Here is a 115,343-nt window from a genome sequence, read left to right as displayed (position 1 = left end):
TGTAAACGACGGCTCGGTCCGCTTGATCGGCGTTGAAGCCGCGGGCAGAGGAGTGGACACGAACGAGCATGCGGCGACAATGACCAAGGGAAGCCACGGCGTGTTCCAAGGCTCGATGAGCTATCTGCTGCAGGATCAATACGGCCAGGTCCAGGAAGCCCATTCGATCTCGGCAGGACTCGATTATCCGGGAGTAGGGCCTGAGCATTCGTATTTGAAAGATACAAAGCGCGCCGAGTATGTTCCGATCACAGATCAGGAAGCTTTGGACGCGCTCCAGCTGCTGAGCCGTACGGAAGGGATTATCCCTGCTCTCGAAAGCGCGCACGCGATTGCACAGACCTTGAAGGTGGCCCCGAACATGGGCAAGGATGAGATCATAGTAGTAAGCTTGTCCGGGCGCGGTGACAAAGACGTGGAATCGATTATGAAATATCTCGGGAGGGGTACGAATGAACCGCATTGATGAAGTATTTCAGGAACTGAAGCGGCGGGGAGAAACGGCCCTGATTCCTTTTATCACCGTCGGAGACCCCGACCTGGCCACTTCGGTGGAAATTATCCATGAGCTCGAGGCCGCCGGAGCCGCAATGGTCGAGCTGGGCGTGCCCTATTCCGATCCGTTGGCGGACGGTCCGGTGATCCAGCGTTCTTCCATGAGAGCTCTGCAGAACAACCAGGTAAGTGTGTTGGACGTCATCCAAACGGCGCGGAGTGCAAGGGAGCAGGGAAGCAAGCTGCCGTTTATCCTGTTCACTTATTATAATCCGGTCCTTCAGCTCGGTTTGGAGAATCTGTTCGAGTTATTGAGCGAGAATGGAATTAGCGGTATCATTATACCAGACCTTCCGATGGAGGAAGATGAAGAAGCGAAAGCCAGCGCGGAAGCCAGAGGCATCCATCTCATCCCTTTGGTCGCCCCTACATCCAACAATCGTGTGCAAAAGATAGCTTCGCGAGCCTCTGGATTCGTTTATTGCGTATCCACCCTGGGAGTGACCGGAGAGCGTGCGCAATTCCATTCTGCCGTAGACGAGTTTCTTGCTGCGGTTAAAGGAGCCACTTCCTTGCCTGTTGCCATTGGATTCGGAATTTCCAACCATGAGCAGTACGCCAGATTCGCTTCAATCTGCGACGGTGTGGTTGTCGGAAGCGCCATTGTAAGAAAAGTGGAAGAGGTGGTGCCTCTGATTCAGGCGGGCAGGAGAGAAGAAGCTTTGGGGCAAATCCGCAATTTTGTCAAAGAGCTGCAAGGCATTAAATCCTATTCATGAGGTGAACCCAGTGAACCCTAAATCAAATATCGAACACCTGCCGGTGTATGAACCGGGAAAATCCACGGATGCTGTAAAACGCGAATTGGGCCTGACCGAGATCATCAAGCTTGCTTCCAACGAGAATCCGTTCGGCGCTTCTCCCAAAGCGAAAGCGGCGATTGCCGCAGAGATCGAGAACGCCAGCCTTTATCCGGACGGCGGAAGCGTTGTGCTGACCGAAGCGCTCGCGAAGTTCTACAACGTGGATACCAATCAGATTATTTTCGGCGCCGGTTCCGATGAAGTGATCCTTATGCTGGCGAGAGCTTTCCTCGTTCAAGGCGACGAGACCGTGATGGCGACCCATACGTTCCCTCAATACAAGCATAATGCTGGAATCGAGGGGGCGGTGAGCATCGAGGTCCCTCTTGTAAACGGAGTCCACGATCTGGACGGTATGCTGGCCAGAATCAACGAGCGGACCAAGATTGTCTGGATTTGCAATCCGAACAACCCGTCGGGCACCATCGTAACACACGATGAGCTGGAAGCTTTCATCCGTAAAGTGCCTAAGCACGTACTGATCGCCTTGGATGAAGCATACGTCGAATACACTGCTCCCGAGAGCAATTTCCCGGATTCATTCCAGCTGTTAAAAGAACATAAGAACATTATCATCCTTCGTACCTTTTCGAAAATATACGGGCTCGCTTCACTGCGTATCGGTTACGCAATAGGCCATCCTGATGTGATCCGCTCTATTAACCAGGTGCGCGAGCCTTTTAACACTTCACGTTTCGCCCAGTCGGCAGCACTGGCAGCGATTGAGGACCAGCAGTTTATCAATGATTGCCGCCAGGCGAATGCGGAAGGAATGCAATACCTGAAGGAGGAGTTCGCGAAGCTCGGATTGGGTTCCTTCCCGGCGCATGGCAACTTTATTATGGTTCACGTGGGCCGCGACGCCGAACAAACCTTCAATGCGCTTCTACGCAAGGGCATCATCATCCGCGGCGGCCATAAACTCGGATATCCCCAGTCGCTGCGGGTAACGGTAGGAAGCCGGGAGCAGAACGAAAAGTTTATACAAGCTCTGCAGCAGGTATTGAGCGAAGCCGCTGTCGAAGCATAAATGACGTAGAAGGTTGAGTATTACATGACAAACATTACAATATTCGGAGTGGGCCTCATCGGAGGCTCGCTTGCGTTATGCTTTAAAGGAAAGCCGGGCATCCGCGTAGTTGGACACTCGACCAGTGAAAGCTCGACCCAGAAGTACATGAAGCGCAATGTTGTCGATTATGCCACAACATCGATGAAAGAGGCGGCCGAGGACGCCGATTTTATCTTTCTTTGCGTCCCCGTCAGCTACATTGAGCAGTATCTGGAGAAGCTGAACCAGTTTTCTCTGAAGCCGGGCTGTATTATCACCGATGTTGGGAGCACCAAATCTTCGATCGTCCAGCTGGCGCAGACTCTTTTTCCACAGGACGTATACTTTATCGGAGGACATCCGATGGCCGGCAAGGAAAGCTCCGGAGTCGAGGCCGCCACCTCGCTTCTGTTCGAGAACGCCTATTATGTGCTGACACCGGGGTCTGCCGTCCCGCAGAATCAAGTGGACCGGTTGAAGGAGCTGCTTAAGCTGACAAGAGCCCTTACGATGACCATGGACGCGCGGCAGCACGACGAGATTGTCGGCGCAATCTCCCATTTGCCGCATATTATCGCAGTCGCGCTCGTAAATCAGATTGCAGGGTATTACAAGAGCAATGAGCTCTATGTCCAGCTTGCCGCAGGCGGCTTCAGGGATATCACCCGCATTGCCTCAAGCGACCCGGTTGTGTGGCGGGATATCCTGATCACGAACCGGGATGTGGTGCTTAAGCTGCTCAAGGATTGGAACGCGGAAATCGAGAAGTTCACTGCGATGCTGGCCGACAAGGACGGAACCGGCGTTGAGGGCGAGTTCCAGAGAGCGAATGTATTCCGCAGCGAGCTGCCCGAACGGAGAAAAGGGATGATCTCGTCATTGTACGAAATTTATGTAGACATTCCCGACCATCCGGGCATCATCGGTCAGATTACCACTGTACTCGGCCAAGAGCGGATCAATCTGAGCAACATCCAGATTATCGAGAGCAGGGAAGATGTGCCGGGGATCCTTAGGCTTTCCTTCCGGAATGAAACGGATATGGAACGGGCCAGAGAGATTTTGCAAATTGAATATGAAGTGCACATTTGATGAGGGGGCTCGGCCCCCGTCTTTTATTGTTGAAACAGTAACCGTTTTCAAAAAAAACGTTGACAAAATGTAAACGGATACATATAATAAAAGTACAGTATGGTTTCTCTCCACTCCTATCCGAATTCGCACATTGTGCAGCCGCCTTTCGAGGCGGTTTTTTTTTGTTTCTACCCTCATTTTACATACTTCCAGTCATTTTTTCGCAAAAAGTTTACAATTTATGACTTCAGCTGTCCCAGTAAATGGATTATAATAGAATGATCTTATTGATTTGGAAATCGTTGTGATTTCGCTGTTTAAAAAATGACGCCATTTTTCCGCAACTTTTGCCTCTCTTCTTAAGTATACAATGTGGAGACGCTGGGGGAATGACACTGTCATAAGGAGGATCGCAAGTTCATGACCGATTCCCAGTTGATCAGGGAAATAAAGGACGGCAACGTTCAGCTATACAATGAATTGATGCGCCGATATGAACGCAAGATTCTCGCCTTTATCTATCACATGCTCAAAAGCGCACACATGGAAGCTCATGCTGAGGATTTATGCAACGAAACTTTCTATAAAGCATACCGCAGCCTGCAGACCTTCCGTGAAGTCGAGGCGTCATTCTCCACATGGCTTTATACCATAGCGCGGAATACCGTATTAAGTGAACTGCGTAAAAGTAAAAACCAGAACTATTCCCTGGAACAGAGCGGCATGGATCCTTCCGCTTCATTCGATACGCTGCCAGAACAGACGATCTTGCGTAATGAAAAGGTGACCATGGTGCGCGACGCGATCAACAACCTGCCGGAAAAGCAAAAATCGGCTTTAATCCTCAGAGAATATGACGGCATGGAGTACCAGGAGATTGCCAATATTCTTGGCCAGACCGTTTCCTCGGTCAAATCGCTGCTTTTTCGGGCCAGGGCAAGCGTTAAAGTGCAGCTGGAGCAATATTATCAAGAACCCTTACAAGAAGAATATGAAGGGATGAAACACAAATGAATTGTAACCATATCCAGGATTTGCTGCCGATCTATTGGGATCTGCCGGAGCATGATCTTAGACGGATGTTGGTTGACGAGCATGTAAAGGAATGCGCCTGCTGCGCCGAAGAATTTCGGCTGTGGGAAGAAAGCACCGATATGATCCGCAACATGATTGACGAACCGGCCTCTGACGCGGAGCCGGACTCAACCACAGCCAAGTCGGTGATGGACAGAATTTACCGAGATGAAGTGTGGAGAGTGCCTGTGACCGACAGGCTGTACAGGATTTCCGACAAACTGAGAAGAACGGTGACCGCTCTGATCGTTTGCTGCATAACCTTGTTCGTCTTCAGTTTTCTATATTCGGTGACCCACGACAGGCCGGTTCCCAAGCAGGTATCGATCATTACGGATACGTCGATTTTCGGGTTGCAGTCCCCGCAGCTTGCTTCCCAGAGCTCACTGTCCCTGGATGACAGCCGGATGTCGTCAGCCGTGGCGAGCATCAGTGAGCCTTTTATGTACAAAATCGGTCCGATACACACCTACCCGGATTATCTGCTTGCGCTTTCGCTGCTCGGGCTGACCTGCACTCTGCTGATTATGAACTGGCTGTCCAGAACGCGATTATAGAAGGTTGAAGGAGAAGAAGGCATGACAACATTGGGGTTAGTCAGACATGGCGTGACAGAGTGGAACCGTCTTGGAAAAGCTCAAGGGCAGACCGATACGCCGCTCTCTGACGAAGGGCGCGAGCAAGCCCGCAAGCTGGCGCTTCGGCTAAGGCACGAGGGATGGGAAGGCATCATCAGCAGCCCTCTCTCCAGAGCCAGGGAAACGGCCGATCTGATAGCGCAGGAACTGGAAATTCCGGTGCTCTCATACGATTCGAGAATCATTGAAAAAGGGTTCGGCTTATTGGAAGGCACCAGCCTTCAGGAGCGGATCGAGCAGTGGGGCGAGGATTGGCGCAACCTGGATCTTCAGGAAGAGCCGAATGAGGCGGTGCGGGAGCGCTGGTCGCAATTTCTTGCGGATACCGCCGAGCTTTATCCCGGGAAGAAAATTCTGGTGGTCAGCCACGGGGCTTTTATTGGCCAAGCGCTGGAACTGATCGGCTATAACAGGATGGATAACCCGCTGCGCAACTGCTCGCTGACCATTTTGCAAAAGGCGCCGGCCGGCGTGGAGTGTATTCTGTACAACTGCACGAAGCATTTTGACGAATAAGGTATGAGAAGTTTTAAACTTTCTCTCCGGGGTAAAAGGAATAAGGAGAGGAGGTTTTAGCATGCCGTGGAACAAAGGGGACTACCCGCCATCCATGAAAAACCTGGATCCCCGCGTACGGGAAAAGGCTGTGGAAATCGCTAATGCGCTGTTGAAAGACGGTTATGAAGAAGGCAGGGCGATAGCGATCGCAACGGCTAAAGCGGAGGAATGGGACGAGAACCATCCCGAGAAGGGGAAAGATTGAAACGAAAGCCCAGCCAAGGGCTTTTTTTTGTGGGTTCGGGAGCCTTAAGGTTTCCCTTTTTATGTGTGAATTTTCATGTTTCTCGGCAATGTGTGCTAATGGCATCCTGTGAAACGCGAATAGCTCAGTGAAGGAATTTTGGTGGAGAAGAATAAAATCGGAAAACATTCCCATAATGGTTACTAACGAAAGCTAACCAGCGGAGAAGACCAGAACGGGAGGGATAGCCTGTGAATTTGGCTGATATGCTCAGTTATGCGGACATCCACGACCTTAGCCGGATCGCAAGGAATTACGATTGTGAGTGCGACGGCCATTCCAAGAACGACTTGATCCAATCGATTCTCAGTACAGTGAGCCGCAGAGAAGTTTTCGAACGGCAGGTTCTTGGATTAACGATGGAAGATATCCGGTTTTTGAATTCCCTGCTTTTCGACCAGAGGAACTCGTTCTCTTTGGAAGAGCTGGTGGCAAGAGTTCAGCAAACGAAGTTTATGAAGGAAGAGAACCGGGTACATAATCCAAGGGATACGATTTCCAGTTTCAAGCAAAAGGGGTGGCTCTTTAACGGTTTCTCCCAGCAGACCAAGTATCTGTTCCAGGTGCCCAATGATTTGAAAAAGAGGTTCGGCGACGTGCTGTTCAAGCAGTTCCAGCAGCAGACCGTCTCCATTGAAGAACCCGCCGCTTATCGGGATGAGCAGATGATGATCACAGAAGACATCCATCTGTTCCTAAAGTATTTGTTCCAGCAGGATGTTGTTTTGACGGCGGAAGGATTTATGTACAAAAGGACGCTGTCCCAGATTCAGGACTCGTTCAACGTGAAAGAAGATCCGGTGGGCAAAAGCGCGTGGAGATTCGGTTACGGACGCAGGTTCAAGGAATATCCGAACCGTTTCTCATTTATTTACGATTACTGCTATTACGCAGGTTTGATCGTGGAGAGCGGCGACAGGCTAAGCTTGACGGAGCAGGGGATGGCAAGGGTGCAGGACAGAAAAAAAGAAGATTTGTCCGACGTGTACCGTTTTTGGCTGAGGCTGTACAAAAATCCGATCCCGAATCTGCAGAGCATCGTCCAGTGGGTTGACCGTCTGTGCAGGCACTGGGTAACGGCAGCTTCACTCGGCCAGGTGCTGTGCCAGCTGATCCGGCCTTTTTATTATGACAGCTCGGAATCGATCTTTGAACAACGGATCCTTCAGCTTATGATGCATCTGGGACTCCTCAGGATAGGAGAGGACGAACGGGAAGGTACGGTGGTGCAGATGACGAAGCTGGGAAGTTCATTGATCCAGGGTACATATGTGAAAGACGAAGATAAAATTCAGCTTCAGCTGGACCGGCCATCTAGCAACTTCTAACCGCTTCGACAGTATATGTTAGAAAGAAAGCCTTTTTTAACTTTGGCGAAACGGAGTGAAAATCTGATGGTGCACAGCTATAACGGCATAACGCCGGCGTTACACCCATCCTGTTATGTTGCCGAAGGAACTCAAATCATTGGGGATGTCGCATTGGGAGAGGGCTGCACTATATGGTATAACGCTGTTTTAAGAGGGGATTTGGCGCCGATCCGGATCGGAAGCAGGTCGAATATTCAAGACGGCTGCATCGGGCACGTCAACCTCGACCAACCCTTGCTGGTAGAAGATGAAGTCTCCGTCGGGCATGGCGCTATCATTCACGGTTGCCACATAGGCAAAGGCACATTAATCGGAATGGGGGCTATTGTACTAAACGGAGCAGAAACCGGTGAATATGCTTTAATAGGAGCAGGATCGCTTGTGACTGAAAATACCAAAATCCCGGCCTATACGTTATCCCTCGGAACCCCTAGCAGGGTGGTCAGAGAATTAACGGAAGAGGACTTGCTGAGAATGAAACGGACTATGGAAAGCTATGTGAACAAGGGATGGGAGTACAGACAGCAGCAGGCGTAACCCTCTGAATGAGCCCGTGATCCTGGTAAAGCGTTGCCTAGCTTGGAGGTGAGCTAAATGGGAAAAATGAATTTGTCTAATGATGCCGTACTTGGTTTGGCGGCTGAGCTTGTTTTGGATGAGGCAATTCGCAAATATAAGACGGAAAACCTGTATAAAAAGATCGATTCCGCCCTGGCCAAGGGAGACGAAGCATCATTCATTGCCCTGACTACCGAGCTCAAATTGCTTCTTTCCAAAGGCTGATTTCTTCGCCCAACCGATTGGATAATGAAAAAAGATATGGGGAAGATCATTCCTCTGTCTTTTTTTTGTGTTAGAATATGGAATGCCGTTAAACCTCCGAAGGGTGGACAAACATATGAAATTCAGCGACATTTCAAAGGAAGACTGGCCGTCTCTTAAGCCTTTTTTGGACACCGTGCTGCTGCCGGTCACCGGACTTGCGGGCGGGGAGGAGCCTTGGAAGGCGACGCAAGAGCTTGAGCAGTTAAGGGATGTGATGGACTTGGTCGAAATCCCCTACACAGGCAGAATCGTTACCTATCCCGCACTTCATTACAATAAGGCTGCCGGGGGACCGGAACAAATCGACGACGTATGCCGGAGACTGAAAGAAGAGGCCGGATTCAACAAAGTGATTGTTATCGCCGCTGGCACGGAATTCTCCGAATCGGGATTGAAGAACGCCGATCTGGTTATTTCCGAATCCCCGGATGAAGTCAGTTCCGCGCAGTCAGAAGTCAAAAACAGGCTTGCGCACCGGATACAGCTTCTCTGGAGCAGTACATAATTACCTCGCTCTGCTGATTATGACCAAAATGTGACAAATTAGTTAAAAGTGTGACGAATAGGCGGCATCGGCAGCGATTGGTAATAACAGTCATTCTTGACGCTCTATAACCGCTGCGCTATTATATTAATGTCCTAGTAATGTGTGTGTAATGTCGAACGACTACGATATAGGTTTGTTTGATGCTGTGGAAGGTTCTGCAGCCTTTTCAAGCAGACGGTCAGGGGGGTAGAACATGACTGAACACAAGAAGCAAGATCCGCAGAACGGCGTCAATCCGCGCCAGAAAAGCGAAATGTCCCGCCGCCAATTTCTTTCTTACACCCTGGGCGGATCCGGAGCATTTATGGCAGCAGGCATGCTGGTACCTATGTTGCGCTTTGCGGTAGACCCGATCCTCCAACCCAAGGCAGATGCTGCTTGGGTTAAGGTAGTTGAGGAGTCCAAGATTACCGATGTACCGACAGCTTTCAAATTCAAGATCCATCAGATCGACGGCTGGTATGAGAGCGATCCCGAACTCGAAGCCTGGATTTCGAAAGGCAAGGACGGCAAAATCTTTGCTTTGAATCCAACCTGTAAACACCTGGGCTGCACGGTCGGCTGGAACACAAACCCAAGTTACAAAGACCAGTATTTCTGTCCATGCCACGGTGCACACTACACATCTGATGGCAAGAACCTGGCGGTTGCTCCTGCGCCTTTGGACGAATACGACGTGAAGGTTGAGAACGGTTTCGTTTACGTAGGCAAACTTCATCCGAATGCTAGAGTAAAATAGGAGGCGTAACACAGATGTTTAAAAATGTTTACAACTGGATTGATGAACGTCTGGATATCACGCCGATGTGGAGAGACGTAGCGGACCATGAAGTGCCGGAGCACGTAAACCCTGCCCATCATTTTTCTGCGTTCGTCTATTGTTTCGGCGGATTGACGTTCTTTATTACAGCGATTCAGATTCTTTCCGGAATGTTCCTCACCATGTACTATGTGCCGGACATTATAAACGCCTATGCAAGTGTCGATTACCTTCAAAACCGCGTGGCGTTCGGTGTAATCGTTCGCGGTATGCACCACTGGGGAGCCAGTTTGGTAATCGTAATGTTATTTTTACATACCCTTCGCGTTTTCTTTACAGGTTCCTATAAAGCACCCCGTGAAATGAACTGGGTAGTCGGAATGCTGATTTTCTTCGTCATGCTCGGTCTGGGGTTCACCGGTTACCTGCTGCCATGGGATAACAAAGCTTACTTTGCCACTCAGGTAGGTATCAAGATCGCCGCTTCCGTACCTTTACTCGGTCCGTATATTCAAACCTTCCTGCAGGGTGGTTCGATCGTAGGGGCGCAGACGCTGACAAGATTCTTTGCTCTTCACGTATTCTTCCTGCCGGCTGTGCTGCTGGCGCTTCTCGCAGGCCACTTCTTCATGATTCGCAAGCAGGGAATATCCGGACCGCTATAAGATGGCAAGTTTTAAGCTTGCTTGGATAGCAAAGGCTAAAAGGAGGGGTAAGTCACGTGGCTCACGGACATAATCCGAATGAAAAAATCGTTTACGTAGGCGACTCGCGCGTCCGCCAAAAAACATCGGCGGACGCAATGCTTCCAAGGGATTACACTGCATACCCGGGAAAATCCGAGGCGTTCATTCCTAACTTTCTGCTAAAAGAGTGGATGGTTGCGGTCGTCGTATTAGTAGGAGTATTAGTGCTGGTAATGTCAGATCCGGCTCCGCTCGGCTATCCTGCCGATCCCACAACGCCGGGTTACATTCCAATGCCTGACTGGTACTTCCTGTTCTTGTACCAATTATTGAAATATCCATATACCTCCGACAAATTCGTAGTTGTAGGAACGATGCTGGTTCCAATGGTAGCGTTTGGAGGGCTGCTTCTGGCTCCCTTTCTCGACACCGGGAAAGAAAGACGGTTCTACCGCCGTCCGATCGCAAGCTCGCTGATGGGATTGTCCTTGATCGCATGCATTTTCCTGACCTACACTTCCTGGCACCATTACCAAATGGAACTGAAAGAAAAGGGCATTATTCCCGAGCATATCAAACGGGAAGAGGAAATGCATAAAGCCAAGCAGGAAGCGGGAGGAGCAGGCGGAGCGAACAAGCCGGCTCAACCTAAGAAATCGGCTGTGGTCGCTGCAGATGACCCTGGAGCTGAAATCTACAAAAAAGCCACTTGCATCCAATGCCACGCACCTGAATTGAAAGGGAAAGTCGGACCTTCCCTGATCGGAGTCGGGGATAAATACGATAAAGCCAAAATCGAAGATATTATGAAGAACGGCACTCCAAGCAAGGCAATGGGGCCTCAATGGGATGCAAACAAAGCTTCAGGTTTGACGGACGCCGATCTGGACAAATTGGCCAATTGGTTGGCAATGCAGAAAAAAGCTCAATAATGATGGCACGAAAAACCTGATCGTTATAGGACGATCAGGTTTTTTAGGAGGCAATTGCCGGGTTATTTTGTGGGGTTATTTATAGAAAGAAGGCGTTGGTTTGAACGGTGGACTGAGACTTTCTTATTATTGGAGCCGGGAGTTTCTCTCGGACAAGTTTATGCTGTGGGCCTTGTTTTGGATTAATTTGTTGGGCACGGTCTACGGCTATTATTGGTATTGGAACCAACTGGTTTATACAGTCCAAACCCAGCCTCTCTGGTTCACGGTTTTTGTGCCGGATAGTCCTACTGCTTCGCTGTTTTTTACAATTTCCTTAGTTTGCTTATTGTATGATCGGTACCGGCCGTCTGCGCCGAAGTCTATTTCGTGGATTAGAGGCATGATCGAGGCGCTCGGTGTGGTGGCCTCCGTCAAATATGGAATTTGGGCGGTTACTATCATTTTTTGGTCCGCCGCTCTTGGAAGCAAAACCAATTGGCAGGATTGGATGCTGACCGGCTCTCATTTGGGGATGGCGGCGGAAGCCCTTCTATATATGAGACTTTACCGGTTCAGGTGGCGGCATCTTGTGTGGGCGGGCGTCTGGATTCTGCTTAACGATTTTATGGATTATACGTTTGGCATCTATCCGTGGCTTCCTCAAAGAGTGGAAGCGCAACTGGACGACGTCCGTTTGTTCACCACTCTGCTGAGCTACACCACGCTTGCTTTAGTTGCCCTCCTTCTGACATTCAACCGAAAAAAGAGTTCCGGCGAGGTCTAATCGTGGACATCCCCCCATAAGATGTTGTAGGGGGGATGTCCGCATGTTGTCTAAAAAGGCTTTCACCGTGATTGTGATTATTATTGCAGTGATCGTTATTTTAACCGGCTGCGCCGTAGCAAAGAAAAGCGCGAGCCTTAAACATAGGCCCACGGAGCAACAGATAAAGCAGATACAATTGTTCAATGAAACCTCCGAGCAGATGTATCAGTCATTGAAGAAGGGCAACGTCATGGACGCCCGAGGCAAGCTCATCCAAATGAATTCGCAGGTCACGCGCCTATCCTTTGACGGAATAACGTCAGCAGAAGGAATGAATGCGTTGACGGATACGCTGGCGGAAGCGGCCCGTACTTTCAGCGCTGTCAAGTTCTCCCAATCGCAAGCGGAGACAGCGGCCGCAAAAGTTCGGCTCGCAGCGGACGCGCTCAGCCATCCGAACCATCCGCTATGGCAGCAGTACAATAACTTGATACAAAAGGATCTTAATGAAATTGAAAAGACTGTAAAGAGCGGAAAGTCCAGGGAGGCTCAGCAGGCCATGGAGCAGCTCAATCAGCATTACGCTGTGATCAAGCCTTCCTTGAGAATTTCCGGTCCCGCCGAAGACGTTGAAAAGATGGACTCATTGATGGTGTTCCTGCAAGGACAATTGGGGGCAAAGATGCTGCAAACGAAGATCATCGAGGACGGCTTGAACAGCTACCGGGAAGCTGTAAACGGTATTTTTACCAAAAACAATGCTTCGGCATTCATGGAGCTCGGCGACAATCCTTACTCAGCATATCTGTCCGTAATCATAGGAGCCTTTATCATTTCCGTCCTGACCTTCGCCGGATGGCGTATTTATAAGAACGGCAGGAAGAATGTTGTCATTCCGATTGAGGAAGAAACATGAGCGGCATTAATGCTCTCCGGTACGGAACCCTTCTCCCAGCACATCGTGGACTTCCCCGATAATGATAAAAGCCCGGGGATCTATCGAATGGATAAGCGTTCTGAGCAAAGACAGCTCTGAGCGATATACGACACAATAAACGACCTCACGTTCTGTTTGGGAAAAGCCGCCGCGCGCAGCAAATATTGTTACTCCCCGGCCCATTTCGGTCGTGATGGCGTCGGAGATTTGTTTTGCATGATCGGATATGATCGTAAATTCTCTGGCCGCGTAGGACCCCTCGGTGATAAAGTCTATAATTCTCGAGGAGATAAACACAGCCACCAAAGTATACAGAATCTTTTCTTTCGGAATGTACAGCAATGAAGCTCCAATCACCAGCACATCGATGATGAGGATAACCTGCCCCATGCTGAGCGATTTATATTTTTGAACTAACCGTGCTACGATGTCCGCTCCGCCTGTGGTTCCCCCGTAACGGAATACGATGCCCAGACCTAGCCCGAGAGTGACTCCCGCGTATAAGGTTGCCAGAAAATAATCCTTCGGGGAGGCGAAAGGAACGATCCATTTCAAGTCAATCATCCACTGGAACAGCCATAGAAAAAAAGATAGGGACAGTGTTCCGATCACCGTATAGAACATCATCTGCTTGCCGAACGCTCTCCAGCCCAGATAAAACAGCGGAATATTGACAATAAGGGTTGTGAGCCACGGAGGAATGGACGCTATGTAGTGCAGCAGCAGGGAAATCCCGGTGACTCCGCCTTCCATCAATTCATTGGAGATGACGAAATAGTGCAGCCCGAACGCGTAAATTGCCGTACCGACACAGATCAGAAGCAAATTCTTTAAACGCTGCGAGCGGCTTTTGAGAATCATAAGGCAGTGACCTCCGTGTGTTGTTATTGAAAGAGGGTGCTAACTTCGGGTGCCGATGTTAGTATGCCTCTTTTCTGGCGTGTAAGATAGTTTAAGCCAGCTAAAAGCGAAATAAAACATTTTTTACCCGCAAAATCTATCTTTAAATCGGTGCTCTGCGGAAGAAAAAATTTGTTTTCAACTCCTCTTTGCGTTAACATGGTAATAAATATTAAGATGAGAGCAAATTCGCATGCGAAGGAGCCTGGTTTTATGCCGCACAAAACACTAGCCGATATGCAGGCGGAAGTGGACCGTTACATCTCGCAATTCAAAGAAGGGTACTTCAGCCCGCTGTCGATGATGGCCAGAATGTCGGAAGAAGTCGGCGAATTGGCCAGGGAAGTCAACCATCGGTTCGGGGAAAAGCCGAAGAAACCTACGGAAGCGGAGAACTCGATTGAGCTTGAGCTGGGGGATATTCTGTTCATCACCATTTGCTTCGCGAATTCGCTGGGGATCGACCTGACGGCAGCGCATGATAAGGTTATGGACAAGTTCAACACCAGGGATGCGGACCGCTGGACAAAAACCAACACGGAACCGCTCTGATTCTCATACACTGTATCATCACCTTTCTTGGAAAGGGGGAGGCGCAGTGGAGGGAGAAGAGTATATCAAAAAGGCGTATGACGCGATCCTTAACAATGATTTCGGTCAAGCGGTAGAATGCTTCGAGAAGGCGATCGAGCTGGAAAGGGACAATGCGTCGTATCATTACAGGCTGTCCATTACCTGTTCGAGGAACAACAGATTGCGCAAAGCCATCGAGCATGCCGAATTGGCCTTAAAGCTGGAACCTTCGAACGAGAATTACCATTATCATCTGCAAAACCTGCAGGCGAGGGAGCTCATCCAGCAGGCGGGCAAATTGTGCGAAGAGGCCGCCGGGAATCAAGCTGCCGCGGTACGGCTGCTCAGAAGGGCAATTGAGCTTGATCCGTTGGCCGAAGAGGGGTACCTGATGCTTAGCGGGCTGTACGCCGAGATGAACGATTTTCATTCAGCTATATATTTTATCCAAGAGGTTATCAAATTAAATCCCCAGCATGATGCGGCCAGAGATATGCTGGCGGAATACCGCGGCAGCCTGAAGCGGCAGTTGAATCAGACAGACGCAGGAAAGGACAGAACGATACAATGAACCCGATTATAAAAGTAGCTGTAGCCGGAGCAACCGGAAGAATGGGCAGGGAAGTGGTAAGAATGGTGCTGGCGGATCCCGAACTGGAGCTGGTTGCCGCCATACATCATTCAGACCATGATACCGACATCGGCGTCATTGTCAATAATGAACCGTGCGGGGTCCGCTTGAGCAATGACCTAGAGCAGGCTTTGATCCAAACCAGGCCCGATGTTCTCGTCGATTTTACTACCCCGCACTCGGTACTTTTTAACACCCGGACCGCCATAAACCACAATGTGAGGCCTGTTATCGGAACTACCGGGTTTACTCCGGGAGAGATCGAAGAATTGGACAAGCAGTGCAAGGAACGGGGAATCGGCGGACTGATCGCTCCGAATTTCTCCATCGGCGCAATCCTTATGATGAAGTTTGCCGCACAGGCGGCCAAATTTTTCCCACATCTTGAAATAATCGAATATCACGGCGACCAGAAGCTGGATGCTCCTTCGGGGACTTCCGTGAAAACCGCGGAAATGATCAGTGAGAACCGGCAGGAAATCCGGCAGGGAAACCCAAAAGAGCAGGAAACGATTGAAGGAAGCCGCGGCGGCTATTATCAGGGCTTCAGAATACATAGCGTGCGCCTGCCGGGAATTTTCGCCCAGCAGGAAGTAATTATGGGCGCTTTCGGTCAGACGTTGAAGATACGGCATGATTCCTATGACCGAGCCGGCTATATGCCGGGGGTTAACGTTGCCGTGAAGAAGGTCATGGACACAACCGGCCTGGTTTACGGTTTTGAGCATTTTATAGAATAGAGTAAGGGGGCACAAGGCCGGAAGGGCTTTTGTCCTCATTTTTGCAGAAGAGAGGAGTATTCGTTTATGAACGTCGCTTTAATCGCACATGATAGAAAGAAAGAAGAAATGGTCAACTTTGCTATCGCCTATGAAAAAGTTTTCTCCCAGCACAACCTGTTTGCCACCGGGACCACCGGGTCGAGAATTATGGAACAGACTAATTTGAACGTGCACCGTTTTCTCTCCGGACCTTTAGGCGGCGACCAGCAGATCGGAGCGATGGTGGCACAGGACCAGATGGACCTGATCGTATTCCTGCGGGACCCGCTTATGGCACAGCCGCACGAGCCGGACATTATCGCGCTTCTCCGTCTAAGCGACGTACACGGTATACCGGTCGCTACGAATGTAGCATCGGCGGAAATATTGGTGAAGGCTTTGGAGCGGGGGGATTTTGCCTGGAGAGAGCTCGTCCATAAGTATAAACCGGGTGAAATGGAATGAACGGCAATTTGGATATTCTTATCTTTGGGGCCCATCCGGATGATGCGGAGATCGGAATGGGCGGGACCATCGCCAAACACACGGACGCGGGCTACAAGGTGGGACTTTGCGAGCTGACTTATGCGGAACTGTCCTCCAATGGTACTGTGGAGCTCAGGCAGCGGGAGGCGTCGGAGGCTGGACGCGTGCTGGATATAGCGGTGCGCAGCAATTTGGGGCTGCCCGACCGGGGACTGTTCCTCTGCAAGGAACATATTGACGCGGTTACGCTGGAGATCCGGAAGCACAGACCGCGAATCGTCTTCGCTCCTTACTGGGAGGATCGCCACCCCGACCATGTGGCCTGCTCAAGAATCGTGCAGGAAGCGGTTTTTAACGCCAAGCTGCGCAATTATCTTCCGTATACGAATGCCGTCACTGTGGAACAGTGTTATTTTTATTTTATAAACGATGTGTACGAGCCTGATGTTGTGACGGATATTTCGGCTCAAATGGATATAAAAATGGCTGCCCTCGGCTGCTACGCATCCCAATTCACCCCTGCGGGGGATGGCAACGATTATGTGGCTACTCCGCTGAACGCAGCTTATCTGGACCGGGTGGAAGCGAGGGACCGCCTGCTCGGACAAACAGGGGCCGTCGCCTATGCGGAAGGCTTCGCGTCCAAGCAGCCGGTGCCTGTGAATTTGTTTTGACGTACATATCAATAGTGTTGAAGGAGGGACAACCATGAGGGAGGCTTTAAAGATTGGCATTACCTGTTATCCCACCCTGGGCGGCTCCGGCGTGGTAGCGACCGAACTCGGCAAACTGCTCGCGGAAAAGGGGCATGAAATCCATTTTATCACTCACAGCATTCCTTTCCGCTTGGGCAAGTTTGACAAGAATATATATTATCATGAAGTGGAAGTCAGTGATTATCACGTGTTCAAGTACCCGCCTTACGATCTATCGCTGGCGAGCAAGCTGGCTCAAGTAGCCAAGCTGCAGCAGCTGGATCTGCTCCATGTGCATTATGCGATCCCGCACGCCGTCTGCGCCCTTCTGGCGAAGCAGATGGTTGGAAATCATTTGAAGGTGGTTACTACGCTGCACGGCACGGACATCACCGTCCTGGGGCAGGATGAATCCTTGAGCGACCTTATCGCCTACGCGATTAATGAAAGCGATGCCGTAACGGCGGTATCCGAGGATCTGATCAGGGAAACGAGAGCTTCGCTAAACATAGAGAAACAGATCGATCTGGCGTATAATTTTGTCGACAAAAGGGTTTATTATCCCCGTGACGTCAGCTTGCTGCGCAGGGAGTTCGCCGATCCCCATGAAAAATTATTGATTCATATTTCCAATTTCCGTCCGGTCAAAAGAGTCACCGATGTGGTGGATATTTTCTCCAAAGTGGCCAAGCATGTTCCGTCGAAACTTCTGTTTGTCGGCGAGGGGCCCGAGCTGTCCAAGGTCATCCATCAGGTGAAGGAATTAGGGCTCATGGAACAAGTGATGTTCTGCGGCAAGCAGGATGATGTAGCGCAGATCATTTCTTTGGCGGATGTCATGCTGCTCCCTTCCGAGAAAGAAAGCTTCGGCTTGGTCGCCCTCGAGGCCATGGCCTGCGGTGTGCCTACCGTCGGATCAAACGCCGGAGGGATTCCCGAGCTGATTACGCACGGAGAAACGGGCTACCTGGCCCCGGTCGGAGACACCGATTCGATGGCCCGCTATACAGTGGAACTGCTGACGGACGAAAGAAAATACAGGCGGTTCACGGAGGCTTGCCTGCAGAGAGCGCGGTACACGTTCTGCAACAATATCATTACTTCGCAATACGAAGATATTTATTACAGGGTGCTGGGACGGTCAGTGCCTGAACCGCAAGGATTGACTAAACAATGTCTGGGGTAATTCCATGAGGACGACAATGGAGCGGGAAGCGGAGGCGCTGCTGCAGCGGCTCGCGGAATGCGGTTATGAAGCTTATTTTGTAGGCGGATATGTGCGGGACGCGGTGCTTGGCAGTCCGGTCAAAGATATCGATATAGCCACCTCCGCCACCCCGCAGGAGATCATCGCCGTGTTCGAGCGGACGGTGCCCACCGGCCTGCAGCATGGCACGGTGACGGTGCTCTGGAACGGCCACCCGTTCGAGGTCACGACTTTCCGCAAGGAGTCGGCGTATGAGCAGTTTCGCCGGCCCAAAGAGGTCGAGTTCATTACCTCCCTGGAAGAGGATTTGCGTCGAAGGGATTTTACAATGAATGCGATGGCGATGGACCGCGCCCGCCGGCTGATTGACCCCTACGGGGGCAAAGCCGATCTGGACCGCGGTATTCTTCGCTGCGTAGGCAATCCGGCGCAGCGGTTCACGGAGGATGCGCTGAGGATGGTCAGGTGCCTGCGGTTTGCCGCGGAGTATGGACTTGAGATAGAGGAGCGCACCTGGCAGGCTCTCCTGGAGCATGCCGCTCTGCTGCAGCATATAGCCATGGAACGGGTCCGGGCGGAGCTGGAGCGGATGATCGGCGGCGCGCGGCCCAGGCTGGCGGTAGAGCTGCTCGTTCGCAGCGGGCTGCTGGACCATACGAAAGTTCCCCTGGAGCTGCCCTTGAAGGATTGGAACAGCGGATTACCTAAGGAAATCGAAGCGCTGGGCGGCGCGGCGGATGAGCTTGTCCGTTGGGTGCTGTTTATATTCGGCATGGATTTAACGCCTGAGCAGGCCGGCTCTATTCTGCGGAAGCTGACTTTTGCAAGGCACAGGTGGGAGTCGGTCGCCGGTGTGCTTTCGTTTGACCGCTGGCTTCGCGATAACGAGCCGAACGGATCAGCAGCTCTGCAGCGGGCCTTTAAGCTGGCAGCTGTCCGTTTCGGCACGCTTGCCGCCGAACGGTGGCTTGCGGCTGCCGTGGCGGCAGCGGATTCGGGAAGCGAAAAATTTCGCAGCATGGACGAGGTTATGAGGGAAGGCGGTGGGTGGCTGGACGAGATGCCGGTCATCGAGCTGAAGCAGCTGGCTCTGACAGGCAGCGATCTTGCGCAATCACTTGGACGGCCGGCGGGTCCATGGATAGGAAGCTTGATGAGAAAGCTGTTCGAGCTTGCCGCCTTGGGAGAATTGAAGAACGAGAAGCCGGCTCTCCTGGAGGCCGCAGCACAAATAGACAGAGAGTGAGTTATAACGCGATGAGCGATTCACTGTTAGAATGGTTTGAAGCCAGACGGGGCGAATTCGTTTCCGGACAGGAAATCAGCAGGCAGTTGGGGATCAGCCGGACGGCCGTGTGGAAGCAGATCGAGAAGCTACGTGAGCGGGGGTATGGCTTCGAGGCCGTGCCGCGTAAAGGCTATCGCTTGATCGATAAACCGGACCGGATCCTTCCCGCAAAGCTGGCCGCACTGCTCGAAACGAAAAGAATGGGGCGCAAGCTGCATTATTTCGAAGAGCTGGATTCAACGCAGACCAAGGCTCACGAGCTCGTGTCCAAAGGAAGCGGTGAAGGCGCCCTGATTATAGCGGAGAGCCAGACGAGCGGCCGGGGCAGAATGGGACGGTCATGGCATTCTCCCGCCGGCAAAGGCATCTGGATGACCCTTCTGCTTAAACCGGGCATCCCGATCCATTTTACCCCGCACTTGACGTTGCTTACGTCGGTCGCGCTGTGCCGGGTCATTCGCGAGTTGTACACGCTGGACGTTGGAATCAAGTGGCCTAACGACCTGCTGATACACGGCAAAAAAATAAGCGGGATTCTGCTGGAATCGAACGCGGATGACGAGCGGACACATTATGTCATAGCCGGGGTCGGCATTTCGGCCAATCTGCTTCCGGAGGACTATCCTGAAGAGCTGCTGGCCAAGGCGACCTCCCTCGCCATCGAAACGGGACGGAGGATCGACAGGGAGCAGCTGGTCGCCAGGTTTTTGCTTGTGTTCGAGCAGTTGTATGATTTGTACCTGGAGCAGGGATTCGCTCCCATCCGCGTGCTTTGGGAAGCCAACAGCGTATCGCTGCAAAAACCTATCGTCGTGCAGACCGCCAAAGGGCCCGTAAACGGAACTGCGGTGTCCATCGATGAGATAGGGGCGCTCTGCGTCAAACTTGACGAGGGGGATACTGTGAAGCTTTATTCGGGCGATGTGGAGCTCCGATAATGAATTAATGATCGATTTCTTTACAAAAATGTTATAAAATAAAGTGGATGAGGCGGTATCCTTTTGCGAACCGCACTCATAATCCTTGAGAGCTATACGCACGATATATACAATGAAGCTTACTCGATAAACGCATGAATCGGATTCTGCTCAGAGCCGAAAGGACCGAGACAGAAAGGATTACGTTGTCACTTTGCCGTACTCACTTACGCGCCATTACTGACGCCCGAGGTGGGCATGTCTGTTGTCAACTTGTCTTTTTGAAACTCGATGACCTTTCAGCTTTGGGCTGGAAGGTTTTTTGCTCTTTTCAGGCGAAATTTGTTTCGTTCTCGATTGACCGGTAAAGCCGTTTATGCTCGAGTATGTGTTAGGGGGACGATGCTGCGTGACCGAACTAAAGAAACCACTGACGACAGCGAGATTGAAACGAATGAAAAAAGACCGGGATCCGATTGCGATGATAACGGCTTACGATTATCCTTCAGCTTATTTGGCCGAAGAGGCGGGCGCGGATATGATTCTGGTCGGCGATTCGCTGGGAAACGTGGTGTTGGGATACGATTCCACACTTCCTGTCACCTTGGACGATATCGTATATCATACGCGGGCTGTAAGCCGTGCCGTCAAGAACGCTTACGTCGTTTCGGATATGCCTTTCAATACTTACCACGGCAGTGCAGATACCACGCTGCGCAATGCAGGCAGGATCATGCAGGAAGGCTTGGCCAAGGGCGTCAAGCTGGAAGGCGGGACAGAGATCGCCGGATCTGTAGCGGCTTGCGTCAATGCAGGCATTCCCGTAGTAGGACATTTGGGGCTTACTCCGCAGTCCATACACCAAATCGGCGGTTTTATCGTTCAGGGCAAGAAATCCGCCCAAGCGCAGAAGCTTATCGACAGCGCCAAAGCTTTGGAGGAAGCCGGGGCTTTTGCCGTTGTTTTAGAGCTTATGACTGAAGAGTTGTCCGCTTTGATCACCGAGGAAATTACGATTCCGACGATCGGCATAGGGGCAAGCAGCCGCTGCGACGGCCAGGTTCTCGTATTTCACGACATGCTGCAGTATGGCCCTGCGTTCCCAAAGAAGTTTGTAAAAAGCTACGCCAATCTGAACGAGCAAATCAGCAGCGGGATCAGCCAATACGTGCAGGAGGTCAAATCCCGCAGCTTCCCGTCCAGGGAGCACGTTTTTCAAGGGGATGAGGAACTGCTTGACTATTTATACGGAGCTTCTTCAAAAGAGTAAAAAGGGGAGTACAAAACCATGGAAGTGATCGGCAACATCCGGCAGCTGCGGGAAAAGCTCGCAGAACGCCGCCGCGCAGAAGCAAACATCGGTCTCATACCGACTATGGGCTACCTCCATCAAGGGCATGCCAGCCTGCTCAAGCGGGCAAGAGAAGAGAATGATACAATTGTGCTGAGCATTTTCGTCAATCCGATTCAATTCGGCCCAAACGAGGACTTCGACAAGTACCCGCGGGATACCGAGCGTGACTTGAAAGTGGCGGAGAACGCGGGGTGCGACTTTGTCTTTATGCCTTCCGCCCGGGAAATGTATCCCCACCCCATCCGCACTAACGTTCAAGTGTCCGAGTTGACCGCGCGGCTGTGCGGCGCTTCAAGACCCGGGCATTTTGACGGTGTGGCCACGGTAGTCAGCAAGCTGTTTAACATCGTACAGCCGGACAGGGCTTATTTTGGTTTAAAAGATGCCCAGCAGACCGCTGTCATTACTCAAATGGTAAACGATTTGAATATAGATGTGAAAGTCGTTCCCTGCCCGATCATCAGAGAAGAAGACGGGCTAGCGCTGAGCTCCCGCAACGTTTATTTGAGCGACGAGGAACGGCGGCAGGCGTTAGTGCTGAACCGCGCTCTTCGGCAGGCGGAGAAAGAGCTTGCCGAAGGCCGCGGCGCTGAACAGGTGAGGGACGGGGTCATCCGTGAAATCAATAAAATGCCCTTGGCACAGATCGACTATGTGGAGCTTCTAACCTATCCTGGACTGCAGCCGGTCCAACATGACATGCAGGAACCGGTGCTTGTCGCGGTTGCCGTGAAATTCGGCAAAACCCGGTTAATCGATAACATCATTACCAGATTTTCTTGAAGGAGGGACACCAAATTATGTTCAGAACGATGATGAAGTCCAAAATCCATAAAGCCACCGTAACCGAGGCGAACCTGCACTACGTAGGCAGCATTACGATCGACGAAGATCTGCTTGAATTGGTCGATATGTACCCTAATGAAAAAGTTCAAATCGTCAATAATAATAACGGAGCAAGGCTCGAAACCTACATCATCCCCGGACCCAGAGGAACAGGAACCATCTGCCTCAACGGCGCAGCGGCCAGATTGGTCCAGCCGGGAGACACAGTCATCATCATTTCTTATGGCATCATGACCAGCGAAGAAGCGAAAAACTACAAGCCGACCGTTGCTATTATGGGCGAGGGGAACAAGGTCAGGACATTGTTGAAAGAGGAAGCGCACGCAACCGTTATGTAACTTCTGGAAAGCCGTATGAATGCCTCCTCCCCGGCGCACAATGTCTGTAACGTTCCACTCTACCTGCTTGCCAACTGCTTTTAAGGTGGGATCTAGCCATGTTCAAGCAGCTTTTCCAATCGATGCACGAGCTTTTGGATGAGATCGCCGGAGATTATCCGACCGCGACCGGACTGAAGAAAACGGTACTGGAAGAGAAATTGACCCTTTTGAAAAAAATGAGCGATACCTTCGTGGAAGAATGGCTGCGGTTCGAAGAAAAAATGGGCAAAGTGATCGGCGCGGACATTGAACCCGGCGCGGAGACCGACAGCGAATGGGTGCGGACGGAGGGTTTTCAGAGGGGACAAGGGTATTATCAGCTATTGATGTACGACCGGGCGATAGACGAGTTCGAGGCGGTCACCAAGTCTCAGCCCGAATTTTTGCTGGCGAGAGTATACCTAGCTTTGGGGTATTTACGGACCGGCAATTACGGTGAATCGTATAGGCATTTTCAATTTATTCTTTCCTTGACCAATCACGTGAAAATCAAGGCCATTTCCTACAATGCGATGGGCTGCATTCAACTCTACAACAACAATCTTGACGAAGCTTACGAATATTTCAAAAAAGCGTACGAAACGGACCCCGGAAGTGTCGAGCCTTTACTCGCCATGCTGGAATCCTGAGCCCTTTGGTTTAAAATGGACGGCCGCCGCTTCGGCAATACGAAGGAGGCGGCTTTAACAATCTTGTCCCTTTTTTCACAAATATCTGTTAAAATGGAGGCAGAGGGAAGAAGGGATTGAAACAAATAACGATGAAATACGCAGTGATCGATTTTGAAACTACAGGCAGTCAGCCTGCTGATGAAATTACCCAGGTCGGCCTGGTTATTATAGAAGACAATCAAATCGTGAACAAGTATGGCTCCCTCGTGAATCCGGGGATTCCGATCCCTGCCATGATCACGGAGTTGACGGGAATCGACGATGAGATGGTGAAGGACGCGCCATCTCCGGACGAGGTTATGTCGCGAATAGTGCCTCTCATCCACGATTGCGCTTTGGTGGCCCACAATGTGGGATTCGATCTCTCTTTTCTGCAAAAAAGCTTGGAGAACAGCGGTTACATGCCGTTTAGCGGCAGAATACTGGATACGATGGATGCGCTGCGCGTGCTGTTTCCCTCTTTGCCGAGCCTGCAGCTGGGACTGGTCTGCCAGTCTCTCGATATTCCCCACGACCGCCCGCACCAAGCGGACAGCGACGCTGAGGCAACGGCTCTGCTGTGGCTTCGCTGCCTTGAAAGATTGAACACTTTGCCTCTTCTCACCGTGCAGCGGCTCTCTGCCATCTTTGAAGGGGACGGTTCGGATTTCGGCTGGTTTATCAACGAGATAAGGATCCACCGCGAGTTGCATACGAGCCTGGACACGGACAATCACCGGTATCACCGGCAGTTCGCCATCAATGTGGATGACTGGGGCGACGAGGACTCGCTTCGCGACGAAGATGACCTGCAGCAGCTTTCCGCGCCCTTTCCGGAATTTTTCGGACAGCTGAAGCAGACGCTGCAGAATAAGTTTGCGGTTTATGAAAACCGGGAGTCGCAGGAGCAAATGATTCAGGCGGTTGAAGACAGCTACGAGGAAGGAAAGCACCTGATGGTGGAAGCCGGGACCGGAACGGGCAAATCGCTCGGATATTTGATACCTTCCTTGTATTACGGCTTGAAGCACGACAGAAAGGTATTGGTCAGCACTCACACGATCAATCTCCAGGAACAGCTGAGGGAGCGCGATGTACCGCTGCTTCACGACATTTTTCCCGTCCCGTTCAAAGCGGCGGTCATCAAGGGGCGCAGCCACTATCTGTGCCTCCGCAAATTTGAGAACAAAATCAATCTCCAGGATTTGGAGTACGGCAAGGAAGACAGGATTACCGCGGGGCAAATGCTCGTATGGCTCAGCGAGACCAAGCGCGGCGACGAGGAAGAGCTGCATTTTAACAACAAGGGCGCTTCTTTCTGGCACACTGTGGCGTCCGATTCAGAATCTTGCCTGAACCGTTCTTGTCCGTGGTTTAAAAAGTGCTTCTACCACCGCGCCAAGAACGACGCGAATACGGCGGATATCGTCATCACCAACCATTCCATGCTGTTTACGGACACAAAGGCGGAAAACCGCCTGCTGCCCCCTTATCAGCATCTGGTGATCGATGAAGCCCACCATTTTGAGGAAGTGGCAAGCAAGCATCTCGGCCTGGAGCTGTATTACGGAGGCTTGGCCAGCACGCTCACCTGGCTGTTCAAGGACAGCCATTCGGGGCAGCTGCCGCAGCTTAGCTACAAGCTCGAATCAAGCGATGACGAGAACGCCTCCAAGTGGCAGGCCATGATCGATGACATTTACCCCAAGCTGGTCAAAATCAAGGAAGAGTGGGATGCGTTAAGCGAGCAGCTGTTTGCGCTGGTTTCTTCCAGAAGCGATCCCTTGCAGGGCGAAGGCCAGTTCCTGCTCAGAATAAAGAAAGACCAGACTCCTTCCCATTGGCCGCAGCTGCAAGGGATGGAAGACAATATTTTCATTGCCATGGGCGAAACCGTCAAACAGCTGGAGAAGCTGCTGCTGCAGATCAAGGAAGCGGGAGACGGGCTGGATGTGCAAGGACTGATTACGGATCTCGGGGGCAACGTTAAGCAGCTGTACCGGCACAGGGAGGCGCTTCATTTTTTTATGACTATGCCGGATCCGGAGTATGTGTACTGGCTGGAAGCCAATCCGTACGGCAAGAGCAAGTCTCTGATGCTGACCAGCGTGCCCAGCGATGTAAGCCCGATGCTCAAACAGCTCTTCTTTGACGTGAAAGAATCAATCGTTATGACCTCGGCTACGCTTTCCGTAGATAAATCGTTCCAGTATGCAAGCGAACAACTGGGCGTCGGGAGCGGCGGCAAATCGGACAAGCTGGTCACGCTGCAGCTGCCATCCCCTTTTAATTACAGGGAGCAGGCTTTGGTATGCATACCCAGGGATTTTCCGAACATAAAGGGACCTCAGGGGGAAAGCATTTTTGTCGAGCGCCTGGTTCAATCCCTCACGGAGGTGGCTATCGAGACCAAAGGCCGGATGCTGGTGCTGTTTACCTCCAACCGGATGTTAAAGCAGACTTACCCGGGGCTCAAGGACGCCCTGAAGCCTTACGGCATCGGCGTACTGGGACAAGGAGTGGACAGCGGCAACCGCAGCAAGCTGACAAGATTGTTCCAGAGCAGCGTATCGAGCGTCCTGCTGGGAACCAGCTCCTTCTGGGAGGGGGTCGATATTCCCGGTGAAGCGCTGAGCTGCCTTGCTATTGTCAGGCTGCCGTTCCAGCCGCCTAACCATCCTCTGACCGAAGCGAAGAGCGAAATTGTAAAGAAGAACAATCAAAATCCTTTCATGAAGCTTTCCGTGCCCCAAGCGGTGATCAGGTTCAAACAGGGATTCGGGCGCCTCGTGCGCACCGCCAAGGACAAAGGCATCGTCATCATTTACGATACACGGGTCATAGAAACGCAGTACGGGCGATATTTCTTGTATTCTCTCCCGGGGCCCAAGATCGAGCATATGCCGACAGCCGGTTTGGTGCCGAGAATCAGGGATTGGATGGGGGAGGAACATCGTGAAATCGTTAAAAATCTCTGAGGCGGTCGTGCGCAGGCTGCCCATTTACCTGCGTTATTTGAACGAGCTCAGCATGAAAAACATTACCACCGTCTCCTCTCAGGACCTGGGGCATAAGCTGGACTTGAATCCGGCGCAAATCCGCAAGGATCTGGCCTATTTCGGGGAGTTCGGCAAGAAGGGCATCGGGTACGAGGTCGCTTATTTGATCGAGAAAATCCGGCACATTCTGAAGCTCGACCGGCACATTCCCGTCGCTCTGGTAGGGGCGGGCAATCTCGGCAGGGCTTTGTGCAATTACAATGCATATTTGAACGATCAAATGAAGATTGTCGCCGTATTCGATTCGTTTCCCACAAAAATCGGGGAAGTCATAAACCAGCTGCAGGTGCAGCCGATGGAAGAACTCGCTTCTACCATCAGGGAAATGAAAGTCCGCATCGGAATCATTACCGTGCCCGCCGACGAAGCCCAAGTGGTGGCCAACCAGTTTGTGCAGGCAGGGATTGAGGCTATTCTCAGCTTTGCCCCGATCATTCTGAAGGTACCGGGCGAAGTGAGAATTCACCATGCGGACTTCACTACGGAGCTGCAGAGCTTGGCGTATTACCTGGATTAAACGGGCAACATAAAATTAACAGATCGCCGCTGCCTGACAGCTTTTCAGACGGTTGGCGATTTTTGCGTAATTGCGCTTGGCTTCGCTTTTCAGCTTGAAATTTTTGGTTTGCAGCCGTGACTGGCGGTTTAAATAAAATTCAAACGGAAGTTTTATTCCGCATAAGTATAATTAAGTCAGCCTATGTAAGAGCGTCCGTAACGCGGCAGTTTACGTTTTCTTGATTTTGTCCGTACGAAGTTGTACTCTGAAATTGAAGCTCGATCAACTGGAGACTTTTTTATACCCGGGAGGCTGCAACTTTGGCGAAGAAAATCATCAAAAACGGAATTTTTGTAACATTAAACGAGCTTCGACCGGTAGTCCAGGGCTGCATGGTCATAGATGGGAGCCGCATCGCTTACATAGGCCCGGAAGCACCTCTTCCACTCGAGCAGTATGATGAAATCATCGACGGAGAACGTAAGCTGTATATGCCCGGTCTGGTCAATACGCACGGCCATGCCGCCATGTCTTATCTGCGGGGGTATGCGGACGATCTGGCGCTGCAGGTATGGCTGGAAGAGAAGATGTGGCCGATTGAAGGCAAATTCACGGCGAAAGACGTGTACTGGGGCACAAGCCTCTCGGTTCTGGAAATGCTGAAGTTCGGGACAACCACTTTCGTCGACATGTACGACCACATGGACGAAGTGGCCGCGGTGGTGGAACAGTCCGGTATGCGCGCCGTGCTCGCCCGGGGGGTAATCGGATTGTGCCCTGCGGACGTGCAGGACGCCAAGCTCAGGGAAGCCGTACAATTTGCCAAGGACTGGAACGGGAAGGCGGACGGACGCATATCCACGATGATGGCTCCGCACGCCCCGTATACGTGTCCTCCTGACTACATTGAGCGTTTTGTGCAGGCTGCCCATGACCTGGACCTGCCGATCCATACGCATATGTCCGAAACTGTCAAGGAAGTGGCGGCAAGTGTCGAGCAATACGGCTTAAGGCCGGTGGCCCATCTTGAAAAGCTGGGAGTGTTCACCAGACCCACACTTGTGGCGCATGCCGTTCACTTGAACGATGAGGAAATCGACACGCTGGCCAGACACAACGTGCATGTGTCGCACAACCCCGGCAGCAACCTGAAATTGGCCAGCGGCATCGCGAGAGTGCCCGAGCTGCTCAAAGCGGGAGTGCTCGTTTCCTTGGGCACCGACAGCTCCGCCAGCAACAACAATCTGGATATGCTGGAGGAAATAAGGCTTGCGGCCCTGCTTCACAAAGGGGTCTCCGGCGATCCGACAGCCGTACCCGCGTTTCAAGCACTGGCGCTGGGTACGGTAAATGGGGCTAAATCGCTTTGGCTTGACGGTGTCGGGACTCTGGAGGAAGGCTGTAAGGCGGACTTTATCGCGATTGACGTGGACCAGCCGCATTTTTTCCCGCGGACGGATTACATTTCCCACATCGTTTACTCCGCGCTCTCGAAGGATGTGACCGATGTCTGCATCGACGGCGCCTGGGTGTACCGGGGCGGTGAGTACCTCACCATGGACGAAGAAAAAATCAAGAACGAGTTTACAAGATGCTTTGATCGGCTGACCAGATGAATCCAGCAAAGTGAAGTGAAGCGTTGAAGTTTAATTCGGAAAGGGTATTGGCATGAAACTGAGATTGATCGTCGGCCTGGTTGCCGCGCTGGGCCTGTCTGTTTATGGCATAGCCTATTTTTATAACCTGATCGAGGATCAGATCTTCAAACAAAAGTCGGACGCGGTCGTCACCGCCTATGAGCGGAGCCTGCTCGCCAAGGTGGACAAAGCGGAACCTTACAATGGGGAAAAGCCTTATACGATCGTCTACGGCGAAGACAAAATCGGACAGAAGATGATCGTATGGGTAGGCGACAAGGAAGTACACAGCGAGTTTGCGGACAAAGGCGCATCGCCTGAAGCCATTAAACAGAAGCTGCTTGCCAAGGCGCCCGGGGCGCAAGTGCTTCGAATATCGCCGGGCAAGCTGCAAGACGCGTATGTGTGGGAAGTTTTTTACAAAATGAAAGAGCAGAACGGTGATCGGTATTATTATGATTTTTATTCTTTCCAAGGCCAGGATCTTGATAATACGTACAAATTAAGCGTGCAATAATTACACAGTTTGCTTGATTATGGAAATATTGAACATTTTGTGTTTTCCACAGTTTGCATCCCATTTGTGATATATTATGTGATATACTATGATGGTATATTAATAGTGTATTAACTTGAAAGGGGGACGTGGATTCTATGAAAAAAATTCGTCTCATTCCCGTACTTGTTTCTTTAATAGTATCCGCATCCGTATTATTTGGCGGTTTCTTCGTGTACCGCACGGTTGCCATGCAGAATCCTTTGACAGACGCAGTCAAACAGTCCGCCGGCGTGCAGGACGCGCAAATCAGTATCACTGACCAGGAAGTTGTGATCAACGCCAAGCTGGCTCCTAACGCCAACTTGCGTGAAATATATCAAAGCATCATGAACAAAGGAGCAGCCATCATCGGACAGCGCGAGGTGAAGCTGAATGTGGTGCAGCAGCCTTCGCCTGAACTCGAGCAGTGGTGGTCCAAAGCGCTTTTTGACGTTGCCCAGTCCATGGAGAAGAAGGAGTACGCCAAAATTCCGGAGTCTCTGGACAAGCAAGCTGCAAACGTACCTGGTTTGAAGGCGGCAACGGAGATGGACGGCAAAAACGTTTATATTCATTTATCCAAAGACGACCAGCACAAATATATCATTTTACCGCGCATTCCGGCTAAAATGGGGGTATGGCAGTGAGTAAATACAGTAAGGAAATTATAATCGGAGTCGTTCCCGTCGTTCTCGTCTTTTTAATGTTCATCGGAGTCAACATCATCCCTTTTGTATTTGCCGGCGTGCTGCTGGGAGTGCTCCTGTTTATGAGCCGCAACCGCGGCGATATAGGGATCACGGCCGACCGCAAAGGAAAGAGCCGTACTCCTTCCTATCTGACCTTCGATCAAATCGGGGGGCAGGACCGCGCCAAGCATGAATTGAAGGAATCTCTCGATTTCCTCATCCGCCATGAGGAGATCAAGAAGTTTGGAATCCGCCCTCTTAAAGGCATTCTGCTCACCGGGCCCCCGGGGACCGGCAAGACGCTTATGGCCAAAGCCGCAGCGCACTACACCAACTCGGTCTTCGTAGCCGCGTCAGGCAGTGAGTTTGTTGAAATGTACGTGGGTGTCGGCGCATCGCGCGTCCGCGACCTGTTCAAGGATGCGAGAAACAAAGCGCAGAAGGAAAACAAGGACAGCGCGATTATTTTTATCGATGAGATTGATGTGATCGGCGGAAAGCGGGACGGAGGACAACACCGTGAGTACGATCAGACCTTGAACCAGCTGCTCACGGAGATGGACGGCATTCATACCAGCACGACGCCGAGAATTCTGATTGTGGCGGCAACGAACCGCAAGGAAATGCTCGACAGCGCTCTGCTGCGTCCTGGCCGTTTTGACCGCCATATCGGAGTGGATCTTCCCGACAAGAAAGGGCGGATTTCAATCCTGGGCATCCATGCCACAAGCAAGCCGCTGGCCGACACCGTCAGCTTGGACAAAGTGGCGGAGCAAACTTTCGGATTTTCCGGCGCACAGCTGGAAAGCGTGATGAACGAAGCCGCCATTTACGCGATGAGGGATAATGTCGAGAAGATTGAACAGAAACATCTTTCCCATGCGATCGATAAAGTCATGATGGGTGAGAAGACCGATAAGGAAACTACCCAGGAAGAGAAAGAAAGAGTAGCCCTCCACGAATTGGGCCATGCTATTGCTGCGGAGCTTGTGAGGCCGGGATCCGTATCCCAGGTTTCGCTCAGCCCGCGGGGGCAGGCTTTAGGCTATGTCCGCCACAATCCTCAACAGGACCGTTATTTGTACACGAAGGATTACATTGAGCATCAGATCATTATCGCATTGGGCGGTACCGTGGCCGAAGAGATGTTTTACGGCAACCGCAGCACAGGCTCCAAGGGCGATTTTGACCAGGCTTTGCATCTGGTGCGTACGATGATGGATTCCGGATTGACCTCTCTGGGAATTATCGACCGTAGCATGGTTACTCAGGAAGAATTGATGAGAGAAAACTCGGCGATTCTTGAAGAACTGACGAAGCGCACGCGTGAGATGCTTGAGCAATATAGATTTGTCTTCGGACAATCGCTGGATATTTTGCTTAAGGAAGAAGTGCTTTCCGGCGAACAATTCCGCGCGCTGCTGGAAGAATTTAAAGGACAATTTGCTTTGACTACGGCCTGATTTCTATATCATCCAACGCTTCGGCTTACGCCGGGGCTTTTTTTGTTGCTCGCGTGCCGATAAAATACCACAAGTAAGCTTAAACGCTTCGCTTTACTTTGCGGTTTTATCACGAATCGCCAAGATTGATAACATTAGCAAACTATCCGACTGCGACATGGTGATTGAAACGATCTCCGAGGATTTAGACGCCAAGAAAGAGATCTTTGCCAAATTAAACCCGTTCGTCGGGCCCGGCGTCATTATCGCCAGCAATACGTCTACTTTAAGCCTGACGGAGCTCGCGGCTGAATCCTTCAATCCGGAATGAGTGATCGGCCTTCATTTTCTTCATCCCGTTTCAAAATCAATCTTGTGGAAATTGTGCGCGGAGTGAGGACTTCGGACGAAACGTTCGAGTGAACGAAACAATTTGTTGAACATACAATCGAAATGACCGAAATTAAAGGATCGGCATGGAATCCGCCATTCTTGTGCATGAGCCGGTGATTGGACGTCCTCGTGTTCACTGCCGGAGTGGGCGAGAATTCCGTGGTGCTGAGGCAGAGGGTATGCGGGAACCTGACCTTTTTCGGAGTGGAGATAGATGAGGAAGAAAACAAAAAGCGCGGCGGGGAACGCAGAATTTCCGCTCCAAGCTCCAAAGTCGAAGTGCTGGTCGTACCGACGAATGAGGAATACATGGTCGCACGCGACACCTACGCCATCATAACACAAGCAAGCTAAATAATGGTACAATAGGGAGGCATGCAGGACCATCCAATAGGAGGAACGAAATGAGCACCAAAAGTATGATTGTCGAAGTCAAGCATCACTCGGGCAAAGCTGTCACCATCGGCTGCTGGCTTAACAATAAACGCTCAAGCGGCAAAATCCAGTTTTTGCAGCTGCGCGACGGCTCCGGTTACATCCAGGCGGTTGTGGTGAAGAGCGAAGTAAGTGAGGACATCTGGAACGCGGCGAAGTCGCTGACACAGGAAAGCTCGCTGTATGTGACGGGAACGGTGAGGGAAGAGCCGAGAAGCCAAAGCGGCTATGAGCTGACGGTGACCGGTATCGAGATCATTCAGCTTGCGCAGGACTACCCTATTACACCGAAGGAGCACGGGGTAGACTATCTGATGGACCATAGGCATCTGTGGATTCGTTCGCCGCGTCAACGCGCCATTCTGGTGATCCGTGCGGAAATTATCCGAGCCGTCCAACAGTTTTTTGATCAGAGGGGATTCCACCTGGTGGATCCGCCGATTCTCACGCCTTCATCCTGTGAGGGAACGACGAATTTGTTCCATACCAAATATTTTGACGAGGACGCTTATTTGACGCAGTCGGGCCAGCTGTACATGGAAGCGGCGGCGATGGCGCTGGGCAGGGTTTATTCCTTCGGTCCCACTTTCCGCGCGGAGAAGTCCAAGACGAGAAGGCATCTGATCGAGTTCTGGATGATCGAGCCGGAAATGGCGTTCGTAGACCACGAGGAAAGCCTGAAGGTGCAGGAAGCTTTTATCAGTCATATCGTTCAATCGGTGTTGGAGAGCTGTCCGAAAGAACTGGAGACGCTGGAAAGAGACGTAACCAAGCTGGAGCGGATCACCGGCGAATTCCCCCGGATTACATATGACGATGCGGTAAAATTTTTGCAGGAGAGCGGTTTTGAGTTCCAATGGGGAGAAGATTTCGGGGCGCCGCATGAAACGGCGATTGCCGAGAAATTCGACAAGCCGGTGTTCATTACCCACTATCCTACGGAGATTAAAGCCTTTTACATGAAGCCTGACCCTAACCGGCCTGAAGTGGTGCTTTGCGCCGATCTCATCGCTCCGGAAGGATATGGAGAGATCATCGGGGGCAGCCAGCGCATCGACGATCCAGAGCTGCTGGAGCAGCGCTTTAACGAGCATGAGCTGTCCAAAGAAGCGTACCAATGGTACCTTGACCTGCGGAAGTACGGTACGGTGCCGCACTCAGGCTTCGGGCTTGGATTGGAGCGGACGGTGGCCTGGATATGCGGGCTCGACCATGTCAGAGAAACGATTCCGTTTCCGCGCCTGTTATACCGTTTGTATCCGTAAAGGAGTTTTAGAGAGGATGTCTGTATGAGAATAAAGGAATGGAGCGGGAAACAGGTGGATCCTTTGCTGCTGGCCGCGCTGAAAGAGGGAACCGTTTCGGTTCCCCATTTTCTTCTTAGATACTATAAAAATTTGAAACTCTCCGATGTCGAGGCTATGCTGCTGGTTCACTTGACTACTTTTATCGAGAAAGAGAAGAAGGATTTCCCTACGCCTGAAGAGATCCAATCCAGAATGTCTTCTTCGGCAGACGCCGTCATTTCCATGCTGCAGAAGCTGCTGAAGGAAGGCTTGATCGGTATTGACCAGGAAATCGATTCGGTGTCGGGGGTCCAATATGAAAGGTACAATCTGGACGGGCTGTATGAGAAGCTGGGGACTTTGTGGTTGGAGGACAAGCAGACGGACCCGGAGATGCAGCCTGCCAAAGGCGGCAAGGACATTTACACCATATTTGAAAAAGAGTTCGCCCGTCCGCTCACGCCAATGGAGCTCGAGACTATCACCGGCTGGCTGGATCAGGACCGTTATAAAGATGAACTCATCCTGGCGGCATTGAAAGAGGCTGTGTTCGCGGGCAAAGTCCACTTCCGGTATATCGACCGGATTCTGCTGGAATGGAGCCGCAACCGGGTGTTTTCGGTGGAACAGGCAAAGGAATATGCTCAGCGTTTCCGGAAATAAAGGCGGTTTGCCGAGCAGCCGTATGGGAAATATTACAATGGAGTATTGACACTCCGATTTCGAGAGAATATAATAATCAACAAACCAGAATATACTAACGCGAAGAACAGGAGCAGTAAGGCTCGGATTCGGACTCAGAGAGCTGCGGGAAGGTGCGACGCAGCGGAAGAACGGCCTGAACTCGCCTGGGAGCGGAATGATGGAACTGCGGATGAACTCCGCCCGGTACATCGTTACGGTTAACCTCCGTGATCGGGTGCCGCGAAGACGTTGTCCGGACACGGCTTCGCAGGCTTGAGCTGGGTGTAGCGCAAACAGATCAACTGCTGTTTGGCTGGCCAAGAAGAGTGGTACCGCGATGAGTGCTGCAGCTGTGGGAAACGGCTGTTACTAAGCCTGTCGTCTCTTTATAGAGATGACAGGCTTTTTTGGTCCTCGCTGAATTGCGGATCACATGAACATGTTTAGGATGAAGCTGAGAAGACCGATATCTTTGCAAACTATATTGAAATGCAACGAACAAGAGCAGTAAGGCAATGACCCGGATTCAGAGAGCTGCGGAATGGTGCGACGCAGCCGAAGGTCGGCCCGAACTCGCTTGGGAGCAGGGCAGTGGAACGGTTTCCGGCAAGGAAGTCTTCTACACTGCAAACGGCTAACCTCTGTTAACGGGTGCATTCGGCTGTTATGCGCGGACGCCGGATGGTGAAGCGGGCTCTTTCCCGGCATAACAGCTGTGGAACGGCCAACAGGAGTGGTACCGCGGCAAGCAGGCTTGTCGTCTCTAGTGTAGGAGACGGCCGGCCTTTTTTTGTTGTATAGGAAACTATGCGGAAGCAAGTTCTGTGGATAAGGGGGCTCCCCCAAAATAATCGGAATATGCTTCGAAGGTTATCTTCACTTTTGGGGGATTTGTTCTTCGAAAAAAATGGATTACAAAGGAGACGGCATAAATGAGGACAATTAAAATTTTCGATACAACCTTAAGAGACGGCGAGCAGGCTCCCGGGGCAACATTGATGGCGGATCAGAAAATTGCAGTAGCGGAACAGCTCGTCAAACTCGGGGTCGATGTGATTGAATCGGGGTTTCCGGTTTCAAGCCGGGATGAGTTCGAAGCGGTGCAGAGGATTTCCCGAAGATTTCAGGAGGTAGAAATATCCGGATTTGCCCGAGCGGTGAAAGGGGATATTGACGCTGCGGTAAAAGCGACCCAAGACGCGGCGAAGCGCAGGCTTCATCTGTTTATCTCCTCTTCGGATATACACCTGAACCATCAGCTTCGCAGGAGCAGACCAGAGGTGCTGGACATAGCCAGACAGATGGTCGCTTACGCCAAATCATTCACGGATGAGATTGAATTCAGCGCTATGGACGCTTCGCGATCCGGCCTCGATTATATCATTGAAATGGTGGAAGCGGTGATTAGTGAAGGAGCCACGATTATTAATCTGCCGGATACCGTCGGTTACGCTCTGCCCGAGGAGTACGGAAACCTGTTCCGCAGAGTCAGAAATGAAGCGCGGGGTGCAAAGGCGGTACAATTCAGCGCCCACTGCCACAATGATCTTGGCTTGGCGGTAGCCAATTCGTTGGCTGCTATCCAGGCAGGCGCGGATCAAGTAGAAGTTACTGTGAACGGTGTGGGTGAGCGGACAGGGAACTGCGCGTTGGAGGAGCTGGTAATGGCTATAAAAACCCGCTCAGAGGTGCTCGGCGTTAAAACGGACATTGATCCGACACATATTTACGAGACTTCCAGAATGGTCAGCAAAACGATGCGTTTTCCGATCGCCTATAACAAGCCGATCATCGGACGCAATGCGTTCCAGCATGAATCCGGCATCCACCAGGACGGCTTGCTGAAGAACCGCCAGACTTACGAGATTATGGAGCCTGAGAGTCTGGGCATTTCACGCAGCATGATTATTCTGGGAAAACATTCGGGCCGCCATGCCATTAAGCATCGGGTGGAAATGTTCGGCATCGAGTTGGAGGAGCAGCAGTTGGAACAGGTGTACACCGACTTCAAACAGACGGCGGACAAACAAAAAATCGTCACTGACGACCAGCTGCTGAGCATCGTAGGCGAGATCAGGCCGGAGGTGGTGGGGGCTTACACGCTGACCGATCTGCAGGTGGTTGCAGGAAGCCAAAAAGTGAAGATCGCCTCCGTTACGCTGAAGGACAACCGGGAAGACAAAGAATCGACTTACACGGGAGTCGGCCGTGGACCATTGGAAGCCGTGATTCATTGTCTGCAGCAGGCCATTCCGCTCGGCATCGAATTTGAGGATTTGGAGCTGCACTCGCTCACTTCTGGTGAATCCGCCTTCGGCGAAGCCGCTGTCAGCATTGGACTGGAAAATCAGACGTATCGGGGCACATCAATGCATCAGGATATACTGCTCGCTGCCGCCCAGGCTTATGTGTCAGCGTGCAATCAGGCGGTGCAGGTGACGGAAAAGAACGCCGTGCAATAAAGAAGAGCAGTCGCTGCCGGCCCTCCCCCTTCAGCTCCTCAAGCTCCGGTTTTTCAGCCGGTACCGGTGAGGGCTAACCCCTAGCTTTTTCTTAAACGCCTGGCAGAAGTAGGAGGGGATTCGTCAGTCCAACGCCGGCGGCGATCTCCGGAATCGGCCGCCTTCATGCATGTAGCATAATTCGATGCCCTTATGGGCATGAAAGGTTTCATTATAATGGCGGCGGGTTGTGTTTCGTTAATTGTAGAGATAGGCATTGTCGCTCTGCAGCATGAATCGGCACCTCAAATTCTTTTGCAGGGCTAGTAATCTCTCCATTATCCCTAAAAGCTCTTATTATATATAGCGATTGTTATAGAGCAATGATAAGATCATTACAGCAACATTTTTGGGCAGGGCACCCACCCTTTTTTTCTCAGCTCGCCCGTATACTTTGCTTATCAGCAGATGCCGGTTTTCACAAAGTGGAGGAGCAAATTTGGAATGATACCTAGTCAAAGGGGAGTTGAAATGAATGAAGCTGAGCAAAGAGCAGGTAGACCGATTCCGCAGGGAAGGCTTTCTGATTGTAAAAGATGTGTTTTCCGGCAAGGATCTAAACCCGGTTATTGAGGCCATCGACGCCTATATTGATGAAAGGGCAAGGAAGCTGCAGGCCGAGGGCAAAATCACCGAGCTGCATGAGAACGAGCCGTTCGAGAAGCGGTACGCTCATCTGTATGCCCAGTCCAAGGAAATCGGCAGCAGCCTGGATATTATGCAGTGGCGCTCGAAGGCATTGTTCGATTTTCTTCATAACGAGTCCCTTTTGGATGTGGCGGAAAGCCTGCTGGGAGGGGAACTGACGTGCAACCCGATCCAGCACCTTCGTGCCAAAGTGCCCGGTCGGGCAGCGGTTGGTGCCGTCGATACATTTCAGAATGTGCCTTGGCACCAGGATGCCGGAGTTACGCTGGAGGAAGCGGACGATTCCGAAATCATTACATTCTGGCTCCCCCTTGTAGACGCGATGGCCGAAACAGGCTGCATGGAGATCATGCCTGGCGTCTTCAGGTGGGGTCTGCTTGAGCATCAGGCGGAGGGAGGCACCACGATCGTTCCGGAGAAGCTGCCGGAAGTCGAACCCGTGCTGGCGGAATGCCCTAAGGGAGGCTTGGTGATTATGAACAAGTACACGCCTCACAAGGGAACGCCGAATGTCTCTGATATCGTCCGCTGGAGCATAGACCTTCGATACCAAAGGACGGGGGAACCCACCGGACGTCCTTTTCATCCCGAGTTTCCTGTGAGAAGCGCCGCCCATCCCGAAACGGTAACCCGGGACCATGCCGAGTGGAGCAGGCGTTGGGAAGAAGCGCTGGAGGCAGGGCGTGGTAAGCGGATGCACCGGGTGAAGTAACGCAACATCCTGCTTAAGAGAAGTGGCGGTAATACAACCACTGACTATGAGAAAAAATTGCTCCCGCAGAATGGACATGAACTTGATTTAACCGATATTATTGGTAATAAAATGCATTTTTCAGTGTATGGAGGGTTTAGCAATAATTACAAGTTCCCGTTTATCAGTCATGGTGGTGCTCATTTGATTTTCGAGTTAGCGGCTATAGGCATCATATTAAGTGTCTACAGACGCAAAGATATGATAGCAAAACGGCAAACTGATATTGAAGGCGCATGATTCCATTGAAATTCGGGAAAGAAGTAAAACCCCGTCAATTTTATCACTGATGGGGTTTATTGCTGAACAAAGAACAGTCAATTCGTTCTCGGATATAAGCAAAGCTGCGGTTAAGAATTTCCGGCGCCTTGTCCCTTGCATTTAGTACAACCTAAAAAGGCAATTCTGCATAATTTGCAATGGTTTGGTTTATACCGCTCGGGTAGTGGCATTCTGTTGCAGCAAGTGCAATAACAACAGATCACGCTTGAAATAACGTTTCGTTGGCTGTTTATCCCTCGCGGTGAGGGCGAAGCCCGCCAGAGCTTGGGGCAAAGTGCCTATTTCCCTTCCAGCAGCTTCAAGCGGTATAGATATTCGAACAGGAACTCGAACGCTTCCAGGTGCCTTTTCGCTTCAAAAGCGTTGGCTCCCCAGGCATAAATGCCATGCTTGCGCAGCACAATTCCCGGCACTCTCGGCTCGACAGCATCCGCCACCAGCTCCGCAATACGCGGAATATCCGCATAATTGGGGAGAACGGGAATCTTGATCCGCGCATCTTCCTCCCAAATATTGAACGCTTTGATGATCTCTACGCCTTCTACAGGAATCGACTTGCTATCCGGGTACAGCTCGGTCGCGAGATTATTAAACACAGTATGGACATGAAAAATTGCCCCGCAGCCTGTCTTTTTGTAAATTTCACAGTGGATTAACGTTTCCGCGGAAGGCTTAAGGCGGGTAGGCTCCGTAAGCTGCCCTTTCGCATCCACCAGCAGGAAATCTTCGGGGGTACTCACGGATTTGTCTTTTCCGCTGGCTGTGATGGCAAATGTAAAATTGTCTTCCGCAAATTCTCCCGCACGCACGGACAGGTTGCCGCTTGTCGCCGGAAACCAGCCTCGGGAGGCGAACAAGGTCTTGGCTTCTTTTAATTCGGCGAAAGCTCTTTGCTTGTCTTCCACAGTAATCGGGTTCATGAGACTCGGGAAACCTCCAATTGCCTAATGACATCGTGAAAATCCTGGAAAGAATGGTACGGCAGATTCAACTGCTCACATAGATCCACGAGGTGGGAACGGGCGAATACGAGATCAGCCAGCTTCGCTCCTTCAAAATCGGATATACTGTCGCCTATCAGAATCCGTTGATAGCGTTCCTTGGGAAAAGAACGGATAATGCTTGTCTTGCACATGCCGCAATCGGTTTGGCAATGTTCATCGCACCGGTGGGGCCACAGAATTGTAATCTCCGTTCCGCTAAAATCGCTGCCGTTGCAGTAAATATGATCTTTGGGAATGTTGAAATCGGACAGCAAAGGATAAATAAAGAAATCAATTCCTCCGCTGGTCACATAAAATTCTATCTTCTGCTCCCTGCAATAGGACAGCAGCTCCGGCAAGCCCTTGCGAATGACGGCATTGGAAATGGCGTAGTGTATCACTTCGTCCTTCATCGAAGCCGGGAGCAGGGCGAACATGCGTCCGACGCCGTCCCGCAGCGTTCTGCGCTTGTCCACGATTTCTTTAACGATATCCTGCCAGCCTTCAGGGTTAAAATGCTTCATGATCGCGACAATATTGTCGCTCTCCGTGATGGTGCCGTCAAAATCGCAGAAAATGACGCGCTTCTTATCTTCGTGGGCGTTTACATCCGCCTGTGCAGAATCCCGCCGATTCATTCTTTAACCCCCCAAAGTTCTATGGCGCTCTTCAGCTCAGCGTGTTCGGCCGCCGCACCCTTCAATGATTGGCCGGCTAGTGTGGCTGCCATAGCCTGGCGGAAGGCTCGTCCCCCGGCAGCCGTACCCATAGGATGGCCGTGGATTCCTCCACCGGCGTTGACGATGACTTCGCTGCCGAAGTCTCTGAGGATCCAGGGCACGAGGCCCGGATGGATACCTGCGGAAGGCACCGGGAAACAGGTGCGGACGGGGAGGCTGCCAGTGAGCAGAGCTTCTTTTATAGCCATATTCTCTTCCCTTGGCATGACGACCGAGCCGTAAGGGGAAGGGAACAGTACGATATCCGCCCCTGCGAGTCGCATCAGCTTTCCAAGAAGCAAGGAAGCGGAGATTCCATAATAAGGCGATGGATAGAAAGCGCCGGCCATAGCCGGGTGGGCCATAATCGGAACTTTAATTTCAGGATTGCGGCTGAGCTCATGCAGCACGTCATAACCGTAAGAAAGCACATTAAACAGCAGCGCGTTCGCGCCTGCTTTAATGGCCTTCTGCGCGTTGTCCGCTAAACGGGATGTAGGGCCTGTCAGGTTCACCGCGTAGAGAAGCCTCTGCCCTGTGGTTTGTTCCGCTCTTCGAGCCGCTTCCATACAGGCTTCCACCCGTTTCTCAAGAGACGTAAGAGGATTCTCGAACAAAATTTCATCGTCTTTGATCAGATCCACGCCGCCTAAAGCCTGTTGATAGAACTGCTCCTTGAGAGCGGGGAGGTCATGTCCGATGACCGATTTGAATATGCTCATGAGCAGCGGGCGGTCATGCACGCCGAGCAGCCGGCGGACCCCTTCATTGCCAAATTTGGGACCGGGGAAAACGGAAAGGAAATTTTCGGAGAAGTCCAGGTCGATCAGCTTTATTCGGCCGTCCATGGACAGCTTGCCGAAAACTGTCACAAGAAGGGCGGGCAGGTCGCGGCTGAAATTGACATCAGGATAAGCGATCCGGATATCGGCATACCGTTCAGAGCTTTGGGATTCATGGACTTCCACGGAAACGACTTTACCGAGATGCTTTTCCATTTCCGCCTTACTCGCTTCGGGCAGATCGGTCCAGCTCCCGACGGTAAGTCCGACGGCAATGCCCGACGCCTTCTTGTCGAAGTCCGCTTTTTCATCAAAACAGCGGTAGGTTGCGGTACAGTAGGAGCTCACAAAAATTCCACCTCTTTATGGTCAGTTCTTGAACAAGAATGCCGCTTAACGCAAAGAAGCCGCGCTGATGGCGTCACCCATTTCTTTAGACCTCTCGACTGCACGGAATACCGCTTGTGCAATTGCCTCTGTAAACCGGTAAGCATCCAGCTTTTCGATAGCGGCCTGGGTGGTTCCACCGGGAGAAGTCACCTTTTTCCGCAGAACTGCAGGGTCCTCCATTGTATGCTTTACCATTTGCGCGGCGCCAAGGACGGTCTGAACGGTAAGTTCCAACGCGCTTTCAGGCGAAAGTCCGCCTTCGACTCCGGCTTTTACCATCGCTTCTATAAAATAATATACATAAGCCGGACCGCTTCCCGATACGCCTGTCACCGTCTCCAGCATAGGCTCCTCCACCTCCGCGACGATACCGATCGCCTGGAATAATGTTCTCGCAAGCTCTTGTTGCTCCGAAGTCACACTGCCGGAATAAGAGACGCCTGTAGCGCCCAAACCGATGGTGGAAGAAGTGTTGGGCATGGTCCGCACGATCGGAATCCGTCTTTGAAGCAGCTCTTGCATGGTTGAAATGGACATTCCGGCAATGACGGAGACCAGCATTACATCATCCGGTATCACTGTTCCGAGATATTGAAAAGCTGCTGCGGCGTCTTTCGGCTTCATGGCCATCACGATAATATCGGCGCTTTTGAGATAATCGACCTTGGTCGCCGGCTCGTTGGAGGCGTGGATTCCATAGCGGCTTTTCAAGGATTCCAACCGCTTCGTGTTCGAGTTGTTCAGTGCAAAGATCTGCTGCGGCTTCATGACGCCTTTCTCGATCAGTCCTCTAATGATGGCTTCCGCCATGGAGCCGGCGCCGTTGAATGCGATTTTCAGTTCAGATTGATCCCGTTTCATAGTGAAAAACTCCTTCGATGTTCGCTCGGTTTCTTATTCGCGGATTTGGCCGTTGCCTTGTACGATGTATTTCGTAGAGGTTAATGCGGGCAGGCCCATCGGTCCTCTGGCGTGAAGCTTCTGGGTGGAGATGCCGATCTCCGCTCCGAAGCCGAATTCGAATCCGTCCGTGAAGCGGGTTGACGCGTTATGGTACACCGCTGCGGCATCGACTTCACGAAGAAATCGGCCCGCGTTCTCTTCATTTTCCGTAACTATGCATTCCGAATGCTTTGTTCCATGGTTCCGGATATGCTCCAACGCTTCATCCAAACCGGACACGATCTTTACATTCAAAATGTAGTCATTGTACTCCGTGTCCCAGTCGGCTTCGGAAGCTGCCTCAATCCAGGGGACCATCTCCTTAGCCCGAGGGCAGCCTCTAAGCTCCACGTTGGCTTCGCGGAACTTTTCCGCCAGCGCAGGCCAGTGAAGGTCGGCGTAATTTAGGTGCATAAGCAGCGTCTCCATAGAATTGCACACGGAAGGGCGCTGAACCTTCGCATTAATGGCAATACGGGCAGCCGTTTCTTCCACGGCGCCCTGGTCTATATAAGTATGGCATATCCCTGCGCCTGTTTCAATTACGGGAACTGTGGCGTTCTGCACTACGTTTTGGATCAAAAAAGCGCCTCCCCGGGGAATGAGCACATCCAGCAGGCCGTTCAGCTTCAGCATTTCATCCACAGAGGAACGGTCGGAGCTCATTATGATCTGGAGCGCCTCCTCGGGAACGGAAGTTTTGACCATAGCTTGATGCAGCACTTCGACGATCCGTTCATTGGAATAGAGCGCTGCAGAGCCTCCGCGCAGCACGACCGCATTGCCGGTCTTGAGGCACAAGCCTGCCGCGTCTACGGTCACGTTAGGCCGCGCCTCGTAGATGATGCCGATCACGCCGATCGGGACGCGAAGCTTATGGATAAGCAGTCCGTTAGGCCTGCGGATTTCCTCCAGAATATCGCCGGTCGGGTCCGCAAGCCCGGCGATCTGCTTCAAGCCCTCCGCCATGGCGGCTACGCGGTCAGGGTTTAAAGCCAGCCGGTCGAGCAGGGAAGGGGAGGTGCCGTTGTTCCTGCCTCTCTGCAGGTCTTTCTTATTGGCTTCGATGATTGAATCTCGCTCTTCCAGCAGTTCGCCGGCCATCCGCAGCAGCGCTTCGTTCTTTTGCTCCGTCGTCAAAGCGCCCAAGCGGTAGGCGGCGTTTTTGGCGAGCTGCGCTTTTCTTTTCACTTCACTCATGGGTATCTTCTCCTTCGGCGTTGACTGTACATTATACTTAGACCTGCTGCAGGCTGACCCACTCATCCCGGTGGATCACCTCGATGCGGCTCACATCAACCCGCTTGGCGACCTCATCCGTGGACAACCCGGCCACCGCCTGCAGCTGCCAGGCGGCGTAGTTGACCACTCCGCGGCCGACGATCCGGCCGTCCGCGCCAACAACCTCGACCACATCGCCGGGATGGAAATCCCCGTCGATGTGGTTCACGCCGGCCGGCAGCAGGCTTCTGCCGCCGGACAGAAGTGCGCGCTCGGCGCCCGCGTCCACCCCCACCTTCCCTTGGGGAAGGGAGTGGAAGCCGAGCCACTGCTTCTTCATCGATAACGAGTGGAACGCCGTATCGAAGTAAGTGCCCTTGCCCGCGCCGTCTGCGGCAAGGGAGAGATCGCCGGGCTCCGCGACCCTGCCGACGAAGACGGGCACGCCGCCTTGGGTAGCGATCCGGGCCGCCTCGATCTTGGAACGCATGCCGCCCGTTCCCACGGAGGAGCCTGCATCGCCCGCAATGCGGTACAGCTCCTCGTTGAACTCGGACACGCGCTCAATTTTGCGGGCGTCCGTGCTTTTGCGCGGATCCTCTGTGTACAGCCCGTCCGTGTCGGTGATGATGACGAGCTCCTGGGCCTTTACCAAATTGGCAACGAGCGCGGACAGCTTGTCATTGTCGCCGAACCGCAGCTCGTCTGTGGATACGGTGTCGTTCTCATTGATGATCGGCAGAATGCCGTGCTTCATCAGTTCCTCCATCGTCATCATCGCGTTGTGGATCCTTTTGCGGTTGGAAAAGTCTGAACGGGTCAGCAGAATTTGGGCCACCCCTATATGATGCCGGGCAAAAGCTTCATGGTAAGCCTGCATAAGGAGCGCCTGGCCCAGCGCGGCCGAGGCCTGCTTTTCATGCAGCTGCTTCGGCCTTATGCCGTAGCCCATCGGTTTAAAGCCGGCCGCAACCGCACCGGAGGTGACCAGCAGCAAAGTGGCCCCGGATTCGCGAAGGCGCACCAGTTCTCCTGCGAAAAATTCGATTTTTGCCCGGTTAAGCCCGCCTTCCTCGGAGGTCAAAGAGGAGCTTCCTATTTTTATGACAATACGCTGCTTCATAGATTTTCACTTCCATTGAAATGGTTTGGCAAACGAACGGCCCGGGGTCGGTCCACTTGCACCGGCGCACAAAGCACTACGGCTAAAAACAAAAAAAACCTTCATCCCTGTAAGGACGAAAGTCTGGCTTCCGCGGTACCACCTTATTTGACGCATGCGCGTCCCACTCGAATAACCCTTGTAACAGCAGGGCGCCGTTCAACTCGTCGTTGACCGTTCAGGGGCGGGTTCGATAAGGGCTTGAGGCAAATTCTTACAGCCGGGGAACTTGCTCTCTGGTCTCAAGCGGGCTTTCTACTATTCCCATCATTACGTTTGCTTTTCTTTTTAGAATATCACCGGACTTTATATTTGTAAAGCGGCGGCGTAAGGCGTGAGGTCTGCATCATTTTTTCGCTTCCTGCCGGAGGCTTTAATGGATCTTTCGAAAAGCATCGGCAAAAACCTTTACCAACCGGGGATCGTACAGGGTTCCGCTGCAGGATGCCAGTTCTTGAAGCGCTTGCGAGCCGGACATCTTTTTGCGGTACACCCGCTTGTTCGTCATCGCCGAGAAAGCGTCGGCAATCTGTAGGATGCGGCCTTCCAGCGGGGTACACTCACCGGGAATACCGTAAGGATAGCCGGTTCCGTCCCACCTCTCGTGGTGGTACTTGATCGCATACAGCGTTCCCTCGGAGAGAGGCATGCCGTGCAGCATGTTCATGCTCTCCGCCACATGGGACTTTACGGTTTCGTATTCTTCGGCGGTTAAAGGGGACGGTTTGGCCAAAATCTCTTGGGGTATTTTCAATTTCCCCACATCGTGCAGCCAGCCCGCGAGATTCAGCTCTTCCAGTCGTTCCTGGGGCAGGTTCAAAGCTTGCCCGAGCAGGACGGCGTACTCTGCGGTGCACTGCGAGTGGGCGTAGGTGTAAGCATCCTTGTCGGCCAGTACCTCCAGCAGCATCCGGCACCTGTCGCTGATCATCTCTTCCTCGAGGGCTGCCGCATCCTCTGCGGGGTGGACGCCCGATTTTATAAAACGGTTCAAATCCTTCTCAGCCTGCCTCGTCATCAGCTCAAAAGAGGTATCCGTATCCCCGGCAAAATGACAAAATGCGATGAAGACCGACAGACGGACGGAGGAGATCTCATTGTCGGTTTGGAACCAACGCTTCTCCAACCGTTTTTGAAGGCGCGCGCTGAACGCATTGGCCTCGTCAAAAGATGCGTCAGCCACCAGCAGTGCGAGCCGGTTTCCGTCTGTTCTGCACGTTGTTGTTCTATACTCGCCAGCTTCTTCCATAACAATATCCCCGGCTTGTGCAAGCACCCGTTCAACTGCCGCTGGATCAAGGAGCGGACACTTTTCTTCCAAACTCTTCAAGTCTATCAAAAAGAAGGTGAAAGTTTTACCGCCGGCGATCCGCTTTCCACCCGTTTTAAGCATAACATCCCAGTCACAATTTCCTTTAAAAGCTGCTTCAGCCTCAATAGCCTGCCGTCGTTCATACCGCTTCCAAAAGCAGACAATCAGCAGACGGACAGCGAGCACGGCTGCAGCACTTCCCACGAGTCCGATGACCAAGGGAAGAAGACCGATATCTGCGCAACCCAAAAGCGATCCGCAAATCAATGGCTACACCCGCCTCCAGCAAATGCTCATTTTACGTCTCTATAATGTATGAAGCATTGGATGGACTTGTTACAAGTCGGAGGGAGGCCCATGAAATAATCCCAAAAGGGAAGTTAAGGCTTCGATCAAAAAAAACAACAAAGTCGGCGGAAGTATTATCCTCACCTACGATGCTTGGATTAATTTATCTCATGATATTAGAAGATCATGGTTATTGCTTACGCAGTATCTGAAAATTAGTTTTTAACAAAAACGGGTAATTTCGGGATCAACCCTGGCAGCTTGTTCCGATCGAACAAATACATGATTATGCAGGATGTCTTTCTAACGGGGGACGTATAATTATTTATCGAAAATCTTGATTCCGCCTTGTCCCAAAAATACATTGTATATCGATGAGGTCCGGTATATAACTTTGAAAAGAGCTCAAGTAATCGAACCCGCTCCGCTGCACAAAAAAGCCGAGAGAACCGTAAGTTTTAACAGGTCGCCCGGCTTTTCTATTGGCATCAGCTAGCCTTGTTTAATTTTTTGCGGTATTCCACAGCCAGGCTCAGAATTAAAGTTCCAACAATAAGGAGCACTAAAAGCCAACCGCTTACTTGAGCGTCCAATCCGGCGGCAACGGCTAGATATGTAATGACGATAGATACCAGCAAACCCACTCCAAGCCACCAATCGTCGAAGATCAAACCAATTATTGTTTGCAATGCAGCTTTCATATTTTTTCACCTGCCGATCCGGTTGATGGTAACGCGGCAACCTTTTTATTTCTGCCGGACAATTGGTTTACGCAAAGGAAGGAAACCAGAAGCAGAACCGCGGTGATAATCAAAATTGACACGTCCGCATGCCACCACTCAACTCCTATGCCTTCTCCAACCCAGAACACGCCAAAAGCACTCAGCATCAGGCCCACAATAAATTTCATCGTATTCTCCGGAACCATGGCCAGAGGTTTTCTCAGCAAAATACCCGCGAGGACAACGATAACCAAGCCAATCAAACTGCCGGCTATGGCTGAAGAAAGCGAATTAGCGGCAGTGCCGAATGTAAGAACGATAAACACCGCCTCGATCCCTTCCAACAGCACAATATTAAACGAGGTGCTAAAGCCGAACCAATCCATTTTATTATGGGATTTGCCATGGCTGCGCTGCCGTTCAAGCTCTTCGGTATAGGCTTTTTCCTCCAAATGCAACGCTTTTAAACCGGAATAACGCAGTATGGCTTTCCGCAGCCAGCGCATGCCGAATAACATCATAAGAATGCCTATAACGAGCTGAAACAACTCAAGGCGGACCAGATTCATCAAAGGAACGCCAAACAAGGTCACCAAGCAGATGAGAAGGACCAGAGCAGCCGCCATGCCGGAAAGAGAGCTTTTCCAGCCTCTGACTACTCCCACGGCCAATACAATGGTGAGCGCCTCGATAAATTCAACCGCTGTGCCGAGCAAACTGGCGATAATTACGTAACTATTCATTTACCCTTATCCTCTCCTCTGCAATCTGTTCAGAATAAACGCTATAGAAGCCATTCCATTTAATGGTATTATTTACCTCCTGTAGTTAGTAGATTTTAGGAATATTTAATAAATGTACGGCTGTAGAGCTCGGTTATGATTAAACGGGGGCTGCCAAATAGAGATGGAAATAAAAACGGTTGCGAAGAGTGATTATGAAAAAGCGCATGCATATTGCGTGGAGGGGTTCATGCAGCCCTTAACAACTTGATTAATTAATCCGTGGGATTGGAACTAGTAGTTAAGGTGTAATTGCTGAAAAGGCCGGTTACTACAGGTTTCCTGCTTTACAGTTCATTGGGCGGCCTTCTGTTTGTGATCGGCAGTCCAGATCATTATTTTCATTTCCAGGCTGCCGCTGCTTTTATGATTCGGCTGAGTCTAAAATAACTGCAGCGTGCCGATCCGTTCGGCGGCTTCCTCCAGACGGGCTTCATCGGACAGCAGTCCCAATCTGACGTAGCCTTCCCCGGATTGTCCGAAGCCGATGCCGGGAGCGACCATGACATTCGCTTTTTGCAAAAGGAGATCGGCAAATTCAGCGGATGTAAACCGTTTGGGGACGGGAAGCCAGGCGAAGAACGATCCTTCGGAAGGTTTCGCCTCCCATCCGATTTTGTGCAGTGCATTGAAAAGCGCATCTCTTCTTGAGGCATAACGCTGGACCAAGTCGGCCACACAGTCCTGCGGTCCCGTCAGCGCGAGGGCGGCCGCCGCCTGAATCCCGCCGAACAGAGATACGTAATAATGGTCCTGCATCAAGTTGATCAAGCGGATGATCTCCGTATTGCCGAGCGCAAAGCCGACTCTCCAGCCGGCCATATTATAGGTTTTGGACAAGGTGTAGAATTCGACGCCGACTTCCTTGGCTCCGGGGAGCTGGAGGAACGACACCGGCTTGCTTTTGCCGAACCCGATCGCGCCGTAAGCGAAATCGCTGGCAACGATAATGCCGTGCTGCCCGGCAAAACGGACCGTTTCCTCGTAAAAAGCCGCCGGGGCGTTTACAGCGGTCGGATTGTTCGGATAATTGATGAACATAAGCTTCGCTTTCGCCAAGTCGGCAGGGGACAAAGCGGAATATTCGGGCAGGAAGCCGTTCGTCTCGCGAAGCGGCATATGCACCATTTCCGCGCCGGCCAGCGCTACGCCGGACCAATAATCCGGATAGCCGGGATCCGGCACGAGGCAGACATCCCCCGGATTCAGCAGGATTTGGCTGATCTCGATAAGCCCTGTTTTTCCTCCGAACAGGATGGCGACCTCGGTCTCCGGGTTCAGGTCGACATTGTAATCTTCTTTATAACGCCTCGCGATAGCCTCTTTAAGGAAAGAGTATCCGCTGAACGGGGAATATCGGTGAAACGCGGGATTTTCGGCTGCCTGCTGCAGCGCTTTTACGATATGAGGCGGCGTCGGCTGGTCGGGGTTGCCTTGTCCGAGGTTGATGACGTCATGTCCCTGGGCGACCCGCTCATTGACTTTCTTGACCAGGCCCGCAAAAAATTGCGAAGGCAGCCCCTGCATCCTGTGGGCGGGAATGACGGGCACCTGTGTATGTCTGGTTAGGGATTCAGGTTTCATTTACAACATCTCCATCGCTTTTTTCAAAATTAAAAATAATGTATCACGATTTAACGGGTATGTATAGCGTGGGGCCCTCGTTGATCACCCGTTTACAAATTTTAGAAAAATAGTAAAATTCATTTCATATAATGGTATTTAATTTCAAGTAATGGAACTTGAGAACAAGCGGAACTGAGGGAGCGCAGAAAGCATTGTACGCAGCGGTAGAATCGGTTATTCTGAATGAAATAGTTTTTTCGTTGGAAGGAGTCGTTAAAAATATGGCCGATCAGCCAGGTCAGCTTCATATCGCTTTGCTGCAGATGGATATCCGGGTGGGCGAGCCTGAAGCGAATTTTGCAAACTTGGAGCTTCTGCTGAACAAGGCTGTGTCCTCTGCGCGGAAGCCGGATGTGATTATGTTTCCGGAAATGTGGAATACCGGGTACGCGCTCGAGTATATCCAGCAGCTTGCCGATGTGAACGGGGAGAGGACGAAGGCGGCGCTTTCCGGGTTTGCGCGCGAGCATGGAGTGGTTATTATAGGAGGCTCCATAGCCGAGAAGAAAGCCGGTGTAGTGCTGAACACGATCTATGTGTTTGACCGTCAGGGTAATGAGGCAGCAGAGTATTCGAAGATTCATCTGTTCCGCCTGATGGACGAAGAGAAACATCTCGTGAGCGGAGACCGGGTAGGGGAATTCACCGTCGAGGGAGTACCCGCCGGAATGATGATCTGCTACGATATCCGTTTTCCCGAGCTGGCGAGAAGGCTGGCGCTGGTCGGGGCCAAGATCCTGTTTGTGCCTGCCGAATGGCCGCATCCGCGGCTTCACCACTGGCGTACGCTGCTGCAGGCGCGGGCGATCGAGAACCAAATGTACGTCGTCGCGTGCAACAGGGTCGGGGTAAGCGGCTCGACGGAATTTTTCGGACATTCGATGGTCATCGATCCTTGGGGAGAAGTCATCGCCGAGGGAGGCGAGTCGGAAGAGATAATCCACGCTTCAGTATCGTTGGATTTGGTCGATGAGGTGCGCACGAGAATCCCGGTGTTTGAAGACCGCAGGCCGCAGCTGTACTAAAAAGAACCAGTCAAAGTGGTCAGTTCTTGCTCCCCATGACTGCTTTCATCGTTTGTATGAAGGCTTCCGCGGCTTTGGACAGGTACCGTTCCTTGCGGTATCCGATGACCAGCGTCCGTGTGGGCCGTCCGGCCAGCGTCAGATTGACTGGGGATAATTCAGTGGAGATTCTTTTGGAAATAAGATAGGGAACGAAGGCAATGCCCATGCCGGCAGCGACCAATGACTGTACGGTTTCCATATTGCTGCTCTCAAACACGATGTTGGGCGTAAATCCGGCTTTTTGACAGAGCTCCAAAGTCAGCTTGCGCAGGCCTTGCCCTTTTTTCAGCGCTATAAAAGATTCCTCTTTCAACTGTCCAAGGTCGACAGGCTCCGATCGGTCTTGATGGCGGAAAGCCAGTGGATGCTGCGGGGGTACGGCCAAGATGATCTCTTCTTCGAGCAATGTCTCGTAAACCAAAGTTTCTTCCTGCATAGGCAGCTGTAAAAGACTGATGTCAGTCTGCCCGTTCGAGGTCAAAGCTTCCAGGTTTGCGGAGGTTTCCTCCACAAGCACGATGTCGATCTCCGGATAGGCCTTCTGGAACACGGGCAGAACGGAAGGCAGAATCGTCGATCCGGTGAGCGGCATAGAACCGACGACGAGCTTGCCTTTCTTCATTTGCGAGATGTCCTCCATCTCATTACGCAGTTGGTCCACCATATCGAGAATTTTTTGCGACCTTTCGACGAACAGTGTCCCGGCGTGGGTGAGCTCTACCGAGTTGGTCGTGCGCTGAAACAGCAGCAGCCCTATTTCTTTCTCCAGCTTGGAAAGCTGCTGGCTTAACGATGGCTGGGCGATATGAAGCTTTTCGGCGGCCCTGGAAAAATTTTTCTCTGCCGCGATCTGGATGGCGTACTGCAGCTGGCGAAGTTCCATGGGGTCTCCTTTCTTTTCTTATAGTTATAGACTATTAAAGCTATAGATATTATATCTTAGAACAATTAAATAAGAAATGTTAAGATGAATTAAAGTATAAACAAGCGTTCGAGACAATTTTTATTGGGGTGATTCAGGATGGCTAAAAAAACATTATACGAGAAAATTTGGGACCAGCACGTTATTTATCAAGAGGAAGGTAAGCCGGGCATCATTTATATCGATCTTCACCTTGTGCATGAAGTGACTTCTCCGCAAGCGTTTGAAGGGCTCCGTCTGTCGAACCGCAAGGTGCGCCGTCCGGATTTGACTTTTGCCACTATGGACCATAACGTTCCGACGAAAGACCGTTTCAACATCAAAGACCCGATTTCCAAGCAGCAGATCGATACGCTCTCCCAGAACTGCAAAGAGTTCGGAGTAACGCTGTACGACCTGAACAATATCGACCAAGGTGTCGTCCACGTGATGGGGCCTGAGATCGGACTCACCCACCCGGGCAAAACGATCGTCTGCGGCGACAGCCATACATCCACACACGGAGCTTTCGGCGCGCTGGCGTTCGGTATCGGAACAAGCGAAGTGGAGCACGTGCTGGCCACGCAATGTCTGCAGCAGGTGAAGTCCAAGACGATGGAAATCCGCGTAAAAGGCAGCTTGAAGCAGGGCGTGACGGCGAAGGACCTGATCCTCGGCATTATCGGGAAGTACGGCACGGATTTCGCTACAGGTTATGTGGCGGAATATACGGGCGACGCGATCCGCAATCTTTCGATGGAAGAGCGTATGACTGTCTGCAACATGTCGATCGAAGCGGGTGCGAGAGCGGGATTGATCGCGCCGGATGAAACGACGTTCAACTACCTTCGCGGCCGTGAATTCGTGCCTCAAGGAGCGGATTTCGATCAAGCGGTTGAGCAGTGGAAACAGCTGGTCACCGATGAAGGTGCGTCCTATGACACGGTTGTCGAGTTCGATGCGGACACTTTGATTCCGCAGATCACCTGGGGAACCAGTCCAGGCATGGGAACAAGCGTAACCGACCGGGTGCCTGCGCCGCAAAGCTTCGAGACGGAGAATGAGCGCAAAGCCGCCGAGAAAGCTTTGGAATATATGGGACTTACTCCGGGAACCCCGATGACGGAGCTGAAGGTCGACCGCGTGTTTATCGGCTCCTGCACTAACGGCCGTATCGAAGACTTGCGCGCAGCAGCGGCGGTCGCACAGGGCTACAAAGTGTCCCCTGCAGTGAACGCAATCGTGGTTCCCGGCTCCGGACGCGTCAAGATCCAGGCCGAGCGGGAGGGTCTGGACCGGATCTTCACTGAAGCCGGATTCGAATGGCGTGACGCCGGCTGCTCGATGTGCCTGGCGATGAATCCCGATGTACTCAGCCCGGGAGAACGCTGCGCATCCACATCCAACCGCAATTTCGAAGGCCGCCAGGGCCGGGGCGGACGGACTCACCTCGTGTCTCCGGCAATGGCTGCCGCAGCTGCGATTGCAGGACATTTTGTGGACGTAAGAGACTGGGAATTTAAAGCTTTGCAGGAAGCTTAATCTATAGGGCGAGGAGATCTGAATATGGAAGCATTTAAACAGCATACGGGCATCGTTGCTCCGGTGGACCGCGTGAACGTCGACACGGACGCCATCATTCCCAAGCAATTCCTGAAAAGAATCGAGCGTACGGGGTTCGGCCAGTTTCTTTTTTTTGAATGGAGATTTTTCGAGAACGGGGAAGAGAACCCGAGCTTTGAAATGAACAAGGACCGCTATGAAGGAGCCTCCGTGCTGATATCCAGAGCGAACTTCGGCTGCGGCTCCTCACGGGAGCATGCTCCTTGGGCCATTATGGACTACGGCTTTAAGGTGGTCATCGCGCCTTCTTATGCAGACATTTTCTACAATAACTGCTTCAAGAACGGCATTCTGCCGATCAAGCTTTCCGAGGAGCAGGTGGAAGAGCTGTTCCAGCTTACAGCGAAGCATGAGGGATACAAGCTGAATGTCGACCTGGAGAATAAAACGATCTCCGACGACTACGGCCTTAATATTTCCTTTGACCTTGACGAGCATCGCCGCCAGTTCCTGCTTCAAGGATTGGACGACATCGGATTGACGCTGCAGCAGGCGGACCTGATCGGCGAATACGAGGCGAAGCACGCCAAACGTTTGGCATACAAGTAAACTGCATGGATGCAAATCCCGGTACCGGTCGGTGCCGGGATTTTTGTGCTTCGCGATAATTTTTTGCTCCTTCGAGCTCATTTTTTTCGACAAAAAAAAGGACTTTTGCCCAAAAGTCCCGAATGGTATATGTATCATTCTGCTCCATTCGACCCAATCTATGAAAATGACGCTATATTATGCAACTTTTTCCGTATAATAGAGTCTAATAGATTATGTGCTGTCGAAAAGGGGGTTATGCGGTCCACTTCATGCTTATAAGGAAACTCCATATGCCTTTATGCCGCTTTGCCGAAGTTATCCTTGTCCGCCATTGTATACTATGAAATTGTTTTACAAGATTACTTTTTTTAGAGGTGAAAGATGAAGTTAAGGTTCGTTTCCACACTGTTATCGATGCTGCTCATCGCCCTTATGCTGCCAGCCTTGGCCTCCGCCGCTACTGCGGATTCCGCCGCCGGTGTTCCTTTATATTTCAACGGTAAATTATTGAAGCCTGAAGTCGCTCCGAGGATCATTAAGGATGTAACCATGGTGCCTGTCCGGATTATCGCCGAAGAGCTGGGCTCCAAGGTCGATTGGAATCAGGCCGCCCGCAAGGTCACCATCACCAGAGATTCGCTCAAAATCGAAATGGTCATCGATCAGCCTTCAGCCACGGTAAACGGAAGCAGGAACAATTTGGACGCCGCCCCTGTGCTTATTGCAGGCAATACTTTGCTGCCTGTCAGGTTTATCGCTGAGAATATGGGAATCGGTGTGAATTGGAACGACGTGAACCGCGCGGTCTACTTAAGCGACAAAAGCGTTATAGCCGACAAGCCCGCTCCGGCGCCAAATCCGGGAACGGTTCTGCCTCCTACGGGCCAGACCGACAAGCCGGCGGACAAGCCTTCCATGGACAGCCCCGTCACGGATGCCAATGGAAAGCCTGTGCCCGTTATCAATACGATTGACATGACTTCCTCTCAATTACTTATTAAAGCAGATTCAGGCGAATTGAAACCTAACGTGTTCTCGCTGCACGGTCCTGAACGGATTGTGATCGATATTCCGAATGCCACTGTAGACCCTTCGCTGTACAAAGATGCGGCAGCCAAGAGCGGAGAGACCGCATCCAAGAACGCATCCGTCAGCAATGTCCGCTACTCGCTGTACAATAATAATCCTTACACGGTCCGTATAGTGCTGGATATGAAAGACGCCATGGATCTGAAGTGGGAGTCCGGCTTGAACACAGCGGCCCTGGCGGCCGTGTTCCAAAAAGGCGCAAAGTACAAGGTCGTTCTCGATCCGGGCCACGGAGACCAGGATTCCGGCGCCAAAGCCGTCAACGGCCGCACCGAGAAAGAATTCAATCTGTCCATGGGACTGAAAGTGTATAACCTGCTTCAGCAGGAAGCCCAGATCCAGCCTTTCCTCACACGAAACGACGATACCTTTGTGCCTCTGGATGGCCGCGCCAAGTTTGCTAACGACCGCAACGCCGATGTTTATGTTTCCATTCACGCCAACAGCTGGCTCGCCTCATCGACTGGAACGGAAACATATTACTACAAGTCCGACAGCGCCCAGTTTGCTCAGATTATGCACAAGCACCTGACTGCAGCAACCGGACTGCCTGACCGCGGAGTGCGTCAAGAGCCTTTCCGTGTGGTAAAAATAACTAATATGCCCGCGATACTTTTGGAAGTGGGATATTTGTCCAACGCGCGGGATACCGCAGCATTGTTTGACGACGCATTCCAGAACAGGGTTGCCGCAGCCATCGTAGCTGGAATCAAAGAGCAGCTTAACATCCAGTAAGGTAGAAAAAAGGTGGTGCTTTCGATGCAAAAATATACGGTTCGCGGTTTATTGTTAACGGGAGCGGTTGCGCTGGCTTTGTCCGGCTGCGGCCAAAAGCCGGCCAGCGGAGGGCCGGTATCCCAAGGTACCCAAGGTTCGCAAAGCTCGCAATCGTCACAGCCTCCGGCATCCAGCCAGACGACGCAGCCTGCGCCACCCGCGCAGCAGAAGGACGTTCAGCCGGCTGCCCAGAAGGAGCAGATTCAAGCCAATATTAAAGCCTATTACGGCGATGAACAGGGCGAGAAGCTTGTGGAAAAAGAAGTTTCCATCCGTTACAAGGACGAGAAGGAGAAGTATACAACCGCTCTGTGGGCGTTAAAAAAGGCTCCGCAGAACAGCAAGCTGGTTCCTCTAGCCGACTCGCTGGGTTTTAAATCCGCAGTGCTGAAGGACAAGAAGCTGACTTTGGATATTACGGTTTCCGGAGAAGGCCGTCTCGGGGCCCCTGGAGAAAAGATGCTGCTGGAAGCGATCCAGAAAACTTTGTTCCAGTTCCCCGAGGTGGATTCCATCGATATTTTAGTGGACGGCAAGCCTGCGGATTCGCTCATGGGCCATATGGAGCTGCCTCATCCAATCAAGAGGTAATAAATCCCCCCGCAAAGTGCGTGATGCTTCGAAGCCAATTCCGGGTACTTTGCGGGGATCCCCTAAATTAACCCCACAAAGTGACGTGATGCTTCGAAGCCAATTCCGGGTACTTTGCGGGGATCCCCTAAATAATACGTTGGAGGAGTTATAGAGAGAGATGTACAAACCGAACACGATGATCACCATGGTTTCCGCTATTTTGGCTGGAAGCCTTCTTTTTGGCAGCAGCGCCTTTACGGCTTCAAGCTTTGCCGCCGAAACGTCCGCTAAAGCCGCTTCGCAAACGACAGCTGTTGCAGCCGCGGCTTCAACCAAGGTCAGAACCGGCTTTCCCGACGTTCCGCGCACCCATTGGGGGATTAAGCATATCTCCAAGCTTGCTATTTACGGGGTCGTGGAAGGATATGACAACGGCACCTTTAAGCCCGAGGAAAAGGTTTCCCAGCAAGATGTGCTGATAATGGCGGTCCGGATGATGGGACTGGAGGAAGAGGCGGGCAAGCAGAACGCGTCTGCTGTGCTGCCTTTTGCCGTGAGCGATTATGCCAAAAAATATGTGCTCTTGGCGGATGCCAAAGGGCTGATAGACCGCGGCGAGGAAGCCAAAAATACCGGAGGTCCTTCGTGGGGAGCGAAAGAAGCGTCCCGCGAGTGGGTAGCCAAGATTGTAATCCGGGCCATCAATAAGCAGGCTGAAGCACAGAAGCTGTCTTCTTCTCCAACGATTTTTACGGATAATAAGGATATTTCTGCCGGGGCGGTCGGGTTTATCAATGAAGCGGCGGCGCTGAATATAGTACAAGGCTTTGAAAAAGGAGATTTTCAACCTAAGGGTACGGTTACGCGCGCGCAGATGGCTGCTTTCTTGAACCGTGCGGAGCCCTACATGGAAATTAAAATGAATCGTTCGGCGAAAGGCTATATAGTCGGGTTGAGCGATAAGAAACTCGTGCTGCAGGACCTTGAAGGCCGTTTGACTGAATATGCGATCGGCTCAGACACTTCTTTTTTCTCGTCCAAAAGTGAAAAAGCCATCGCCCCGTCCTCGCTAAAGCAAACCTATGAGGTCAGCCTCGTGTCTGCCGGCGGAACCGCCTATTATGTGGAGGTCACTGACGATACCCAGAAGCTGGAAGTGTATGAAGGGGATTTATTCGATCTCAACGTCGGAAAATTGATAGCCTTGCTGAATGTGAACGGGGATTATGTCCCTTACGAGCTGTCTCCCAATGTCTCCGTAGTCGATTCGGAAGGTAAAGGATTGACTCTGGGAACGCTGATAAAAGGCAGCCAGGTGCAGTTTACAAAGAACAAGCTCATTAAGGATCCCAAAATCACCGGCATTATAGTAAAGAAAGCCCCTGTCACCAAAACCTCCGAAGGCACTGTGAAAATGCTGTCGCGCACCGATCTGGCGGTCCAGGAAACCTCCTCCGGAAATACGGAGTCCTTTCCCTTATCTTCCAAGCTGGTCATCGTGAACAAGGACAACGCGAATGTCGACTTCACGCAGCTCAGGACGGGAGACACCGTCGGCTACGAAATCGTCAACAACGAAGTGACCAAGATCGTGCAGAAAAAACAGGCTTCAGTTGTGAAGACCGTCCAAGGCAGTTTGAGCTCGGTCGATCCCAAGCAGAGGACCATTACCGTTTCTATGGACGGCAAGCTTGGAGCCTATTATCTGACGGATGCCGCCGAGGTGAGAATTTCAGGCCTTGCCACAGCCGGTTTATACGATCTGGAGCCGGATGACGCGGTCAAGCTGGATATTGTCGACGATAAGGTGACGGGAGTATCGGTGACGAATCGTGCGGTCTTGAGCTGCCAGTTCTCTACAATCCTGAACTACGACGCCAAGACCAAAGCTCTGACCGTGCAGGACGACAGCGGCAAATTAGGCGCCTATTTCGTAACCGACAGAACGGATATATACTATGGGGATGCCAAAGTGAACCTGGACACGTTCGGCACGCTGTTCAGAAACGGCAGCAAGATCGATTTCCAGGCTTCCAAGGATCGTATGATTAACCTGAAGCTGGCTTCCAGTGTGAGCGGATCGATTACGCAACTCAATCTGGCGACAAAGGAAATTACGATCAGGACGGCAAGCAGCCAGAACCTGACCTTTAAACTGGATTCGACCGTACCGGTAGAAATTCCGAACAAAGATACAGCGAGCCAATCCGATCTGAAAATTGGAGACAACGTGAAGCTCATGCTGAATTACGACCAATCTCTGCTGGCGCAGATTAAGGCGGTCAAGACAGGTTCTTATAAGGTTATGTACAAAAATTCCGCAAACAAACAGATCACCGTACAGGATTTTTCAGGCGCGTCCTTTGTTTATACTATTGCCGACTCTGTAAATGTGCTGAATCAGAATCAGACGAAAGGAACATTCGACTCCATTCCCGTGGAAGGTTTTGTCTCTATCGCCCAATCGGGCCAAACGATTGATTCCGTGAGCGTGCTGTCTTCTGTAAGAGGAAAAGTAAGCGGAGTGGACGCGGCTGGCGGAGTGGTCACGGTGAGTACAGGTTCGGTATCGGAAAATATTGCGGCAGGCGCCGCAGCAGCGGTAAAAGTGAACGGCTCCGCTTCGTCGCTCAGCGCCGTAAAGGTGAATGACCGGATCGAAGCTATCCGTAATCCGGACGGCAGCTGGACGCTGAACGTGTCCTCCGGATTAAAAAAGACGGTCTCAGCCTATGACTCCGTATTGAACCAGCTCAACGTGCTTCCTAACGGCAGCGACAAAACCGTGTACAATTTCGCCAAAACTGTGAGCATCCATAAAGGCGCCCAGAATCTGACGGCGGGCGACCTGGCGGTAAATGACGAAGTGATGATTTATCTGATCGACAATCTGATTGTGGAGATTGAAAAACTGTAAATCGGCTTCGCTTCGGGCGCTTCGCGATAGAACGAAGTCGGCAGCATTAGCAGGGCCAACCGGCATGAGAAGCCGGTTGGCCTGTTTGACATAAATGGTGGCGGAATGATGGAACACCACGTTAACAGCGGTTGGAATCCCCTGGTTATTCCCTCCCCGCGCACAAACGTATGGTTTTAGCACCAACAAGAACCGTCAGGATGGATTTGTTCCTGACGGTTCTTTCTTTTTTCCTTTAATCAGGTATTACTGCACGATGCAGCGTCTCCAACTTGTGTTCTTGCCGCTTGCCGGACATGCTTCAAAGAGATCGCCTGGGCGATACTGGCGCTTTTTTCCGGATTCGGATTCATACTCGCCTGCGGTTTCCACTCGGCTTCCGGTGCGGAACTGGAATTCAGCCATGGTTGATCACCTCGCTTTACTTGTATATGGTGTTCTTTGGCAGTAAAATCCATGCGTTTTTTGGAAAAATGCTTAAATTTAACTAAATGTTCGGAAATAAATTCATCGGAGCATTGATTCTAGGCGCGGGAATAGGTAAACTGGAGTTTATGATTGAGATTTTTCGTTTGATGGAGAGAGAGGCGGCCGATTTATGACCAAATCGCAGATGCGGCACATCCTCGACGCGATCGGGGAGATGTTTCCCGACGCCCATTGTGAACTGAACCATTCCAATCCTTTCGAGCTTACCATTGCCGTACTGCTTTCCGCCCAGTGTACGGACGAAACTGTAAATAAAGTAACGGCTACCCTGTTTGAAAAGTATAAGAAACCGGAAGATTATTTGGCCGTTCCTCTAGAGGAATTGGAGCAGGATATCCGAAGAATCGGGCTTTTCCGGAACAAGGCGAAGAACATCCAGCTTCTGTGCAGAATGCTGCTAGAAGAATACGGCGGCGAAGTCCCCGCGGACCACGAGAATTTGGTCAAGCTGCCCGGTGTGGGCAGAAAGACCGCGAACGTAGTGGTTTCGAACGCTTTTGGACAGCCCGCCATAGCAGTGGATACTCACGTGGAGAGGGTATCGAAGCGTCTCGCCATCGCCAAGGAAGCAGATTCCGTACTGGAAGTGGAAAAGAAGCTGATGAAGCTGGTCCCCAGGGACGAATGGACTCTCACACATCATCGATTGATTTTTTTCGGGAGATACCATTGCAAGGCGCAAAACCCGCAGTGCCCGGCATGTCCCTTGCTGGACGTGTGTAAAGAAGGCAAGAAACGTATGAAAATGCCCAAAACGAGAGATTCTAAAAAAGACAAGAAAAATTTGCCAGTGACAGCGGCACCAACGGAAACGACCAAGTAAACAAAGCGACAATCAAAGGATGGGATACCATGAAATGCATAGCCGTGTACACTAACAACTTCGAAGTATTTTCAGATATTTTCGAGAAAGTCATCAACACGCCGCTGAAGGAAGATGAAGAAAAGGAAATCGAGGGCATAACGGTAAGCGAATCCGGCAGTGTGCCCGACAATTACCTGGACCGCATGAAGACAAAGCGTGAGGTTGTCGTAATGAAGTCGAAGGATATCACAATTTTGCAGCATAGAGACGTATTTGAAATTTTCATTCCGGAAAAAGTGCTGCAGTAGCGCCGAAATGATAAGTGTCCGGAAGAAGATCAGCTTCGGCATCTTCGCTTATTCCGGACGCTTTTCCTTTTAATGGCGGCTAAATATCCGGGTTCTCCGTACAGTACACGGTTTCAGCCGCGGAGCGCAGGTTTTTACGGGGGAAAACTTCATGGGGGGCAAAAGCCGGATGAGCAAACTAATGGACGAACGAAATACAGCTGTAAACGAAGCTTGGGATAAAGCAGCGGATATGATGCGCCGGCAAGGGGATCGGCAGAATTCGTACAAGCTCGGCCAGCTTCAGCAAAAAAAGGCGTTTGGCACAATGTATATGGCGTTCTGCGGACATTTCTCGGCAGGAAAATCCAGCCTGATCAACAAGCTGTGCGGCCACGCGCTTCTTCCGTCCAGTCCCATCCCGACCAGCGCCAATATCGTCAGCATCCGCAGCGGAGAGCCTGGAGCGGCTGTAACCCGCAAAACCCCGGACGGAGAGGGAGCCCAAATCACCGTCCCGTTGGATGAGCTCGAAGCGTACTGTAAAAACGGGGAAGAGATTGAGAAAGTGGAAATCGCCTATCCGATTCCCTGGCTGAAGCGGGATGGTGTGCTGCTCGATACCCCGGGTATCGATTCCACCGACGACGCCCACCAGATGGCAACGGAATCCGCCCTTCATTTGGCCGATGCGGTGTTCTATGTGATGGATTATAACCATGTCCAGTCAGAGATCAACTTCGCGTTTACAAAGAAGATGAAAGACCGGGGCAAGCCTCTTTATCTTTTGGTCAACCAGATCGACAAGCATAAAGAGTCCGAGCTCTCATTCGAGTCCTATAAGGCATCCGTGCTCGAGGCTTTCTCCAATTGGAATATAAAGGCGGACGGCATTCTGTTCCTGTCGGTGAAATATCCGCATACCCTCCACAACGAGTGGGGCAGGCTGCAGGAGCTGATGTATGCGCTGATCGGGCGCAAAAAATCCCTGACTGAATGGAGTCTTCATACATCCGCCGTCCACTTGATCGAGGAGCATCGGGCTTATATGGCGGAGTGCAGCGAGCCGCGGAAGGCCGCTCTGAAGGAGGCGGCCCACGAGAGCGGCGGCAGCGGTCTTTTTCGGCAAATGGAGCAGTTGGAGGCCCTGTCGGACGAGATCCGCTCCAAGCCGGACCGCCTGCTCGCCGGGCTGCGGGACGAAGTCTCCAAAGTGATCGAGAACGCCAACATTATCCCCGCAGCCGTCAGGGACTTGGCGCATCGCTATTTGGAAAGCAGAAGGCCCGGGTTCAAAGCCGGATTCCTCACGCGTGCTTCCCGGAACGAGCAGGTAAGAACGGAGCGGCTGGAAGCGTTCCACAAGGCCATCGCCGAACAGGTTCAAGCTCAGCTTGATTGGCATATCCTGGACACCATTCGGAAGAAGGCCGTTTCCTTCGGTTTTCAACCGGCGAAAGTGTCTGAGGCGCTCGATTCGCTGCAGGTGCCGCTGACGCCAGGCTGGCTGGCGGATCAAGTTCAAAGCGGCGCAATGTTCACCAATGAATATACGATGAACTATTCCAAAAGCGCGGCGGCGGAGATCAAATCGATGTACCGCAAAAAAGCGTTCGGGCTGATCGACAACCTGGCAATGGATCTGCACACCTTATTGCAGCCGGAACTGACGCGTGCTGAACGGGAAATGGCGGAAATCCGCGAGAAGCTTGGAGCCTTTTACGAGCTGGAAAAGCTGGAGAAGGAAGAGTCCGCGTATATCGATTCCCTGCTATCGCTGGCAGTGCCCGCAACGGTGAATCCGCCTGCTGTTCCCAAGCCGGAGCTGCTGGACAATCCCGGTCCTGACGAGGCGGATAAACCCCTTATGCCCGGGAACGGCCTGTATTCTCCGGATGGGCTTCATATTGTGGCGCCGCAAGCGCAGCGGGCCCGAGAGGCAGCCGGAGAGAACCAAGGAACCCACCGTGACAGAATGAAGCAAACTGCGCAAAAGCTGCTCCGCGGGGCTGATATTATCGAAGACATCCCGGCGCTTTCCTCCCTCGTGCGATCCATGCGGGAGAAGGGTTCGCGGATGGTCGGCAACACGTTCACCATCGCCTTGTTCGGAGCGTTCAGCGCGGGGAAATCATCTTTTGCCAACGCCCTCATCGGGGAAAAAGTGCTGCCTGTCTCGCCTAATCCGACTACGGCGGCCATTAACCGGATCATGCCGCCCACACAGGAATGGCCGCACCGCACCGTGAGGATTGCGATGAAGTCCGCTGAATCGATTCTGTCCGATATGAACTATTCGCTGCATGCTCTCGGGCTGGAAGCCGGGGATATGGACAGCTGTCTCGCGGCGGTCGGCAAGCTCTCTCCTTCGCATGTGACGGGTAAAGGCAAGCCCCACTACGCTTTTCTTAAAGCGGTGGAGAAAGGCTGGCAGGAGGCTGAGCCCCTGTTAGGGCGGGAGATCCGCGCTGAGATGGAGCAGTTTGCGGGTTATGTGGCCGACGAAAGCAAATCTTGCTTCGTGGAATATATTGAATTGTATTATGCCAACGCGCTGACGGACCAAGGCATCGTCCTGGTCGATACTCCCGGAGCGGACTCGATCAACGCAAGGCACACCGGAGTGGCGTTCAATTATATCAAAAACGCAGATGCCATCCTTTTTGTCACGTACTATAACCATGCCTTCTCGCAGGCGGACCGGGAGTTTTTGCTGCAGCTGGGAAGGGTGAAGGACAGCTTCGAGCTGGACAAAATGTTTTTCCTCGTCAATGCGGCCGATCTGGCTTCAAGCGCCGAGGAACTGCAGGGAGTCGTCTCGCACGTGGAAGCGAACCTTGTCCAGCATGGTATCCGTAATCCCCGGATATATCCCGTCTCCAGCCTCGCGGCTGTGGAAGGCAAGCTCTCCGGGGATGAATCGGCGGCATCGGCATCGGGGATCATTGCGTTCGAGCGCGATTTTATCCGCTTCACGTTAGAGGAGCTGACTGATATTGCGGTACATTCCGCCCGTCAGGAGTTGAATAGGGCCAAAGCGACGCTGGAGCAGTGGATCGCCGGGGCCCAGGCTGGAGAAGCCGAACGCGCGCGTCAGCTGGACGGGCTGCTCGCGGGGCAGCAGGAAGCGGTGCGGCGGCTGGAGGCGGCAGAGCCGGACAACGAGCTTAAAGCGGTTGCCCAGGAAGTGAAGGAGCTTGTCTATTATGTCAGGCAGAGGACGGCTTTCCGCTTCGGGGAGCTTTACAACCAGGCCTTCAACCCCGCTGCTTTCCGGGAAGAAGGGCTTGATTTGAAAGAAATGCTGAAAGCGGCCTATCAGGACCTTATCAACCGGATTGCGTTCGATCTCTCCCAGGAGACGCTGGCGACAACGCTGAGGATGGAAAAATTCGCGAATGCAAAGGCAGCCCAAAAATACGGGGAGTGGGCGCGGCACATTGCCCAATTCGTTCCTTCTTACGAGTGTGAAGATTATGCAGCAGGCTCTTTCCCGACCCCTGCGGTCCCTGAGGGAATGCAGGGTGCGGAAGAGGACCTAAAGATGCTGTCAACCTACTATAAGAACGGCAAGCAATTTTTTGAAGGCGATGGCAAGGCAAAGCTGAAGTCCCGTTTGGAAGAGTCCATACAGCCGCTTATTGCAGGTTACCTGGAGGAAGCCTCGTCACTGCTTCAGCCGTTTTACCGGAGCCAATATGAAGCCTGGCACAGCCAGCTGCGGCAGAAGCTTGCCCGCGGTTTACATGAACATGTCGACGGTTTAAAAGAGGCGCTCGAGATGAGAGCGGATCCGGCGGTTTATGCCGAGAAAAAAGCAAAGCTGGAGTCGTTGTTGACATAATAAATTCGGAGTGCCCAGTACTCTCCCGGTGCGGCTGCTCTTTGGAGCAGCTGATATTTATGCAAATTCATGAAAAGGCTTACATACCGGCTTAGGGCGATGATTTAAAAGAATAGCTGTGATTGTTTGAACATTTTATGACAATATATTCCTATATGGGATTTTATCGGTATTTGCCCGAATTGCTAGCCTCCAGGTATGGTGTTAAGATTCATAAAGCTAATGACAATAAAAGCGTTACCAAAAATGAACATTAAGCGGCGCATTGAAGGCGCCGCACCATGTCGGGAGGGTGAAAATGGAAGTCCTCAAGCAGTTAAAAGAGTATTACTGGGAGCACCGCTGGCTGCTCGCAGCCTCGATTGTTTGTTTAATGTGTACGACAGTGCTCGGGTTGGTGTATCCGAACCTGCTGCGCTATTTGATTGACGACGTGATTAAACCGCAGAAATTTGAGCTCATCCCGAAATTATCGCTGCTTGTGATTGGGGTCATTATGGTCAAGGCCGTGTTCCAGTTTTTGAGCGGACTTACAGGGGGGCGGCTGGGCAACAGGGTGGCCTACAATCTGAGAAAAGCGGCGTACGAGAAGCTCCAATATATCTCGTTTCAGTATTACGACCAAGCCAGAACAGGCGATTTAATGTCCAAACTGACCGCGGATTTGGATGCGCTTCGCCAGTTTATCGGCTTTATTTTTGCCCAGATCCTTAACGTCTTCCTGATGTTTGTTTTCGGGGTGGTCATGCTGCTTAGCATCAATTGGAAGCTTGGACTTGTGACTATGGCTGCCATGCCTTTTCTGGGCTACTCCGCCATCCGGTTCCATTCGAAGATTCATCCGGCATTCCGTACGATCCGCACTTCGTTAAGCGATCTCACTACAACGGTGCAGGAGAACATAACGGGTGTGCGAACAGTGAAATCTTTTGCCAGAGAACCTTATGAAATCGACAAGTTTTCCAGCCGGAACGCCGAATACCAGGCGAATAACATCAAAGCTTCCCATATTTCTTCCAATTACTTCCCTGTGATGGAGCTTCTCGCGAATATGAGCGTCGTTATCCTGCTGGCGGCGGGCGGATATCTGGTTATCACGGAAGCAATCACGGTCGGGCAGCTGGTCGCCTGTTACAGCATTCTCTGGTACATAATCGGTCCGATGTGGGGCCTGGGCTTTTTCATCAACGCTTACACGCAGTCCAAGACTTCCTGCGAACGTTTGCTTGAACTGCTGAACATGCACATCCATATAAAAGACAAACCGAACGCCATCGAGCTGAACAAGGAAGAGGTAAAAGGGCATATCCGTTTTGAGAACGTGACTTTCGCTTATCCCGAGAAACAGCCTTCCTTGACGAATATATCGCTGGATGCGCCCGCAGGCTCGGTGATCGGTCTGTTAGGCGGCACGGGGGCAGGGAAATCGACGATTATCCAACTGATGCTCAGAGCCTACAATGTAAAAGAGGGCAGAATTACGCTGGACGGGCGCGATATTGCGGACATCTCTCTGGAAAGCCTGCGGAAGCAGATGGCGCTGGTGTTCCAGGAAACGTTCCTGTTTTCCTCTACGATCCGCAACAATATAGCCTACGGCAACCGGGATATCGACATGGAAGCCGTCATCCGCGCCGCGAAGATCGCCCAAGCGCACGATTTTATCAGCGAGCTTCCCGAGGGGTACGATACGATCGTAGGTGAGCGGGGATTGGGCCTGTCGGGAGGGCAAAAGCAGAGGATTGCGATAGCCCGAGCCATTCTGAACGATCCGAAAATTCTTATTCTGGACGACGCCACGAGCGCGGTGGATATGGAAACGGAGCAGGAAATCCAGGGCGCTCTGAGGGAAGTAATGAAGGGAAGAACGACTTTTATCATCGCCCACCGGATTTCCTCTCTCAAGCGTGCGGACGAAATTATTGTTTTGGATGGCGGAAAGATCGTACAAAGAGGCAGCCACGAAGAATTGCTCAAGATGCCGGGCAGATACTTGGAAACGTTTAAAATCCAATATTCCGACCAGCTTGTCGAGCCCGATCCTTCGCCTTCCAAAACCGACAGTGTCATCGATTTGGCAAAGCTGCGCGCCCGAACTTCATAATTTCTTCGTCTAGGAGGACGTACCCATGAATACCGAAGTGCACAGGAGCCAGCCTGGCCAAGCCCAGCCTCCCAAGCAGAATGTGAAGGACCGCTTCGTTTATCAGGATGACCAGGAAATCGATAAAGGCTTCGATTGGAGCCAGGTCAAACGGATGTTCCATTACGTAAAGCCTTACAGCAAACAGCTGCTGCCCGTCGTTATTGTTATGATGCTGGTGGGAGCGATTACGAAATTGACGATTCCTTTGCTTTTCGGAATTATTATTGACAAGGCCATCGCCGGGAAAAACCTGAATCTGCTGTGGTGGACCGTGGCCGGCATGCTTGCGGTTTACATTATTCAGTGGGCGGCCAATACATACCGGATCCGCTACACGAACCTGATCGGCCAGAAAGTGATTTACGACCTTCGCCATCATCTGTTTACGAACATCCAGAGCCTGTCTTTCCGGTTTTTCGATAAAAGGCCCGCGGGATCGGTTCTGGTTCGAATCACGAACTATGTTAACTCGCTTCAGGACCTGCTTTCGAACGGAATCATCAACCTGCTCATAGACTGTGTCCAGCTTTCGGGGATCGTTGTCATTTTGTTCTTCATTAACGTCAAGCTGGCTTCGGCCATCATTTTTACAGTTCCTTTAATGTTCTACATATCGACCTCGCTTCGCAAAAGAATCCGTATCGCGTGGCAGATCGTGAACACTAGGCAGTCCAGAATCAACGCCCACTTGAACGAAAGCATCCAGGGGATACGCGTTACACAGGCTTACACGCAGGAAAAAGACAATATGGCTTTCTTCGAGGAGATGAACAAGGAGAACCGCGCCAACTGGGACAGAGGGTCAAGATTGAACCAAACCTTCAACCCGCTGATTGAAGTCACTGGCGCGATCGGCTATTGCATCCTGTTCTGGTATGGCGGACATTTGATCCAATCCGGTGAAATTACAGTCGGTTTGCTCGTCGCATTTGCCAGCTACATCGGGAACTTCTGGGAACCGATTACCCGTCTCGGCCAGATGTATTCGCAGCTGCTTATCGCCATGGCTTCGTCCGAGAGGATCTTCGAGTTTATTGACGAGCAGCCCACTGTGCTGGAGCCTCAAGACGCCAAGCCGCTGCCTCCGGTGAAAGGCGATGTGAGCTTTGAGAATATTGTGTTCGAGTACGAACCGGGGCGACCGGCTTTGAGAGGCATTTCTCTTGATGTGAAAGCGGGACAAAGTATTGCCCTGGTAGGCCATACCGGATCGGGAAAAAGCACGATCATCAATCTGCTGTGCCGGTTCTATGATCCTGTGGAGGGCAGAGTGCTCATCGATGGCACGGATATCAGGGAGGTCACGGTGCAGAGCCTGCGTTCCCAAGTCGGACTGGTGATGCAGGACACGTTTATTTTTTCCGGCACGATACGGGATAATATCCGCTTCGGCCGTCTGGGCGCGACGGATGCGGAGGTGGAAGCCGCGGCCAAAGCGGTGGATGCCCACGGTTTTATCATGACGCTGCCGCAGGGCTACGAAACCGAGGTGCAGGAGCGAGGAAGCGTGCTGTCGATGGGGCAGAGGCAGCTGTTGTCTTTTGCGCGTGCACTGCTTGCGGATCCTGCCGTGCTTATCCTCGATGAAGCGACAGCGAGCATCGACACCGAGACCGAGCTGAAAATCCAGGAAGCATTGAAGGTGTTGCTCGAAGGGCGGACTTCCTTCATCATCGCCCACCGGCTGTCCACGATCCGCCATGCGGACCGGATCGTCGTAATGGATCACGGCAGGATGATAGAGGCCGGCAACCATCAAGAGCTGATGGAGAAGAAAGGGCATTATTACGGCTTGATCCAGGCACAGTACCGCTTCCTTCAGGAAGCAGCAACATTATAAATTGTTGCAGGAAGCTGCTCTTTCGGGCAGCTTCTTTTTTTGTGCGTAACGCAGAAGTCTATAATCAAAGACTCTCTCTATCATAAACGGATTTCCGCGTCTTACTCAATCAAAAGACAATCCGCCCTCGAGAGCCGAGTTGCAAAAACGCTTCAGAAGGATTACTCTAATTTATAATTATAAACGTGAATTCGCGTTAAAGCGAACTTGCGCGACATTATCTGAATTACGAAATGGGGGATCCGCTTGAAAAGGACAAGCACCCTGTGGGGCACGGCCGGGATTGCTGCTGTGCTCTCTACTTTACTTTTTGCGGGCGGATTTGTGTATGCCGTGAAAGATATACTTTATCCTGCTGCGGACAGCGGAATTGGACCCGTGCCTAAGTTGGAAGCATCCCGTCCCTATGTGGCGGACGGCAGCAAAATCAATATAGTGGCTCTGGGAGATTCTCTCACGGAGGGAGTGGGCGATATTTCGACCAAGGGTTACGTGAAGCAGGTGCAGGAAAAGCTGACGGCCAGGAACGGCAAGCCTGTTTACGTCCTTAACAATTTTGCGGTTTCCGGCTACCGGACGGATCAGCTCCTGAATGACCTGACGCAGAAAAAGCAGATCGGCCAAGCCCTCGCGGAAGCGGATTTGATTATGCTGACGATTGGGGGCAACGATATTTTTAACGGCGGAAAAGGGATTTTTGACAATCCGACACAGGAATTTAATGTGCAGGCCGCCTTGGAGCGGATGCCGGAAGCCTTGATCAGGCTGGACAAAATCCTGAAAATCGTCGGAGAAGCGAATCCGCGCGCCAAGATCATGTATATCGGCCTCTATCATCCTTTTCTGGATATAGACGCGAACAGAGACGGCTCCGCCGTTGTGGAAAAATGGAATAATGCCGCCTTCGGACTCGCCAACCGGTATCCGAACATGATTATGGTCCCTACCTACGACCTGTTCCGTTTGAATGGCAGAGGTTATTTGGCGGACGATCATTTTCATCCGAACGGGAAGGGATACGAAAGGATCGCTGACCGCATCGTGAACATTTTAGAGTAGCAAAGGATTGAATGACGGGACAGCGGAGGGGAAGCTTTTGAGCGCAAATGTCGTTCTATCGGTGAACGGGGTTAAGAAGAAAATCGATAACCGTATGATCATAAAGGGCATTTCTTTTGATGTCATGGAGGGCGAAATCTTCGGCTTTCTGGGCCCCAACGGGTCCGGCAAGACGACGACGATCCGGATGCTGGTCGATTTGATCCGTCCCACTGAAGGCACGATTGAAATCTGCGGCCATGATGTGCGCAAGGCCCATAACGAAGCGATGCTGCATGTAGGCTGTATCGTCGAGAATCCGGAGCTGTATCCGTATCTGACGGGATGGGAGAACCTGGAACATTTTGCAAGAATGATTCCGGGGGTTACCGGAGGAAGGATACATGAAGTGGCCGAGATCGTAGGCATGGACCAGCGGATACATGATAAAGTGAAGACATATTCGCTGGGCATGAGACAAAGGCTGGGCATTGCGCAAGCGCTGCTCGGGAAGCCGAAGCTGCTCATTCTGGACGAGCCTACTAACGGTCTTGATCCGCAGGGGATAAAAGAGCTGAGGCAGTTTATACGAAGGCTGGCTGACAGCGGCATAAGCGTATTCATATCCAGTCATTTGCTCGGCGAAATCCAGTTAATGTGCGACCGAGTGGCCATCATCCGGCGCGGTGAAGTGATTTCAGTCGGGAGGGTTGAGGAGCTGGTCGGCGGCGGGGAGGCTTCAGTCGTTTGGCACGTGTCCCCGGGCGATATAGCTTTCGAGCTGCTTGGCGGCGAGGACGGCATCCGCATCCTGGACCGCAATGATAAGGCTTGTGAATCCCGCTTGGAAGCTGTCCATGTCCAGATGCATCCGGAGCGGATTCCGCTTTTGAATGAGAAAATGGTCCGGGCGAATGTGAGAGTGCATTCCATCGAGACCAAAACTCCGACGCTGGAAGATTTGTTCCTCCGCCTGACGGAAGGTGAGCGCATTGATTAGCTTATACCCGCTGGTCCAGAACGAAAGCATCAAAATTATAAAAAAGCGCAGATTTTTAGTCGTTTTGGCGATATTGATGGTACTCATCCCGATTTTTACATACGCTCAGCTGAAGGTCGTCCAAACCAGCCAAAAACAGCTGGGAACGCAGGATTGGCGTGCGGATATACGGCAGAAGATCACCGACTACTCCCGATCCGTGAATTCGGGCCGCGGCCCCGATGAATGGAAGCAGTGGAGGCAGGTTCAGATTAAAATATGGCAGTACTATCTTGACCGCGATGTCGATCCCAGTTCTCCCAACGGGGTGACCTTCACCAGGGAATTCGTGAAAAACGCGTCCAGCTTGTTCATCCCGCTGATGGTGGTTGTCATTGCCGCCGATCTCGTTTCATCCGAGCACGCATCGGGAACGATCAAGCTGCTGCTGACCCGGCCGGTGAGCAGGTGGAAAGTGCTGATGAGCAAATTGATCGCCATTATTTTCTTCGTCTCTCTCACAGTGCTGGCCACGGGAGTGCTTTGTTATCTCCTGTCCGGAATGGTTTTTGGTTTTGCCGGATGGTCTGTGCCGGTATTTGTAGGTTTTCAGGCCGTCGGCACGAACATTGACCTGTCCCATGTGAAAGCCGTACCGCAGTGGCTTTATTTGTTGATGGAGTTCGGCCTCGTCTGGTTCTCGGCGCTGGTGGTGGGAGTCATGTCGCTGACTGCATCCGTGCTTCTGCGGAGCGCCTCCGTCAGCATGGGGGTCATGCTTGCCCTGCTCATTATGGGTCCTATCCTCACCAATATGGTCTCGTCGTGGGAAACGGCCAAATATTTATTTAACGTCAATTTGGGCCTGACCACTTATTTGTCCGGAGGGGTTCCGCCCATTAAGGGCATGGATCTCGCCTTTTCCCTGATCGTGCTCACCGTGTGGTCGCTGGCCTCGCTGGCGGTCGCTTTCTGGGCGTTCATCCGAAAAGATGTATTGAACTAGCCTCTGTGAATGAATATAATGCTAAGTAATAGTGAAGACAACTAAGGAGGCACATTGATGCCTGAACAATTGGATTTATTCTCGCAATCGGCGGCGCCTGCCAAACAGCCTCCCTCTGTCGGGACCGCTGTTTACGCGGGAACATACGAAGCCGATGACATACAAGTGCTTGAAGGCTTGACGGCCGTCCGCAAACGGCCCGGGATGTATATAGGCAGCACCAGCACGTCAGGCCTGCACCATCTGGTGTGGGAGATCGTCGACAATGCGGTGGACGAGCATCTGGCGAAATTTTGCTCCAAAATTGAGGTCACACTCCATAAAGACGGATCGGTTACGGTTTATGACAACGGCCGCGGAATCCCGACGGGAATGCATAAAACCGGGATTCCGACTCCGCAGGTCGTGTTTACGATCCTGCATGCGGGCGGCAAGTTCGGCGGCTCCGGCTACAAGAAATCAGGCGGCTTGCACGGCGTCGGCGCTTCCGTGACCAACGCCCTTTCCGAATGGCTCGTGGTCGAAATTTTCAGAGACGGCAAGATCCATAAGCAACGGTTCGAATATTGGGTCGATGAGCACGGCAAGGAGCATGTCGGCGAACCTGTGACGGGCCTGGAAGTGACCGGGAATACGAACAGGACCGGCACGAAGGTCACGTTCAAGCCCGACAGACGCGTGTTTCAAGGTGGAACCGCGATCAATTATGACACGCTGGCCGAGCGCCTGCAGGAAATTGCTTTTCTCAACTCCGGCTTGACGGTTGCCGTGAAAGACGAGCGCAGCGGGAACGAGGAAGTCTTCTCTTATGAGGGCGGGGCCGCCCAGTTCGTGAAATACCTTAACGAGGATAAAACCGTGCTCCATGACGTGATACATTTGTACTCCGAGAAGGATGAGATTGAAGTAGAAGTAGCGCTGCAGTACAATGACGGCTACACTGAGACGATGGCATCGTTCGTCAACTCGATTCCGACCCGGGGAGGCGGGACTCACGAAACCGGCTTCAAGACGGCCTACACCCGCGTGATGAATGAATATGCCCGCAAGAATGCCATCCTGAAGGAAAAGGAAAAAAATCTCGAGGGAGCGGACCTGCGCGAAGGCATGATGGCGGTCATCAACATCAAGATGGGCGAAGTGGAATTCGTCGGCCAGACGAAGGACCAGCTGGGCAGCGCGTCGGCCCGAAGCGTGGTGGACGCCGTCGTATCCGAGAGGATGTCCGTATTTCTCGAGGAAAACCCGGCTGTTGCGCAGATGGTTCTGAAGAAAGCCGTACAGTCGGCGAAGGCAAGGGAAGCGGCGCGCAAGGCCAGGGAGGAAGTGCGCAGCGGCAAGAAGGGCAAGAGCGAAAGCTCCAACCTGGGCGGCAAGCTCACCCCTGCCCAGTCCAAGGATTATGCGCGCAACGAGCTGTTTATCGTGGAAGGCGATTCCGCGGGCGGTTCGGCCAAACAGGGGCGCGATTCCAAGCATCAGGCCATTCTCCCGCTGAAAGGGAAGCCGATGAATCCGGAGAAGGCCAAGCTTCTGGACATCCTGAAGAACGACGAGTACAAAGCGATCATATCGGCGATCGGGGCGGGGGTCGGCCCGGAATTCGCGGCCGATGAAACCAATTACGGCAAGGTCATCATCATGACAGATGCGGATACTGACGGCGCCCACATCCAGGTGCTGCTGCTCACGTTCTTTTACCGGTACATGAAGCCTTTGATAGACAGCGGAAAAGTGTATATCGCCCAGCCGCCGCTTTATAAAGTGACCAAAAAATCAGGCAAAGCTGCGGTCGTCAAATACGCCTGGACGGACGAGCAGCTTCAGAAGCTCAGCAAGGAGCTTGGCAAGAACACGGAGCTGCAAAGGTATAAAGGGCTTGGAGAAATGAATCCCGACCAGCTGTGGGAAACGACGATGGATCCTGAATCCAGAACCCTGCTTCAAGTGCAGATCGAAGATGCCGCCAAAGCGGAACGCCGCGTGTCGACATTGATGGGCGACAAGGTGGATCCCCGCAAGCGGTGGATTATAGAGAATGTGGACTTCACGGAGTTCGAGGAGTAGAGGTGGCCCGTAGGTGGATAACATTTTAGAACAATTTTTACCGGCGTTTCTCGAGGAAGTGGTCGGGGACCGTTTCGGACGCTATTCGAAATATATTATTCAGGACCGCGCCATCCCCGATGTGCGCGACGGCCTGAAGCCCGTGCAGCGCAGAATTCTGTATGCGATGTACGATGCAGGCAACACGCATGACAAGCCTTACCGCAAATCGGCAAAGACGGTCGGGGACGTAATGGGCAATTACCATCCGCACGGCGATTCTTCGATTTACGAAGGGATGGTCCGCATGGCGCAGCCGTGGAAAATGGGCCATGTGCTCATTGACGGGCACGGCAACTGGGGATCGCTCGACGATGATCCGGCGGCGGCCATGCGCTATACCGAAGCCAGGCTGTCCGAGATCGCTTCTGAGCTTCTGCGCGATATAGAGAAGCGCACCGTACAGTTCAAAGATAATTTTGACAACACCACCAAAGAGCCCGTAGTCCTGCCCGCCCGGTTTCCCAATCTGCTCGTGAACGGGGTGAGCGGGATTTCTTCCGGCTTTGCCACAGAAATCCCTCCGCACAATCTAAGGGAAGTCATTGACGCCTGCATCGCAGTCATCGACAATCCCGCAATTTCCTTATCGGATCTTATGGCTATCATCAAAGGGCCGGACTTTCCCACAGGCGGCATCATCATGGGGGAAGACGGGATCCGCGACGCATTCACGGGCGGCAAGGGCCGTATCTATTTGCGCTCTAAAACGGCTATTGAGGATATGCGCGGCGGAAAGCAGCAGATCGTAATTACGGAGATTCCGTATCAGGTGGTGAAATCAAGGCTGGTTACGGCCATGGAGAATATCCGTCTGGAAAAGAAAGTGGAAGGCATTGCCGAAGTAAGGGACGAGAGCGGCCGCAATGGCCTCAGGATTGTGGTGGAGCTGAAGAAAGACGCCGACGCCCAAGGCATCCTTGCCTTTCTGCTAAAGAAAACCGACCTCCAGGTTGCGTACAACTTCAACATGGTGGCGATCGTCAACAAGCATCCCAAACAGCTGGGGCTGAAAAGCATGCTGGATGCATACATCGAGCACCAGAAGGAAGTCGTCACCTGCCGTTCGCAGTATGAACTGGAAAAGGCTCTTGACCGCGCGCATGTGCTGGAAGGGCTTGTCAAGGCGCTGAACATCCTGGACGAGGTCATTGCCGCTATCAAAGCCTCCAAGAACCGCCAGGACGCGCAGAACAACCTCGTGGTTCAATTCGGTTTCACCGAGCGGCAGGCCGACGCGATTCTGGTCCTGCAGCTTTACCGGTTAACCAATCTCGAAATCCATTCATTGGAGAAGGAGCTCAAAGATGTCCAGAAGACGATCGCTTACCTTCAAGGCATTCTTGGCTCCTCCAAGCAGCTGTTCCAGGTGATTAAACAGGAAATGACCGAAATCCGCAGCAAATACGGCATTGACCGCCGCTCCGAAATACAGGGCGAAGTAGAGGAACTGAAGGTTAACCTGGAAGTGATGGTCAGTCCCGAGGATGTCTTCGTCACCCTTTCGAGCGAAGGATACATCAAGCGGACGAGCAAGCTTTCCTTTACCCGGTCTGGCGGGGATCTGGGCAGCTCCGGAGTCAAAGAGGGCGACTTTATCCGCTATTTATTCGATATCAATACGATCGAGAACCTGCTTATTTTCACAAGGAGAGGGCAGTACTTTCTGCTGCCGGTCCATCAGGTTCCGGAATACAAATGGAAAGAGAACGGCACCGCGATCGTGAATGTGATAGGGATTGCCAAAGAAGACCGGATCGTGAGCGTCATCCCTGTCAAAGACTTCGAACAGCCAGGCAAGTCCCTGGTGTTCGTGACCAGGAAAGGCCAGGTCAAACGAACCGAGCTCAAGGAATATATGACCAACCGTTCCAACGCACTGGTTGCAGCCAAAGTGGCGGAAGGCGATGAGCTTGTGCAAGTGCAGCTTTCCTCCAACAATCAGGACATCCTGCTTGTGTCCAGGCAGGGAATGAGCATCCGGTTCAAGGAGGAAGAAGTCAACTCCATGGGCCGCGCAGCGGGAGGAGTACGCGGCATCCAGCTGAAAGAGGATGACGAGGTGGTTGCCGCGGAATGGGTTCCGAACTGGATCGACGGCGAAGAAGGCCAAATTCTTGCCGTCTCCGGCCACGGCTATGCCAAAAGATCGCCGCTCATCGATTACCCGCTCCAGGGACGCGGAGGAAAAGGCGTCATAACCTTTGAATTCAAGGACGGAAAGCGGCTAAAGCCGAGCGGCTCCCAATTGGCCGGCGCATTCTATGTGAAGGAGCCGTTTATCATCACAGCATTGCTCGGAAGCGGGGAAAGGTCTTCCCTATCTACAGAGAAAGCTCCGTTAGAAGACCGCAAATCGACAGGCAAGCAGGTCGTATCGATGGGGAAAACCGACCAGGTCACCGGCCTGATGAAGCTGCCCGAATGAGGGCGTACAAAGTCAGTCGTAGCTCTGAGTCGGCGGATCCAGCCGGTCGATCAGCTTCAGCATCATTTCCAGTACGGCCCACAATGGTATGGACTCGTTCAAACGGTCCAGCCACTGCGGGTCGTTTATTATTCCTTCCTTCATTGCCTGCTCCGCAATAGTCTTTTTGTACTCTTCCATCGTTCATCCCTCCGTAGGGTCCTATTTTTCCGAGCGAATTCGACAAATTCATCACTCCGTCGCCGTTAGGCGCCAGCCTATAGTTTTAGTGTATGTAGAATAGCGTCAGAACGTGATTACTAAGATCGAATCATGTCCTAAAATATTAATGCCATAAAACTATTTTCCGCCAAAGAACAATGCTATAATTTAGACAAGTTAAAAGATTAGGTATTCTGTTATTCCAGGAGTGATTGCGCAATGTACTATAACGATTTTTCCAGACTGTGGATGAAGCTCAGCAAAGAAATGAAATCCCATATGGAAACGGAACTTGCTCCTACTCTGACGGAAAGCCAACTGAACTTGCTTGAATTGATGAAAACGAATGGAAAAATGAAGCCGTCCGACTTTATCGAGCATTTGGAAACGACGCCAGCGGCCATTACGACTTTGCTGGACAGGATGGAGCGGAACGAGCTCATTGTGAGGGAAAGGGACGAGCGGGACCGCAGAATCGTCTGGGTGACGATGACGGAGAAGGGAATGCGGGAATGCGAAAGAGGCGCCCAAGTGCGCAGCGAGTTTCTGCACGGCCACCTGGGCCGCATCTCTCAGCATAACCAGCAGCTGCTTGTTTACCTGCTCGGCAAAGTTGCCAATTAGACCGGCACCTTGCGGGCCGGGAGGCTCTTAGGTTCAATTTTAAGCAAGAGAAGTCCATAGGTTCCAAGGATATTCCGCGGGCGGTTCCGACTGAAAGCTCATCCGCTCCTTAAGGACTGGATGCGGGAACTCGAGCTCCGTTGCCCATAGGGAAATCTGTTGGCCCGGTTTGTTTACGGATGCCCCGTATTTCTGGTCGCCGTACAGCGGACAGCCTTGATGTGCGAGCTGCACGCGGATCTGGTGGGGCCGGCCGGTATGAAGATGAATTCGGACCAGGCTCAAGCCATCGGATTCAGCCAATACCTCGTAATCGAGAACGGCTTCCTTGGCTCCCGGATGGGCTTTGTCCACGACGGTCACGGTGTTCGTCTTCTCGTTTTTGAGCAGGCAGTCGGTGAGCCGGCCGCGGGAGCCCTGTAATTTCCCGCGGACTACCGCTGTGTAGGTTTTGTTAAACGACCTTGTTCTCACCGCGTCGGACAACCGCGAAGCGGCCTTGGACGTTTTGGCGAAGACCATCACCCCGCCGACCGGCCGGTCCAACCGGTGAACCAAACCGAGAAACACATTGCCGGGTTTTCCGAACCTGATCTTGATGCCGTCTTTAAGCACACTAAGAAGATCGGGATCCTTGGACTCGTCTTCCTGGGTGGGCATGTTGACAGGCTTCACCACAACGAGCACATGGTTGTCTTCGAACAGGATGGGAATGGAAGGAGCAGCGCGCGACACGGCTTATTCCTCCCAGCGGGCGAGAATTCCGCACGGCAGCATCAGCTTTGTGGCTGTGGCGGGCAGTCCGATTTCTCCGCTCGTAATCCGGCCGCCGAATTTTTTGTGCAGGGTCAAGGACAGGATATTGTACAGCACGGTGGAAGACAAGCCTGTCGTGTAAGAGTTGATCAGCAGGAACAGCGGCCGGTCGGACAAGATGGAGGCGCAGCTCTGTATGAAGGGGAACAGATCGTCCTCGAGCTTCCATGTTTCGCCGTTCGGTCCCCGGCCGTAAGACGGCGGATCCATAATAATCGCGTCGTATTTGTTTCCCCGGCGCTGTTCCCTCTGTACAAATTTAAACACATCGTCCGTAATAAAACGCACGGGACGATGGGCCAGCCCGGAAAGATGCAGGTTCTCTTTGGCCCACTGCACTACGCCTTTGGATGCGTCGACGTGGACCACCTCCGCACCGGCAGAAGCGCATGCAACTGAGGCACCGCCGGTGTAAGCGAACAGATTGAGCACCTTCACCGGACGCCCGGCCGAACCGATCTTGTCCATCATCCATTTCCAATTGACAGCCTGTTCGGGGAACAGACCCGTGTGCTTGAAGCCCGTCGGTTTGATGTGAAAAGAGAGCCTGCCGTAGGAAATCGTCCATCTGTCCGGAATCTCCGTCCGATATTCCCACTCGCCGCCTCCGGAGGCGCTGCGGTGATAGTGGGCATCCGCCTGTTTCCAGGCCGGTGTCTCTTTATCCAAGGGCCATATAATTTGAGGATCGGGACGGCGCAGAACTACCGGGCCCCAGCGCTCCAGCTTTTCACCGCTTCCCGTGTCGATCAATTCATAATCTTTCCAATCGTCTGCAACAAACATTGAGCAAAAACCTTCTTTCGCTGAGATCTGCGATTCATCCGCATCCATAGATTTTCATTCTACAACACCGGTTCACGAATATCCAATATTTACTGTACCCAACTTATTCAAAAATGAAAAATCGGGTTAATATATTTAAAAATCGTTTTGATGATATGGTTGTTGATTCTACTAGAAGGAATGGTGCAAAATGGAAAGCCTGGTCCCCAGTTCCCACGATATGTTCCTGTTTCATGAAGGCAGTTTACACCACAGTTATAGAATGCTAGGAGCCCACATGATGGAATGTGAGGGGAAGAAAGGTGTGCGGTTCACAGTTTGGGCGCCGCATGCCCGGGAGGTTAGGGTAGTAGGTGACTTCAACGGATGGAACGGCACGGACTATCTTATGGACAAGCTCAACGAGACGGGGATCTGGTCTTTATTCGTGCCCGATCTTACGCAAGGGGAGAGGTATAAGTACGAAATTCTGACTCCCCACGGCACGCTGATGCTGAAGTCGGATCCGTATGCCTTTTACTCCGAAGTAAAGCCCTTGACGGCGTCCCGGGTGTACGACCTGGAAGGCTATGAATGGAGCGACAGGGCGTGGCAGAACGGCAAAAAGAAAAAGCCGTCCTACAACGCGCCCATGAATATTTATGAAGTACATATGGGTACGTGGAAAAAGAAAGAGAACGACGGTTACTATACATATAGGGAGCTCGCAGAGGAGTTGGTGGACTACGTGGCGGACCTCGGCTACACCCATATCGAGCTGCTGCCGCTGATGGAGCATCCGTACGACCGTTCATGGGGTTACCAGGCGACGGGATATTTTTCCGTCACGAGCCGGTTCGGAGAGCCGAAGGATTTCATGTACTTTGTGGACTGCTGCCACCGGAAAGGAATCGGCGTCATCATGGACTGGGTCCCCGGCCATTTCTGTAAAGACGATCATGGCCTGAGGCAGTTTGACGGACTCCCGGTATACGAATATGAGGACCCGGCCAAAGCGGAGAAGCATCAATGGGGAACGCTTACTTTTGACTTCGGAAAGCCGGAAGTGGTCTCTTTTCTCATATCGAACGCGGTGTTCTGGATGGACAAGTTCCATATTGACGGGCTTCGCGTAGACGCCGTGGCGAGCATGCTGCTGCTTAACTTTGGCAGAGCTGATTACGAACAGAAGCTGTACAACAAATACGGCGGAGAACAAAATCTGGAAGCGGTGGAGTTTATCAAGAAACTGAATACCGCCGTGTTCCAATACTTCCCGCAGGCATTGATGATGGCGGAGGATTCCACCGATTGGCCTAAAGTGACCCACCCCGTGGACGAAGGCGGTCTCGGGTTCAACTATAAATGGAACATGGGCTGGATGAACGATATGCTGAAATATATGGAGATGGATCCTTTATTCCGCAGCTTCAATCACCGGCTCGTTACGTTCTCCTTCATGTACGCCTTCTCCGAGAATTATGTGCTGCCATTGTCACATGACGAGGTGGTTCACGGCAAGAAGTCGCTGCTGGACAAAATGCCGGGCGATTATTGGCAGAAGTTTGCCTGTCTCAGGGCTTTCTATGGGTATATGTTCGCCCACCCCGGCAAGAAGCTTCTTTTCATGGGGGGAGAATTCGGGCAGTTCAGCGAGTGGAAGGATCTTGAGCAGCTGGACTGGGTGCTGTTCGATTATGATATGCACCGCCGGATGTTCGAGTATGTCCGCGACTTGAACCGCTTGTACCTGTCCGAGCCCGCTCTTTGGGAGCTGGACCACCAGCAGGAAGGGTTTGACTTCATAAGCCCGCACGACCAATCCCAAAGTGTGGTTGGCTTTCTGAGAAAAGGAAGCAAGGAGAGGGAATGGCTGCTGATCGTAAGCAATTTCACTCCAGTTGTCCATCCGGACTACCGGATCGGGGTTCCCGTGGCCGGCACCTATGAAGAAATCTTCAACAGCGACATGGAAGCTTACGGGGGATCGAACCAGTACAACGGGCTGCCTCTCAAGACCGAAGAGGAGGAATGGCACGGGCAGCCTTATATGCTCCGGATGATTGTGCCTCCCCTCGCCACGGTGGTCATTAAGCTCAAAAGAAAGGCTAGAGCCAAAGGCGCGAACAAGAACGGCAATTAAAAACACCCGGTGGTGCGCCGCGAGCAAATTAGCCGGACTCGTCTCACGGCGAGCGACGGGGTGCAGGGTATGTGTTGCCTGCAGACGGCAATAAAAGCGGCGAGCAAGTGAACGGTACCAAAAAGACGTATAGCAGAGAGAGGATGGAAGCCGATGCGCAAAAAGGAATGTGTGGCCATGCTGCTTGCTGGCGGCGAGGGAAGAAGATTGGGCGTATTAACCAAACAATTGGCCAAACCGGCTGTCCATTTTGGCGGCAAATACAGGATCATCGATTTTACATTGAGCAACTGCACGAACTCGGGTATAGACACCGTCGGTGTGCTGACCCAGTACCAGCCTCTCGTGCTTAATACTTATATCGGAATTGGCAGCCCATGGGACCTGGACCGGAAGGACGGCGGGGTGACCGTACTCCCTCCGTTCGTCGAGCAAAAAGGCGGAGACTGGTATAAAGGTACGGCCAACGCGATCTACCAGAACATCAGCTTTATCGAGCGGTATAATCCGGAATACGTCCTTGTCATTTCCGGGGACCATATCTACAAGATGGATTATGACAAAATGCTCGATTACCACAAGCGTAAAAATGCAGACGTTTCCATTGCAGTCATTGAAGTGGGCTGGGACGAAGCGAGCCGGTTCGGAATCATGAGCGCGGATGCTGACGGAACGATCACGGAGTTCGCTGAGAAGCCGAAGGAGCCGAAGAGCAATCTGGCTTCGATGGGCGTATACATTTTCACTTGGGAGGTTCTCCGTCATTATCTTCGCAAAGATGAGCAGAATCCGGAATCTTCCAAGGATTTCGGCAAGGACCTCATTCCACTTATGCTCAGCGAAGAAGCCAAAATGTACGCTTATCCGTTCGAAGGCTACTGGAAGGATGTCGGTACCGTGCGCAGCTTGTGGGAAGCCAATATGGACCTGCTGGACAACGAGCCGGAATTGAATCTGAACGATAAGCACTGGCGGATTTACTCCCTTAATCCTTATCAGCCCGCTCAGTATATCGCGCCAACGGCCCAAATCCGCAGATCCCTTGTGAATGAAGGCTGCGCCGTCTTCGGCGAAGTGGACCATTCCGTACTGTTTTACGGCGTTCAGGTGGGGGAAGGCAGCTATATCAAGGATTCCGTTATTATGCCGAATGCGCGGATCGGGGAGAATGTCACCATCCACCGTGCGATCATCGGGGAAGGTACGGTCGTTGAGGACGGTTGCACGGTCGGCGGCGAGGACACATCCGGCGAGATTATGCTGATCGGCGGGAACCAACGGATTACGACTTCAAATCAAAGGGGATAACAATTATATGAAACGTATCATGGGAGTCATTAATCTTGTGAATGAACCGGATGATTTGGAAGAACTCACCTATTACCGGTGCGTGGCTTCCGTTCCTTACGGCGGTAGATACCGGCTGATAGATTTCGCGCTCTCCAATATGGTCAATTCGGGAATCGAAAATGTGGCTGTGTTTACACACCATAAATACCGTTCGTTAATGGATCATCTGGGATCCGGCAAAGAGTGGGATCTGGACCGCAAGCGCGGCGGCTTGTTCCTGCTGCCTGCGGTGCTGGACGAGCCTTCGGGCATGTCGCGGGGGGACTTGTTCCAATTTTACAGCCATAGGGACTATTTTCACCGCGGACCGGAAGAGTATGTGGTCATCTCGCGCTCCCATATGATCTGCAATCTCGATTATAACGAGGTGCTGAGACACCATGAAGAAACCGGCGCGGACATCACGGTGATTTATAAGGAAAAAGATTCGCTGGAGATGGGAAAGCAAAGGCGCATGGAAGTCGATGAGGACGGTCGCGTCCTGGTGATGGAAGATCAGCTGGGTAGGCTGAAGAGCAGCAAAATCTCGATGGAAATGTATTTGATGAAGAAATCGCTGCTTCTGGATTTGGTGGAAACCTCCCTGGCGCGGGGCTGGGACCATCTCGTGAGAGATGCGATCATGAAGAACGTCCGCAAGCTGAATATTTATGGCTATGAGTTCAAAGGGTATCTGGGCATCATCAACTCCATCCAGAACTATTACAAGCACAGTATGGAGCTGCTCAATCCCAAAATATGGCGCGGGCTGTTTCTTCAATTCAACCCTATTTTTACCAAAATCAAGGACGAACCGCCTGCCAAATACATGGACAACGCCACGGTGAAGAATGCCCTGATTGCCAACGGATGCGTCATTGAAGGCAAAGTGGAGAACAGCATCCTGTTCCGCGGCGTCAAAATCAGCAAAGGCGCTTATGTCAAGAACAGCATCATCCTGCAAAACTGTGAAATCGAAGAAAACGTGATCGTGGAGAACAGCATTCTGGACAAAGATGTGTTCATTTCCAGAGGACGTGTGCTAACTGGAGATTCCAAAGCGCCGTTTATCGCCGCGAAAACGAAAGTGATATAATTCGATGTCATTACTCAGAAAAACAATAGTGGAGGAGTAAAGGCGTCCGCTGCATGAAAGCGCTTGATATGCCGGTACCTGCTGCGGCCCCTTTTCAGCCTGCCGCTTATAAAGGAGTGGAAAGAATGAAAGTTTTGTTTGCTGCTTCCGAAGCCGTTCCCTTTGCCAAGACGGGGGGACTGGCCGACGTCATCGGCTCGCTGCCCAAGGAGCTCAAAAAACAAGGTGTGGATGTGCGGGTCATTATGCCCAAATACGGCGATATTCCCTTGCATTTTCAGGAGCGTATGGAGCAGGTCTGCAATTTCTACACCAATATCGGATGGAGAAGGCAGTATGTAGGTATCCAGAAGCTGGAGCATGAGGGAGTCACGTTTTATTATGTCGATAATGAGTTTTATTTCAAAAGAGGCGGGTTGTACGGTTACGGGGACGATGCGGAGCGATATATCCTGTTCTCAAGGGGCGTGATCGAAGCTCTCCCTTACCTCAAATTCATCCCGGACGTGGTTCATTGTCACGATTGGCAGGCGGGATTGATTCCGGTGCTGTTTAAGGCGCATTACTGGAACCTGCCGGATTTTGCCAATATGAAATTTATGATCACCATCCACAATATGAAGTACCAGGGCATCTTTGGGAAAGACCAGTTCAGGGAACTGGCCGGGCTGGGAGAAGAACATCTCCACGGATACGCGCTTGAGCTTCATGGGGGGGCGAGCTTTTTGAAAGGCGGTCTGCTGTACTCCGATGTGATTACGACGGTCAGTCCCACCTATGCGGAAGAGATCCAGACGCCTTATTTCGGGGAAAATCTGGACAGCCTGCTGAGGAGCCAATCCGACCGTTTGCACGGCATTGTCAACGGCATCGATTACGAGGAGTTCGATCCGATGAAGGATCCGCGGCTTTTTATCAATTACCGGGATTCCCTGGTGAAAAAGAAGATGAACAAAGTGCTGCTGCAAGAGCAGTTCGGGCTCCCGGCGGGCAGGGACATCCCGATGATCGCCCTCGTAACCAGGCTGGTGGAGCAGAAAGGGCTCGATTTGATTGCCGGTGTGCTGGAGGAGCTCATGCAGGCGGATGCCCAATGGGTGATTCTCGGGACGGGTGAGCATAGATATGAGGAGATGTTCAGGTACGCGGCCTGGCGGTATCCGGACAAGGTTTCAACTCATATCACGTTCGATGAGGAACTGGCCAGAAGAATGTACGCCGCTTCGGACTTGTTCCTGATGCCCTCCCAATTCGAGCCGTGCGGTATCGGCCAGCTGGTCGCGCTTCGCTACCGCTCCGTGCCGATCGTGCGGGAAACCGGCGGACTGAAGGATACGGTACAGCCGTACAATGAATTTACGAAGGAAGGCAACGGCTTCAGCTTCACCAATTTTAACGCGCACGACATGCTCCATACCGTGCGCCGGGCATTGGAGTTTTACCATGATGCGGATGCCTGGTCCGCCATTCACGGCAACATCAGGAAGTGCGATTTCTCCTGGAGTAAATCGGCTCAGAAGTACATTGAACTGTACGAGAGGATTACCGTTCCCGAAGAAAGGATTGCGCTGGATGAGCCGGAAAACGAGGCGGATGGCGTCCTGGAAGATATGCCGGAAAACGAGCCGGGCAGCGTCACGGAAAATATGCCGGAAAACGAGACGGACAACGTCACGGAACATACGCCGGATAACGAGCCGCAAGAGAATGCTTCTGAAAAGAAGGCCTCTGAAGAAAGCGTGCCATTCCTTCCATAACGCCAAAGATGTATGCACATACCTGCGAAGGTTGAACTGCGGGTGCATATCTTGCACAGCCGGCCTGCGGGCCGGCTTTGTTTCTTTTTACAGCGCGTCAGTAAAAAAGGTTCTCAACGCTGCAACTTCGTGCTATAATTTACGATCATATGAATGCTAAGTATCACTAGGGGTGCCATACGGCTGAGACGGAACATCTCCGGACCCTCTGAACCTGATCTGGTTTATGCCAGCGTAGGGAAGTGGTGAGCGTACCGTTTCAAGGTTTGAGTATACCAAGCCGGGACGACCACTTTTCATCGGAAAAGTGGTCTTTTTTGTGAGTTTCGGGCTCACGCAAAAACAGCGATTCCACACCTAAGCCCTGCGCGTATCCGGGATTATTTTGTTCAAGGAGGTGCTTATGAGGCCAAAAGAACTGCACATCGTTTCTACAGGCAAGCAGTCCATGGCTGAAGTGGCCGCAATTGCCGCGCAGATTTATCCTTGGGTAACTTTTTTCCATCTGCGCGAGAAACACAGGACGGCCCGCGAGCTGTGCGAAGGCATTAAACAATTACTCATGGCGGGTGTCGACCCGAGAAGAATTATTGTCAACGACCGGGCCGATGTCGCGGCCGCCATGTATGTGTACGGCGTTCATCTGGCGTATCACAGCCTGGATGTTGCGCAGGCGAAGGCAGTATTTCCGGGCCTGGCTGCAGGCAAATCCGTTCATTCCGCAGATGAGGCGGTACTGGCCGAAGAGGAGGGCGCGGATTACCTGATATTCGGCCATGTGTTTCCGACAGCGTCAAAACCGGGCATGGCAGCGAGAGGCGTTGAAGCGCTCCGTGAAGTGATTGCGAAAGTGAAGGTGCCGGTTATCGCCATCGGCGGACTGACTCCGTTAAATGCCGCAGAAGTGCTGGACGCCGGTGCGGCGGGCATTGCCGTGATGAGCGGTATCCTCGAAGCGGTTGATCCTGTGGACACGGCGCAGGCGTACTATCAAATTTTACACAACGGGAGTTAATGAATATGGCAGAACACTACGATGTGGCAGTTGTCGGCGGAGGTGCGATTGGTGGGTCGGTCGCATTCCATCTGGCGAAAAAGGGGTTCAAGGTTCTACTGCTGGAAAAGGGCCGCACAGGCTCCGGCGCTTCAAGCGCGGCGGGTGGAATGCTGGGAGCGCAGTCCGAAATGCATGAGAAAGGGCCGTTCTTCGACCTGGCCCGGCTCAGCAGAGCCAAATTTCCTCTTATCGCGGAAGAGCTGAAGGAGCTGACCGGCATCGACATCGGCCTGGTGCAAAAAGGGCTGCTGAAGGTTGCCGCAACCTCCGAGCAGGCGGAAGAGTGCCGAGGCATGATCGCTTTTCAGGTCGAGGCAGGGGAGCGGGCGGAATGGCTGACTCCCGAGCAGGCGCGGGAAGTGGAGCCCGCTTTGACGCAGCAGATCTGCGGAGCCGTGTACATCCCAGGCGACGGCCAGGTGTTGGCCCCTGAGCTGTCGGAGGCTTATGTGAAAGCAGCCGCAGCGCTGGGAGCCGCGGTAAAGGAGTACACCGAGGTGAAATCGTTGATTATCGACGGGGATCGGGTGAACGGCTTAATCACGGAAGAAGGCACGGTGTTGTGCGAACGGGTCGTAGTGGCAGGCGCGGTCGGAAGTAAAGGACTGCTCACGCAAGCCGGGCTTTCACTGGATCTTTATCCGGTCAAAGGAGAATGCTTTTCGGCCGTCACACAGAAGCCTCTATTGGAAACGACGATATTTTCAAAGGGATGCTACCTGGTCCCCAAACGCGGCGGCCGAATCCTTGTAGGCGCTACGATGGTTGCAGGTTCCTATGATTTGACAGTCAGTGTGGGAGGACTGATGGGCTTAATGGAAAAAGCGGTGCGTCTCGTGCCTTCGATCGCCGCGGCCAGATTGGAAAAGTCATGGGCGGGACTCAGGCCGCAGACACGGGACGGGCTGCCTTATCTGGGGGAGGTACCGGGCTGCATAGGGTTGTTTGCGGCGGCAGGACACTACCGGAACGGGATTCTGCTAAGCCCGATTACAGGGGAGCTTGTAGCGGACCTGATCTCGGGCAAGCGGACGGCCGGCATGGATCTGGACGCTTTTCGCCCCGACCGGCACAGCGCTTCTCTTACGGCAGGAGGAATATAAAAAATGAAAGTACTTACGATCAACGGAACCGAGCTTGAGGTCCCGCAAGCGGTCACGACGGTAAGGGAGCTTTTGACCCATCTGGAGCTGGACCGCAAAGTCGTCATCGTGGAATTGAACCGGAATATTCTTGAAAAATCGGCGCACGCCGAAGCCCTGCTTTCCAATGGAGACCGGGTCGAAATCGTACATTTTGTGGGAGGCGGATAAACATGTTAACTATCGGACCTTATCAGTTTAAATCAAGACTTTTGCTTGGGACAGGAAAATTTCCGGATTTCGAAGTCCAGCGGGTGGCGGTCAACGTGTCGGAGGCCCAGATCCTCACTTTTGCCGTTCGCCGGATGAATATTTTCGAGCCCGGCCAGCCGAATTTCCTGGAAATGCTGGATCTCGCCCGGTTCAAGCTGCTGCCTAATACGGCAGGTGCCCGGAACGCTGAGGAAGCGGTGCGGATCGCAAGGCTGGCCAAAGCTTCCGGTTTGTGCGACATGATTAAGGTGGAAGTGATCGGGGACATGAAGACACTGCTGCCGGATCCCGTGGAGACGCTGAAGGCCACCGAATTGCTGCTGGAGGAAGGCTTTATCGTGCTGCCTTACACCTCGGACGATGTGCTGCTGGCCAGACGGCTGCAGGAGTTGGGAGCGCACGCCATAATGCCGGGAGCTTCCCCGATCGGTTCGGGCCAGGGGATCGTCAACCCGCTCAATATCAGCCTTATTGTAGAACAGGCGACGGTTCCCGTTATCGTGGATGCCGGTATAGGCACTCCTTCCGACGCCGCCATTGCTATGGAGCTCGGGGCTGACGGAGTTCTGCTTAACACGGCGGTATCCGGAGCCAAGGATCCGATCAAGATGGCGCTTGCCATGAAGCTCGCCATTGAAGCCGGCCGTTTTGGCTTCGAGGCGGGCCGGATCCCGAAAAAACGCTACGCCTCAGCGAGCAGCCCGATGGAAGGAATGAGCCTATCATGACCGGCCGTTCGGAGGAAACGGGCCATTCCATGGATATGGCAGTACCGAAAGTGTTGACTATTGCCGGATCGGACAGCGGGGGAGGCGCGGGCATCCAGGCCGATCTGAAAACGTTCCAGGAGCTGGGAGCTTTCGGCATGTCGGTGATCACTGCGGTCACGGCTCAAAACACACTGGGGGTGCAGGGGGTTTACCCGCTTCCTGTGGAAGCGGTAGTCCGTCAGATGGATTCCATCGGCGAGGATCTGGAGCCTCAGGCGGTGAAGACCGGCATGCTGTTCAGCGGTGAAATCATCGAAGCTGTGGCAGGCAAGATCTGCAGCTACGGCTGGCGCGGGCTGGTGGTCGATCCGGTGATGACCGCAAAAGGGGGTGCGGCGCTGCTGCGGGACGACGCTGTAGAGGCTGTATGCAGACACCTGCTGCCGCTCGCCAAGGTAGTTACGCCGAATATTCCGGAAGCGGAAGCTCTCGCGAATATGAGCATCCATTCAATGAAAGACCGTGTGGAAGCGGCAAAGAGAATCCATGCATTGGGACCTGAGTACGTACTGATAAAAGGCGGGCACGCAGACGAGCAGGCTGTTGCGGAGGATCTGCTTTATGACGGTGCAGCTTCCTATACGTTCACTGGCGAGAGAGTAAAGACCAAAGATACTCACGGCACCGGCTGCACCTTTGCCGCAGCGATTGCCGCCGAGCTCGCGAAAGGGGCTTCTGTCCGGCAGGCAGCGGGTACAGCGAAGCATTTTATTCAAGCGGCTATCGCTCATCCACTGGGAATCGGCGGAGGACACGGGCCTGCCAATCATTGGGCCTACAGGAAATACTCCCGGGGCAACATAGCGACGAACAACTAAAGTTTGGAACGGGGGAGCGGAAGTGGCGGAAGCGTTAAGGGAACGGCTGAAGCTTTATTTGGTCATGGGAACGGTGAACTGCCTCACGGATCCTCTACGCACGTTGGAGGAAGCGATCGAGGGTGGCATCACCGCCTTTCAATTTCGGGAAAAGGGTCCCGAAGCTTTGCAGGGCCAGGAAGCATACATTTTGGGTAAACAGCTGCAAAAGCTGTGTAAATCCCGCGATGTGCTGTTTATCGTCAATGACGATGCAGAACTTGCGCTGAGGTTAAATGCCGACGGGGTACATATTGGCCAGGAAGATCAGGCATTAGCTGAAGTGCGCACGAAAATGCGGGATAAAATCGTAGGCGTCTCGGCTCACGACGTGGAGGAAGCCAATCTCGCGCTGCAGAGCGGGGCGGATTATTTGGGGGTAGGCCCCATGTATCCGACGGCAACGAAATCAGACATCCGCGAGGTGAAGGGGCCATCCATAATTAAAGAGATACGCAGAAACGGCATTTCCCTGCCTTTGGTTGGAATCGGCGGTATCTCCCAAGGCAAAATAAAGGCAGTGATAGAAGCAGGAGCAGACGGGGCTGCCGTCATTTCAGCCATCACACAGGCCGGCTCTCCACGCAATGCTGCGCAAATGATGCTGCGCGAAGTAAGCGCCAGTCTGTACTGGAAGGAACTTTTTCCACGAATCAACCCCTGAATGCGCCGTTTCTTTTTTAGTCAATAATCCATATCTTTATAATTAGCAAATGTTAATTTTAAGGAAGGAGGACAGCCGTAATGCATGGGATTTCCATTGTTACCAGCACGCAAAGGGCGCATTTCAAGAAAAACCTGTTTAAAAATTACAAAAGGCAGAGATGGAAAAAAAAGGAACTCATCATAGTCCTAAACAAAGATAGCATTAACAGCAAAAACTATCGAAAAATGGCTAAAAAATATAAACACATATCCATATACCGGGTGCCGGAGAAAAAGACGCTGGGAAAATGTTTAAATGTTGGGGTCAGCAAAGCCAGATACAATATTGTGGCCAAATTTGACGACGACGATTATTATGCACCCCATTATTTAAAGGACTGTATGCGTGCATTAAAAAGAAGCCGTGCGGATATCGTCGGCAAACGCGCGCATTTTATTTGGCTTAAGCAATCCAAAGCACTCCTTCTCCGTAATACGGGAGCCGAAAATAAGTTTGTCTCTATTCTGCCCGGGGCCACTTTAGTGTTCAAAAAGAAAGTATTTAACAAAGTCCGTTTCTCCAACATGACGGTAGGGGAAGACGATAAGTTTTGCAGGGACAGCAGGGCCAAGGGGTTTAAAATCTTTTCCGGCAGCAAATACCATTTCGTCGCCGTCCGCAGGAAAAATTCATCCGGCCATACCTGGATCATAAGCGACAAAAATTTGTTGCAAAGCGGCAATGTAAGGCGCATTCCCCGCGTAAAGAAATACAAAAAATATGTATCAAGAAAGCGGGCTAAGTGACGCGCACCGCAACGGGAAGCGGAACGAATACGTTAAAGCAGCGGCGCCGTAAGGTCGCTTTTTTTTTGCTCGCAGATAGTCCCTTTCACAAGAAAAACCAAGCGGAAATCCAGCCTGGAAACAAAAAAGCTGCCTGTGGGGCAGCCTTCACAATTTCAAAGGTTTACAAACGATTTTTTCTTCCAGCCACTAAATTGTAGACAAGGGAGATCAAAGCGGCGACAAGGAGGATATGAATCAATCCACCTGCGATGTGAAAAGAAAGACCTAGAACCCAAAATAACAGCAATACAACAAAAATTGTCCAGAGCATGTCAGCACTTCCTTTCTAATAAATATTTTTGGTGTATACAAATTCTAACCACATTTGCGTAAATCTAAACATTCTTTGAACCTTGACTGCCTTCCCGGACCGTGAAAAACGAAATGATAGGGTCGAGATTTTGATTGTACTTCATTTTTTGCGTGCTCAGCGGAGCGAATAAAGCCCCTGACTTTTTGACGCGTTCAATCACATTTAATACTGTAAAATCGGTCGGTCTGAAGCCTTTGCCTACTTCTTCCCAAGTGACCGGAGTGGAAACGGTTGGCATCATGCGCGCGCGCACGGAGTAAGGGACTGCCATCGTTCGGCCCCGCCAAAGCTGCAAATAATCGAAATATAATTTTGAGCGCCGTTTGTCCACCACCCGTTCCAAGGTGATTTGATCCGGCATTTTTTGTGACATGTAATCCGCAATAAATTTATTTATTTTCCTGGTTTCTGCAAACGTATATTTCGGTTCGATCGGAATGTATATTTGCAGCCCCGTTGCGCCGGATGTTTTGGGAACTGAAAACAGCCCGAGGGAATCGAGGACTTCTTTTAGTGCCAACGCTGTTTCGCTTACAAGCGCAAAACTCCGGTCATCCGGAGGATCCAAATCGAAAACCAATTCGGTTGGATAATCTTTGCGGTCATAACGGTCAAAGGGAACATGCAGCTCTAATGCATCCAAATTCGCGACCCATACAAGTGAGGCGGTGTTATTGAGTAAAATCCTTTCTTTTCCGTTGTATACAACGCGCGGCAACCATTCCGGGGCAGTTCCGTGAACGGAGCGCTGTTCAATTCTTTTGCCGCCTGGCCCTGTCGGGTAACGCCAAATCATAAGCATTCGATCGATTGTATAAGGCAAAAAATAAGGGGCGGCCTCCACTAGATATTTTATGTAGTCCAGCTTGGTTATCCCGAATTCTGGCCACAGCAGCTTGGCTGGACTCGTAATAGTGATTTCTTTGCCATTCGCCGTGGCAGTAAAGTCAGACATAGGGCACCTCGAAAACATTTGGTATAATTAGTTTCCACCAAGCAGGGGAAAGCTATGTGATTCATGCGATACTTGCTTAATGCTTTTGAAGAAGCCTTTGCCCATGAGCAATCGGTGACACGTCGTATTTATGATATATCCGATGCCTCTTGGAACGAGAGGGAACACGCTACCATCAATTTTTTAAAATGGTTTATAGATGAACAGGTGGAAGAAGAAGCCACTTTCGACAGCATCGTACCAAGATTAAAGAGGATAGACAACGACAGTAATGCGTTCTTCATCCTGGATGCGGAATTGGCTAAGCGTACATATACTCCCCCGCCATTTCCAACCTATTTACCCAGCGCCTTCATAATATCGTCAATGGTTTTTTCACTGGCGGCCAAACCGCTGTTTGTCCAGCTGCCGGAATCCTTTATTTCATAAACATGATTCTGTTTTACGGCCGGCAAGGCCTTCCACACTGGGCTGTCAAAGGCTTCTTTCCCACTTCCTACACCATCCTTCTTTACCAGGAAAAGATGGTCCGCGTCTAGCTCCGAAAGCTTTTCAAGAGAAATCGGCTCCCATTTGGCTGAAGGCGCAGCGAGATTTTGAACAAGTTTCGGTCGGGTCACGCCCAAATCCCCATACATTACTTTTCCGCTAAAGCGTGTTTCCTCGAAGAGGTAAAATTGTTTTTCAACCATCCATACGATAGCCGCCGATTTCTCGCCGATAACCTGATGGATTTTCGCTTTGGCCTCTTTGGCTTTATAGTCATAGTCATTTAGAGCTTTCTTCGCCGCATCGGATTTGTTGAGTAATTCACCGATTTTTAGCAGCTGCTGACGCCAATCTTTGCCTAATTCATCACCCAGGATATAGGTGGGCGCGATTTTGGAATATTTCTCGTAAAGGCCGTTTTGTACCGATGCAGGTGAACTAATGATGATCAGATCGGGATTGACAGCGGCAACTGCTTCAGGCGGAAGGTCCCAGCTGATTTTTTGCACGTCTTTCAATGCAGGCTGCAGATAGTCCTGAACGGTTTGGCCAATCGACCATTGGGCGACCGGCTTGACGCCGAGGACCGTTAAATGGTCTTCGAGATAGGGGGCAAGAACCCGCTGCGGATTTGCCGGAATCTTTACTTCATGGCCCATCGCATCTTTTACGATTTGATTGGATGCTTTCTCCGCTGCAGGCGTACTTCCGGAAATGTTTCCTTTACCGACGCAAGCGGTAATAAGCATTGCAAAAACGATCAAGCAGATTAAAACGGGCAGACTTTTTCGAGCGTGAAACATAGAATTTATTTCCCCCTGTAGTTCATTGTGATAATGATTCTCAATTTCATCTATATCCTACAGAGCGGATATACATGTGTCAATGGTATTTTCTGGAGGACACAAGCGAGATAAGGAAACTGAAAGAATAAAGGTTAGTAATTGACTAACGGCAGGAAGACATCTATAATAATTCCGATAACGATTCTCATTATCATTTGAAAAGTTTTAGTCTATTGCAACAATCTCTAACAAGCAAATATAAGGATGGTTTAAATGATTGCACATACCCAATCTGTTACACAACATGAAGCAAAATTTCAGTCCCGGCCAATTGTCGCTGCGCTTATCCTGATTTGTGGATTAGCTGCCCTTATCCTTGGCATGGCCTTATCCGTTTCCGTCGGCGCGGCGGACATCAAACTTTCCACCGTTTGGGAAGCGATTGTTCGGTTCAATCCGGAGCAAAGCCAGCACCAGATCATCAATGAAATTCGCATACCGCGGGTACTCGCGGGAGCATTAACAGGCGCCTGTTTTGCTGTAGCTGGAGCCATCATGCAGGGCATGAGCCGCAATCCGTTAGCCGATTCCGGACTGCTTGGCCTGAATAGCGGTTCGGGATTTGTGCTCGCGCTCTGTTTCGCTTTTTTTCCCGGACTTCCGTTATTATATCTGATCGTGAATTCCTTTCTTGGAGCTGCAGTCGCCGCTGGGCTTGTGTACGGTATCGGCTCATTTGCAAAAGGGGGCCTCACACCCGTGCGGCTGGTTCTAGCCGGAGCCGCCGTCAGTGCGCTTCTCACTGCGCTAAGTGAAGGCATCGCCATTTACTTTCACATCGGTCAGGACCTCGCTTTCTGGTATGCCGGCGGGGTTGCGGGGACAAAGTGGCTGCAGATCAAAATGATGTTCCCTTGGGCTGCCGGGGCGATGATCGCCGCTTTGCTGCTTTCCCGTTCGATAACCCTGCTCAGCCTCGGAGAAGAGGTGGCGACCAATTTAGGCCAGCGAACCCGTATGGTGAAGCTGGCTGCTATAGTCACCGTGCTGGTGCTGGCTGGCGCATCGGTTTCCGCTATTGGCGCTGTGGGCTTTGTAGGGCTTATTATCCCGCATGTCGCACGGTATTTGGTCGGTGTCGATTACCGCTGGATTATTCCCTGTTCCGCGGTGCTCGGCAGTCTGCTTATGGTGCTCGCCGACATTGCCGCCCGCATGGTCCATCCGCCTTACGAAACCCCGATCGGCGCTCTGATCGCCTTGATCGGAGTTCCTTTCGTACTCTATTTGGCACGAACAAAGAGGAGGGAACTGTAGTGGAAACCTCATTTGAGGAAACGGGGCGTCGCAGTAGATTCAGCGAAACAGCAGTATGCATTACACTTGGGCTGCTGATCCTGATCGTGTTTATTGTCAGTATGAATACCGGCTTCATCCAGTTGTCGCCGCTCGACGTTATCAAGACGTTGATAGGTGCTGGAACGGATAAGCAGGAACTTATTCTGTTCGAATTCCGCCTGCCGCGGACCGTGATTTCAGTGCTGGCCGGTGCCGGGCTTGCCGTATCAGGATGCATTATGCAGGGGATTTCCCGCAATGCGCTTGCCGATCCCGGCATCCTTGGGATCAATGCCGGTGCCGGACTGATGGTAATATTGTTTGTTTCCTTCTACCCTTTGAATACGGCGGCTCCGGTCTTCTTCCTGCCGATTCTTGCTTTCGCCGGAGCAGGGCTGACTGCCGCGTTGATCTATGGACTGGCCTTCAAAAAGCATGAGGGACTCTCGCCGATCCGTTTGGTGCTTACGGGGATTGCTGTCGCGGCAGGCATCAGTGCAGCCATGATCGTTCTCACTATTAGACTGGACCCTCAAAACTACCAGTTTGTATCCGTTTGGATGGCGGGCAGCATCCTGGGAACGAACTGGAAGTTTGTGCTGACTCTCCTGCCCTGGTTGTTGGCACTACTACCTTACGTATTTTACAAGGCAAGGGTGTTAAACGTGCTGAACCTGGGGGAGCAGATGGCTGCCGGACTAGGAGTACCGGTGGAAAAGGAACGCCTCGGGCTTCTTGCGGCCTCCGTCGGCCTGGCGGCCTCCTGCGTTGCTGTCGGCGGCGGTATCGGCTTTGTCGGGCTGATCGGCCCGCACCTTGCTCGCCGACTGGTAGGTCCGAAGCATCAATGGCTGCTTCCTGCCTCGGCATTGGCAGGTGGGCTGCTGCTGATCGCGGCCGATACGCTGGCCCGCGTGATTCTGCAGCCTGCCGAAATTCCGACGGGTATAATCGTTGCTGTTATCGGTGCGCCGTATTTTCTATACTTGCTGGCCAAATCGAAAGCGTAGAGGACTTAACCGTTACCGTCCATATTTGATTAAAACGGGAGTGAAGCAGATGCCGGAGCGTTTGAGCACTGAGCAGCTTGATATCAGTTATGAGGACACTTTGATTGTAAATAACTTGAATTTGACCGTGCCGACAGGGAAAATCACTGCGCTTGTCGGTGCTAACGGGTCGGGGAAATCAACGATTCTAAAGACGATGGCACGACTTATGAAGCCAAGCTCGGGGGAAGTCTTGTTGGACGGGAAATCGATTCACAAGCAGTCTACGAAAGATGTGGCGAAGCAGCTCGCCATTCTTCCGCAGAATCCGGGTGCGCCGGAGGGGCTGACGGTTTCCGAACTGGTCGCATATGGACGATTCCCTCGTCAAAAAGGATTCGGAACGTTAAGCAGTGATGATAAGGAAATCATTCGCTGGGCGATCCGGATGACCGGGTTGGAATCTTTTTACGACCGCGCTGTTGATCAACTTTCAGGCGGACAGCGTCAGCGGGCGTGGATCGGCATGGCTTTGGCCCAGCAGACGGATATACTGTTCCTGGATGAGCCAACCACGTTTCTGGACATGGCCCATCAGTTTGAGGTGCTCCAGCTGCTGCAAAAGTTGAATCAGGAGGAACGGCGAACGATTGTGATGGTTGTGCATGACTTGAATCATGCGTCGCGATATGCTCATCACATGGTAGTTATTAAATCGGGGAAAGTCATCAGCGAAGGCCGGCCGGCGGATGTGATGACGAAAGATGTGCTGCGCAAGGCGTTCAACATAGAAGCGGATCTGGTCCCTGATCCGAGAACCGGCGTTCCGTTATGCTTGCCGTTCGAACTCGCTGCAAATGCGGTTCCAATCATGTCATGAAAGACGGGAGGACTAACATGGACTTCCTTCAACTGGAGGAAACCTATTTTGTCAGCTTGTTGGCACGGAAAAACGCAGTATTCTCCATGCCGGCGGCACAGCCTTCCGCTCAGAACGGTATGGAGCGCCTGCTTGACACTTATATGCCGCTTTTAAAGGCAGCGGAGCCGGCTGCGGCAGCTGCCTATTTCAGCAGCTGGTTCGGCGGCGTGGCGCTGGCCTTCCATTATTTCATTTCCCGGAATAAGGGGCCGGATTTATCTCTCGGCAATATCACCGTGCAATTATATCCGGTCGGTAATTACCACCGCTTCTCCTTCCAGGTTGGCGAGTGGCAGGAACAGGATGCGCCGCTTGACCCAAAAGAGAGAGACCGGTGGCGCGAACGAATGTTTACCGATTTTTACGGCAAAACCGTGCGGCCTTTATTCGAAGCGGCATCGGGCGCAGCGGGAATACATATAACCCAGTTATGGGGGCAGCTGCCGCACAAATTTTTTTATTTTATGGAAGGGCTGGCGGTAGAATCTGATCCCAACATCAGAGAAAGAGCCGCCGAGGATTATCATTGGTTGAAAACACTTGATGCAGGCTTATTCGGCCTGAAGAAGAATCCTTTCGACGTGAACTGCCGCATGATCGAAAGTATAGCGGAAGCGGATAAGCTAGTTCCTTTGAAGAGCGCTTGCTGCTTATTTTATACAACCGAAGGAGGCCAGTATTGCTATAGCTGCCCGCGTATGAAAGAACAGGAAAGGGCTGCGTTGCGGGGGAAATTTCGTGCCGAGGCTGCTAAATAGCACGCATATGAAAAATGATCGCTGCATGTTTTGGTGCTTCAAATGCATTCGTCTTTGTTTAATTAAAAAAGAATGCCAGGGACCACTTAATTAAGAAAAATAACTCAATATGTGGAAGGAGATGACCTTATGCCTATTAATCTGGCGGTTATTTATTACAGCGCTACAGGCACGAACCATCAATTAGCCCAATGGGCCGCTGAAGGCGGCAAAGAGGCCGGCGCGGAAGTGAAAGTATTAAAGGTTGCCGAGCTCGCTGCTGAAGATGCCATTGCTTCCAATCCGGCCTGGAAAGCGCACGTGGAAGCAACAAAGAATGTGCCTGTAGTAACACATGATGATATCGAGTGGGCGGATGCCATCATTTTCAGCACACCTACACGTTATGGAAATATGGCGGCTCAAATGAAAAATTTCCTGGACTCTACAGGAAGCATCTGGTTTCATGGCAAAACCGTCAACAAAGTAGTCAGTGCCATGACTTCTGCGCAAAACCCGCATGGCGGGCAGGAAGCCACAATATTATCCATCTACACTTCAATGCATCACTGGGGAGCGATTATTGCTGCTCCTGGATACACAGATCAAGCTCTTTATGAGGCAGGCGGCAACCCGTACGGGACAAGCGTGAGCGTCAATCATGGCAAAATGAAAGAAGACGTCCGCAGCGCAGTCATTCATCAGGCAAAACGTACGGTAACAGTCGCGGATTGGATAAAAAAAGGAATGCAGTCTTAAAAGAAAAGAACTAAGTAAAAGAAGCTTAAAGGGACAATGCTATTTTTGCCTTCTAAGCTTCTTTTTTTCTGCTCTCTTCTTTGGGGCTAATATTGAAGAAATGGTTTTTCTAATTTTTGTTAAGCAGTATTTTAACCCAATTAGCTCGCATAGATTAAAGTAAAATTGCTGAATGGGGGCGTAAGTATGTCTAATATGTTTGTTGCCCGTTCTTTGGACGAAATCCGTTTTTGGTCCAGGATTATGAAGGAACATTCATTATTTTTACGTTTGGGATTCCGGTGTGAGGACACTCAGCTTATAAACGAAGCCAATACATTCTACAAAATATTTGAGGGCATTGAGCACAAATCGCATTCCCTGGGTGCCAACGCCGATCCGTCGACTATACAGCAATTTAATAACGAGGCGTATACGGCTGCTTCCCATATCTGGACTTTTAAACGAAAAGTATTAGGACTGATCGTTACCTGTCAACTGCCGGGGCAGAACAACTTTCCTTTATTAGTGGATCATACCAGCAGAGAAGCAAATTATTTTCGGAACCGGTTGGCTGAATTAAACCAAGGCAAACTGGAACCGCTGCAGGATGCGATTATCGATGAAAATGTGTTCTTCCTGCGGATTATGGCTGACCATGCCAAGTTCATCGGGCATCTTCTGGATCCGTCCGAACGAAAGCTCGTGGAACAGGCACGGGATTTCAGCCATGATTTTGATCAATTGCTGTACCAGGCGAGGGACTTAGACTCTATGCGCCCTCAGTCCCAAACTGCTCCTCTGCTGAATCAATTCCTCGACCAGAACAGGGTTTCCGTCAAGTCGTTGCGTGATTTCAAGAAAACAGCCAGGGATTTGATTGAGCAATGTAAAATAAAAAGCATTATTCATCCGTTATTGGCCGATCATGTATTCCGCGAGGCGGAGAGATTTTTGGAAATTATCGACATGTTTGAAGTGGCGCTAACGGGGAAGGGGGGACATCGGGCCGCGAGTATCCATTAGTATTTAGCGATATATTTCCCCACACTCTGTCTAAGCGGTCAACAGATGACTTCGTAATCCAGGAGTCATGTTTTTTTAATATTGGTCTGTTTGATCTTGTACAAGCTTCTAAACGTAGCTAAAATCATCTCCACCAACCGGAATTAATGATATTGCTATATAGAATCAAATCTTACCAGTGGAGCCTCGAGGAACCAGCATGATCTGCATCATAAGGCGGCGGAAGATTGCTTTGCCGTGGGGTGCATGTACAAATGCAGAAGCCCCTTGCAATATCGTCGTCATTCGGACGTAAAATGATTGCGGATGCCCAAAAATATGAGAGGGTTTTAACATTATCCGAGCCGATTGTTCTGGGGGCTCAAGCGGTTGCCATTTCAAGAGCAGTTCGGGACGGTATCATGGGCCCGATATACTTGACAATAGATTATGCAGCTACTGCTGAAGTGACGGAGCGCGGCTTTTTTGGAGGAACGCCTTGGAGCCACATGAAAGGGCAAGCGGGAGCGGGCTGGATTAATAACCACGGCGTCCACCATGCTCACTTATTCATCGAAGTAAGTGCCTGGATCCCGTGTGCTTCTGCAGAAGTAGTACAATATTCCGCTACCTGAAAAGTCGAACAGCATGGCCTGTCGGAAGCGAATGGCAACAATAATAGATGTTGCTAAACTGGCAGGCGTTTCAAGGACAACCGTCTCACGAGTTTTGAATGATAGCCCTCGTATTGATCGGGAAACGCGCAAAAAGGTTCAACTTGCTATAGAACAGTTGAATTATGAGCCCATTGCACCGGCATAAATTCCCGCGTGAATCATCACATCGCTCATCGGAGCTCAGTATTTTTTATGCTGCTGCGGCGGGAGCGGCAATGAAGGTATTTTACATCAAAATGCAAAAAGGCTCTAGACGAGAGGTGTGACCTTTGTCACAGTATTAAGCCGTTAATTCGGATTAAGATAGGGATGCGTGATAGTTTGCAAAGTTCGTGTGCTTGTGGTGTATAAGATAGGAAGGTACGTGGAATGGACAAGAGAAAAAAAATCGTCGTCATCGGAATAGGGGCCGTCGGATCTACCACGGCGTATACGCTTTTTTAAGAGGGCAGGCGGAGGAACTGATTCTGATCTACGTGAACACGGATAAAGCGATGGGCGATGCGCTGGATATGAATTATGGGCTGCCTTTTGTCGGAGGATCCCAAGTCCGGTCCGGATCGTATGAGGATTGCCAAGGGGCGGATATCATCATTATTGCTCGCGGACATCATCGACAGCGTAACCAGCTACAATCAGACCGGTATTTTACTGATTGCGACTAATCCCGTGGATATCTTGTCTTACTATTCCTGGAAACGTTCGGGTTGGCCGGCAGGACGGATTATCGGAACGGGGACGCTGCTGGACAGCGCACGCCTGCGGTTTCTGGTCGGCCAGCATTTTCAGATTGACCCTCGCAGCGTGCATGCCCATATTATCGGCGAATACGGGGATTCGGAGCTGGCTGTATGGAGCTTGGCTAATATCGCCGGGACCAAGGTGCAGCTCGATCCGTTGAAAAAGCAGGAAATATATCAGAATACCCGGGATGCTGCCTATCAAATCATCAAAGCCAAGGGCTCCACTTATTACGCTATAGCTCTGGCGATCGACCGAATCTGCGCGGCCATCCTGCATGATGAATCGGCGGTTTTAACGGTTTCCACACTGATGCAGAGCTATCACGGGATTTCCGACGTGTATTAGGGGATTCCCTGCATTGTCGATCGCTCCGGTGTGCGCGAAACGCTGCCTTTGACGCTGGATGAAGAGGAAAGAGCAAAATTGATCGCTTCAGCAGAAAAATTGCAGTCACTTATATCTTTAAAGGAGTGAATTTCGCCTAAGACAATCTGCCGGATGTTTCATTCCGACACTCACCCTTCCCGCGTCGCAGGGGTATTTCTTTTTGGTGCCCCGGCCGCCTTAATTTGTTTCGTTTTTTCCAATTCCTCTCTTCGCAGATCTTCTTTTTTTTTCCTAAAATGGGCAATACAGTTCAACGATGTGCTAAGATAAGGAAAATCACCATGGCATGTGAGAAGGACAATAGTTGATGAAGCTGGTCTCATTACAGCAGCATGATTATCCGGATTAGTCTGGGAAGGAGTGTTAAGTCGTGGATAATGATCGAAACTGGGCAGGCAACTACAGATACAGCGCCTCGGAACTACATGTTCCGGAAAACATGGAGCAAGTACAAGAATTGGTGGCTCGCAGCAGTCGAATAAAGGTGCTCGGCACCCGCCATTCGTTTAATGGAATCGCCGATTCCACTGAAAGCCTTCTCTCACTTGAGAAGATTAACCGAGTGACAGCATTAGACCATACGCGTAATAGGGTAACTGTCGAAGCTGGAGTACAGTACGGAGAACTGTGCCAATATCTTCACGGCAACGGCTATGCGTTGCACAACTTGGCGTCGCTGCCGCACATTACCGTTGCAGGTGCATGCGCGACGGCAACTCATGGTTCCGGTGATCGGAACGGGAATCTTGCAACAGCGGTTCATTCCCTGGAGATAGTGAAAGCAGATGGAGAGGTGGTCGTGTTTTCACGTGAACAACAAGACGGGCTCATCTCCGGAGCAGCCGTAGCACTTGGGGGATTGGGCGTAGTCACGAAAATCACCCTGGATTTGATCCCGGCATTTCAGATGAGCCAGTACGTATACGATAACTTGCCACTAGCGCAACTTGAAGATCACTTTGACGATATTTTCTCCAGTGCTTACAGTGTCAGTCTATTCACGGACTGGAAGGATGCGACGTTTAATCAAGCCTGGCTAAAGCACAGAATAACAGATCAAGTCTCCATGCAGGCGGAGCCTGAGTTTCTCGGCGCGATACGAGCAACCGCACATCGGCACCCAGTGCCAGGCCACACTTCGGAGAATTGCAACGAACAGATGGGCATTCCGGGACCTTGGCACGAACGGCTGCCGCATTTTCGCATGGATTTCACCCCAAGCACCGGCGATGAGCTGCAAAGCGAGTATTTTGTAGCGCGTCAAGACGCATATCATGCATTGTGTGCGATTGACCGGCTGTGGGAGTACATAACGCCACTCCTGCATGTTTCAGAGGTTCGCACGATTGCACAAGACGATCTGTGGATGAGCCCCTGTTACAAGCAGGAGTCGGTTGCTATCCACTTTACGTGGAAAGCTGATTGGGGGGCAGTTCAACAAGTTTTGCCTATGATCGAAAAACAGCTTCAGCCCTTCCATGCTCGTCCACACTGGGGCAAGCTGTTTGCCATGCCGCCCGCTCGGCTGCAATCGCTCTACGAGAAGCTGCCCGACTTTCGAGAGCTGCTGCTTCACTGTGACCCCCAAGGAAAATTCCGCAACGCCTTTTTGAATAACTATATTATGGAAAACTAACTGCACGCACTATCTTTTGGCATCAAAAAATTTGTTCAGCAATTCATTCAAATGACGCAAGGCTTCGCGCTGATCCCGGTAATAAGTCGCCCTGCTGATGTGCATTCTGGAAGCCGCAATTTCAACATTCAGATGAGGCTCATCATACATAAGACGAAGCAAATCCTGCATCCTCTTGTTGAGCGGTGGCAGCGGAGGTTCCTGGTTTAACAATTCCTGAAGCTTCTGCTGCAAGAGAATGCCGCTGCTGTTTACGTTGCGGGCAAACGCCGTTTTACCAAGGGAGTCCGCATTTTTGCCCAACTTTAATACGGTTTTGATATCAGTCTCCGTTGACACCGGGTCGGCTTCCAAGTTCACATTATTGTCGAAGGCATGGAGCAAGGCGAGCACAAAGTTACCGAAATCCAAGCTGCGTAAATCGAACTCAATGATCGAAGCACCGTATGAAGGATGTTCTTCAGGCAGGCCGAGAAGCGCTCTAATAGGAAAGCCCACTCCCCGCATAAACGAGACCGTCTCTTCCAGCTTGGTAATGACTGTGCAGCGCAGGCCCATAACCGAATAAGTGGAAAAATGGTCCGCCAGCAAAATACCGTTCAATTCATAGAACGAATAATGGGGATCTTGACTCGTTGAAGCAGCCAATAGCTGATAATGAGTGTCTGCTTCATAAAGCCGCAATTGCTTCATGCGACGGATCTCCAACGGATAACAGTTCTCCAGTACATGAGGAATGAAGGGCTCCAGAAAATCAATGGTTTCCCGATATAGCAGCAATCCTACGCTAAACGTAAGGGGAATGCCGTTTTTCGACCGGAAAACCCGGAAGTACTCCGGAAATTGCCGGGCTAATGCATCCAAAAGCTCATGGACCTTGGCATCCGATTCAAGGGAGATAGCTAAACCTAAACGCGCTTGTTCCGTGATTAGCTCGTGCAGATGGGGGAGATCGCTTTCGCGGAACGATTCCATGGTCATGGATTGCGGGTTTGTTGAGATGATAGGGGTCATATTTACCTGAAAAAAATCTCTGCATATGGCAAGTAAATCGTTGATGGTTTGTTTTTTTGCAGGATGTCCTCTGTTTTGAGTTCCTTGATCATTTCCTGAACAATTCGGTAACGGAGCGCCTTATAATGTGCAGGTTCCCGATGCAAGAAATCGTCCTGCAGGTGAGCACGTGCCACGTCGTGCAGGGCAAAGCCTCCCATCGTGGGACGTACAAAGGACAGCCGAGTGAGCTGATGCAGTTGCAGAGCTGTAAGAGGAGCGACAAGCAATCGCCCGAGCAATTCCGGATTTGACTGTGGCAATATACAGAGTAAATCCAGGACCTCCTGAAGGTCGGATTCGGCCACTTCGCGTAAGAGCTGTGCGCTCACAAGCAGCGAAACAGGCCATTGGGACTTATCTGAGTCTAGTTTTGTTAAATTTGCCTTATCGGCTGAAAGAGCCATTGCGAGTGGCAGTCCCTTGGTTTCGTTGATGAGCCGCTCTATCTCAAAATTGTCGTCCACACCAATGTTTTTGTAAAATTCTTTAGCCTCAGGCCGTGCAATAGGGGCCAGGCACATTTGTTTAACGTGTTTGCGCCAAGCCAAATCGTTCTGCCACTCAATCGTCATTTCTTGTCTATCCGCAAGTATGATTAGGACACCTTCTGCTGACAGTTTAGGGAGGAACACTTGACGCAGCCAACCTTCTATTTGGTGAAGATGTTCATAATTATCTATGCATATCAAGGTACGCTGCTGAGAAATAGATATTACAATATCCGACAAAGATGTCTTGGACGCAGAAAGTAAACGTGAATTTTGAACTAAAGATGTTTGCAGAGATTCCAGAAATCCGGCGGGTGTTGCCACGACTGCACGGCCATCCAGCCAGATGGATAACATATTTTCATCCTGTGCCATATTTAAAAATTTGAGCACCAGGGCTGACTTGCCAATGCCCCCTATACCGGAGATGAAGACCACCTCAGTCGGCGCGTCCTGCTGAGTCAACCAATTTTGTATGTAGGTCAGTTCCTGTTCTCTCCCTACAAATAAACGGCTTCGCTCTATGGTTAAAGCTTGGTTCAGACTCTGCATTGTATGCCACCTATACTCGTATATTTTCCCTTACCTTGTGTAAGTTGTGAATATTGATAGTAGATCTAAATATATCTATTCGATAGGGAACAAAACTTTCCTTTGAGACTGCTGTAAAATCTTGAGATAAAGTTGAGACCTTTTGAGGGGAATCAACATTTAAAATAACAGCTAGTGACCAATCTTTTGTGAAAATAAGGCTTATGGGTGTTATGGGAATGGACAATGCAATATTTCAAATGAAACGCAAAACAGGGGGGTTTTACATTTGGCAAACGAAGCAAAAAGCGAAGCGGAAAGCAAACCGTTGTATTACGACGGAAGTGTACCTTTGCCTAAATCATTATTGTCCAAATTCAGGGAGGCACCAGCAGCTATCCAGTTTACTCCCGAGATTCGAATTCAAATTTCAGGTAATCCCTACGGTTTCTTCAAATAAGCCATTTAGCGTTGACGATACACCTGGGAATTTAGTAGATTAAACAGAGATTGCGTGCTGACCTAAACTTTCAGCTGCCACCTTTGCCGATAGGTGTAATTCCTACCAATCTAACAAACAGGTGGTACTACAAACGCCGTTAAACAAATATCTTCTGAGGTATGTGCACAAGCAAGATTGAAGTGACGGTCATATGAATATATCGTAGTGTCATTACTCTCGAGGGGAGGAACGAACTTGGGAGCTTACAGCTGCGCAGGTTATGGTCATCACTTTACCAGCACTGCCGTTATCTTGGTCCTGTTTATTCTTCTGGTCATTGTGGCTCGTCACATCTGTGGTTACTAAAGTTTAACGCGAGAACGCCGACTACTCTGTAACTCTAGTCGGCTACGAAGTGCAGTCAGTATGGAACCGTCATTAAATGGCGGTTTTTTCTTTCGGTCAAAAATCAACAATCAAGGATAACAGAGCCAAACTATCGTACCCGTCGTATCAACAACCAGGCTTTATTATGTATCACTACGCTGCAATACCAGCCTGATAAAAAAGTTGTGCGTCAGGCTTGGTTCCTGCAACAGCTTACAATCAATTCGCACCGACCACTGGGTGTGGCACATACGGCTCTTCCAAGTGCGTAATTTCTTCAGGTGTTAACTTTAACGAAAGCGCACCTACCGCATCTTCAAGGTGGGGCGACTTCGTAGCACCGACAATAGGTGCTGTTACCGGTCGTTTTTGCAATACCCATGCAAGTGCGATTCGAGAGCGGGGAACTCCATGTTTTTCTGCAAGTTCTGCCACACGATCCACAATCGATTGATCAGCGTCAGCCATTGCATCATATTTTCTTTTTTGAACTTGATCGGTTTTGGAACGATCTGTTGTTTCCCCACGATCACGCGTCAATCTTCCTGATGCAAGCGGACTATATGGAATCACGCCGATTTTTTCTTGCCTACAAAGAGGCAACATCTCGCGTTCCTCTTCACGGTATATGAGGTTTAGATGGTTCTGCATGGACACAAACCGTGTCCACCCATTCTTCTCTGCAACATGCAGCGCCTTCAAGAACTGCCAGGCATACATCGCTGAAGCACCAATGTATCTTGCTTTGCCCGCCTTCACGACATCATGCATGGCTTCCATGGTCTCTTCGATAGGCGTAGTGTAGTCCCAACGATGGATTTGATACAAATCGACGTAATCGGTTCCCAGTCTCTTGAGGCTTTTATCAATTTCACTCATGATTGCTTTTCGGGATAGCCCTGCACCATTTGGACCTTGATGCATGCGCCCCCAAACCTTCGTGGCAAGGACTATTTCATCCCGATTAGCATAATCCTTTAACGCACGTCCAACAATTTCCTCGCTGGTTCCATCTGAATATAAATTCGCCGTATCAAAAAAATTAATGCCCAGTTCAAGAGCTTTTTTATTAACCGGACGGCTATGCTCTTCATCAATTACCCACGGGTGGGTCCACCGTTCTGCTACACCAAAGCCCATACAACCAAGGCAGATTCGAGAAACGTCCAAACCGGTGTTTCCAAGTTTCGTAAAATCCGTAACCGGGCGCTCTCCTTACTTTTTGTCGTAATGGAAAAGCGTGTGACATGCCATGTTAATTCACACGCTTTTTGAACATTAATCATGAATTTTACGGGTGCCGATCCATTTCACCATTTCAGGATCACGATGTGAAAAGAACAGGCTCTGTTTCGTATCAAGTGTGGTAATCTTATCCATATAATCCTGGCTCAATTCAAAGTCAAAGATGTTGAAGTTTTCGATAATTCTTTCCTTACGGACTGATTTTGGAATTACAACAACTTCTCTTTGAGTCAGCCAACGTAAAACGACCTGAGCAACGGATTTGTTATGCTTTTCAGCAATGGATACCAATAACTCATTCTGGAACAAGTTACTTTTACCCTCTGCAAAAGGCGCCCAGGATTCAATTTGAACATTATTCTCTTTCATGAATTTTGCATTTTCAATTTGTTGGTTGAATGGGTGCGTTTCAACCTGGTTTACGGCAGGAACGACTTCATTATGAATAATCAAATCGATCAGGCGGTCCTCATGGAAGTTATGCGGGATTCTAATGCATCTGTACCCAACCATGGAGTTTACAAGCCTTCCTTCTGCATGGTGGTCCAAGGGGCGAAGGAGGTATGGCTGGGTGAGGACCGGTTTAGATATACCCCTACCGATTACCTTGTTGCTTCCGTTCATCTACCCGTTACCGCCCTTGTCACTGAAGCGACCTCCGATGTTCCATATTTGGGTTTTAAACTTGAGTTTACGGAGAATCAAATTTTAGAGGTTTTGCGTGATTCTGAAACAAGGGTAGGACCCAGAGAAAATGCAATGCGAGGGATGTTTGTCAGCCGGATTGACACGCCTTTAACGAATGCGGTCATCAGGTTGGCTCGTTTGCTTGATGCCCCAAAGGATATCCAAGTACTTGCGCCCCTGCATACGAAGGAAATTCTGTATCGAATTCTTCAAGGCGAGTATGGGATTACTCTTGGGCAAATTGCAATAGCAGGCAGCTCCGCCCATCAAATAAATGACGTTATCGAGCATATCACGAATAACTATGTTCGTTCTTTTCGGATTGAAGAGCTTGCCGAGATCGCAAATATGAGTGTTTCTTCGTTACATCGGCACTTTAAAGAAGTAACTGCCATGAGCCCAATTCAGTACCAAAAACAATTGAGACTTCAGGAAGCCCGCCGACTGCTGTTAACCGAATCGGCAGATGCGACTGAAGCTGCATTCCGGGTAGGATACGAAAGTCCATCGCAGTTCAGTCGTGAATATTCCCGTATGTTTGGCTTTCCACCTAGGGAAGATATAAAGCGCCTAAGGGCGTAACCCGAATCGTCTTCAAGTAGCTTAATAAAACAAGGAGCAGCTGCACTACACAAGCTGTGTTACGACAGTGAACGTCAGTCTCACGAAACCTCGACTCTTTCTCTGCGTCGCTTTATTGCATTAAATCGTTGGTACGCTTGGACTTCATAATCAAGACGGTATGGAAGTTAGCCGAGGATATGACATTGATCACATTAATGTGCTGGAAACGTCTTAAAAGATCCGTCTTCATTTTTTAAAAGGCTCTGTTAAACTGTGTTGTTGATTTTTTTTATTGAAGTAACCCAGCTAATATCTTGTCAAGATTTTTCTAGTTAACGAGTAGTGGATTGATGTTATACTTGAAATTGAGCATGCCAAATAACCTTCCAATACAATTATGGAAGGTTTTTCACGAATTTCAGTAAATTATAAACTAAGTTAATTCGTGGAAGGCTTCTTTCCTGTTAAGCATAGCAAAGATCCAATGGAGCAACTTATTCACACAGGCGATCATCGCTACTTTATGGGGTTTGCCCTCGGACATTTTCTTGTCATAAAAGGCTTTAAGCTTTTTACTTCCGGTACGTCTCAACCCGCATAGCACAGCCATATATAAGGCGTGCCTCAGGCTGCTGGAGCCTCGCTTCGTGATCCGGTTAATTGTTGCGGTAAACTTACCGGAGATATGCACGCTTGGATCTACACCAACGAAGGCAACGAGCTTCTTAGGATGATTAAACCGACTGATCTCACCAAGTTCGGAAATAATCGTTGCAGCGATTTTCTCTCCGATACCGGGGATCGACTGGATAATCTTATATTCAACAACTTCATTTGCAAAGGCATCTATTTGCTTTACGAGGGTTGATAAATGCTTTTTGTAATGAAGCAACATATTGATGTACATACTCATGCTGAACAAATGACTTTGGAATAGAGCTTTCCGAAAGGGATTCCGGGTCGCCGCTGCCATAAGCTCTTGAGCCTTATCCTTAGCCCATTGTTCGGAACGATGTGGACATAGAATCGAGATCCTCTCCGTTAATTGAGCTTCACCGGCACTCAGAACAGCCTCAGAAGTAGGGAATTCTAATAAGGTTTGTAAAGAGATCACCGAATACAAATCCCCGAATACGCCCTTATACTCGGGAAACACTTGATCTAAAACCGCATGGAATTGAAGTTTGATCTGAACAAATTGATCCGTTACCGATTCATGCTGTCTTGTAAGATTACGAAGGTTTAGTAATTGAATACCTCTTTTCTTACGGGGTTCAAAATCTTCCTTGTAAAAGAACTCGCATAAAGCATAAGCATCAACGGCATCTGTCTTCACTTTACGTAAGCTTGAAGACTTTTTCGCTTGATAAGACAGAAGTGGGTTTATAACAATGTAAAGGTAGTTATGTTCATCAGAAACTGAGTAACAGGGGTATGGTAATGACCTGTTGCTTCCAGAATGACCATCGGTAGCTGTCCTGTCATGGCTTGAATATCTATCAAGAGTTGAAGGAAGCCCCCCAATCCATCACGGGTGTGAAGGACAGTAAAGCTTTTGCCATAAGGCTTTCCCTTGTCTAAGAAGATTTGACCTTTACTCTCTCCACTAGCAACATCCAGTCCAAGTACTGGATTCATCCTTGTATCACCTCTATGATTTTATTTGCCGGTATCCCCTAGTCCTTCTTGCAGTGTCATAGCTTCGCTTGTTATACGAGATCTATGTCTCAACCAGCCTCAAACATGTTTCTACAAGTAGGGGGCGAACATGTTACTTCACGGGATCACAGTCCCTCGGGCAGTGACGTTCTACCCCGGCTACCCGTAAACTAAACCCCTTAAAGAAAAAGAGGTCAACCAGTAAAAACTGGTTAACCTTATAATACGAACGGGCAGTATTCTGAAAAAAGGTAGTAAGCGTAGTTGTAACCAAAGGCACCTCGCAAGATTCCGATTTGTTTCGGTATTGACATAGCCGGTTTTGTTCTATCATTTAGCTTGTTTCGTTTAGCCAGGTTTCCGGGCGGTAAGCGTTTTTTTTCCTGAAGGTGAAATTATGTCTTGCTCCTCACGTAACGTGATGAAGTACGATAAGGTTGGAGGTGAAAAACATCTGTGTCATATAAAGTAAAAGAAGTTGCAAATATTGTAGGGGTCAGCATACGTACTCTCCATCATTACGACGAGATAGGTCTCCTTACGCCTAAATCCATCAGTCCAGCAGGGCATCGACTTTATACCGACTACGAGTTGGAGCGATTGCAACAAATTTTGTTTTTTCGGGAAATCGGGTTTTCACTGCAGGAGATCAAGCTAATTTTGGATAGTCCCGAATTTGACCGCAATAGGGCATTGGAACTACATCGTGATTTGCTGATTCAGAAGAAAAATCGTCTGGAAGATATTATCGATACGGTAAATAAAACGATTCAGTCCGTAGCGGGAGGAATAAAGATGAATATGAAAGAAATGTTTGAAGGCTTTGACATGACTGCAATTGAGGAAAACAAGAAAAAATTTACCGCCGGCGGGTATGAACATACGATAGCAGTTAAGGCTGACGGTACGGTTTGGGGCTGGGGTAATTTTGGCAGTAAGGATGAATATGAGCCAACGATTATCAAGCTGCTGACGAATGTAAAAACAATTGCGGCAGCATCCGGACATTACCACTCCTTTGCCGTAAAAACGGATGGCACGGTATGGGGCTGGGGAAGCAACTGCCACGGTCAGCTTGGAAATGGCTCGAGAAACAGCTACGAGGAGACTCCGATAAAAGTTGAAGGTCTGAATGATATCGTGTCTATTTCAGCAGGAGTGTTTCATACGTTAGCATTAAAAAAAGACAAAACAGTATGGACATGGGGTCCAAACTGGTACGGACAGCTCGGGGACGGGACAGACAAGGAGAGAAAATCACCTGAATCGGTTGACTCATTGACGGATGTAAAAGAAGTTTCGGCCGGATTTTTCCACTCTATGGCTTTAAAACACGATGGCACGGTATGGAGATGGGGAGGTTTTGGCGATAGTACGGAATTTTTTCCGATTAAGGACGAGAGCTGGGTTCCCATACAAGCAAATACTCTGAATGACATCATTGCTATCGCTGCTGGAGGCTCCCACAGTGTGGCATTAAAAAAAGACGGGACTGTTTGGACATGGGGGTACAACACAGAAGGTCAATTGGGCGACGCGAAATTTAAAGATTCATGTTCATGCGAACCGAGAATGGTGGTCGGATTAAGCGATGTTAAAGCCATTGCAGCGGGTGGCGCCTTTACGATGGCTCTGAAAATGGATGGAACGGTATGGTCATGGGGCACCAATACGTATGGAGAGCTTGGAGACGGAACGAACGAAAAAAAATGTGTGGCCCAGGAAATTCCCGGACTAACCAATGTTATTCATATTGCGGCCGGAACTAAGCATGCCATGGCAATGAAGAAAGATGGCAGCGTGTGGCTGTGGGGGAGTAACGACCATGGGCAGTTGGGTGAGCGTTCCGTTATCGCCAGAAACCAGCCTTATCCATGCTTTCAAGTCGGTTGAGACCATCCGATGTAACCATCACTTTCCATATTTCACGTTGGAATGAAATACTTGATTTTCCTATGGGGCAGTTCTTTCAGAATGAAGCAAAAAACATAAATTATTAGCCATTAAGCTCCCTCGAAATGATTCAGTATCCTCACTCAGGCTCATGAATTCGCAGGATTTCACTCTTAGCTATATGTGGGAGAAGGAAGTACACGGAGGAGCAGGTAGCTTGAGGCAGTCTAAAGGGCATACAGGAATAAGGGTGAGGCATAAACACCCAATTTGTTCCATATCCTGCACGTCTCCATGTAGCCCCTAGCGATTCTCACTCCCATGTCTCAACCGGTCTAAGCCCTTTCATTCCTTCGTCACATCTAACTAAGGGTGTGGAGGTCGGTCTTTCTAACGGAACGGGTCCGAGCCCTTTTGCGTAACGTCTCCCGATACTCCGTGCTTCTGATTTATCCTGCGAATGCATCAGCTGGTGAGAGTAGACTGATCTTAGGCTGCTTGCGGAAAGACTTTGGTAGAGTCATAAGCTTCGCTACTCTTGGCCAGCCCGACAAGCATACGGGCAACTTTACCGCATAATTTCATAATGGATTTCATTTTCTTTAACTTCTTCACTTCAACGTTGGAGTGGTGCAAGGCCCTGACATCCGGATTGGTCATCACCATACACATCGTCATGAGATAGAGAAAATGACGCAGACGAGGGCGGCCTCGTTTGCTGAGTACCATCTTTCCTCGCCATTTCCCGGAACTTGCCTCAGCTAGATTCAAGCCAGCATGTCGTAGTAGAGCATTTCCGTGTGCATAGCCACTTAGATCACCGGCTTCGCCTAGCACACCGGCTAAGCTCGTTGCATTTACACCTCGTATTTCAAGTAACTTTTGCGCATAGGGAATACGCCCCAGGATGAGATGGAGTTCATGCTCAATCTGTTCTAGCTGACGCTGTGCCAAATCGTATTCCTCAAGCAGTTGACTCAAGTGAAGCTTGTAGGCGTGGAGTGCCTGCGTAGCACCAACACTGCATTTGGCTAGTGCAATGAGCTGCTCCGCTCGTTTAACGCCAGCATGACGTTTGACATATTGCTTCCAACCGGCAAGGACCTGTTCAGTGGTTAAAGATCTGATTTCCTCCGGTAAGGGAAAGAGCCTAAGCGTAGCAATGCTACTCGTGCAGGTAAGGATCTTAAAAACCTGGCGCAGCTCAGGGAACACAATATCTACCCAACGATGAATCTGGTTAACAGCGCTGTTGAGCCGTTTAGTAACCGTGTCCCGGTTAGCTGTGAACGGCAGTGCTAAAATCCCCAATAATGGCACTTGAAAATTCCCCATAATCGGCAGACACTCTTCCTTATGGGGGAGAGACAATGATCAGGAATGGGGAGTTTTACGTGATTCAGCACATGACACAAAAAGGAATGAGCAAGACGCAAATCGCCGAGGAACTCGGCCGTGACCGGAAGACCATCGGGAAGTGGCTCCGGGAAGACGGTCCGCAAGCTTACAAGCGGCAAACGCCGAAACCGAGCATCCTGGCGCCGTTCCAAGACTACATCCGTTCGCGAATGGAAGAAGGCTGCCTGAACGCAGCGGTACTGTTCGACGAAATCAAAGCCAAAGGCTACATGGGCCAGATCCGACTATTGCGTTCGTTCATGGAGCCACTGCGGCCAGCGGTGCTCGCCAAAGCGACCGAACGTTTTGAAACGCCGCCCGGCAAACAAGCGCAGGTGGACTGGGGACATTTCAAAGTCGAATGGAAGGGCGAGGCGAAACGGCTGTATGCCTTCGTCATGGTGCTTGGCTATTCCCGGATGATGTACCTCGAATTTACGGAAGACGAACGACTGGATACGCTGATGGGCTGCCATGTCCGGGCGATGCAGTATTTCGGCGGCAGGCCGGAAACCGTGCTCTACGATAATATGAAAACCGTTGTCACCGGTGTGGACGATCAGGGCCACCCGGTATGGAATGAGCGGTTCGCCCGTTTTGCCGCTCATCACGGGTTCCTGCTCCGGCGCTGTGCGCCGTATCGTCCACGCACCAAAGGGAAAGTGGAAAACGGTGTCGCGTATGTACGCAAAAACTTTTGGCCGCGCGTGCGCACCTTTACCGGTTTGACCGATCTGAACATCCAAGCCCGCTTGTGGCTCGATACGGTGGCCAATGTCCGTATCCACGGCACCACGCATGAAGTGCCGCTGCAGCGTTTACAGCAAGAAGTTCTGCAGAAGTTTAATGTGCGCCCCTTCGATGAAGCGGAGCGGCATGCCCGCAAAGTGTCCGCCGACTCCCTGATCTCCTATGCGGCGAATCGCTACTCGGTGCCCTGGCGGTATGTGGGGCAAACAGTGGAGGTGCAGGATGAGCGCAATGGCCGCCTCCGAATTTTTGCTGGGGACAAGCTCATCGCCGAACACGACAAAGCCACTGGGCACCATGAGGTGGTCTTCGACCGCAAGCATTCCGAAGGCATCCGCTCCGCAGTCGGGAAGCCCAAGCAGCTGCCCATGCCGCGCTTAGTCCAGCAAGCGTTGCCCGACGTGGTCGTGCGCGATCTGTCGGTCTACGAGGCGTTTCTGAATGAGGCGGTGATCCAATGATGGTGGTCACCGAACGGTTACAAGAGGCTTTCGAAGAACTCGGGTGGAGCCGGATTCCGGAGATTCTGCACCACCATGCCGAGGAAGCGGCGGCACAGAACCGGACATATCTGGAGTTTCTGGATGGGCTGCTGCAGGAGGAACTGTCCGCTAAGCATGACCGGTTCATCCGCATGAAAACCCGCATGGCACACTTACCGTACCACAAAACGCTCGATCAGTTCGACTTCGGCTTCCAGCCGTCGGTCGAAGAGCGGCGCATCCGGGACCTGGCGACACTGCGCTTTGTCGAGCACCAAGAGAATCTGGTCTTTTTGGGGCCGCCCGGTGTGGGTAAAACCCATTTGGCCGTAGCACTCGCGCTGGAGGCGATTAAACGGCGCTACACGGTGTATTTCACCACCGCACACGATTTGGTACAGACCTTGCAGCAAGCGCATCTCAATAACACGATTACGCAGAAAATGAGGGCGCTCACCAAACCGAATCTGCTGATCATCGACGAGATCGGCTACCGGAAGATGGATGAAACTGCCGCCCACTTCTTCTTCCAGATCATCGCGGAGCGCTACGAGTCTGGCTCGATCATTCTCACCTCTAACAAGTCTTACGGCGCCTGGGGAGAAATCTTTGGGGACTCGGTCCTCGCTACCGCCATCCTCGACCGCCTCCTCCATCACTCCAGCACGATTAACATCAAGGGGGAGAGCTACCGAATCAAAGAGAAGAAAAAAGCCGGATTTTTCCGACCCGATCCGGATGAGGAAAAAGAAAATTAAATAGATTTTCACCGGCCTCACGCGGGCCTTCTACTTGCACCTTTTGGGGAAAATTCAAGTGCCGGTTTTGGGTAATTTTCGTTTGCAGTTGACATAGCCATGAGAATCCGTAGTTCCTCGAAGGCTTCTGGATGGAAACGTACAGGGGGAGTAGTACCCGTTTTTGATCATATCCGCGATAACAAGTGCGTCTTTCCGGTCACTTTTAGATGGGGTATTGTCGCGGTTTTCTTTATTCTTTTTGACGAGGTGGGGATTTACAAGAACAACTTCAATTCCTTGAGAAGAGAGCCAACGAGCCAAACTCAGCCAGTAATGACCGGTTGGTTCCATGCCAACGATGACTTTGTTCAGCGTGTAGGTTTTGAATAGATCCTGAATCCAACGACCCAAGTGTTGAAAACCTTCGTTGTGATTTCCAAACTCCAGAGGTGTGCCCAGGGCGATTCCACGAAAACTGACAGCGCGAGCCACATGAGCTTCCTGGGCGATATCTACACCGACGACAAGATGGCTTGCGGTAATGTTTTCAATGAGTTGATTTTGTTTGTCTTGTGCCTTAAACTTCATAGTAGAGCGACCTCCTGATGTGGGATTTTAAGGGCTTTTGACCCGTTGCGTACTCCCATCGTACAGAGGCGCTCCTTTTTATTCAAACTCCTAATTATTCGTTTTACAGGAATTCTAACGGAGTACTATTTTCAAAACGGCGAAAGCATTATTGGAGGAATAAGTATGGTTGATGTTTTAACAGAAATAATAATAAATTGTCCTCGTGATAAAGTTTCAGAATATGCAACGAACCCTGACAATGCTCCTGAATGGTATGTGAATATTAAATCGGCAGAATGGCAAACACCAAAACATTTGATGATCGGTTCTAAAGTTGCATTTAAAGCACAATTCCTGGGAAGACAACTTTCGTATGTATATGAGATAACGGAATATATACCAGGACAATTGCTTGTAATGAATACTGCGGATGGACCTTTTCCAATGAAAACAACTTACACTTGGGAAGCCGTTGATGGAAACTCAACCCGAATGACATTGCGAAACCAAGGTAATCCGACTGGGTTTTCAATGTTATTTGCTCCTTTTATGTCATTGATGATGAAAAGAGCAAATAACAAGGACTTGAAAAGAATCAAGTATATTCTTGAAAAAAGTGCTTCGTAAATCCGTCACCTTACATAGTTCAGCAATTTGCTAAAACTGGCTGACCTCATAATACGACGGAAACGATAGTTCAGAATAAACCGATTAATGTGGCGGTTTTTATTTGGTCACAAATCAACAATCAAGGATAACAGAG

Annotated in this window: 106 protein-coding genes, 9 pseudogenes and 1 riboswitch (1 of these 116 cut by a window edge); of the genes and pseudogenes, 88 read left to right on the top strand and 27 right to left on the bottom strand. The window is 51.2% G+C overall.

The genetic code is table 11. The features are described from left to right. The 17 genes from trpB to ACZ5N7_RS07140 form a co-directional block, all read left to right on the top strand. Nucleotides 1-466, top strand: partial view of a tryptophan synthase subunit beta gene (gene trpB, locus ACZ5N7_RS07220; RefSeq protein WP_464658430.1) — the 3' portion only. It extends 740 nt beyond the left edge of the window; the window shows 466 of its 1,206 coding nt (coding positions 741-1,206); its start codon lies beyond the left edge, outside the window; the stop codon is at nt 464-466. Next, the gene (trpA, locus tag ACZ5N7_RS07215; protein ID WP_464658429.1) at nt 453-1,274 is read left to right on the top strand and encodes a tryptophan synthase subunit alpha; all 822 of its coding nucleotides are present in this window, start codon (nt 453-455) and stop codon (nt 1,272-1,274) included. Before trpB ends, trpA begins: the two co-directional genes overlap by 14 nt. 10 nt (nt 1,275-1,284) lie before the next feature. Beyond that, a complete protein-coding gene (gene hisC / locus ACZ5N7_RS07210) occupies nt 1,285-2,388 on the top strand; it encodes a histidinol-phosphate transaminase (RefSeq protein WP_464658428.1) in 1,104 nt (367 codons plus the stop codon). Nucleotides 2,389-2,412: 24 nt separating this feature from the next. Further along, the gene (locus tag ACZ5N7_RS07205; RefSeq protein ID WP_464658427.1) at nt 2,413-3,501 is read left to right on the top strand and encodes a prephenate dehydrogenase; all 1,089 of its coding nucleotides are present in this window, start codon (nt 2,413-2,415) and stop codon (nt 3,499-3,501) included. Nucleotides 3,502-3,903: 402 nt separating this feature from the next. After that, nucleotides 3,904-4,497, top strand: a complete 594-nt coding sequence (locus tag ACZ5N7_RS07200) for an RNA polymerase sigma factor (RefSeq protein ID WP_464658426.1) — start codon at nt 3,904-3,906, stop codon at nt 4,495-4,497. Beyond that, on the top strand, nt 4,494-5,114 hold the full coding sequence (locus ACZ5N7_RS07195) for an anti-sigma factor family protein (RefSeq protein WP_464658425.1): 621 nt from the start codon (nt 4,494-4,496) through the stop codon (nt 5,112-5,114). The genes ACZ5N7_RS07200 and ACZ5N7_RS07195 overlap by 4 nt, the downstream gene beginning before the upstream one ends. 21 nt (nt 5,115-5,135) lie before the next feature. After that, a complete protein-coding gene (locus ACZ5N7_RS07190) occupies nt 5,136-5,711 on the top strand; it encodes a histidine phosphatase family protein (protein WP_464658424.1) in 576 nt (191 codons plus the stop codon). A 61-nt stretch (nt 5,712-5,772) separates the two neighbouring features. Continuing rightward, a complete protein-coding gene (locus ACZ5N7_RS07185; protein WP_464658423.1) occupies nt 5,773-5,958 on the top strand; it encodes a DUF2188 domain-containing protein in 186 nt (61 codons plus the stop codon). 230 nt (nt 5,959-6,188) lie between these two features. Continuing rightward, nucleotides 6,189-7,325, top strand: a complete 1,137-nt coding sequence (locus ACZ5N7_RS07180; RefSeq protein WP_464658422.1) for a hypothetical protein — start codon at nt 6,189-6,191, stop codon at nt 7,323-7,325. Between the two features lie 66 nt (nt 7,326-7,391). Beyond that, nucleotides 7,392-7,904, top strand: a complete 513-nt coding sequence (locus ACZ5N7_RS07175; RefSeq protein WP_464658421.1) for a gamma carbonic anhydrase family protein — start codon at nt 7,392-7,394, stop codon at nt 7,902-7,904. A gap of 57 nt (nt 7,905-7,961) precedes the next feature. After that, nucleotides 7,962-8,150: an IDEAL domain-containing protein gene (locus tag ACZ5N7_RS07170; protein ID WP_464658420.1), complete on the top strand. Its 189-nt coding sequence runs from the start codon at nt 7,962-7,964 to the stop codon at nt 8,148-8,150. Nucleotides 8,151-8,265: 115 nt separating this feature from the next. Continuing rightward, a complete protein-coding gene (locus ACZ5N7_RS07165) occupies nt 8,266-8,697 on the top strand; it encodes a DUF2487 family protein (RefSeq protein ID WP_464658419.1) in 432 nt (143 codons plus the stop codon). Between the two features lie 235 nt (nt 8,698-8,932). Then, nucleotides 8,933-9,478 carry a Rieske 2Fe-2S domain-containing protein gene (locus tag ACZ5N7_RS07160; RefSeq protein ID WP_464658418.1) on the top strand — a complete coding sequence of 182 codons (546 nt, stop codon included), beginning with the start codon at nt 8,933-8,935 and terminating at the stop codon, nt 9,476-9,478. A gap of 14 nt (nt 9,479-9,492) precedes the next feature. Next, on the top strand, nt 9,493-10,164 hold the full coding sequence (qcrB, locus tag ACZ5N7_RS07155) for a menaquinol-cytochrome c reductase cytochrome b subunit (RefSeq protein WP_464658417.1): 672 nt from the start codon (nt 9,493-9,495) through the stop codon (nt 10,162-10,164). A 56-nt stretch (nt 10,165-10,220) separates the two neighbouring features. After that, nucleotides 10,221-11,117, top strand: coding sequence for a c-type cytochrome (locus tag ACZ5N7_RS07150; RefSeq protein WP_464658416.1), 897 nt, complete (start codon nt 10,221-10,223; stop codon nt 11,115-11,117). 100 nt (nt 11,118-11,217) lie between these two features. Continuing rightward, nucleotides 11,218-11,883, top strand: a complete 666-nt coding sequence (locus ACZ5N7_RS07145) for a DUF1405 domain-containing protein (protein ID WP_464658415.1) — start codon at nt 11,218-11,220, stop codon at nt 11,881-11,883. Between the two features lie 43 nt (nt 11,884-11,926). After that, the gene (locus ACZ5N7_RS07140) at nt 11,927-12,781 is read left to right on the top strand and encodes a sporulation protein YpjB (protein ID WP_464658414.1); all 855 of its coding nucleotides are present in this window, start codon (nt 11,927-11,929) and stop codon (nt 12,779-12,781) included. A 6-nt stretch (nt 12,782-12,787) separates the two neighbouring features. Here the strand turns inward: ACZ5N7_RS07140 and ACZ5N7_RS07135 are convergent, their stop codons facing one another. Continuing rightward, a complete protein-coding gene (locus tag ACZ5N7_RS07135; protein WP_464658413.1) occupies nt 12,788-13,663 on the bottom strand; it encodes a YitT family protein in 876 nt (291 codons plus the stop codon). Between the two features lie 252 nt (nt 13,664-13,915). On the opposite strand from ACZ5N7_RS07135, the gene ACZ5N7_RS07130 reads away from it, so the two are divergent. From ACZ5N7_RS07130 to ACZ5N7_RS07015, 24 genes and pseudogenes are all read left to right on the top strand, one after another. Then, entirely contained in the window at nt 13,916-14,254 is a 339-nt protein-coding gene (locus ACZ5N7_RS07130) for a nucleotide pyrophosphohydrolase (RefSeq protein WP_464658412.1), read from the top strand. Nucleotides 14,255-14,300: 46 nt separating this feature from the next. After that, complete coding sequence (locus ACZ5N7_RS07125) at nt 14,301-14,846, top strand: tetratricopeptide repeat protein (RefSeq protein WP_464658411.1); 546 nt, start codon at nt 14,301-14,303, stop codon at nt 14,844-14,846. Next, the gene (gene dapB / locus ACZ5N7_RS07120; protein WP_464658410.1) at nt 14,843-15,646 is read left to right on the top strand and encodes a 4-hydroxy-tetrahydrodipicolinate reductase; all 804 of its coding nucleotides are present in this window, start codon (nt 14,843-14,845) and stop codon (nt 15,644-15,646) included. Before ACZ5N7_RS07125 ends, dapB begins: the two co-directional genes overlap by 4 nt. A 66-nt stretch (nt 15,647-15,712) precedes the next feature. After that, on the top strand, nt 15,713-16,132 hold the full coding sequence (locus ACZ5N7_RS07115) for a methylglyoxal synthase (RefSeq protein ID WP_464658409.1): 420 nt from the start codon (nt 15,713-15,715) through the stop codon (nt 16,130-16,132). Further along, the gene (gene bshB1 / locus ACZ5N7_RS07110; protein ID WP_464658408.1) at nt 16,129-16,827 is read left to right on the top strand and encodes a bacillithiol biosynthesis deacetylase BshB1; all 699 of its coding nucleotides are present in this window, start codon (nt 16,129-16,131) and stop codon (nt 16,825-16,827) included. The genes ACZ5N7_RS07115 and bshB1 overlap by 4 nt, the downstream gene beginning before the upstream one ends. 34 nt (nt 16,828-16,861) lie before the next feature. Next, nucleotides 16,862-18,034 (top strand): N-acetyl-alpha-D-glucosaminyl L-malate synthase BshA, encoded by a 1,173-nt coding sequence (bshA, locus tag ACZ5N7_RS07105; RefSeq protein ID WP_464658407.1) that lies wholly within the window; start codon nt 16,862-16,864, stop codon nt 18,032-18,034. A 4-nt stretch (nt 18,035-18,038) separates the two neighbouring features. Beyond that, nucleotides 18,039-19,301, top strand: a complete 1,263-nt coding sequence (locus ACZ5N7_RS07100) for a CCA tRNA nucleotidyltransferase (RefSeq protein ID WP_464658406.1) — start codon at nt 18,039-18,041, stop codon at nt 19,299-19,301. An 11-nt stretch (nt 19,302-19,312) separates the two neighbouring features. Then, nucleotides 19,313-20,281 carry a biotin--[acetyl-CoA-carboxylase] ligase gene (locus tag ACZ5N7_RS07095; protein ID WP_464658405.1) on the top strand — a complete coding sequence of 323 codons (969 nt, stop codon included), beginning with the start codon at nt 19,313-19,315 and terminating at the stop codon, nt 20,279-20,281. A 388-nt stretch (nt 20,282-20,669) separates the two neighbouring features. After that, complete coding sequence (gene panB / locus ACZ5N7_RS07090; RefSeq protein WP_464658404.1) at nt 20,670-21,530, top strand: 3-methyl-2-oxobutanoate hydroxymethyltransferase; 861 nt, start codon at nt 20,670-20,672, stop codon at nt 21,528-21,530. Nucleotides 21,531-21,548: 18 nt separating this feature from the next. Beyond that, the gene (gene panC, locus ACZ5N7_RS07085) at nt 21,549-22,397 is read left to right on the top strand and encodes a pantoate--beta-alanine ligase (RefSeq protein WP_464658403.1); all 849 of its coding nucleotides are present in this window, start codon (nt 21,549-21,551) and stop codon (nt 22,395-22,397) included. A gap of 17 nt (nt 22,398-22,414) precedes the next feature. After that, on the top strand, nt 22,415-22,798 hold the full coding sequence (gene panD, locus ACZ5N7_RS07080) for an aspartate 1-decarboxylase (RefSeq protein WP_464658402.1): 384 nt from the start codon (nt 22,415-22,417) through the stop codon (nt 22,796-22,798). 98 nt (nt 22,799-22,896) lie between these two features. After that, on the top strand, nt 22,897-23,469 hold the full coding sequence (locus tag ACZ5N7_RS07075) for a tetratricopeptide repeat protein (RefSeq protein ID WP_464658401.1): 573 nt from the start codon (nt 22,897-22,899) through the stop codon (nt 23,467-23,469). A 131-nt stretch (nt 23,470-23,600) separates the two neighbouring features. Continuing rightward, on the top strand, nt 23,601-26,468 hold the full coding sequence (gene dinG, locus ACZ5N7_RS07070) for an ATP-dependent DNA helicase DinG (RefSeq protein ID WP_464659180.1): 2,868 nt from the start codon (nt 23,601-23,603) through the stop codon (nt 26,466-26,468). Continuing rightward, entirely contained in the window at nt 26,446-27,066 is a 621-nt protein-coding gene (locus ACZ5N7_RS07065) for a redox-sensing transcriptional repressor Rex (RefSeq protein WP_464658400.1), read from the top strand. The genes dinG and ACZ5N7_RS07065 overlap by 23 nt, the downstream gene beginning before the upstream one ends. 302 nt (nt 27,067-27,368) lie before the next feature. Next, the gene (locus ACZ5N7_RS07060; RefSeq protein WP_464658399.1) at nt 27,369-28,664 is read left to right on the top strand and encodes an amidohydrolase; all 1,296 of its coding nucleotides are present in this window, start codon (nt 27,369-27,371) and stop codon (nt 28,662-28,664) included. 52 nt (nt 28,665-28,716) lie between these two features. Then, a complete protein-coding gene (locus tag ACZ5N7_RS07055; RefSeq protein WP_464658398.1) occupies nt 28,717-29,202 on the top strand; it encodes a cell wall elongation regulator TseB-like domain-containing protein in 486 nt (161 codons plus the stop codon). 137 nt (nt 29,203-29,339) lie between these two features. Further along, complete coding sequence (locus ACZ5N7_RS07050; RefSeq protein ID WP_464658397.1) at nt 29,340-29,870, top strand: hypothetical protein; 531 nt, start codon at nt 29,340-29,342, stop codon at nt 29,868-29,870. Next, a complete protein-coding gene (locus tag ACZ5N7_RS07045; protein WP_464658396.1) occupies nt 29,867-31,375 on the top strand; it encodes an AAA family ATPase in 1,509 nt (502 codons plus the stop codon). Before ACZ5N7_RS07050 ends, ACZ5N7_RS07045 begins: the two co-directional genes overlap by 4 nt. Before the next feature lie 103 nt (nt 31,376-31,478). Beyond that, nucleotides 31,479-31,774: pseudogene (locus ACZ5N7_RS07040) on the top strand (3-hydroxyacyl-CoA dehydrogenase family protein); the annotation flags it as partial. Between the two features lie 90 nt (nt 31,775-31,864). Beyond that, nucleotides 31,865-32,101, top strand: a pseudogene (locus ACZ5N7_RS07035) (acetate kinase); the annotation flags it as partial. Nucleotides 32,102-32,151: 50 nt separating this feature from the next. Then, nucleotides 32,152-33,447, top strand: a complete 1,296-nt coding sequence (gene asnS, locus ACZ5N7_RS07030; RefSeq protein ID WP_464658395.1) for an asparagine--tRNA ligase — start codon at nt 32,152-32,154, stop codon at nt 33,445-33,447. A gap of 24 nt (nt 33,448-33,471) precedes the next feature. Further along, a complete protein-coding gene (locus tag ACZ5N7_RS07025) occupies nt 33,472-34,131 on the top strand; it encodes a DnaD domain-containing protein (RefSeq protein ID WP_464658394.1) in 660 nt (219 codons plus the stop codon). 536 nt (nt 34,132-34,667) lie between these two features. Next, nucleotides 34,668-34,790 (top strand): hypothetical protein, encoded by a 123-nt coding sequence (locus tag ACZ5N7_RS07020; RefSeq protein ID WP_464658393.1) that lies wholly within the window; start codon nt 34,668-34,670, stop codon nt 34,788-34,790. 294 nt (nt 34,791-35,084) lie between these two features. Then, nucleotides 35,085-36,614, top strand: coding sequence for a 2-isopropylmalate synthase (locus ACZ5N7_RS07015; RefSeq protein WP_464658392.1), 1,530 nt, complete (start codon nt 35,085-35,087; stop codon nt 36,612-36,614). Nucleotides 36,615-36,644: 30 nt separating this feature from the next. Here the strand turns inward: ACZ5N7_RS07015 and ACZ5N7_RS07010 are convergent, their stop codons facing one another. After that, on the bottom strand, nt 36,645-36,734 hold the full coding sequence (locus ACZ5N7_RS07010; protein WP_464659178.1) for an AraC family transcriptional regulator: 90 nt from the start codon (nt 36,732-36,734) through the stop codon (nt 36,645-36,647). Nucleotides 36,735-37,128: 394 nt separating this feature from the next. Between ACZ5N7_RS07010 and ACZ5N7_RS07005 the strand changes: the two genes are divergently transcribed. After that, a complete protein-coding gene (locus ACZ5N7_RS07005) occupies nt 37,129-38,013 on the top strand; it encodes a phytanoyl-CoA dioxygenase family protein (RefSeq protein ID WP_464658391.1) in 885 nt (294 codons plus the stop codon). Between the two features lie 599 nt (nt 38,014-38,612). Here ACZ5N7_RS07005 and mtnB read toward each other — a convergent pair. The 10 genes from mtnB to ACZ5N7_RS06955 form a co-directional block, all read right to left on the bottom strand. Then, the gene (gene mtnB, locus ACZ5N7_RS07000) at nt 38,613-39,254 is read right to left on the bottom strand and encodes a methylthioribulose 1-phosphate dehydratase (RefSeq protein WP_464658390.1); all 642 of its coding nucleotides are present in this window, start codon (nt 39,252-39,254) and stop codon (nt 38,613-38,615) included. Beyond that, complete coding sequence (locus tag ACZ5N7_RS06995) at nt 39,251-39,955, bottom strand: 2-hydroxy-3-keto-5-methylthiopentenyl-1-phosphate phosphatase (protein WP_464658389.1); 705 nt, start codon at nt 39,953-39,955, stop codon at nt 39,251-39,253. Before ACZ5N7_RS06995 ends, mtnB begins: the two co-directional genes overlap by 4 nt. Beyond that, nucleotides 39,952-41,166 carry a 2,3-diketo-5-methylthiopentyl-1-phosphate enolase gene (locus ACZ5N7_RS06990; protein WP_464658388.1) on the bottom strand — a complete coding sequence of 405 codons (1,215 nt, stop codon included), beginning with the start codon at nt 41,164-41,166 and terminating at the stop codon, nt 39,952-39,954. The genes ACZ5N7_RS06995 and ACZ5N7_RS06990 overlap by 4 nt, the downstream gene beginning before the upstream one ends. Before the next feature lie 45 nt (nt 41,167-41,211). Continuing rightward, nucleotides 41,212-42,069: a pyrroline-5-carboxylate reductase gene (gene proC, locus ACZ5N7_RS06985; RefSeq protein WP_464658387.1), complete on the bottom strand. Its 858-nt coding sequence runs from the start codon at nt 42,067-42,069 to the stop codon at nt 41,212-41,214. 33 nt (nt 42,070-42,102) lie between these two features. After that, nucleotides 42,103-43,350 carry a glutamate-5-semialdehyde dehydrogenase gene (locus ACZ5N7_RS06980; RefSeq protein WP_464658386.1) on the bottom strand — a complete coding sequence of 416 codons (1,248 nt, stop codon included), beginning with the start codon at nt 43,348-43,350 and terminating at the stop codon, nt 42,103-42,105. A 37-nt stretch (nt 43,351-43,387) separates the two neighbouring features. Then, nucleotides 43,388-44,494 carry a glutamate 5-kinase gene (proB, locus tag ACZ5N7_RS06975; protein WP_464658385.1) on the bottom strand — a complete coding sequence of 369 codons (1,107 nt, stop codon included), beginning with the start codon at nt 44,492-44,494 and terminating at the stop codon, nt 43,388-43,390. A gap of 412 nt (nt 44,495-44,906) precedes the next feature. Further along, nucleotides 44,907-46,112 (bottom strand): HD-GYP domain-containing protein, encoded by a 1,206-nt coding sequence (locus tag ACZ5N7_RS06970; RefSeq protein ID WP_464658384.1) that lies wholly within the window; start codon nt 46,110-46,112, stop codon nt 44,907-44,909. Between the two features lie 509 nt (nt 46,113-46,621). After that, nucleotides 46,622-46,834 (bottom strand): hypothetical protein, encoded by a 213-nt coding sequence (locus tag ACZ5N7_RS06965; RefSeq protein WP_464658383.1) that lies wholly within the window; start codon nt 46,832-46,834, stop codon nt 46,622-46,624. Further along, on the bottom strand, nt 46,831-47,598 hold the full coding sequence (locus tag ACZ5N7_RS06960; protein ID WP_464658382.1) for a COG4280 domain-containing protein: 768 nt from the start codon (nt 47,596-47,598) through the stop codon (nt 46,831-46,833). The genes ACZ5N7_RS06965 and ACZ5N7_RS06960 overlap by 4 nt, the downstream gene beginning before the upstream one ends. A 420-nt stretch (nt 47,599-48,018) precedes the next feature. After that, complete coding sequence (locus ACZ5N7_RS06955) at nt 48,019-49,221, bottom strand: aminotransferase class I/II-fold pyridoxal phosphate-dependent enzyme (RefSeq protein ID WP_464658381.1); 1,203 nt, start codon at nt 49,219-49,221, stop codon at nt 48,019-48,021. Between the two features lie 263 nt (nt 49,222-49,484). Here ACZ5N7_RS06955 and ACZ5N7_RS06950 point away from each other — a divergent pair, with 263 nt between their 5' ends. Further along, complete coding sequence (locus ACZ5N7_RS06950; RefSeq protein WP_464658380.1) at nt 49,485-50,288, top strand: carbon-nitrogen family hydrolase; 804 nt, start codon at nt 49,485-49,487, stop codon at nt 50,286-50,288. A gap of 19 nt (nt 50,289-50,307) precedes the next feature. Here the strand turns inward: ACZ5N7_RS06950 and ACZ5N7_RS06945 are convergent, their stop codons facing one another. Continuing rightward, complete coding sequence (locus ACZ5N7_RS06945) at nt 50,308-51,213, bottom strand: LysR family transcriptional regulator (RefSeq protein WP_464658379.1); 906 nt, start codon at nt 51,211-51,213, stop codon at nt 50,308-50,310. Between the two features lie 138 nt (nt 51,214-51,351). On the opposite strand from ACZ5N7_RS06945, the gene leuC reads away from it, so the two are divergent. The 5 genes from leuC (at nt 51,352) to ACZ5N7_RS06920 (ending at nt 58,741) form a co-directional block, all read left to right on the top strand. Beyond that, nucleotides 51,352-52,773 (top strand): 3-isopropylmalate dehydratase large subunit, encoded by a 1,422-nt coding sequence (gene leuC, locus ACZ5N7_RS06940; protein WP_464658378.1) that lies wholly within the window; start codon nt 51,352-51,354, stop codon nt 52,771-52,773. Nucleotides 52,774-52,797: 24 nt separating this feature from the next. After that, nucleotides 52,798-53,403 carry a 3-isopropylmalate dehydratase small subunit gene (gene leuD / locus ACZ5N7_RS06935; protein ID WP_464658377.1) on the top strand — a complete coding sequence of 202 codons (606 nt, stop codon included), beginning with the start codon at nt 52,798-52,800 and terminating at the stop codon, nt 53,401-53,403. Between the two features lie 363 nt (nt 53,404-53,766). Continuing rightward, the gene (locus ACZ5N7_RS06930; protein ID WP_464658376.1) at nt 53,767-55,209 is read left to right on the top strand and encodes an N-acetylmuramoyl-L-alanine amidase; all 1,443 of its coding nucleotides are present in this window, start codon (nt 53,767-53,769) and stop codon (nt 55,207-55,209) included. A 24-nt stretch (nt 55,210-55,233) separates the two neighbouring features. Next, the gene (locus ACZ5N7_RS06925) at nt 55,234-55,842 is read left to right on the top strand and encodes a GerMN domain-containing protein (RefSeq protein ID WP_464658375.1); all 609 of its coding nucleotides are present in this window, start codon (nt 55,234-55,236) and stop codon (nt 55,840-55,842) included. Nucleotides 55,843-56,002: 160 nt separating this feature from the next. After that, complete coding sequence (locus ACZ5N7_RS06920) at nt 56,003-58,741, top strand: S-layer homology domain-containing protein (RefSeq protein WP_464658374.1); 2,739 nt, start codon at nt 56,003-56,005, stop codon at nt 58,739-58,741. Between the two features lie 246 nt (nt 58,742-58,987). On the opposite strand, the gene ACZ5N7_RS06915 is transcribed toward ACZ5N7_RS06920, so the two are convergent. Next, the gene (locus ACZ5N7_RS06915) at nt 58,988-59,146 is read right to left on the bottom strand and encodes a hypothetical protein (protein WP_464658373.1); all 159 of its coding nucleotides are present in this window, start codon (nt 59,144-59,146) and stop codon (nt 58,988-58,990) included. A 193-nt stretch (nt 59,147-59,339) separates the two neighbouring features. Between ACZ5N7_RS06915 and nth the strand changes: the two genes are divergently transcribed. The 10 genes from nth (at nt 59,340) to parC (ending at nt 75,709) form a co-directional block, all read left to right on the top strand. Continuing rightward, a complete protein-coding gene (nth, locus tag ACZ5N7_RS06910) occupies nt 59,340-60,053 on the top strand; it encodes an endonuclease III (RefSeq protein ID WP_464658372.1) in 714 nt (237 codons plus the stop codon). 29 nt (nt 60,054-60,082) lie between these two features. Beyond that, nucleotides 60,083-60,343 carry an NAD/NADP transhydrogenase alpha subunit gene (locus ACZ5N7_RS06905; RefSeq protein ID WP_464658371.1) on the top strand — a complete coding sequence of 87 codons (261 nt, stop codon included), beginning with the start codon at nt 60,083-60,085 and terminating at the stop codon, nt 60,341-60,343. 169 nt (nt 60,344-60,512) lie between these two features. Then, on the top strand, nt 60,513-64,166 hold the full coding sequence (locus ACZ5N7_RS06900; protein ID WP_464658370.1) for a dynamin family protein: 3,654 nt from the start codon (nt 60,513-60,515) through the stop codon (nt 64,164-64,166). A 298-nt stretch (nt 64,167-64,464) separates the two neighbouring features. Next, nucleotides 64,465-66,270: an ABC transporter ATP-binding protein gene (locus tag ACZ5N7_RS06895; RefSeq protein ID WP_464658369.1), complete on the top strand. Its 1,806-nt coding sequence runs from the start codon at nt 64,465-64,467 to the stop codon at nt 66,268-66,270. 25 nt (nt 66,271-66,295) lie between these two features. Beyond that, entirely contained in the window at nt 66,296-68,152 is a 1,857-nt protein-coding gene (locus ACZ5N7_RS06890; RefSeq protein WP_464658368.1) for an ABC transporter ATP-binding protein, read from the top strand. A gap of 246 nt (nt 68,153-68,398) precedes the next feature. Beyond that, nucleotides 68,399-69,211, top strand: a complete 813-nt coding sequence (locus ACZ5N7_RS06885) for a GDSL-type esterase/lipase family protein (protein ID WP_464658367.1) — start codon at nt 68,399-68,401, stop codon at nt 69,209-69,211. 94 nt (nt 69,212-69,305) lie between these two features. Beyond that, nucleotides 69,306-70,190 (top strand): ABC transporter ATP-binding protein, encoded by an 885-nt coding sequence (locus tag ACZ5N7_RS06880; RefSeq protein WP_464659176.1) that lies wholly within the window; start codon nt 69,306-69,308, stop codon nt 70,188-70,190. Then, nucleotides 70,183-71,175, top strand: coding sequence for an ABC transporter permease subunit (locus ACZ5N7_RS06875; protein WP_464658366.1), 993 nt, complete (start codon nt 70,183-70,185; stop codon nt 71,173-71,175). Before ACZ5N7_RS06880 ends, ACZ5N7_RS06875 begins: the two co-directional genes overlap by 8 nt. A 57-nt stretch (nt 71,176-71,232) precedes the next feature. Then, the gene (parE, locus tag ACZ5N7_RS06870) at nt 71,233-73,242 is read left to right on the top strand and encodes a DNA topoisomerase IV subunit B (RefSeq protein ID WP_464658365.1); all 2,010 of its coding nucleotides are present in this window, start codon (nt 71,233-71,235) and stop codon (nt 73,240-73,242) included. A 13-nt stretch (nt 73,243-73,255) separates the two neighbouring features. Then, a complete protein-coding gene (parC, locus tag ACZ5N7_RS06865) occupies nt 73,256-75,709 on the top strand; it encodes a DNA topoisomerase IV subunit A (RefSeq protein WP_464658364.1) in 2,454 nt (817 codons plus the stop codon). Between the two features lie 12 nt (nt 75,710-75,721). Here the strand turns inward: parC and ACZ5N7_RS06860 are convergent, their stop codons facing one another. Beyond that, entirely contained in the window at nt 75,722-75,889 is a 168-nt protein-coding gene (locus ACZ5N7_RS06860) for a hypothetical protein (RefSeq protein ID WP_464658363.1), read from the bottom strand. Nucleotides 75,890-76,129: 240 nt separating this feature from the next. Between ACZ5N7_RS06860 and ACZ5N7_RS06855 the strand changes: the two genes are divergently transcribed. Beyond that, on the top strand, nt 76,130-76,534 hold the full coding sequence (locus ACZ5N7_RS06855; protein WP_464658362.1) for a MarR family winged helix-turn-helix transcriptional regulator: 405 nt from the start codon (nt 76,130-76,132) through the stop codon (nt 76,532-76,534). A 39-nt stretch (nt 76,535-76,573) separates the two neighbouring features. Here ACZ5N7_RS06855 and ACZ5N7_RS06850 read toward each other — a convergent pair whose 3' ends face one another. Both ACZ5N7_RS06850 and ACZ5N7_RS06845 read right to left on the bottom strand, forming a co-directional pair. Further along, nucleotides 76,574-77,269 (bottom strand): RluA family pseudouridine synthase, encoded by a 696-nt coding sequence (locus ACZ5N7_RS06850; protein ID WP_464658361.1) that lies wholly within the window; start codon nt 77,267-77,269, stop codon nt 76,574-76,576. A 3-nt stretch (nt 77,270-77,272) separates the two neighbouring features. Continuing rightward, the gene (locus tag ACZ5N7_RS06845; protein ID WP_464658360.1) at nt 77,273-78,136 is read right to left on the bottom strand and encodes a class I SAM-dependent methyltransferase; all 864 of its coding nucleotides are present in this window, start codon (nt 78,134-78,136) and stop codon (nt 77,273-77,275) included. Nucleotides 78,137-78,326: 190 nt separating this feature from the next. On the opposite strand from ACZ5N7_RS06845, the gene glgB reads away from it, so the two are divergent. The 11 genes from glgB (at nt 78,327) to ACZ5N7_RS06790 (ending at nt 89,931) form a co-directional block, all read left to right on the top strand. Next, nucleotides 78,327-80,258, top strand: a complete 1,932-nt coding sequence (glgB, locus tag ACZ5N7_RS06840; protein WP_464658359.1) for a 1,4-alpha-glucan branching protein GlgB — start codon at nt 78,327-78,329, stop codon at nt 80,256-80,258. A gap of 153 nt (nt 80,259-80,411) precedes the next feature. Further along, on the top strand, nt 80,412-81,566 hold the full coding sequence (locus tag ACZ5N7_RS06835) for a glucose-1-phosphate adenylyltransferase (RefSeq protein WP_464658358.1): 1,155 nt from the start codon (nt 80,412-80,414) through the stop codon (nt 81,564-81,566). 7 nt (nt 81,567-81,573) lie between these two features. Continuing rightward, the gene (gene glgD, locus ACZ5N7_RS06830) at nt 81,574-82,683 is read left to right on the top strand and encodes a glucose-1-phosphate adenylyltransferase subunit GlgD (protein ID WP_464658357.1); all 1,110 of its coding nucleotides are present in this window, start codon (nt 81,574-81,576) and stop codon (nt 82,681-82,683) included. A gap of 125 nt (nt 82,684-82,808) precedes the next feature. Continuing rightward, a complete protein-coding gene (glgA, locus tag ACZ5N7_RS06825; protein WP_464659174.1) occupies nt 82,809-84,440 on the top strand; it encodes a glycogen synthase GlgA in 1,632 nt (543 codons plus the stop codon). A 158-nt stretch (nt 84,441-84,598) separates the two neighbouring features. After that, a riboswitch (TPP riboswitch) is annotated at nt 84,599-84,698 on the top strand. A gap of 145 nt (nt 84,699-84,843) precedes the next feature. After that, nucleotides 84,844-85,455 carry a thiamine phosphate synthase gene (locus ACZ5N7_RS06820; RefSeq protein WP_464658356.1) on the top strand — a complete coding sequence of 204 codons (612 nt, stop codon included), beginning with the start codon at nt 84,844-84,846 and terminating at the stop codon, nt 85,453-85,455. 5 nt (nt 85,456-85,460) lie between these two features. After that, nucleotides 85,461-86,600, top strand: a complete 1,140-nt coding sequence (thiO, locus tag ACZ5N7_RS06815; RefSeq protein ID WP_464658355.1) for a glycine oxidase ThiO — start codon at nt 85,461-85,463, stop codon at nt 86,598-86,600. 3 nt (nt 86,601-86,603) lie between these two features. Further along, nucleotides 86,604-86,810 (top strand): sulfur carrier protein ThiS, encoded by a 207-nt coding sequence (thiS, locus tag ACZ5N7_RS06810; RefSeq protein ID WP_464658354.1) that lies wholly within the window; start codon nt 86,604-86,606, stop codon nt 86,808-86,810. A 2-nt stretch (nt 86,811-86,812) separates the two neighbouring features. Next, nucleotides 86,813-87,580 (top strand): thiazole synthase, encoded by a 768-nt coding sequence (locus tag ACZ5N7_RS06805; RefSeq protein ID WP_464658353.1) that lies wholly within the window; start codon nt 86,813-86,815, stop codon nt 87,578-87,580. Between the two features lie 35 nt (nt 87,581-87,615). Then, complete coding sequence (thiD, locus tag ACZ5N7_RS06800; RefSeq protein ID WP_464659173.1) at nt 87,616-88,440, top strand: bifunctional hydroxymethylpyrimidine kinase/phosphomethylpyrimidine kinase; 825 nt, start codon at nt 87,616-87,618, stop codon at nt 88,438-88,440. Between the two features lie 22 nt (nt 88,441-88,462). Then, on the top strand, nt 88,463-89,143 hold the full coding sequence (gene thiE, locus ACZ5N7_RS06795) for a thiamine phosphate synthase (protein WP_464658352.1): 681 nt from the start codon (nt 88,463-88,465) through the stop codon (nt 89,141-89,143). Between the two features lie 80 nt (nt 89,144-89,223). After that, nucleotides 89,224-89,931: a glycosyltransferase family 2 protein gene (locus ACZ5N7_RS06790; protein WP_464658351.1), complete on the top strand. Its 708-nt coding sequence runs from the start codon at nt 89,224-89,226 to the stop codon at nt 89,929-89,931. 163 nt (nt 89,932-90,094) lie between these two features. On the opposite strand, the gene ACZ5N7_RS06785 is transcribed toward ACZ5N7_RS06790, so the two are convergent. Both ACZ5N7_RS06785 and ligD read right to left on the bottom strand, forming a co-directional pair. Then, nucleotides 90,095-90,244, bottom strand: coding sequence for a lmo0937 family membrane protein (locus tag ACZ5N7_RS06785; protein WP_464658350.1), 150 nt, complete (start codon nt 90,242-90,244; stop codon nt 90,095-90,097). Nucleotides 90,245-90,308: 64 nt separating this feature from the next. Next, entirely contained in the window at nt 90,309-91,241 is a 933-nt protein-coding gene (gene ligD, locus ACZ5N7_RS06780; protein WP_464658349.1) for a non-homologous end-joining DNA ligase, read from the bottom strand. Between the two features lie 72 nt (nt 91,242-91,313). Between ligD and ACZ5N7_RS06775 the strand changes: the two are divergent. After that, nucleotides 91,314-91,565 (top strand): annotated as a pseudogene (locus tag ACZ5N7_RS06775) (ferritin); the annotation flags it as partial. Between the two features lie 11 nt (nt 91,566-91,576). Here ACZ5N7_RS06775 and ACZ5N7_RS06770 read toward each other — a convergent pair. Then, the gene (locus ACZ5N7_RS06770) at nt 91,577-92,389 is read right to left on the bottom strand and encodes an iron-hydroxamate ABC transporter substrate-binding protein (RefSeq protein ID WP_464658348.1); all 813 of its coding nucleotides are present in this window, start codon (nt 92,387-92,389) and stop codon (nt 91,577-91,579) included. Between the two features lie 399 nt (nt 92,390-92,788). Here ACZ5N7_RS06770 and ACZ5N7_RS06765 point away from each other — a divergent pair, with 399 nt between their 5' ends. The 10 genes and pseudogenes from ACZ5N7_RS06765 (at nt 92,789) to ACZ5N7_RS06720 (ending at nt 101,688) form a co-directional block, all read left to right on the top strand. Further along, nucleotides 92,789-93,832 carry a FecCD family ABC transporter permease gene (locus ACZ5N7_RS06765; protein ID WP_464658347.1) on the top strand — a complete coding sequence of 348 codons (1,044 nt, stop codon included), beginning with the start codon at nt 92,789-92,791 and terminating at the stop codon, nt 93,830-93,832. Between the two features lie 59 nt (nt 93,833-93,891). Beyond that, a complete protein-coding gene (locus tag ACZ5N7_RS06760; protein WP_464659171.1) occupies nt 93,892-94,863 on the top strand; it encodes a FecCD family ABC transporter permease in 972 nt (323 codons plus the stop codon). Nucleotides 94,864-94,912: 49 nt separating this feature from the next. Further along, nucleotides 94,913-95,722, top strand: coding sequence for an ABC transporter ATP-binding protein (locus ACZ5N7_RS06755; protein ID WP_464658346.1), 810 nt, complete (start codon nt 94,913-94,915; stop codon nt 95,720-95,722). A 17-nt stretch (nt 95,723-95,739) separates the two neighbouring features. Next, nucleotides 95,740-96,522 (top strand): (2Fe-2S)-binding protein, encoded by a 783-nt coding sequence (locus ACZ5N7_RS06750; RefSeq protein ID WP_464658345.1) that lies wholly within the window; start codon nt 95,740-95,742, stop codon nt 96,520-96,522. A gap of 129 nt (nt 96,523-96,651) precedes the next feature. Further along, nucleotides 96,652-97,260: an NAD(P)H:quinone oxidoreductase gene (gene wrbA / locus ACZ5N7_RS06745; protein WP_464658344.1), complete on the top strand. Its 609-nt coding sequence runs from the start codon at nt 96,652-96,654 to the stop codon at nt 97,258-97,260. A gap of 186 nt (nt 97,261-97,446) precedes the next feature. Then, entirely contained in the window at nt 97,447-98,265 is an 819-nt protein-coding gene (locus ACZ5N7_RS06740; RefSeq protein WP_464658343.1) for a DUF2935 domain-containing protein, read from the top strand. A gap of 254 nt (nt 98,266-98,519) precedes the next feature. After that, entirely contained in the window at nt 98,520-98,879 is a 360-nt protein-coding gene (locus ACZ5N7_RS06735) for a hypothetical protein (RefSeq protein WP_464658342.1), read from the top strand. Between the two features lie 31 nt (nt 98,880-98,910). Further along, nucleotides 98,911-99,051 (top strand): annotated as a pseudogene (locus ACZ5N7_RS06730) (LacI family DNA-binding transcriptional regulator); the annotation flags it as partial. Nucleotides 99,052-99,290: 239 nt separating this feature from the next. Further along, nucleotides 99,291-100,139, top strand: a pseudogene (locus ACZ5N7_RS06725) (lactate/malate family dehydrogenase). 283 nt (nt 100,140-100,422) lie between these two features. Beyond that, nucleotides 100,423-101,688, top strand: coding sequence for an FAD-binding protein (locus tag ACZ5N7_RS06720; RefSeq protein ID WP_464658341.1), 1,266 nt, complete (start codon nt 100,423-100,425; stop codon nt 101,686-101,688). A gap of 9 nt (nt 101,689-101,697) precedes the next feature. Here the strand turns inward: ACZ5N7_RS06720 and ACZ5N7_RS06715 are convergent, their stop codons facing one another. After that, on the bottom strand, nt 101,698-102,381 hold the full coding sequence (locus ACZ5N7_RS06715) for a hypothetical protein (protein ID WP_464658340.1): 684 nt from the start codon (nt 102,379-102,381) through the stop codon (nt 101,698-101,700). A gap of 323 nt (nt 102,382-102,704) precedes the next feature. Then, a complete protein-coding gene (locus tag ACZ5N7_RS06710; RefSeq protein ID WP_464658339.1) occupies nt 102,705-103,784 on the bottom strand; it encodes an nSTAND1 domain-containing NTPase in 1,080 nt (359 codons plus the stop codon). Between the two features lie 268 nt (nt 103,785-104,052). Here ACZ5N7_RS06710 and ACZ5N7_RS06705 point away from each other — a divergent pair, with 268 nt between their 5' ends. Next, nucleotides 104,053-104,223, top strand: a complete 171-nt coding sequence (locus tag ACZ5N7_RS06705; RefSeq protein WP_464658338.1) for a hypothetical protein — start codon at nt 104,053-104,055, stop codon at nt 104,221-104,223. A gap of 237 nt (nt 104,224-104,460) precedes the next feature. Then, the gene (locus ACZ5N7_RS06700; protein ID WP_464658337.1) at nt 104,461-104,571 is read left to right on the top strand and encodes a YjcZ family sporulation protein; all 111 of its coding nucleotides are present in this window, start codon (nt 104,461-104,463) and stop codon (nt 104,569-104,571) included. Nucleotides 104,572-104,811: 240 nt separating this feature from the next. On the opposite strand, the gene ACZ5N7_RS06695 is transcribed toward ACZ5N7_RS06700, so the two are convergent. Together ACZ5N7_RS06695 and ACZ5N7_RS06690 are read right to left on the bottom strand one after the other, a co-directional pair. Then, nucleotides 104,812-105,762: an aldo/keto reductase gene (locus ACZ5N7_RS06695; protein WP_464658336.1), complete on the bottom strand. Its 951-nt coding sequence runs from the start codon at nt 105,760-105,762 to the stop codon at nt 104,812-104,814. A 108-nt stretch (nt 105,763-105,870) separates the two neighbouring features. Further along, nucleotides 105,871-106,317 (bottom strand): annotated as a pseudogene (locus ACZ5N7_RS06690) (aldo/keto reductase); the annotation flags it as partial. Here ACZ5N7_RS06690 and ACZ5N7_RS06685 point away from each other — a divergent pair. Then, nucleotides 106,279-107,106 carry an AraC family transcriptional regulator gene (locus tag ACZ5N7_RS06685; protein ID WP_464658335.1) on the top strand — a complete coding sequence of 276 codons (828 nt, stop codon included), beginning with the start codon at nt 106,279-106,281 and terminating at the stop codon, nt 107,104-107,106. The pseudogene ACZ5N7_RS06690 and the gene ACZ5N7_RS06685 sit on opposite strands and share 39 nt — an antisense overlap. A gap of 415 nt (nt 107,107-107,521) precedes the next feature. On the opposite strand, the pseudogene ACZ5N7_RS06680 reads toward ACZ5N7_RS06685, so the two are convergent. Next, nucleotides 107,522-108,726: pseudogene (locus ACZ5N7_RS06680) on the bottom strand (IS110 family RNA-guided transposase). A gap of 477 nt (nt 108,727-109,203) precedes the next feature. Here ACZ5N7_RS06680 and ACZ5N7_RS06675 point away from each other — a divergent pair. Next, on the top strand, nt 109,204-110,640 hold the full coding sequence (locus ACZ5N7_RS06675; protein WP_464658334.1) for an RCC1 domain-containing protein: 1,437 nt from the start codon (nt 109,204-109,206) through the stop codon (nt 110,638-110,640). A gap of 489 nt (nt 110,641-111,129) precedes the next feature. On the opposite strand, the pseudogene ACZ5N7_RS06670 reads toward ACZ5N7_RS06675, so the two are convergent. Further along, nucleotides 111,130-111,924 (bottom strand): annotated as a pseudogene (locus ACZ5N7_RS06670) (transposase); the annotation flags it as partial. A gap of 86 nt (nt 111,925-112,010) precedes the next feature. Here ACZ5N7_RS06670 and istA point away from each other — a divergent pair. Both istA and istB read left to right on the top strand, forming a co-directional pair. Continuing rightward, on the top strand, nt 112,011-113,249 hold the full coding sequence (gene istA / locus ACZ5N7_RS06665) for an IS21 family transposase (RefSeq protein WP_464654789.1): 1,239 nt from the start codon (nt 112,011-112,013) through the stop codon (nt 113,247-113,249). Next, nucleotides 113,249-114,028: an IS21-like element helper ATPase IstB gene (gene istB / locus ACZ5N7_RS06660; protein ID WP_464659088.1), complete on the top strand. Its 780-nt coding sequence runs from the start codon at nt 113,249-113,251 to the stop codon at nt 114,026-114,028. Before istA ends, istB begins: the two co-directional genes overlap by 1 nt. A gap of 95 nt (nt 114,029-114,123) precedes the next feature. Here istB and ACZ5N7_RS06655 read toward each other — a convergent pair. Next, nucleotides 114,124-114,598: pseudogene (locus tag ACZ5N7_RS06655) on the bottom strand (IS110 family transposase); the annotation flags it as partial. A gap of 165 nt (nt 114,599-114,763) precedes the next feature. On the opposite strand from ACZ5N7_RS06655, the gene ACZ5N7_RS06650 reads away from it, so the two are divergent. Continuing rightward, the gene (locus ACZ5N7_RS06650; protein WP_464658333.1) at nt 114,764-115,207 is read left to right on the top strand and encodes an SRPBCC family protein; all 444 of its coding nucleotides are present in this window, start codon (nt 114,764-114,766) and stop codon (nt 115,205-115,207) included. The last annotated feature ends 136 nt before the right edge of the window (nt 115,208-115,343 follow it).

This window comes from Paenibacillus sp. JCM 18996, from assembly GCF_055392555.1.
This window is presented reverse-complemented; position numbering and strand designations above follow the sequence as displayed.

Bases quoted from the DNA above. Each gene is read 5' to 3' on its own strand.
- trpA (WP_464658429.1), top strand. From the start codon at position 453: ATGAACCGCATTGATGAAGTATTTCAGGAACTGAAGCGGCGGGGAGAA.
- ACZ5N7_RS07205 (WP_464658427.1), top strand. From the start codon at position 2,413: ATGACAAACATTACAATATTCGGAGTGGGCCTCATCGGAGGCTCGCTT.
- ACZ5N7_RS07200 (WP_464658426.1), top strand. From the start codon at position 3,904: ATGACCGATTCCCAGTTGATCAGGGAAATAAAGGACGGCAACGTTCAG.
- ACZ5N7_RS07195 (WP_464658425.1), top strand. From the start codon at position 4,494: ATGAATTGTAACCATATCCAGGATTTGCTGCCGATCTATTGGGATCTG.
- ACZ5N7_RS07190 (WP_464658424.1), top strand. From the start codon at position 5,136: ATGACAACATTGGGGTTAGTCAGACATGGCGTGACAGAGTGGAACCGT.
- ACZ5N7_RS07185 (WP_464658423.1), top strand. From the start codon at position 5,773: ATGCCGTGGAACAAAGGGGACTACCCGCCATCCATGAAAAACCTGGAT.
- ACZ5N7_RS07175 (WP_464658421.1), top strand. From the start codon at position 7,392: ATGGTGCACAGCTATAACGGCATAACGCCGGCGTTACACCCATCCTGT.
- ACZ5N7_RS07170 (WP_464658420.1), top strand. From the start codon at position 7,962: ATGGGAAAAATGAATTTGTCTAATGATGCCGTACTTGGTTTGGCGGCT.
- ACZ5N7_RS07165 (WP_464658419.1), top strand. From the start codon at position 8,266: ATGAAATTCAGCGACATTTCAAAGGAAGACTGGCCGTCTCTTAAGCCT.
- ACZ5N7_RS07160 (WP_464658418.1), top strand. From the start codon at position 8,933: ATGACTGAACACAAGAAGCAAGATCCGCAGAACGGCGTCAATCCGCGC.
- qcrB (WP_464658417.1), top strand. From the start codon at position 9,493: ATGTTTAAAAATGTTTACAACTGGATTGATGAACGTCTGGATATCACG.
- ACZ5N7_RS07140 (WP_464658414.1), top strand. From the start codon at position 11,927: ATGTTGTCTAAAAAGGCTTTCACCGTGATTGTGATTATTATTGCAGTG.
- ACZ5N7_RS07135 (WP_464658413.1), bottom strand. From the start codon at position 13,663: ATGATTCTCAAAAGCCGCTCGCAGCGTTTAAAGAATTTGCTTCTGATC.
- ACZ5N7_RS07130 (WP_464658412.1), top strand. From the start codon at position 13,916: ATGCCGCACAAAACACTAGCCGATATGCAGGCGGAAGTGGACCGTTAC.
- dapB (WP_464658410.1), top strand. From the start codon at position 14,843: ATGAACCCGATTATAAAAGTAGCTGTAGCCGGAGCAACCGGAAGAATG.
- ACZ5N7_RS07115 (WP_464658409.1), top strand. From the start codon at position 15,713: ATGAACGTCGCTTTAATCGCACATGATAGAAAGAAAGAAGAAATGGTC.
- bshB1 (WP_464658408.1), top strand. From the start codon at position 16,129: ATGAACGGCAATTTGGATATTCTTATCTTTGGGGCCCATCCGGATGAT.
- bshA (WP_464658407.1), top strand. From the start codon at position 16,862: ATGAGGGAGGCTTTAAAGATTGGCATTACCTGTTATCCCACCCTGGGC.
- ACZ5N7_RS07100 (WP_464658406.1), top strand. From the start codon at position 18,039: ATGAGGACGACAATGGAGCGGGAAGCGGAGGCGCTGCTGCAGCGGCTC.
- ACZ5N7_RS07095 (WP_464658405.1), top strand. From the start codon at position 19,313: ATGAGCGATTCACTGTTAGAATGGTTTGAAGCCAGACGGGGCGAATTC.
- panC (WP_464658403.1), top strand. From the start codon at position 21,549: ATGGAAGTGATCGGCAACATCCGGCAGCTGCGGGAAAAGCTCGCAGAA.
- panD (WP_464658402.1), top strand. From the start codon at position 22,415: ATGTTCAGAACGATGATGAAGTCCAAAATCCATAAAGCCACCGTAACC.
- ACZ5N7_RS07075 (WP_464658401.1), top strand. From the start codon at position 22,897: ATGTTCAAGCAGCTTTTCCAATCGATGCACGAGCTTTTGGATGAGATC.
- dinG (WP_464659180.1), top strand. From the start codon at position 23,601: ATGAAATACGCAGTGATCGATTTTGAAACTACAGGCAGTCAGCCTGCT.
- ACZ5N7_RS07055 (WP_464658398.1), top strand. From the start codon at position 28,717: ATGAAACTGAGATTGATCGTCGGCCTGGTTGCCGCGCTGGGCCTGTCT.
- ACZ5N7_RS07050 (WP_464658397.1), top strand. From the start codon at position 29,340: ATGAAAAAAATTCGTCTCATTCCCGTACTTGTTTCTTTAATAGTATCC.
- asnS (WP_464658395.1), top strand. From the start codon at position 32,152: ATGAGCACCAAAAGTATGATTGTCGAAGTCAAGCATCACTCGGGCAAA.
- ACZ5N7_RS07025 (WP_464658394.1), top strand. From the start codon at position 33,472: ATGAGAATAAAGGAATGGAGCGGGAAACAGGTGGATCCTTTGCTGCTG.
- ACZ5N7_RS07020 (WP_464658393.1), top strand. From the start codon at position 34,668: ATGACCCGGATTCAGAGAGCTGCGGAATGGTGCGACGCAGCCGAAGGT.
- ACZ5N7_RS07015 (WP_464658392.1), top strand. From the start codon at position 35,085: ATGAGGACAATTAAAATTTTCGATACAACCTTAAGAGACGGCGAGCAG.
- ACZ5N7_RS07005 (WP_464658391.1), top strand. From the start codon at position 37,129: ATGAAGCTGAGCAAAGAGCAGGTAGACCGATTCCGCAGGGAAGGCTTT.
- mtnB (WP_464658390.1), bottom strand. From the start codon at position 39,254: ATGAACCCGATTACTGTGGAAGACAAGCAAAGAGCTTTCGCCGAATTA.
- ACZ5N7_RS06995 (WP_464658389.1), bottom strand. From the start codon at position 39,955: ATGAATCGGCGGGATTCTGCACAGGCGGATGTAAACGCCCACGAAGAT.
- proC (WP_464658387.1), bottom strand. From the start codon at position 42,069: ATGAAACGGGATCAATCTGAACTGAAAATCGCATTCAACGGCGCCGGC.
- ACZ5N7_RS06980 (WP_464658386.1), bottom strand. From the start codon at position 43,350: ATGAGTGAAGTGAAAAGAAAAGCGCAGCTCGCCAAAAACGCCGCCTAC.
- proB (WP_464658385.1), bottom strand. From the start codon at position 44,494: ATGAAGCAGCGTATTGTCATAAAAATAGGAAGCTCCTCTTTGACCTCC.
- ACZ5N7_RS06965 (WP_464658383.1), bottom strand. From the start codon at position 46,834: ATGAAAGCTGCATTGCAAACAATAATTGGTTTGATCTTCGACGATTGG.
- ACZ5N7_RS06960 (WP_464658382.1), bottom strand. From the start codon at position 47,598: ATGAATAGTTACGTAATTATCGCCAGTTTGCTCGGCACAGCGGTTGAA.
- ACZ5N7_RS06955 (WP_464658381.1), bottom strand. From the start codon at position 49,221: ATGAAACCTGAATCCCTAACCAGACATACACAGGTGCCCGTCATTCCC.
- ACZ5N7_RS06950 (WP_464658380.1), top strand. From the start codon at position 49,485: ATGGCCGATCAGCCAGGTCAGCTTCATATCGCTTTGCTGCAGATGGAT.
- ACZ5N7_RS06945 (WP_464658379.1), bottom strand. From the start codon at position 51,213: ATGGAACTTCGCCAGCTGCAGTACGCCATCCAGATCGCGGCAGAGAAA.
- leuC (WP_464658378.1), top strand. From the start codon at position 51,352: ATGGCTAAAAAAACATTATACGAGAAAATTTGGGACCAGCACGTTATT.
- leuD (WP_464658377.1), top strand. From the start codon at position 52,798: ATGGAAGCATTTAAACAGCATACGGGCATCGTTGCTCCGGTGGACCGC.
- ACZ5N7_RS06930 (WP_464658376.1), top strand. From the start codon at position 53,767: ATGAAGTTAAGGTTCGTTTCCACACTGTTATCGATGCTGCTCATCGCC.
- ACZ5N7_RS06925 (WP_464658375.1), top strand. From the start codon at position 55,234: ATGCAAAAATATACGGTTCGCGGTTTATTGTTAACGGGAGCGGTTGCG.
- ACZ5N7_RS06920 (WP_464658374.1), top strand. From the start codon at position 56,003: ATGTACAAACCGAACACGATGATCACCATGGTTTCCGCTATTTTGGCT.
- ACZ5N7_RS06915 (WP_464658373.1), bottom strand. From the start codon at position 59,146: ATGGCTGAATTCCAGTTCCGCACCGGAAGCCGAGTGGAAACCGCAGGC.
- nth (WP_464658372.1), top strand. From the start codon at position 59,340: ATGACCAAATCGCAGATGCGGCACATCCTCGACGCGATCGGGGAGATG.
- ACZ5N7_RS06905 (WP_464658371.1), top strand. From the start codon at position 60,083: ATGAAATGCATAGCCGTGTACACTAACAACTTCGAAGTATTTTCAGAT.
- ACZ5N7_RS06900 (WP_464658370.1), top strand. From the start codon at position 60,513: ATGAGCAAACTAATGGACGAACGAAATACAGCTGTAAACGAAGCTTGG.
- ACZ5N7_RS06895 (WP_464658369.1), top strand. From the start codon at position 64,465: ATGGAAGTCCTCAAGCAGTTAAAAGAGTATTACTGGGAGCACCGCTGG.
- ACZ5N7_RS06890 (WP_464658368.1), top strand. From the start codon at position 66,296: ATGAATACCGAAGTGCACAGGAGCCAGCCTGGCCAAGCCCAGCCTCCC.
- ACZ5N7_RS06880 (WP_464659176.1), top strand. From the start codon at position 69,306: ATGATCATAAAGGGCATTTCTTTTGATGTCATGGAGGGCGAAATCTTC.
- parE (WP_464658365.1), top strand. From the start codon at position 71,233: ATGCCTGAACAATTGGATTTATTCTCGCAATCGGCGGCGCCTGCCAAA.
- ACZ5N7_RS06860 (WP_464658363.1), bottom strand. From the start codon at position 75,889: ATGGAAGAGTACAAAAAGACTATTGCGGAGCAGGCAATGAAGGAAGGA.
- ACZ5N7_RS06855 (WP_464658362.1), top strand. From the start codon at position 76,130: ATGTACTATAACGATTTTTCCAGACTGTGGATGAAGCTCAGCAAAGAA.
- ACZ5N7_RS06845 (WP_464658360.1), bottom strand. From the start codon at position 78,136: ATGTTTGTTGCAGACGATTGGAAAGATTATGAATTGATCGACACGGGA.
- glgB (WP_464658359.1), top strand. From the start codon at position 78,327: ATGGAAAGCCTGGTCCCCAGTTCCCACGATATGTTCCTGTTTCATGAA.
- ACZ5N7_RS06835 (WP_464658358.1), top strand. From the start codon at position 80,412: ATGCGCAAAAAGGAATGTGTGGCCATGCTGCTTGCTGGCGGCGAGGGA.
- glgD (WP_464658357.1), top strand. From the start codon at position 81,574: ATGAAACGTATCATGGGAGTCATTAATCTTGTGAATGAACCGGATGAT.
- glgA (WP_464659174.1), top strand. From the start codon at position 82,809: ATGAAAGTTTTGTTTGCTGCTTCCGAAGCCGTTCCCTTTGCCAAGACG.
- ACZ5N7_RS06820 (WP_464658356.1), top strand. From the start codon at position 84,844: ATGAGGCCAAAAGAACTGCACATCGTTTCTACAGGCAAGCAGTCCATG.
- thiO (WP_464658355.1), top strand. From the start codon at position 85,461: ATGGCAGAACACTACGATGTGGCAGTTGTCGGCGGAGGTGCGATTGGT.
- thiS (WP_464658354.1), top strand. From the start codon at position 86,604: ATGAAAGTACTTACGATCAACGGAACCGAGCTTGAGGTCCCGCAAGCG.
- ACZ5N7_RS06805 (WP_464658353.1), top strand. From the start codon at position 86,813: ATGTTAACTATCGGACCTTATCAGTTTAAATCAAGACTTTTGCTTGGG.
- thiD (WP_464659173.1), top strand. From the start codon at position 87,616: ATGGCAGTACCGAAAGTGTTGACTATTGCCGGATCGGACAGCGGGGGA.
- ACZ5N7_RS06790 (WP_464658351.1), top strand. From the start codon at position 89,224: ATGCATGGGATTTCCATTGTTACCAGCACGCAAAGGGCGCATTTCAAG.
- ACZ5N7_RS06785 (WP_464658350.1), bottom strand. From the start codon at position 90,244: ATGCTCTGGACAATTTTTGTTGTATTGCTGTTATTTTGGGTTCTAGGT.
- ligD (WP_464658349.1), bottom strand. From the start codon at position 91,241: ATGTCTGACTTTACTGCCACGGCGAATGGCAAAGAAATCACTATTACG.
- ACZ5N7_RS06770 (WP_464658348.1), bottom strand. From the start codon at position 92,389: ATGGGCCATGAAGTAAAGATTCCGGCAAATCCGCAGCGGGTTCTTGCC.
- ACZ5N7_RS06765 (WP_464658347.1), top strand. From the start codon at position 92,789: ATGATTGCACATACCCAATCTGTTACACAACATGAAGCAAAATTTCAG.
- ACZ5N7_RS06755 (WP_464658346.1), top strand. From the start codon at position 94,913: ATGCCGGAGCGTTTGAGCACTGAGCAGCTTGATATCAGTTATGAGGAC.
- ACZ5N7_RS06750 (WP_464658345.1), top strand. From the start codon at position 95,740: ATGGACTTCCTTCAACTGGAGGAAACCTATTTTGTCAGCTTGTTGGCA.
- wrbA (WP_464658344.1), top strand. From the start codon at position 96,652: ATGCCTATTAATCTGGCGGTTATTTATTACAGCGCTACAGGCACGAAC.
- ACZ5N7_RS06740 (WP_464658343.1), top strand. From the start codon at position 97,447: ATGTCTAATATGTTTGTTGCCCGTTCTTTGGACGAAATCCGTTTTTGG.
- ACZ5N7_RS06735 (WP_464658342.1), top strand. From the start codon at position 98,520: ATGCAGAAGCCCCTTGCAATATCGTCGTCATTCGGACGTAAAATGATT.
- ACZ5N7_RS06715 (WP_464658340.1), bottom strand. From the start codon at position 102,381: ATGAAGCAATTGCGGCTTTATGAAGCAGACACTCATTATCAGCTATTG.
- ACZ5N7_RS06710 (WP_464658339.1), bottom strand. From the start codon at position 103,784: ATGCAGAGTCTGAACCAAGCTTTAACCATAGAGCGAAGCCGTTTATTT.
- ACZ5N7_RS06685 (WP_464658335.1), top strand. From the start codon at position 106,279: ATGAATAATCAAATCGATCAGGCGGTCCTCATGGAAGTTATGCGGGAT.
- istA (WP_464654789.1), top strand. From the start codon at position 112,011: ATGATCAGGAATGGGGAGTTTTACGTGATTCAGCACATGACACAAAAA.
- istB (WP_464659088.1), top strand. From the start codon at position 113,249: ATGGTGGTCACCGAACGGTTACAAGAGGCTTTCGAAGAACTCGGGTGG.
- ACZ5N7_RS06650 (WP_464658333.1), top strand. From the start codon at position 114,764: ATGGTTGATGTTTTAACAGAAATAATAATAAATTGTCCTCGTGATAAA.